Here is a 114,792-nt window from a genome sequence, read left to right on the forward strand (position 1 = left end):
AACTTCGCGGCAACCTGCTACATCGCAGCTATCGTGACATGGTGGAGCAATTGAGTCTGGAGCCTAGGGGCCGACCAGCCGGGAGGTTTGAATCGGACTGGATGCGCCTTCAATGGCGTAGGCAGTGCCGTTGTCGGCTCCATGTTCCCCATGGCGCTCAGTCTGCATACCCTCTCATGACCTCTAAGCAAAATGAGATCGGCAAGGGGGGAGAGAAGCGTCCTGTGGGACATTACTATCATGATGCGGCAGTTCATCGGACTCCAAAGGCACCGCGCAAATCCGACGGTAAATTCGCTCCAAATCCCGGTAGACTAAAAGGGATACTCCAAGCTGGACTGGGTTTGGTGAAGCTCACGCCTATTTGGGAATATAGATCGTTTCACGGATGTGCTTTAGCGATGCCACGATGGTGAAGGTCATGATGACCAGCAGCGTCCAGGAGCTCCATTTGCCGAGATGGACGGTGGACCATGCGCCGAGCTGGTTCGGATAGTGCCAGACTGCAAAGAAGGTCGACATGTTTTCCGCCACCCAGATGAAGAAGCCTATCAGAATGAAGGCAAGTAGCATCGGCATGCGCCGATCCTTGTCATACGGCCGGAAGATGACGGTGGTGCGCGCATAAAGTCCGATCGCGACAGCCGCGAGATAGCAACGATAGTCACCGATGAAATGGTGGGTGAAGAAATTGAGGTAGATGCCGAGGGCAACGAATGTCGCCATCCAGTAGGGCGGGTGATGCACAATGCGGACATCGAGGAGGCGCCAGGCCTGGATGATGTAGCTGCCAACGGCCGCATACATGAAGCCAGAGAAAAGCGGCACTCCGAGCAGTTTTGAGTAGGCAAAATCCGGGTAGGCCCAGGATTGTATGGCGCCGGATGTTTTATAGGCCTCCAGTATGAAGCCGACGACATGAAACAGGCAGATAGCTTTCAGCTCGTCCAGGGTTTCGAGCTTGGTCCATATCATCCAGCCCTGTATCGAGACGGCGATGATCAACAGGAGATCGTAGCGGGGGATGCCCAGCAGGCCGGCACGTGGGATGACGAAGATCGACACAAAGAACAAGCCTGCAAACAGGCAGGCTCTCGCTTCCTTGATGCCAAACAGCAGGAACTCGACTGTAAACCGCCGCATGCCCACGAGGGCTGCATCTGAGCGCTTGCGCATCAGCATTGCATCAAATGTCTGCAAGAAGCCGCTGCTCGCCTGGATGGCTGTCTGCATCTCTGTACACCGTTCTTGTTTTTTGATCGGTTGCCCTTACAGAGGTGGTATGGACAAATTCAAGGCAAGCTACAACCTCACGGCGCGTCGCGCCGCGCTCACTCTTCTTGTTATCCTCTGCGGCCTGATACTGCGTCTCACCGGCTATGACGTTGGATTACCCTATTTCATCGTCAAATATGGTGGATCGTTGCTTTGGGGCATGATGGTTTTCTGGCTCGTCGGCACACTGCTGTCTCGCAGATCTATTTTGCTCATCGCGCTCTGTGCCGCTGGCATTGCTGTGCTTACAGAATTCAGTCGGCTCTACCACACGCCCTGGCTGGATGCCTTTCGATTGACACTGGCGGGTGCGCTGATACTTGGCCGCATTTTTGCCTGGGCAAATATTTTTGCCTATCTCCTCGGAATTCTTCTGGCACTTGGCATCGAGTGGCGTTGCATGCAAAAGCGCTCTGGCCAGATGCAATAAATTGCGGCGTCGGCCTCTCCTGTCGGTTGCTCCTACCCTTGGATGTAAAAAGCGTGAGTGAGCTTGGGCCGACTGCCCTTTCTGCGTTTTTGCCCAATCACGCGCAAAGCCGATAAGTCATTATTGCTGGACATGCTCTAATTGAAGCGCACACGCCGCGCACGCTTCCAATCCAGCAATTTCGGTCGGATCAATCGGTAGACGAGAAGTGCTGTGACAAGAGACAGATAGATCACCGGTTCCAATGTCATGCTTTTGCGGGCGAGAATGAAATGCAAGATGCCACCCGCGATTATGAGATAGCTTAGCTTGTGCAGGCTACCCCAGCGGGATCCCAAGCGCTTGATCGACCAATTGTTGGAGGTGAGAGCCAGCGGAATGAGAAGCACCAGGCAGAGCATGCCAATGGTGATGTATGGACGACGCACAATGTCTGCCCAAACCGCACCCAGATTGAGTCGCAGGTCGAGCAGGGCGTAAACACCGAAATGCATCAGCACGTAATAGAAGCCGAGAAGACCGAGGGCCCGGCGGTATCTGAACCAGTTGATACCAGCGAGATCACGCAAGGGTGTGATCAGCAGGGCGGCTATCAGAAATCTCAGCGCCCATATGCCCAGGAGATGTTCAAACGTCTTCACCGGATTGAAGCCGAGACCACCTGTGGCGGCCTGATAGAAATACCAGGCCGCGGGAATAAGGCCGATCACGTAAAGGGCCCAGACACTCGGCCCCTGCAGCCGTTTCGGCAGGGCGGGAAGTGCTGGCATCAGTAATTGACCTTCAGGTCCATGCCCGCATAAAGGCTCGCCACTTCATCCGCATAACCGTTGAAGGGGAGGGTGGGACGACGTTCCGGGAAAAGTCCACCTTCGCCAATTCGCTGTTCGGTCGCCTGGCTCCAGCGCGGGTGATCCACGGCCGGGTTGACGTTGGAATAGAAGCCGTACTCGCGAGCGTTGGAATTTTTCCAGGTTGTTTCCGGCTGTTTTTCAACCAGCTTGATTTTCACGATGGATTTGATGCCCTTGAAGCCGTATTTCCACGGAACGACCAGTCGAATGGGGGCGCCGTTTTGATTGGGCAGCGTTTCGCCGTAGAGGCCAACCGCCAGGATTGTCAGCGGGTGGTTTGCTTCATCAAGCCGCAGTCCTTCGACGTAGGGCCAGGGAAGGGGCTGGAAGAAGCCGCTTTGTCCCGGCATCTCAGAGGGGCGGACAACTGTTTCGAAGGAAACGTATTTGGCGCTTCCTTGCGGCTCGACCTGATCCAGAAGCGCCTTCAGCGGAAACCCGATCCAGGGGATGACCATGGACCAGCCTTCCACGCAGCGCATGCGATAGGTGCGCTCCTCAAGCGGCATCTTGAGCAGTTCCTCAAGGCCGAAGGTTTTGGGCTTGTTGACGAGACCTTCAACGGAGACTGCCCATGGGGTTGGCTTGAAGTCACCGGAATTTTGCGCCGGATCAGACTTTCCGACGCCGAATTCATAGAAATTGTTGTAGCTCGTGACTGCGTCTTTCGGGGTCAGTTTCTCATCGAGCTTGTAGGGGCCGGGCATGGCCTGAAGCGGGGCGGCCACCGCTGTGGCGGCGGCACCACCCAGGGCAAAACCTGCGGCAGCTCCGCCTATGAAGGTGCGGCGGGACAGATAGATACCCTTCGGAGTGATTTCACGCGCTGGGATTTTGGGGGGCTGATACACGCTCATGGCACGGCTCTCTCGAAAGTGGATGCTGTTTCCTAACACTACGTAAGTCATTCGTTGAGTGTTTCACGCCTTTTGCAAATAAAGTGGCTGCGCACATTTTCGTGTCCGCGGCATCTCCATCGAGCGTACCGCTTTGACCTGAGCTGATAGTGACATGAATTTTGCTTTGGAGTAGGTAATCCTCACAATCAGGCTCGCTCGCTGGCTGGCGAGACAGCCCTTCCAATCGAGGATATTACCATGCCTGCATATCGGTCGAGAACCACGACACATGGCCGGAACATGGCGGGTGCGCGCGGTCTTTGGCGCGCTACCGGTGTGAAAGAAAGCGATTTCGGCAAGCCCATCATTGCTGTCGTGAATTCGTTCACGCAGTTCGTGCCGGGCCACGTTCACCTGAAGGATCTTGGTCAGCTTGTCGCGCGAGAAATCGAAGCGGCGGGCGGTATCGCCAAGGAATTCAACACGATCGCCGTGGATGATGGCATCGCCATGGGCCATGACGGGATGCTCTACTCGCTGCCTTCGCGCGAAATCATTGCTGATTCCGTCGAGTATATGGTCAATGCCCATTGCGCAGACGCCATGGTGTGCATCTCCAACTGCGACAAGATCACGCCCGGCATGTTGAATGCGGCCATGCGCCTGAATATTCCGGCTGTCTTCGTGTCCGGCGGTCCGATGGAAGCGGGCAAGGTCGTGCTGCACGGCAAAACCGTGGCGCTCGATCTGGTCGATGCCATGGTGGCAGCTGCCGATGAGAACATGTCTGACGAAGATGTGAAGACCATCGAGCGCTCGGCCTGTCCGACCTGCGGTTCCTGCTCTGGCATGTTCACCGCCAATTCCATGAACTGTTTGACCGAAGCGCTGGGCCTTTCGCTGCCAGGCAACGGCTCGACGCTGGCAACACATTCGGACCGCAAGCGCCTGTTCGTGGAAGCTGGCCATCTGATCGTGGACCTCGCCCGTCGTTACTATGAGCAGGAAGACGATAGCGTTCTGCCGCGCAATATCGCGACAAAGCAGGCCTTCGAGAATGCCATGGCGCTCGATATCGCCATGGGCGGTTCTACCAACACTGTTCTGCACATTCTGGCCGCTGCCTATGAAGGTGGTGTCGATTTCACCATGGACGATATTGATCGTCTGTCCCGCAAGGTTCCATGCCTTTCGAAGGTTGCGCCCGCCAAGCAGGACGTGCACATGGAAGATGTGCACCGCGCCGGCGGCATCATGCGCATTCTGGGCGAGCTGGAACGCGGGGGGCTGCTGAACACCGATTGCAAGACGGTGCATGAGGCAACGCTGGGTGATGCCATCAACCGTTGGGACATTACCCGCACGAATTCCGAAACGGTGCGTACCTTCTTCAAGGCAGCGCCGGGCGGCGTGCCAACGCAGGTAGCCTTCTCCCAGTCATCGCGTTGGGATGAACTGGATACCGACAGCGAAAAGGGCGTGATCCGTTCCGTGGAGAAACCCTTCTCCAAGGATGGTGGTCTGGCTGTGCTCTACGGCAATATTGCCCTTGATGGCTGCATCGTGAAGACGGCAGGCGTGGACGAATCGATCCTGAAATTCTCAGGTCCTGCGAAGGTCTATGAAAGCCAGGATGCAGCCGTTAAGGCCATCCTCGGCAACGAGGTTGTGGCAGGTGATGTTGTGGTCATCCGCTACGAAGGGCCGAAGGGTGGGCCGGGCATGCAGGAAATGCTCTACCCAACGAGCTATCTGAAGTCCAAGGGTCTCGGTAAAGCCTGTGCACTCATCACCGATGGCCGTTTTTCCGGCGGCACATCCGGTCTGTCCATCGGCCACGCTTCTCCCGAAGCAGCCAACGGCGGCGCGATCGGCCTCGTGCGGGACGGTGATCTGATTGAAATCGACATTCCGAACCGCAGCATCAATCTCAAGATCAGCGATCAGGAGCTTGAGGAGCGTCGCGCAGAGCAGGATCGGCTGGGCTGGAAGCCGGCCAATCCGCGCAAGCGCAATGTCACGACAGCACTCAAAGCCTATGCTGCTTTCGCATCCAGTGCAGATAAAGGTGCGGTTCGCATTCTGCCTGAATAATTTTCGTTTGTAGAGCATCTATCAGAGACCGTCCCGCTCACCTGCGGGGCGGTCTTTTTGTTTCATGTATATGATAGTTGATTGTATTCATGCGGGTGTGTTCGTATCAATCCACGTTGAAAGAAATACTCTGTTACAGACACCTCTAGCATATTCATTCTGTATTCATCGGGTCATAGCATTGTGGGTGATGTCGGATGGGTGGAGAAAATTCTGTCCGGATAACCTCAATACTTTCCCATCGGGGACCAATAGATGAAGCGAATTTTCACTGTGGCTGCACTCTTCATGGTGGGGCTTTCCGCGTCTGCCCAGGCCAGCGACTACGCCTTTCGGCTACATAACCGGGCGCAGGGTTACACCATCAACGGTTTCTACACCTATCAGAACGGACGCTGGAGCGAGAACTGGCTGGATGGCAGGGTGCGCCCTGGCCAAGCCATCGACCTTGACTGGTTCAGCAATGAAGGCGATTGCGTTGTTCCCTTTCGTGTGAGCTGGGACAATTACGGCGCTGATGATTTCAAGCTCGACTGGTGCAAGGGCGTCAGCAATGTTTACATGAAAGACAAAGGCTTCAGCTGGGATTAGAGCGGGCGAATGAGACTCTTATAGGCCTCTTCCAGCTGCCGCATCCGCTCCTGATAGGCTGAGCGGATGCAGGCAGCGTCTGAGCCACAGGCCTGCCGCTTCTTCAGCCATGCAGATTGTTCGTCGCGCAGAGTGTCGCGATTGCCCATGGGCACAAGGCCCGTCAGAATGTCGAATGTGGTGACCATCTTGACATCAAGATCGTTGAGGGTCCGATCTTCACAGATTACCTTTTCATCCACCGCCAGATCCGTCTTTGCGCAATCGAAGCTAGCGGCCTGTGCGTGAAGCGGCAACAGTGGGGCAGCGCCCGCCATCACGACAAGGCCGATCAGTGCCATTCGGAATTTCTTTGAACGCATCGCATTTTCTCCAACGCATCTTCGCCTGGGAGGGGAAGACCAACCCCAGGGCAGGGATTACGGCGAGGGACGAAAAAAGTTCCCAAAACAGCAGGAGATCATTCAGGTGCTGGCGAACCTGCGGCCGGTCTGGGGAAACTCCATTTTCAGCCATCTTTCCTTTTTAGCGTTCGAGGCTACAAGTACATCATCATAGGAAACGTGAGGAATCACATGCCGAGCTTGCCGAAAAGTATCTCCTGCGCCGCGATGGCACTGGCTTTGATGCTGCCTCTATCGGTTTCTGCTCAAGACAAGGTTGCGCCGCGCAGCCAGGCGGAAATGCAGATGTCCTTTGCGCCCTTGGTGAAGCAGACCGCTGGCGCCGTGGTCAATGTCTATGCCGAGCGGGTGGTGCAAAGGCTGAATCCTTTCGCGGGCGATCCCTTTTTTGAGCAGTTCTTCGGTCAAAGGATGCCGAACCGCTCGGAGAAGCAGTCCTCCCTCGGCTCTGGTGTCATTGTGTCGCACAACGGCCTGGTGATGACCAACAATCATGTCATTCAAGGCGCGGACGACATCAAGATTGCCTTGCCGGACGGACGTGAATTCCCCTGCGAAGTGATTCTGAAGGATGAGAGCATCGATCTGGCTGTGCTGCGCATCAAGGCGAAGGAAGAATTTCCGGTGCTGGCTATCGGTAACTCGGATGCCGTCGAAGTGGGCGATCTGGTTCTCGCCATCGGCAACCCCTTCGGCGTCGGGCAAACAGTGACCAGCGGTATCGTTTCGGCTCTGGCGCGAAACCAGGTGACAGAGGGCGATGTCGGTTTCTTTATCCAGACAGACGCCTCGATCAATCCCGGTAATTCGGGTGGCGCGCTGATGAACATGAATGGCGAGCTGATCGGCATCAATACCGCCATCTTCTCCCGTGGAGGTGGGTCGAACGGCATCGGTTTTGCGATTCCTGCAAACCTGGTGAAGGTGTTCCTGAAAGCGGCGGAGGAAGGCAAGAAGACATTTGAGCGACCTTACGTCGGGGCGACATTCCAGCCGGTTACATCCGAAGTCGCGGAGGCGCTTGGCCTCAAGACTGCACGCGGGGCGCTGGTGGTGAATGTGACCGAAGGCGGACCCGCCGATAAGGCCGGCCTCAAGCCCGGCGAAGTTGTCACTGCGGTCAATGGCGTGGCGGTCGAGCATCCGGATGCGCTCTGGTATCGTCTTACCACGGCTGGGCTCGGAAATTCGGCCGCGCTTACGGTCCAGCAGGCGGGCACGACGAACAAGTTGACGCTGCGGCTGGGCGCTGCCCCTGAAACCACGCCGCGTGACGAGCGCCTCATTGAGGGCCGTAATCCCTTCGCTGGCCTGCGCGTTGCCAACCTCTCTCCAAGGCTGGCGACTGAACTTCGCCTGCCAGCAGACAAGACCGGGGTGGTTGTGAGTGAAGTGGTGCGCAATTCTCCTGCGGGTCGATTGGGTTTCCAGGCTGGCGACATCATTGTTGCGGTAAATGGCGATCCGGTTCCTTCCACCAAGGCAATGGCGGTTTTGGTGGAAGACAATCCGGGCTTCTGGCGCGTTGAAATCGAGCGTGACGGACAGCGGATTCGTCAATTCTTCCGATGAGCGATGATCTGTTTTCCCCGAGAGTGCCGGAGGCCGTTGCGAATAGACGGCCTTTGGCCGATCGCCTTCGCCCCACATCATTGGCAGAGGTGACAGGGCAGGCGCATCTTACCGGAGAGGATGGGGCGCTGCGCCGGATGATCGATTCCGGCTCCCTCGGCTCGATGATCTTCTGGGGGCCGCCTGGCACCGGGAAAACCACGGTCGCCCGGCTTCTTTCCGGTGAGGCAGGTTTGGCCTTCGAGCAGATATCGGCAATTTTTTCAGGTGTTGCCGATCTGAAAAAGGTGTTTGAGACCGCACGTGTCCGGCGCATGGACGGGCGCCAGACGCTGCTGTTCGTGGATGAGATCCACCGTTTCAACCGCGCCCAGCAGGATAGTTTTCTGCCAGTCATGGAAGATGGCACCGTTATTCTGGTCGGGGCCACCACCGAAAATCCAAGCTTCGAGTTGAATGCGGCTCTTCTGTCGCGTGCCCGCGTGCTGACATTTCACTCCCATGATGAGGCAAGCCTTAGCGAATTGCTGATACGTGCAGAAGCTGTTGAAGCGCGTGCTCTGCCACTGGATGACGATGCGCGCGCCACCCTGCTACGTATGGCCGATGGTGATGGCCGCGCTGTGCTGACGCTGGCCGAAGAGGTATGGCGGGCTGCCCGCCCTGATGAGGTCTTCGACGTCGCCGGGCTCACGCGGATCGTGCAACGGCGCGCTCCCGTTTATGATAAAAGCCAGGATGGCCATTACAATCTGATTTCGGCGCTTCACAAATCCGTCCGGGGGTCGGATCCCGATGCAGCACTTTATTACCTCTGCCGCATGCTCGATGCGGGTGAAGACCCGCTTTATCTCGGCCGCAGACTGGTGCGCATGGCGGTGGAAGACATCGGGCTGGCCGATCCACAGGCTCTCGTCATCTGCAACGCGGCCAAGGACGCCTATGATTATCTAGGCTCGCCTGAAGGGGAGCTGGCCCTTGCCGAAGCCTGCGTTTATCTTGCCACAGCCCCGAAATCCAATGGTGTCTACACGGCCTATAAGGCGGCGATGCGGGCTGCCAAGCAGAACGGGTCTCTGCTGCCGCCCAAGCACATCTTGAATGCGCCGACCAAGCTCATGAAGGGTGAGGGGTATGGTGATGGCTACCGATATGATCATGACGAACCGGATGCCTTTTCTGGTCAGGACTATTTTCCGGAAAAGATGGGGCGGCAAACCTTCTACGATCCGCCCGAGCGTGGCTTCGAGCGGGAAATTCGCAAGCGGTTGGACTGGTGGAACAAATTGCGCCGTGAGCGATCACAGTCTTGAGGCCGGCATTCGTTCCGGTCAGACTTCGGTGAGCTGAACGCTTTCTTTATCCGTCTGGGTGCAAAGCCGCTGACGCAGCTTTACTGAACATGCCCCCGGAAAGGCTGTTGCATTCCTCTGGATTAGTCCCTTGCGCTGCAAGTCTGTGGAGCGATGAACATCGCGCAGAACCGTTTCCCGGTTTTGCGCGACCTCAATCAGGACGCCTTCTGCCTTGGTGCAGGAATGCTGTTTACTGGTGGAGTCACCATTTTTACCGAAGAGTCCGCAAGTCCGTGATGCCCTTCCGCATCGACGAGAAGATGCCAATGGCCATCCTCCGGGATCACCATTCGCACAGGCGCTTTCTTCGCAACGCCCCCGACATATTTGAAATCCAGACGCTCCTGAAAGCGCTGCCAATTGGTCGCATTCAGGAGGCGCACATTGTTCACCGCGCTGAGTGAAACTTCAATCGTCGTGCCTGCCCGTAGTTGCTTGAGATCATAATGGGTGAAACGAAAATTGGGGCCTGACATTCCAAACTCCGGCATCATTGAATTAAGCGCGATTAACCTAGCAATAGTAGGTTAAGGATCGGTGGAACCAAGACTTTGCTTTTTCGTTGTCTAGGCACGGCGAGCGGATTTCCCCATCTGTTTCGCCCGGTGTCGCGGCCCGGTCTCCCCTGCCAAAATGGCCGCCACAAGTCCCATAACATGATCTCCAGTCATGTGCCCCGCTGAACCCCAGGGTTTGGCGGGGCTTTGTTATTGCCAGACGGCAAGCGTGCGGCCGGAAGCGTATCGGCGGCAACAGGATTATATATCTTAATATTAATTCAATCTAAAATTATAGATTCCTAAGAATATGGCTTTATTTCTCTATATCGTGCCGTAATAGATATGAAATTTTTGTGTTGATATACAGATTAATAAAAAATTAATTGACTTGTATTGCTGCCTGCAACAACATTCATCTCGTAATGCCGTTGTTTTTCGAGTATATTATAGGGGAATAAAAAAATGACAGCAATCAAGGGCGCAGGTGGAGAAGGACGCGGAATGCAGGGCGGCATGCCCGGTATGCACGGCGGGCAAGGCCCGAAAGGCGCGAAGGGTCCGGAAGGTGCAAAAGGCCCGGAAGGCCAGCATGCCAAGCATGGCCCAAAGGGTGAGCATGGTGGTGGTAAGGCATGGCCGTCAGATTTCGGTGGCGGAATGTCGCACTTTGCAGCTGGTGGCCCTAAGGGCATGGGTGCGAAGGGCGGCATGGGGCCTGATGATGCCATGGGTGCGAAGGGCGCAAAGGGCGGCATGGGGCCAGGAGAGGGCATGGGCGATATGTCCATGATGCAGCCTCCTCCGGGCATGATGGGTGCGGGCGGTCCTGATGCTGCCGGTTTCGGCTGTGGCGGCAAAGGTGGTCCGGCTGACCAGATGTCGGAGGCGCCGAAGCAGGAACAGGCCGGAGCGGCCCAGGCGGAAGCTGCTGCCGCTGCTTGATCGCGTTGCGGCGACTTTAATCTTCAGATTGCCCATCCTGAATGTTGTCAGGATGGGCAACTCGCATTTTCTGGCGGCTGGCAGAGTTGCCGGTATGCCCCCTTTCACATTCAGCGGGTATCAGCGATGATGCTCCATGATGTTTGTGCCTTGCTCTATTCAGCCGCCCTGCCTCGTTAACCTTGCGAAGGGCTTAGGTTTCGTTCTGTTGATGATCGTGATGTGCGCCGATCCTGCATGGTCTGCAGATCCTGTGAAAGGCAAGCGCACCTTCCAACAATGTGCCTCTTGTCACTCCATTGATACGAACAGCAACGGATTTGGTCCCAGCCTCAAAGGTATCCTCGGACGCAAGGCGGGCGCGCTGGCCGAATACAGCTATTCGCCAGCCATGAAGAAGGCCGGCGAAGACGGTCTGGTCTGGGATGAGGCGGCACTGGCTGAGTTTCTCTCCAGCCCAAAGAAGAAGGTGCCGGGAACATCCATGCGATTTTTTGGTCTTTGGTTCCAGTCACAGATCGACGACGTCATCGCCTACATCAAATCGGCGAGCTAGCGCGTTCTCGTAAAGCTGGGTTAGCGGTTTTGGCCCTGGACCGCGTCAAACAAAAAAGCAGAGCATTTCGGATACATCCGTTCCAGTCGGACATTCTCTGACGTCGCATCACTGCAGTGTGATCGCCGCGCCTGGCGGTTTTGGTGCTGCGCCTCGTCTGGTTAAGGATGTCTTTATAACTTCGTGACAATACTATCCGTCATGGCACCGGCTGCGGCATTGCTCAGGGGCAAGGTTTGCAATGCAATGCACCGGGGTGTGAACCGATGATCGCCTGCGCATTGGCCGCATGCAGGCTGTGTATGGAGTTAGTCATGTTTAAGAATAAGCTTGCTCTGGCAGTTCTTGCCAGCCTCACCGCCCCCGTTGCCGTAACCTCTGTTTCGGCAGCCGATCTTACCAATTATTCCGAGCCGCCGACCTATAACGAGCCTGCTGTCCGTTCTGGTGGCACGTGGGATGGCGCTTATGTCGGCGCGCATGCCGGTTCCGTTTCCCGCCGCATTAATCCTTTTGCCGGAGGCAAGGGCCTGGATGCAGGTATTCAGGGCGGCTACAATGCTGATGTTGGCGGTGTTGTCGTCGGTGGCGAGGGCGAGCTGTCCTACCTCGGCGATGCCCGTGTTCGTGTTCCCGGTGGCGAGCTTAAGGAGCGTCATCGTCTGGGCCTGAAGGCCAAGGCTGGCGTTCCGATGGATCAGACACTGATTTATGGCACAGCTGGTCTCGCCATGACGAACTTCCGTGATAACGGCGGCGTTGCTGGCCCGGATGGCTGGAAGGCTGGCTATATCGTGGGCGTCGGCGTCGAGCAGAAGCTGAATGACAAGATCTCCGCGAAGGTTGAATACAACTACACCGGAACGCCTAACTTGCGCAGCTTCGCCAATGGCGCCGTTTCCGAGCGTGACGTTCATGACCACACCGTCAAGGCTGGCCTGAACTACCACTTCTAATCGCTGCCCTCGGCAGGAAAATGTGGCTCTCCCATCCATTGGGGGAGCCATTTTGGTTTTTCGGCGCTTTTGAGCCACAAAAGGCCTTAATTCTCAGGACATGGAACAAGAGAATGGCCTGCCGGGAAGGAATTGAAATCCGTTACTTCGGTCCGGCAATGACACCTTGTATGTGCTAGTGTGCCGCCCGATTCGCAGCGCCTTTTCCTCGTTCGGCGCGCAGCATAGATTTTGATGGAGAGACGAATGACCGACGCCAGGAGCGGCATTTCCGGACTGCAGCCGCACATCACCGTGATTGGTGTTGGCGGTGGAGGCGGTAACGCAATCAACAACATGATTGCAGAGGAACTGCAAGGTGTTGAATTTATTGCCGCCAACACGGATGCGCAGGTTTTGGCGACCTCCCGCGCCAATCGCCGCATTCAGCTTGGTGCGCATGTAACCGAAGGTTTGGGCGCAGGTTCGCTGCCGGATGTGGGCCGTGCCGCGGCAGAAGAGTCGATTGATGAGATCATGGATCATCTGTCCGGCTCGCATATGTGCTTCGTCACTGCAGGCATGGGCGGCGGCACTGGAACCGGCGCCGCACCGGTCATTGCGCGCGCGGCGCGCTCTGCGGGTATCCTGACGGTCGGCGTCGTGACTAAGCCCTTCGCATTTGAAGGAAATCGCCGCATGCGTACGGCGGAAGCCGGTATCGAGGAACTGCGAGATGCAGCCGACACCGTCATCGTGATCCCGAACCAGAATCTCTTCCGCATTGCCGATGCCAAAACGACCTTCGCCGATGCGTTTATGACGGCGGATCGCGTGCTTTTCGCAGGCGTTGGCTGCATCACCGATCTGATTGTAAAGGAAGGTCTCATCAACCTCGACTTCGCTGACGTGAAATCCGTCATGCGCGGCATGGGCCGGGCGATGATGGGCACCGGAGAAGCGGAAGGGCAGGGCCGCGCCATGCGCGCCGCAGAAGCCGCCATCGCAAATCCGCTTCTGGACGATATTTCCGTTCGCGGCGCACGCGGCGTGCTGATCTCCATTTCCGGCGGCATGGATATGACGCTGTTTGAAGTCGATGAAGCTGCAAGCCGCATTCGTGATGAAGTGCAGGATGAGGCTGATATTGTCGTGGGCGCGATTTTCGATCGCAACCTCGATGGCCGCTTCCGCGTATCTGTCGTGGCGACAGGACTGGAAGGCCAGGCAATCGCCGCAGAGTGAATTTTGCGGACAGATGACTTGAAGGTGCGGCGGGGCTGGAAACGGCTCCGCCGCTTCCTTTTGGGCTCTATGCAGGTGCTCTCATAAGCCTTATCCCTTTCTGCGGAGATTTGGAGGGAGAGGAGAGGGCATGAGCCGTATTGATGGAAAAGTCGCGGTTATCACGGGTGGCACGCAAGGGCTAGGTGCGGCAGTGGCAGAGCAGTTTGCCCAGGCCGGCGCAGCGGGCATTGTGATTATTGGGCGCGATGCCGAAAAGGGTAAAGCTGTCGCGAGCCGGTTGACAGAGGCAACGGGTATTGCCGTTGACATGATCGCGGCTGACCTCGCAGATATCGACGCGGTCCGCGGGATCATTCCTGCAGCAGACAAACGCTTCGGACGGGTTGATATTCTGGTCAATGCGGCGGGGCTCACCGATCGCGGCAATATTCTCAACACCACGCCAGATTTGTTCGACCGCATGTTCGCGGTGAACACCCGTGCGCCGTTTTTCCTGTTGCAGGATGCAGCCAGGGTGATGATCCGCGAACAAATCGAGGGCAGGGTGGTGAATATTGGCTCCATGTCCAGCCTTGCGGGCCAGCCCTTTCTCGCTCCCTACTCCGCTTCCAAGGGTGCGCTGGCGACGCTTACCCGCAACGCCGCATTTTCGCTGATGCGCCATCGCATCCATGTGAACCAGCTGGATATCGGCTGGATGAACTCAGACCACGAACGCAAGCTCATCCTGTCCGAGACCGGCGATCCCGACTTTATTGACCGGGCCGCCGCGCAAAAACCATTTGGTCGCATTCTGGACCCCAAGGAAGTGGCCCGCACGGTGCTGTGGATGGCATCTGACGAAAGCGGCATGATGACTGGCGCGGTTATCCCCTTCGATCAATCCGTCTATGGCGGTTATGACGATGCACCTGTGCCTGTCGGCAAGCTGGAGGAGTAGGCGTTACCTTCCAGCCTCACCCTAGCATTTCAACATCCAGACGATGGATGCAAATTGATATGCGAGATCCCGCAATACATTGCCTCTTAGTGATGGGCTAGGGCTTACTTTCATATCTCGTTCCGTCCGAGCCAAGATTCCGATTTCCTCCGCTTTGGCAAAGATTTTGGTAATGTGGGCTCGACTGACATTGTAGGAGGCGGCATGAGCCTTTCGGGAAAAGAAGACGCCAGATACCGGCCAATCTGCTGCCATGCAGGTGGCAATCAGATCCAGAAGCAGCGGGAATCCGGCTGCGTGACCGGAGAATAATCGCGTCTCGACACTAAATGGAACGCCTTCACCTGCGAAAGTGAGAAGGTTATATAATTTTGTTATGACACTTTCTGTGTCCGTCGTTGCATGTCTGTACGATTTTTCATTGTCGATTTGGCGCCAAGGCCGTGCAGCTTCAATATAGGCTACCGCCAGCGCCTGAACCCCCGCTTGAAGCCAACCAACGACTGACAAGGGCCGGGTTCTGCGGTCCGCATATAAGGCGGGTCTCGTTACTGTTTCTTCCCACTCCAACCACTCAAAAATGGCTCTCACCCGCCGACCGGATGCCCATCGTCGTTTCACGATGAGCGACTGCACAGAGGAATAGGTAAATTGGCCCCCATTCTCCGATGCGATTCCCTTCGCGCAGACCACCATAGCCAAGGCGCCAAAGTCGCCGACGGCGCGAACGAGCCGTGGCTCGGATTTGAATACCTTTGGAACGGTTTGGCATATCAGCGCTACAGATGAAAGAAACGCAGGATCGACGAGAATCCTATTGACCGTAGGAAGCAGTTCCAGATGAAACATGTTGAGTTCTAGAGATCAATGTACGTTGTTAAGTTGAGTAACTTTTGGTGAAATTATCGTCATCGTATTAACCTAAGATTGCATGCCGAGGTGATGCATCAATGGCGTTGACTCGTGAATATGCGCTCACTCATTACCGGTATTTTGTTTGAGAGTGCTATAGAAATCTCGCTGATCTACTAATGGAATTCGCGAACTTATCTCCCCGGCAGAGCATCAGCGCCAATGTGCCAGCGATCGGGTACGTCTCTCCAGAAATGCTGATTTTCCTGATTAATATGCTGTGAATACATATGCTTACATGGGGTGCACCGTTCGCACTCCCTTCGCTTTCAGCAAATTTTCTAGCAGACAACCCTTCACGGGTTGAGAAGGTGGGCTGGTTCGCCATTCCCCCGAACCCGTCGAGTGGTGGCTGCCGCCGCGAAAAATTGGCGCCTCCTTTTTGCTGTCAGCAGGCATCGGTTTCCGTGTGCGTCCTGGGGTTTCTGCACGCAATTGCGTGCAGTTTGTTGCACTGTTTGCCGTTACGGTTTCGAGCGATTGTTCCCTCATGAGTTGCGGCGCTGGACCAGCAGTGCGGTGATGAAAAACACTCAGCTTGCTTCGTGATGGCGGAGCAAAAGGGCTGTCACACACGGAACTTCGTCGCAGTTCAATAAAACTGAAATCTCATTTTCCAACGAAGCTTATCGGCTGCCGCGCTTGCGCGGTCCGAGGTGTCGATCTGCGCCTGAACACCAGCAGCGCTGATCATCGCCTAAAATTAACGAGGTCAATCATGCGTTTGAAATCATATATCTTGTTGGCGACGGCATCGTTCGCCTTTCAGGCGGGCCTCTTAGGTCTGCCCGCCAATCATCTGGCCCATGCGGACGTTCTTTCTTCGCAGCAACTGGAACAATTTCAAGCAGAGTTACAGCGTGTCGAAGACGGGCGTAAAGGCCTCACCTCCCAGGCAGACTGCCTGAAAAATTTCGTCGTGAAGCAGCAGGAGTTTGTGTCGGAGCGTGAATTAGCGCTTGGCGAAGCGCTTAATCGGCAACACGCTTTGGAAGCGCGCGTAGCTCAGCTTCAGCAGGAATTTCACGGTCATGCCGCCCTTCTACAGGCGGAGAGCGTTAATATGGCGCAGCGGGCTGCGGCTGTCGAGCATGCTCGCAGGGAGCGGGACGAACAGGCTGCGCGGCTGAAAACCTGCAACGATGTTCTCTTCTTTCTTCCCGGCATCTGCAAGGCCGGTGAAGAAGCAGTCATTGGTATCGGCTGGATGAATAATGCCGAGGCCGACTTGCGAGCGGCAGAACCGCGCCTTCGTGAAGCGCAAAACGGGTTCAATGAGGTGCAGCAACGGTTGGCCCAAAGCAGCCAGCAGCTGGCTGAAACCCAGCAGGACCACCAGAGGATTCGCGAGGTCGTTACGCAAACGGAGCTGACGATTGCTCATACGAAGGCAGCCAATTCTCGCATCAACGAAAAGATCCAGGATTTCAACCGACTTGCCGTGAACTTCTCCGCCACACTGGGGGATGCGGCTGATCTGGATATGGATGATGTCCGCCTACGCACAATCAACCGTCTGATTGAAGAGGGGCGTTCTCTCACCTCCGCCATGCCTGCCTTCATCGAGGTCACGAGATCCGAGCTGCCGGAAGAGGCGCGCCGGACCTGCTCCCTGTGAGCACAAACTGACAACCATAACACTAAAAGGAAATCTGTATGACCAACGTCATTCAATTCGAAAGCCGCGAGGCTGCTATCGATCAGGCCATCAATGCGGGCGTTGAAGCCATCATTGCTCAACCCAAGTTGGAGCTTCCCCAGTCAGACTCTCCCATGGTTCAGTCCTACGTTGATAAGATCCAGGGTACCTACAATGTGGAGCGGGCAAAGCGCGATACGGATAACGCAATCGATCTTCTCTACATCGCCTATAACACAACGCCGCAAACCAACCCGGATGTGCGCGTCAGCATTACGTCGATCATGAACAAGCTCATCGCACTCCAGCAAAAAAGTGAGCTTACCATGCGAGGGGCGATGAAAACGGCCAATTCAATCGGTAAGGAGCTTGGAGATGCTGTTCCCGATTGGTTGGATATTAAGGAGGCCGCAGATCAAACCGAGATTAAGGGCTTCCTTTCAAAAGACGTGGTGAAGATAGCCAAGAAAATCCGCGATCAGGCCCTAAAAATCCGAGATGATTTGCTTGCCATTGCTAAAGCTTATGACGAAGTAATTATACAGACAGTCCAGACCACCGCCAAGACAGAGACGGCGTTGGGCGAGAAAATGATGAAGAAGGAACAGCTTCAGAAGGAAATCAATGAGACCAATGCACGGCGCGCTCAGCTGGAAACACTCGTTGCCGACCTGACGGCCCAGGTTGCAAACTTCGAAAAGAAGGCGCGCGAATACGAGCAGAAAGCCAATACCGCTGAAGAGCGCGCTTTCGTGATGTCGATTGTTCGTATGGGCGCACAGTTGATCTCCAACGCCATTCCGGCTGTTGCCGCCGCCGCCGGTGGTCCGGCCACCATGATCATGTCGGCCATGGCCGGTTCTATGGGTGGGCAAGGCAAACCAGCCGGAAATGATTTTGCCGATCCGTCGAATGGCAACGGTAATCGCGCTCCGCAAAATGCCGGAGCAGGCAATGCGAAGGATATCGCGAGCCAGAAAACAAAACTGTCAGAAGAGCAGGGAGTTCTGAAAAGGCAGGAAGCCTTGCGCGACGAACAGAAGACCCAGTTGGCGGAAGTAAAAAGCGCGAGAGACAAAATTGCCGCCGATGAAACGGCAAAGGTCGCGGGTTCACCCAAGGCGGTAGAACTGGCAGAATTTGACAAGAGGATTGCCGATAACACAGCCAAGCTGGAACAGCAGGAGCGCGTGGTTGCGGACAAGCAGTCTGCCGTGTCTCAGCTTCAAGCCGCAATCGATGCTCTCGATAAGGGGCTCGAAACAATGTCTCAACGTCAGCAGGATCAGGCCGATACGCTGCGTAATATGCAAATGCAAATGATTGAGCGGGCGGAAGCCTATGAGAAGGAGCGTCGTAACCAGGCTTCCGAACTGGTCAAGCTTTCTGCTCTGCTGGTTGGTAAACGCCAGGAGGAGGATAACCTGGAGCTTTGCGTTCGGTCTCTCGGCATGAGCATCACGGCGTTGAAGCGCATGAAAGAGATCGTCGAGGAAATGGCGTTCTTCTTCAAGAACTTCGCAGACTTCATGCAATGCGTGGCCGATGATGCGGGCAGGCAGGTGACGGCCATTGAAGACGTGGCTGAAACGGAAGTCATCCGCAAGCACCGGTTTGCTCAGTTGATCCGTTCTGTCGATGAATTTTTCATCAAGCAGACCGCACAGTGGTTTGCCACCGGCATCGTCTGCGACAGGTTCACACAGAGCTTTGCAGATGGTTGGACCAAGCTGAACAAGCTGAGTGGAGATTACCTCACTGGCGAACGCCTGACGGAATACCTGAACACCGCAGCCAACAAAATCAGCGAGATTGTTGCGGAACGCCAAGCCGCAGCAGATGCGAAAATCGCGACGCTGAACGACTATCGAAACAAGGTTTCCAAGCAAGCCTGATTTTGTTTCCGGCGCGTGTGACCCCTCAACCGCCGTCTGCGCGCCACCCGAATTGAGGGGCAGGGCGCTACCCCAAACCCCAAAAACGCCCATGCCTTCTCAATCGCCCGGCACCTGCCCTTTGTCGCCAAACCTCGGTTGGTGCCGGGCGCTCTTTAACCCCTAAAACTTAATGGAGTAACGCTATGTTGGTTTACTTGAATGTGGCTAAACCTGGTCCCATCGCCGCAGATCTTCTCGAGGCTTTGCAGGAATACTACAAAACCTCTCCGCCCGTTGAATTTCACACACTTGATACGGATGAAATGACGCCGGAAAATTCGAAACGAGGCGAGGATCTTGTTTTCGTTACGCATGGCAATACTCACAAATTCGGCGGACACGACGCTGAGGCGTTTTTCGAGCTACTGCAAAGCAAGGGATTTCAGAACGGTTCTTTCGAAAAGATTTATCTCATTGCTTGCCAAGCAGGAGCGCAAGCGCAAGATAATTCCATTCTAGACAATTTCGCACGTTCGTTTTGGGATGTTCTCCGCAGTAACTATTTCGATGTGAAACTGTATGCTCCGCGCGGTACCGTAGTTTTCAATCGACCGAGTAACACTTTCTATATCAAGCCTTCTCCGCAGGCTCGACATGACGCGCCTCCGGACAGAAATTATAACCTCAAAGAAGGTATGCTTCTTGTCATGCAGGGGTCGCAGAAGCCTTTGAAATAAATCTTCTGAGCGAGCGGACAGATAAATCGTTAATCCGACGAGTCTGACATTTCGGCGAAGTAAGTGGCCCGGCACCATCTCTCAAAGATGGTGCCGGGTCGTCATGTTTTTCACGTAGATAAATTTTTTCGTGCGCATCCACGGAAAATAATCACAACTTCTTGCAGCGGATGCTACAACCAGGGTGACATATTCTGGTTGTGGGACCGGCTTGAACGGGTCTGTCCTGGGGTGTCGAAACCTCTCGTACGTTAGGCTGGCATCCACCGCATGAGATGCCCCCTCGGCCATTCTTGAGTGGCTGAGTGCTTGTGATTGCCCTATAAGGCTCTCCTACCCTCTATGGCTGGGGAGGCCCCGACGCATGTCCAAGGTGCTTGCACCCAAAGGTCGGGGCAGTCGTACGTACGCGATTTTCGAACTCCCCGGCCGCCAGGGGCCTTATCCAAGCAGCTGGCCTTTGGCGTGCCAAACCCGTTCTTGTGTGTCGCATTCCATGGTGATGGGCAGCGCCGGTTTCGGCTGTCGTGCTTTCCCGTGCCGAATGCACTGACCGGGAGCCATGAGGGCCATGTATGACTATAATTTCCTAGCCGATCTTCTCGCCACCTTCCGCGCCTCACCGGACTCCATCAAGGCACTTTGGCTCATCGTGCCGCCCAGCTTCACGCTGGCTGTCATAGGGCTACTGGCCTGGGCGGTGCGGCTGCGAATGAGGCCAAAGCCGGAAGCTGCGCCGGGGCAGAGCAGGGCGCTGGTGCTGGACCATGAGGATTTTGACGCACCGGCGGTTATGGACGATAGTTTCTCGCATCTGCCAGCACCGAGGCCGGTGCTGGCAGATGCTTTAGACACTGATCCTAAAAGTGACTAAATACAGCGCTCTCAGGAGACACCGTCCCTCAAGTGTCATACGTCCATCTCGAATTGCCCGCCGTATGCTTTCTTATAGAGGCGGAGGAACTCTGCCTTATTGCTTGATGCTCTAAGCAGCGCCATCACTCCAACCAATTGGCTTTTAAAGTGCTCTAGCCCGATACTATCAGTCAGCAATTGGTGATGCCTGTGCTTCCGTTGCCAGTTTGCGTCTGCAGGGTTCATTTCATCAAGTTTGGGAAGGACGGGCTTGGGTAAATTTTTGTATATCAACTGTCTAACAAGCTTTCCGGCGTAGCGAGGGCCTTTGGTGCTGTTGGTATATTTCCAACCAAATACTCTAAACAATTCCTTGAAGAACTCGCTCGGTACTGCCCTTATCCATGGTCGGTGTTCGGCAAGAACGTAAGCTTCCAGAATCTTTTGAAGTTCGTCTTCATCTCTGTACTTTTGAAAACCAGTTGCCTCATCAACGAGAGCTATGATTCCAATTCGCTGGAGTGAGGATAGTATAACTTCACATTGATGCGCGATAAAAAGTTGCTGCTCTTGGAGTACTCCGTAGCGAGCTGCATCAACTACAGCCTGGCAAAGCTCAGTAAAAAGTTCGGCTTCCAGCGCTAATACTTCATTGCCATTTGGTTTCTTGATTCGGATTGGTTCTGCTAACGCGGCTTTAGTTGTTGGCGAAAGAAACTTAGATATCCGTTCGCCGGATGCAAAGAGGCTCAGTCTGGTTTTTCCTGCAACCATCGAGCCCCCTTCCGCCAACCCAATGGCTCGCTGGACATCTGCAGCCATCAATACGCGTCGTCTATCCTGAAGGACGTAGCATTCGATAGTATTCTCTCCAAACTGCAAGGGCTTGTCTGGAGATCCGTGAATAGCTTCTACGATCCCACGCTTACCATTCATAAGTAAACCTCACGATTTGAGTGCCAGCATCTTTCACTAATTCAATATTCTGCTTTTGTTCCAATCGGATTTCCAGCCTGACAATGGAGTCAGGCTGGCCAATTTGAAGTTGTTAACAGCTTTCCTTAGCTGCACCCGCTCGTTGCGCCGCACGTGTCGCACTTCTCGCAGGTGCCGTTGCGCACCATGGTGAAGTTTTGGCACTCGGTGCACATGTTGCCGGTGTAGCCTTGGGCGATGGAGCGCATGCGGCGTTCGGCTTCTACCTTCTTGGCTTCCGTCTTGGCAGCGGCGGCGTCGGCTGCGGCCTTATCGGAGAAGAGGGCAGTTGCGGCCTGCTGCTGTTCGTCAGCGATGACTTCTTCCGCAATCTCTTCGGCTAGCTCCTTGGCGCGCTCTTCATAATCACGCTTGAAGGAAACCACTTCCGAGGTGGAGATGGCGGCTGCTGGTTCCAGCTTGCGGGCGGCGGAGCCTGCGAAGGCGGTTACGTTGCCGCCAGCGGAAGCCTTGGCCGGTGCTGCGGTGGCAGAACCCTTGGCTTCATTGCCAGAGCGATCCGAGTTGGAGACCAGGGTTGGCTTGTAACCGCGTGTCCAGCCGGTGGAAACGAGGTTGGTCTTGCCTTCCTGAATGCCCTTGCCAAGTGCCGTGTTGGAGAAATCCGACGTATCGACATGCGCCAGATCGTGACGGCCAAGGTAGGACACGGCCAGTTCGCGGAACACGTAATCGAGGATCGACGTGGCGTTCTTGATCGCGTCATTGCCGGTGACGATGCCAGCCGGTTCGAACTTGGTGAAGGTGAAGGCCTCCACATATTCTTCCAGCGGAACGCCGTACTGAAGACCGAGCGAGATGGCGATGGCGAAGTTGTTCATCATGGCACGGAAAGCAGCGCCTTCCTTGTGCATATCGATGAAGATTTCGCCGAGGCGACCGTCACCGAACTCGCCGGTGCGCAGGTATACCTTGTGCCCGCCGACATTTGCCTTCTGGGTGTAGCCCTGACGGCGGTTCGGCAGCTTTTCACGCTCGCGGGTTACCCGCTCGACCACGCGCTCAATGATCTTTTCCGTGATGGTAACGGCCTGCGCTGCCTGTGGCTGCTGGATCAGTTCTTCAACCGCATCTTCTTCTTCCTCATCTTCAATGAGGGAAGCGTTGAGCGGCTGGCTGAGCTTGGAGCCATCGCGGTAAAGCGCGTTGGCCTTCAGCGCCAGCTTCCAGGAGAGCATGTAGGCGGCGCCGCAATCTTCAACAGTGGCCTCGTTTGGCATGTTGATCGTCTTGGAAATCGCACCGGAGATGAAGGGCTGTGCAGCCGCCATCATGCGGATGTGGCTTTCCACCGAGAGGTAGCGCTTGCCGATCTTGCCGCATGGGTTGGCGCAATCGAACACTGCCAGATGCTCTTCCTTGAGGAATGGAGCGCCTTCCAGCGTCATCGCACCGCAAACGTGGATATTGGCTGCTTCGATGTCCTTCTTCGAGAAGCCCATGTGCTCCAGAAGGTTGAAGCTCATATCCGTCAGCTGCTCATCGGAAACCTTGAGGGTTTCCTTGAGGAAGTCTGCACCCAGCGTCCACTGGTTGAAGGCGAACTTGATATCGAAGGCGCTCTTCAGCGCGCCGTTGATGGCTTCGATCTTCTCATCCGTGAAGCCCTTTGCCTTCAGCGAGCCGGGGTTGACGCCCGGTGCCTGGTTGAGATTGCCGTGACCGACAGCATAGGCTTCGATTTCTGCAATCTGGCTTTCGGAATAGCCGAGCGAGCGGAGAGCCTCCGGCACCGCGCGGTTGATGATCTTGAAGTAGCCGCCACCGGCCAGCTTCTTGAACTTGACCAGAGCGAAATCAGGCTCAATGCCGGTCGTGTCGCAATCCATGACGAGGCCAATCGTGCCAGTCGGCGCGATAACCGTGGTCTGGGCGTTGCGATAGCCGTGCTTTTCGCCAAGCTCCAGCGCCTTGTCCCAGGCAGCCTTGGCATGGGCTACGAGATCCTGATCCGAGCAATCGGCATGTGCCAGCGGAACCGGGTTGACGGAGAGGCCCTCATAGCCGGTTGCTTCGCCATAGGCCGCGCGGCGATGGTTGCGCATCACGCGCAGCATGTTCTCACGGTTGGGTGCAAAGCCGGGGAAGGGGCCGAGTTCGGACGCGATTTCTGCAGAGGTTGCATAGGCAACACCCGTCATGATCGCCGTCAGAGAGCCGGCAATGGCGCGACCTTCTGCCGAATCGTAAGGAATGCCGGAGGACATCAGCAGGCCGCCGATATTGGCATAGCCGAGGCCGAGCGTGCGGTATTCGTAGGAAAGCTCTGCAATCTGGCGCGAAGGGAACTGCGCCATCATGACGGACACTTCGAGAACCACCGTCCACAGGCGAACAGCGTGTTCGTAATCGCCGATGTTAACGCGCTTTGTCGCCTTGTCCTTGAACTGAAGCAGGTTCAGCGAGGCAAGGTTGCAGGCCGTATCATCCAGGAACATGTATTCCGAGCATGGGTTGGATGCGCGGATCGGGCCAGCGGCCGGGCAGGTGTGCCAGTCGTTCATGGTGGTGTTGAAGTGCAGGCCCGGATCGGCAGACGCCCAGGCAGCATGGGAAATCTTTTCCCACAGGTCGCGCGCCTTCAGCGTCTTCATGACCTTGCCGTCCTTACGGGCGGTCAGGTTCCACTCACCGTCATTTTCAACAGCGCGCAGGAAGTCGTCCTTCAGGGATACCGAGTTGTTGGAGTTCTGGCCTGCAACAGTGAGGTAGGCTTCCGAATCCCAATCCGTATCGTAGGTCTTGAATTCGATTTCCTTGTAGCCCTGACGTGCAAACTGGATAACGCGCTTGACGTAGTTTTCCGGCACCTGATCCTTCTTGGCAGCGCGGATTTCGCGCTTCAGGGCAGGGTTCTTGTTCGGGCCAAAGCAATCTTCGCCGTCACCTTCGCAGTTCACGCAGGCCTTCATGATGGCCTTGAGGTGCATGGCAACGATCTTGGAGCCGGTGACGAGAGCGGCAACCTTCTGCTCTTCCTTCACCTTCCAGTCGATGTAATCTTCAATATCCGGGTGGTCTACATCAACCACGACCATCTTCGCCGCACGGCGGGTGGTGCCGCCGGACTTGATAGCGCCCGCTGCACGGTCACCAATCTTGAGGAAGCTCATGAGGCCGGAGGAACGGCCGCCGCCGGAAAGCTTTTCGCCTTCGCCGCGCAGATAGGAGAAGTTGGAGCCCGTGCCGGAGCCGTACTTGAACAGGCGCGCTTCACGCACCCACAGATCCATGATGCCGCCTTCGTTGACGAGATCGTCCTCAACGGACTGGATGAAGCAGGCATGCGGCTGCGGATGCTCATAAGCGGACTTGGATTTGGTGAGCTTGCCAGTGAACGGGTCCACATAGAAGTGGCCCTGGCCGGGGCCATCAATGCCATAGGCCCAGTGCAGGCCGGTGTTGAACCACTGCGGGCTGTTTGGCGCAACGCGCTGGGTCGCCAGCATGTAAGCCAGCTCATCCCGGAATGCTGCTGCATCTTCTTCCGAGGTGAAGTACTTGCCCTTCCAGCCCCAATAGGCCCAGGTGCCAGCCAGACGGTCGAAAACCTGACGCGCATCAGTTTCCGAGCCGTAACGCTGATCTTCCGGCAGTTCCTTCAGCGCCTTCTCATCGGCAACCGAACGCCACAGGAAGGAAGGAACATCGTTTTCCTCAACCTTTTTCAGGATCTTCGGCACGCCCGCCTTGCGGAAATATTTCTGCGCCAGAACGTCTGTCGCCACCTGGCTGAACTGAGCAGGCACATCGATATCCGCCAAGCGGAATACGATGGAGCCATCCGGATTACGGATTTCGCTCGTGGCCTTGCGGAATTCGATTTCCGCATAGGCGCCTGCGCCGGGTTTGGTGAAACGACGTTCAATGCGCATCTTTCTCGTCCTCGCTGTGCGCCCGGAAGCAGGGCGCGAAAAACCGTTCGGCAGCCATTGCTTTAACAATGCGCAGCCGTGCCTGTTTCAATCGGAATGGTAAATCATCCGTAGATGGTCGACCTGTATCTGGTGGCCACTGTAACTGCAAACACTAAATATAGTATCAACAGCCTTTTTTGACCATCCCCATGCCACATCGGCGACAAGCAAAAATCGCACAAGATCCCGCCGCAGCGGATCGTGATGATCGCCACGTTTCAAGCCTGCGGGTAACAGGGTTTAGCTTGTCAGGAACCGGCCTCGTTCATGTCCGGTCCAGTCGCCGCCGCAACATGTTTGCTATCTTGTTCGAACGGATGATTCCGTCAAGGTCTCGTCGGCAATGGATTTTTAACCACAAGATATTGTGCCTCTTGCCTGTGGAAAATGGGGACAGGCGAATCAGCCAGAAAAGTCAAAGACTTGTTGGGCTGCGTTCAATTTTATCACTTGCGGGCAAAATAAAGGGTTGACGCCTGCACCCCCTGAAAACGGTGGGGAAATGCCGCATATCAGCAATTTTTAACTTTCCTTCGTTAGATGTGATCAAAATGCAACCGATGTGCTAAATCGCAGTCGGTCGTGCATCGTCCATGTTGGAGGTCCGCCCCTGTGAACCTGAAAAACTTCTCCATCCTTAAGAAAATTGGCGTGGTTGTCGCGCTAATGGGTATTTCGTCAGCTACAATTGCCGGAGTTGGCGCGCAGGGTCTCGCAAGCCTTGGATCTTCACTCAAAGACACTGGCGCACGCGAGGAGGTGGCCCGCGAGGCCATGGATCTGCGTGTTGACATTATCGCCATCAGCCGCATGACGTATCAGCTCGCATTCGCGCCGGAAAAGGCATCGGATTTCGCTGCTGAGACGGAAAAGCGTGCAAAGGAGATGCTGGATCGCTTGCCAAAGATTGCAGCCACAGCCGATGCGGAAGAGCAAAAGCAATTGGCTGATATTCGCGCAAGCCTGTCGGCCTATTTCGATAGCATTCGTTCGATGGTTGCTGCAGCCGGAGGACCTCAGGGCAAAGACCCTGCGGTCATGAAGGCGGCACTGGATAAGGCCCTGGACGGTCAGAAAGCGGTCACTGCAGCCGTCAAGGTTTACAGCACCTATTCCGCCAAAACGCTGGCCGGAGCCCGCGCTGAAGCGCTGGACAAATCTCGTCTTACGATGACGGTTCTTCTGATAACGGCGCTGATCTGCATTGGCGTTGGCGTCGCGATCAGCATCCTGGTGGCTCGGCGCGGCATCTCCAATCCGATCCGGCGCATGACCGCCATCATGACGGAAATGGCGGGCGGCAACACGAACCAACAGGTTGAGGATACCGATCGTCAGGACGAAATTGGCGAAATGGCCCGCGCTCTCGAGGTCTTCAGGGCCAACGAGATCCAGATGCGGGAAATGGAAGCTCAGGAACAGGCACTGCATCGCCAGAGCAAGGATCTCCAGGTGTCCATCAGCTCCATCGTTGCAGCTGCTGCTGCGGGCGATTTCAGTCAGCGTATTACAAAATCTTATGACGATGAAGATCTGAAGCGCTTCGCCAAGGGCGTCAACGAACTGGTCGAGAATGTTGATCGCGGTATCACCGAAGTTCGCCGCGTCGTTGCAGCTCTGGCAGAGCAGGATCTGACGCAGGATATGCACGGAAACTTCCAGGGTGCCTTTGCTGAGCTTCAGGCAAACGTCAACACCACCATGGCTTCGCTCCGCGCGACCATGAACAATGTTCGTGTCGCCGCAGGAACCATTACTGATAGCTCAGGTGAGCTTTCCTCCGCGTCGAACCAGCTTTCTCGCCGCACAGAGCAGCAGGCTGCCGCGCTGGAAGAAACAGCGGCCGCTCTGGAGGAAATCACCACCACGGTTCGCACATCCACCCAGCGTGCCAATGAAGCCAGCCGCATGGTTGCGGCAACCAAGGAGAGCGCTGGTCGCTCTGGCGGCATCGTTCAGGAAGCCATCGATGCCATGGAGCGTATCGAGCAGTCCTCGCAGAAGATCAGCCAGATCATCTCGGTTATCGATGAGATTGCCTTCCAGACCAATCTTCTCGCGCTGAACGCTGGCGTGGAAGCAGCTCGCGCCGGTGAAGCAGGACGTGGCTTTGCCGTCGTGGCACAGGAAGTTCGCGAACTGGCACAGCGTTCGGCCAATGCCGCCAAGGAAATCAAGGCATTGATCAACAATTCTGCGCAGGAAGTGCAGGGTGGCGTAAAACTGGTGCTTTCAACCGGCGAAGCGCTCAAAGAGATCGATGATCTGGTCAACCACGTCAACGAGCAAGTCTCCATGATTGCACGTGCGGCCAGCGAGCAGTCTGCGGCACTCGGTGAGATCAACACCTCGGTCAACCACATGGACCAGATGACACAACAGAACGCGGCGATGGTGGAAGAGACCACGGCATCCAGCCAGGTGCTTGCGTCCGAGGCCCGCCAGTTGACGGAACTGCTCTCTCAATTCCGCCTTGGAGGAGAAATCAGCCAGCGTTACAACGTGGCTGCCTGATCTCGAATAGCGACTGATTGACGTGCTCCATACGAAGCACTTGATTTTAGGCGCCAGAGCAAACGCTCTGGCGCTTTTACGTTTGTGCCAGATATGGGGTGGCAACCGAGCAGCATGCGCTGATAGGCAGCCCGCGTTAGACAGCCCTGTTATGCTTACACTTGGCGGTCTGATGTTGAAGGCGACACAACGGCAGAGATAGGATGGCGGCCAAAGGTCTGAGACATCCTAGGCTTCAATGATCGGAGTGGTTTCGCGCCGAATGGCGGCATCAGACGATTTTGCCGTTTCTAGCCTATCGAAGTTGCCTGCTTGTCCTTGGTAAGCCGTCACTTAACGGGTCAGGGTGATGAAGTCTGTGCCCTTTGTCGTTTCATGGCTAGGCCCGTTGTCTGTGATCGTCACTGAGCTACCGGTTGAAATCAGCTGTTCGATCCTGCTGCGCAAGGGATCGGGCAGGATGATGCGATCGAGCACGGACTGCGTCACATCGTCAGTCGTGGGGGTGTCAGAGGTTATCCCGAGCCGCTTACGTGTTGCCTCAGGAAGGCGATCGGGCAGGGTGAGCCCCTGCCATTGCGCTTGGCCGGTCTTTTCATCCAGCTTGGTCAGTTGATAAAAATGTGTGCCAAGTGCCACATCCGGTGACTTGATGGCCACTGCCTCGGAGAGCAGCGGTTCAAAGCCCTGGCGGATCAAGAGCTGCCCGGCCGGGGCAGGCTCACGGGCAGCGGCGGCATAGAGTGCCTTCAGCATGGGATCGGAGAGAAGCGGTCCCTTCTGGGGCAGTTCTTTCCAGCGCTTGAAGCCTGCGATGGCTGATCGTGTAGTTTCTCCCATTATTCCATCGGCGGGTCCGGCGTCGAAGCCAAGATATGTCAGCATTTGCTGAACGTCGGCAATCAGTTCCCGTTCACCGCGCCGCGTTATCATGATCCTAAGAGGCTCTCTGTCACGGCCCGTACGGCTGGCATCACTGCCATAGGTTGGGTTGATGTTTGGCTTGCTCGGCATATGCATCGCAACTTCGACCTGCTCCGTCACCTCATGGCTGGTTGAGGAGCGTAAGGGAACGTCGGAGAGCAGCTTGTTCTGAGAAGTGCTGGCGGGGCGGAAGAGAAAGGCATGGTCGACCGCCCGTGGCTGCACATCCTCCTCGGCGATGATCACATGCACGCCGCGGCCAGTCATTTGATAAAGCGAGCGGGCGAAGGCAGCAGGCAGACGCACGCAGCCGTGGGAGGCGGGATAGTTCGGCACACTGCTCGATTCGTGCAGAGCAATGCCCGACCAGGTCAGCCGCTGCATCCATGGCATGGGAGCGTTCGAATAGATGTTCGATTTGTGAAATTTGCGCTTTTCCAGGATGGAAAATATGCCTGTTGGAGTGTCGTGGCCGGATTTGCCGGTCGAGACGCGTGAGGTTGCGATGACTTCCCCGTCGTCATAGACTGCGAGAGATTGGCTGGCCTTTGAGACGATGATTTGAAGCGTTCTGACATCCGTTGCTGCCACGGCAGGTGAAACCGATCCGGCCAACAGGGCGAGCGCAGCCGCAACAGATCTGAACATGGTAAACCTCACACGCAATACTCGTCCTGAAACGATACGCGGTGATGTTTAACGAAGCTTAATGAGACGCAGCCTGAGTCAGCGTTTAACCCGGACACGTTTGGTTGAAGGAACGCGCCGAGCCAAATCAGTTTCTACTCTTGCTGTGAAAAATGAACCAGCAGATGACGTTCCACGTCCCGCCAATCACTTGCCTGCAAGACATTCGGTCCAGGCTTGGGCGCGTGTTTGTGCATCTCCGTTTGCGGCATCAGATGCACAAGCAGACATTCCGGCACATGCTCGGCCACGGAATGATGGTTGTGAACCATGTCGTCGATGAAAGCTACCGGCAGCTGCCTGTCTCCATGCATCGACCGTATGACCGGTCCCTTGGGACGTTCCGTTGCCAGAAGCGGAAATGTGAGGTCGAGGCTATCCAGAAGTCGACGCCGAATCTCTGTGAAGCGGGGCGGCATGGCGGTGAGGAACACAATGTCTGCCTGTTCTCCCAGGCGCTTGAGGGTGTGCACGGCATCGCCAAACGGGGTTTGCCATGTTTCCTGCGCTGCAAAGAAATCCAGTATAAGCTGGCTCACAACGTCATCGGCCAGCGGGCGATCATCAAGCGTTGAGAGGATATTGCCGTGGAGCCGGTAGGAGCGTTGCACCAGCCGATGGCCCAGGCTTGTGAGGTATCCCTCGAAAGGCAATAGAAATTCCAAGACGACGTCATCGACGTCACAAACCAGCAAAGGGCGCTGCGTCAGGCGAACATGCTCCAGATCGACGATCTCGCTCATCAATACTGCCCCGAATCCAGGCCGGGTCCCGAATAATGATGCCAGGCGGCCGTTACTGCCTCCGGCTTCCATTCTGCCCCCTGACAGAAGGCCAGAAGACTGGGCTCATGCGACATGATAAAGTCGATCATGCCCGCAAGAAATCCCGGATCTTTTATGGCGTCTCGCAGTTGAACAACCTGAAGCCCGGAGAGAGCCAGAAAGCGGCTCATCATTTCCGGCTCGTTGGCCAACCATTGCAGAACCGCGGTGGCAGTCTCCTCCGGTGTGGGCAGGCAGGATTTTACAGGTTCGGTACGCATCGGACGACAAGTTACCTTTTCTTCAACCAAATCAGAATAACCTCCGGCCAACCGAGATGATGGAATCGGCCATGTGGACGCTTATATCTCATATAGGCGGACAAGACGGCATGTAAGGATAAAGCGATGCCCAAGCGGGTCATGATTGTCGAAGACAACGAGCTGAACATGAAGCTCTTCCGCGATCTGATCGAGGCCTCGGGCTACGAGACGATCCAGACCCGCAATGGTATGGAAGCGTTGGATCTGGCGCGCAAGCATCGTCCAGATCTCATTCTCATGGATATTCAATTGCCCGAGGTTTCCGGCCTTGAGGTGACGAAGTGGCTTAAAGAAGATGATGAGCTCCATGTCATCCCGGTGGTCGCCGTCACTGCCTTCGCAATGAAAGGCGATGAGGAGCGCATACGCCAGGGCGGCTGCGAAGCCTATGTATCCAAGCCAATCTCCGTTCCGAAGTTCCTGGAAACCATCAAAACCTACCTGGGAGACGCCTGAGGCGTTTGATCGATATGACAGCGCGGATCCTGGTTGTTGATGATATTCCTGCAAATGTGAAGCTACTGGAAGCGCGCCTCCTTGCGGAATACTTCGATGTCCTGACCGCAGACAACGGTTTCAAGGCGCTGGAAATCGTCGCGAACACGCATCTGGATCTCATTCTGCTCGATGTCATGATGCCGGGCATGGACGGGTTCGAAGTCTGTGAGCGTCTCAAGTCCAATCCCAAGACCATGCATATTCCGGTTGTGATGGTCACCGCCCTCGACCAACCCACGGACCGGGTGCGAGGATTGAAGGCCGGGGCAGACGATTTCCTCACCAAGCCGGTGAATGATCTCCAGTTGGTCTCGCGGGTGAAAAGCCTCGTTCGATTGAAGACCTTGAGCGATGAGTTGCGAATACGCGCAGACACCGCACGCACCATCGGGCTTGAGGATATTGCCAAGCTGGACAGCTTCGAAGTGCCTGGACAGGTGCTGCTGGTGGATGGTCGCGGCAGTTCCCAAGAGCGGATCATCAAGGCGCTGAAGCCGCTCGCCGAGGTGCTGGCAATTTCGGATCCCCAGGCGGCCATCTTCGAAGCAGCGGAAAATCCCTTCGATCTGGTGATCATCAACGACAATATTGAGGATTACGATCCGCTTCGGCTCTGTGCGCAATTACGTTTGCTGGAACGAACGCGTTTTCTGCCCTTGTTGCTGGTGACGGACGGCGGCAATGAGGAACTGGTCGTGCGCGCGCTGGATCTCGGGGTAAACGATTACCTGATGCGGCCGATTGATCCCAATGAGCTTGTGGCGCGCACGCTGACGCAGATCAAGCGTAAACGCTATAATGACAAGCTGCGCTCCAGTGTGCACCAGACCATCGAACTCGCCGTGACAGATGGGCTGACGGGTCTGCATAATCGACGCTATCTCGATAATCATCTCAAGACATTGTTCAACCGGGCAGCCGCTCGCGGCAGACCGCTTTCGGTGTGCATCACCGATATCGACCGGTTCAAGAGCGTCAATGATACCTATGGCCATGATGTTGGAGATGAGGTTCTCAGGGAATTTGCCCGGCGCATTCGCTCCACTGTGCGCGGTGCAGACCTTGCCTGTCGTTATGGCGGCGAGGAATTTGTCGTGGTGATGCCTGATACGGACGCATCCGCTGCCGCAGCCATTGCAGAGCGCCTGCGCGGAATGATTGAGGCCATTCCCTTCACCTTGCCGGGGGGCGCGCAGTTACACATTACCGCCTCCTTAGGAATTGCGACCTTCTGCGAAGGCATGGAAACGCCGGAACAACTCATGAAAAGTGCAGACAAGGCGCTTTATGAGGCAAAAAACAGTGGACGAAATAGGGTGGTTGCTGCTGCTGCTTAAGAATAGCCAGCTGTCCCAGCCGCTCTGCGGACTCGTTATCTGTGCCAAAATGCGCCGTCCCAGAAATGGCCCTATCCTTCATCGACGACAAACTGTCGTCTGATTGTCCCTGGATCTGAAACCAGAGATTCTGCCGTGTTTTCTGTTGGTGGTGCTTGCTGCAAACATACAAGCGGGAAGAGTTTTGACTTTATTTTCAGACGAAATTGGATAGAATTTATAGAGTTAAATCGAACCGTGCTTTTTCACGGGCAGCAACTTTAGTTTTAACCATGTCACGCGGCTTTTTTGCCGCTGGTTAAGATTGGGTTGATTTCTTGGCACTTTTACGCAATTTTGACTTCAGCGGAATATGTTCCTGATGGAACTGAAATACCCCATGATGCTCAGGTCCGCCGCATCTCCTGGGTCGTGGGGTCGGTCGGTCGGCATGCTTTCCAGTGGTTCCTCGTGCCGCTTTGCATGCTGACCGGCCCCCAAATCATCCCTTGTTGTATCCGTAAGTTCCCGAGCTACAATGTGCCAAGAGCGCACCAGAGAGAGCGTGCCCACACAAAACCGTCGGCGGATTTTGCTGGACGCGCTCTGTCGACGTCTGTGTGTCTAGGTCTGCCCTTCCGGGATGGGGAAGGGCCTGTGGTGTACCCGCAATAGATTGAGACCCTTCCACAAGTAGAGAGCGAGGGTCAGGCGGTGAGGAACCGCTCGCGGTGCGGGTGGATTTCGTCTTGATGATCGTCAAAAGATACCTGGAGGCAAAACTCCAAACGGTGATGGCATGCCGGTGCTGTTGACGTTCAATCCAAATGCGATCGATAAACTGCTCTGCGCTATTTTGGCGGTTTCTGCGTGCCCGCGTCAGATGTCAGGCGAGGGGCATAAAAAAAGCGCGGGCCAATGGCACCGCGCCTTTTTGGAAGGATCTGAAGATCAATTACTTGATCTTGGTTTCCTTGAACTCGACATGCTTCTTAGCGATCGGGTCGTACTTGGTCTTCGTCATCTTGTCCGTCATCGTACGGCTGTTCTTCGTCGTGACGTAGAAGAAACCGGTATCGGCCGTCGACAGCAGCTTGATCTTGATGGTCGTAGCTTTCGCCATGGTCTTCCTGCCTCTAATAAAAATCAAGCCGCGGATGCCTGAGCGCTGTCCACGGCGAAATCTGGCGCGAAACTACAAATCGCGCCCGAAAAGTCAAGTCCGTTCTCGGCTCAAAACCGTACGGACGATGAATATCACCACATATAGCGCAAAGAAGCCTGCCAAAGCCCAGGCAAATCCGTCATTTCCGGTGTGATCGATGGAAAGGCCGATGGCCTGAGGGCCTGCAACCGTGCCGACCGCATAGCAGAAAACGAAGGCGGCATTGGCGGCCGCCAGATCAGAACCTTTGAGTCGTGAACCCAGGTGAGCGAGGCCAACGGTATAAAGACCGGAGACACAGCCGCCCCAGACCAGCAACAGGGCTGCCATAAGCCACCAATGGTGAACGAGATAGGGCAGGGCCAGCGCCCCTGCCAGACCAGCCACGGCCATCAGGAAGAGCATGGGGCGGCGGTCCTTTAGCCGGTCGGAAATCATGCCGAACGGAATCTGGAAAACCATGTTGCCGATGCCCATGACTGTCAGCAATTGTGCTGCATGCGCTTCTTCCAGCCCTGAGCGGTTGGCATAGACGGGGAAAAGCGAAAGCCCGCCCACTTCCACTGCCCCGAACACGAAAACGGCAGCCGTGGCCATGGGAACAAGCAGGATGTAGCGCAGGAAGTGCTTCTGCGGCTTTTCGTCCAGAACGGGATTTTCGTTACGGGCGATATAGATTGGCACGAACGCCAGCATGATCGCGCAAGCACCCACCGCAAATGGCAGCAGGCCCTCGCTGCCGATTTTGGAAAATATCAGCGGCCCGATGGCGAAACCGACTGCAAGAACGGTGGCATAAATGCCAAGCACCAGGCCTCTGCGGCGAGGTGGAGCGGCGGCATTGATCCAGAATTCAGAGAGAATGAAAAGCGTGGTGGTTGCGCCATGGAAGGCGATGCGCAGCGGAAACCACATCCAGAACTGGGTCGCATAATAGAAGCCTAGCGCGCTGACAGCAGCCAGGACCACGGCCCACAGCATGGTGCGGGCCACGCCAAAGCTGTGCGCCAGCTTGGTGGTGATCGGTGCGGCAACCATGGCGGCGAGGCCAGCCATTGCGGAGTTCAGCCCAATCAGTGTCGACGATATTCCGCGCTTGTCGAGAATGACGCTGAGAAGGGGCAGGCCCAGCCCTATGGCGATACCGACCGCGCTGATGGCCGAGATGGCCGCGATGAGCGATGGCCAGTGGATTTCTTCAGGAAAGCCGTGTGCGCCATCATCCGCGTGAGACATCCGACGTTCCTTTGAGTACGAATCCATATGTAAGCCGTGTGCGCTGTTAATGACATCAATCGAGAGCCGCAGTGGGTATAGTTCGCAAATGCTCGCCGGTGAAGCGGCATCCGCAAAAAGATGATCCACAGGGAGATCAACACCCTCACCCGCTGTAGTGACCGCCGATGACCGGCTTATGTCATAATGGACGAGCAGATTTGACCTGACGCTGTTTTGCAGAAGATTATGGCAAACAGCGGGTGATCGCGCAGCAACCGGAAAAGCTATGGTCGTGCGTGCCGCTTTCGAGTTCATCGCAGGTTGGCGATTCCTTTTCGCCAAACTGCTGCGCACCTTTACGTGATATGGGTCAGGCAGATTTACGGCGCGATTGGATAAACGGGAAAGGCCCCGGTTCTTTCGAACCAGGGCGGTGCCATCCAGCAGCAAAGCGTCTTGCGATCAGGCGGCCTGCGCCAGCTCGTCCGCAATAACGGTATCGAGGTTGAGGAAGCAGACCATGGTCTTTTCCAGAGCAACGATACCGCGGCAGAAGGCGCGTTGTGCTTCGGGAATGATTTCCGGTGCTGACTGAAGGTCTTCGGAGCGAATGGTCATCATGTCCGAAACCTGCTCGACCAGCAGGCCAACGAGCTTGCCGGCGATATCCGTAACGATGATGGCGGCGCGCTCCGATGGCTCTGTCATCTTCATGCCAAGACGGCAGGCCATGTCGATGACCGGAATCACTGCGCCACGAAGGTTGATCAGGCCCAGAACATAGGGCGGAGTATGTGGCATCGGCGTAACCGGGGCCCAGCCGCGAATTTCACGGATAGCCATGATGTCGATGCAGAATTCCTGGTCGCCCAGGTGGAAGGAAACGATTTCGAGGTAGGCACCGGACTGCTTGATAGCGTTCGACATGTTTAGAACTCTTCCCATTTCTCTTTGGTGTCGGACGCGATGACTCTCGCGGCCGCGCTGCTGGTGATGGCACTTGCAACCCGGTTCATCAGGTTGCGAGCGGGAGACGGTCTATGAACCGGTGGCGCATCCTTTGCCTGCACGGCAACGGGACGGCTGCCTTCAACGCGGAATTGGCGCATGAGGCGGCTGAGGGTTTCGGCATCGGCAGCCAGGGTGTGGCTGGATGCGTTGGTTTCCTCAACCATCGCTGCGTTTTGCTGCGTTGTCTGGTCCATCTGGCCTATTGCGGAATTGATTTCCGAAAGCCCTGTGAATTGTTCGCGCGCCGAGGTTACGATTGCGCTAACGTCGTCATTAATTCTTAGAACATCGTCACCAATTCGATGAAGAGCGTCACCGGTGGCCCTCACAAGTTCCACACCTGTCTGCACTTCTGTGCTGGAACGCGTCACCAGCGCCTTGATGTCCTTGGCGGCTCCGGCAGCGCGGCCAGCAAGTTCACGAACCTCCTGAGCAACGACGGCAAAGCCCTTGCCTGCTTCTCCGGCACGCGCTGCCTCAACGCCAGCGTTAAGCGCAAGCAGGTTTGTCTGGAAGGCGATTTCATCGACAACGTTGATGATCTTTCCGATCTCGCCTGTGGCTTGCTCAATTCGTTCCATAGCAGCCATGGCGTCATTGACCACATGTGAAGAACTTTCGGCGAAATCCTTCGCGTTGCTTACCATCTTGCTTGCTCCCTCCGCGCGCTCGGTCGCCGTGCGAACGGTGCGGGTAATCTGCTCCAGCGCTGCGGAGGTTTCTTCCAGTGAAGCGGCCTGCTGTTCGGTACGTTTGGCCAGATCATCTGCCGCAGAACGCATTTGCTGGGAGTTGGCCTGAATGGATGAGGAGCTCTGGTTGATTTCTTGCATGACAGCGCGAAGCTGCTCCGTCAGGCGGTTGAAATCTGCTCGGATAGGTTCGAGATCCGCACGAAAAGGCTGCTTCAATTCAACACTTAGATCGCCGTCGCGCAGCCGGGTGAGACCTTCGGCAAGAGCCTGCGTCGCAAAGCGTATGGATTCCGAATCGGCTTCCTGACTTGCCAATCGTTCGCGGCTGGCAAGCTCCATGCGTTGCCGATCTTCCGCACTTTGCTGTTCAAGGCGAAGCTTTTCCAACGCAGCCAGGCGAAAACGCTCTGTGCTACGTGCCATAGAGGCTAGTTCATCGCGGCCATCCGTGCCTGCTACTGGCGTTTCACAGTCTCCATCGGCAATGCGCTGCATGCTGCTGGCAATGCCGGAGAGCGCGCGCCGAATGGCCCCGCCCTGGGTGTATTGAAGGGCTCCGACTAGCATCATTGCCAGTCCGCCGCAGAGAAACTGAAACAGAACACTTTCTTCTGTTTTATCCTGTGCGGCCTGGGTTTTGGCGTCGGCCAGTGACTTGCCCTCTGCAGAAAGGACGGCAAGCAACTCCGTAAGCTCATCGCCGCTGCTATCAATAACATCGTCGACCTTGGCGAATTCCTCTACCGAGGCGCGGCTTGCCACTAGGCGCGGAAGTTCTGTTTCCACCTGCTGGCTTAATTCGCCGGCCAACTTGCTATAACTTTGCGCCAGCTCCGGTTTGTTTATAGCGGCAGCGAGAGCTGCAACTTCCTGCGAGGAAGCCCTCAGAAGCGTAGTGCTTTCCTTGATTTTTTGAACGCGTTCAGGTTGAACGGCACCTTCATCCTTGTCGATGATGGTATCCATCGCCGCAAGTGTCAGTTCAAGAGAGGCTGAGTGAAGGCTGTCGGCCTTGCTGGCGAACTGGCGCACCGTGGCTGCCTCGTCGAGGCTTCGTTGTGCCAGCGATTGTTCGAACCAGCCGACACCGATGATGGCGCCCATTCCGAGAAACGCCGTGACGCCCAGCGTCAGTAGCCGTTGGTTGACTGTCATTCCGTGTTTGCCTGACGCATTCAACATTTTGTCAATCGAACTCCGTGTGACACCTGATTGGCACTCATCGGCCAAGCTGTTATCATGGCTCCGCGTGGTTTCGCGGATGAAGGTAATCGGAAAATTTATGCCGCTACCGATAGAAGTTGGCAGCAACGCGTTAATCATTCGCTAAATGTAAAATAACCGGATCTACTAAAAATTACTGATGATTACTTCGAGAAAAGCTGAAACGGGATCCTGTTCCAAGGCTGGGCGCTTCGCAGCTTTGCTCGGCGCTCTGATTTGCTTTTCGGTTTTGTTGCTAGGCTTGTATGGCTGGGTCGTGAATGGCTCGGCCCTGTTCCTTGCTATGGCAGAAAGCCTTGCCGTCTGGTGTATGTAACGTGCATTTCCAGTTTCATTCGTAGTAGCCACCGGCATGAGACAAAATCGCGCGATGCCAGGTTGACGCGAGCGAAGCCGTTGCGGCGCTGCGCCGGAAGCTCTAGTTTGCGCCGTCAGGAAGAGGTGCCGCCGATCCGTGATAGGCGTGAAAGCGGTTGCGAGGGTTCAATGCGAAGCGTGCGAATTGTTCTATGGGTTGCCGTTGTTTGTATGGCTTTGATACTGGGCTGGCTGACTTTCGAAATGAGCCGCAGCAAGCAGCAAATCGCTGAAGGACCGTTTGGCGTTCCTTTCCAGCTGGTTTCGCAAACGGGTGAGCCGATCACGGAAAAAGCATTCCAGCAAAAGCCGACTGCGCTTTTCTTTGGCTTTACGCATTGCCCGGAAGTCTGCCCGACAACGCTGTTCGAGATGAATGGCTGGCTCCACAAGGTTGATCCCGACGGCACCAAAATCAACGCCTACTTCATTACGGTTGATCCGGAGCGTGATTCACCGGAGCTGTTGAAGACCTATGTCTCTAACGTCACAGATCGCGTAACGGGCATTTCCGGTCCGCCGGATCGCGTTGCCGAAGTCATCAAGGGTTTTCGCGTCTACGCCCGCAAGGTACCCGTTGATGAAAAAAATCCCTCCGGCGATTACACCATGGATCACACTGCTTCTGTTTTTCTTCTGAATAACGGCGGTCGGTTTTCCGGCACCATTTCCTATGGTGAGAACCCGGATACGGCTCTGAAGAAGCTTGAAAATCTGATCAAAGGCTGAAGCGTCCGGTGAAAGCTGGCGCTTGATGCAACAGAAGCTTTTGTGGCATTGCTGACCCTGAAAATCTTGAGCGCGGGTGGCCGGGTTGGCATGCCCTGTGCTTTGCGTCCGTCATGCGCGCATTCGTTCTCCTGCTGAGCAGCGGAGGCATATGCGGCCAGTTGCAGAAAGAGTTGACCCGTGAGCGAACTACGCCTTTTCGTGACCGTAACCGAGCGGGAATCCGAAGATATTCTGGAGAGGCTCTCCTTCTGCTTTGGCGAAGAGGATTATGCGATCGGCACCACCGAGATCGATGAAAAGGCAGATCGCTGGGAGGCCTCCATCTATATGATGCTGGCCGAAGAGGACGAGGTTCATCAGCGTTTCAGGGAAGTCTTGCAAGACGCCTATCCTTCCTTGCCGATCGAGCGGGAGGTGCTCCCGGATATCGACTGGATCGCGAAGTCGCTGGAAGGGCTGAAGCCCGTGCGGGCAGGGCGCTTCCTTGTTCATGGTTCCCATGATCGCGACAAGGTGAAGGCCGGCGATCTGGCAATCGAAATCGATGCCGGTCAAGCCTTCGGTACGGGCCATCACGGCACAACGGCTGGCTGCCTGGAAGTGATCGCCAGCGTTATGCGCGCCCGCTCTCCGCGCAATGCGCTGGATCTCGGGACGGGCAGCGGCGTGCTGGCGATTGCCGTCAGAAAGCTTCGCAATATCCCTGTATTGGCAACCGATATCGATCCTGTCGCAACCCGTGTTGCAAGGGAAAATGCGCGGTTGAACGGTGTTGTTTCCGGCCTGGATTTCGTCACTGCGCCCGGTTTCCATTCGCCGGCCTTCAGCACGCATGGGCCATTCGATCTCATCATCGCGAATATTCTGGCCCGCCCGCTGATCAAGATGGCTCCCCAGCTGGTGACGCATCTTGCGCCCGGTGGCGATGTCATTCTGTCCGGCATTCTGGCCAGCCAAAGGTGGAAGGTCATTGCCGCCTATAGCGGGGCAGGGCTTGGCCATGTGCGTACGATCTGGCGTAACGGCTGGGTAACGATCCATCTCCGCCACGGCTGCTGAGCGCTGTTCCGATTAAGTCCCCTTCTGCGAAAGTGACATTCATGTTCCAGACCTTCGAAACGACATCCAATCCGCAAGCTGGGCCTGCCCGCGTTGCGGCTCTTCGCGAAAAATTCGATGCGCTGGGGATCGATGGCTTTCTCGTGCCGCGCGCGGATGAGTATCAGGGCGAATACGTTCCGGCATCAGCCGAACGCCTCGCATGGTTGACAGGCTTTACCGGCTCGGCGGGCATGGCTCTGATCATGCGTGAGGAAGCGGTAGTCTTCGTGGATGGACGTTACACCACGCAGGTGGTGCAGCAGGTGGATGCAGCAACCTTCACGCCGGGAGATCTGGTGGGAAAGCCGCCGCATCTTTGGATTGCGGAGAAGGCGCCTCGAGGCTTCCGCCTGGGTATTGATCCGTGGCTTCATGCAGGTGCGGAAGTCAAGCGGCTGGAAAAGGCCTTGGAGCAATGCGGCGGTAGCCTGGTTCTGCTGGAGGAGAATCCACTCGATCTGATCTGGACCGATCGCCCGGCGGAGCCTCTGGGTGCAGTCAGTGTTCAGCATGACGCTCATGCCGGTAAACCTGCCGCCGAGAAGATCGCGGAAATGGCAAAGGCTGTGGCGGACAATAATGCCAATGCCTTGCTTGTGACCGATCCCTCTTCCGTTGCCTGGATTTTCAACATTCGCGGGCAGGATGTGCCCCATACCCCGCATCCGCTTGCGCGGGCCATCATCACCGCAGCGGGTCAGGCGGAAATATTCATCGATCGGCGCAAGCTGGCGGGGGAGGCGGCAAGCCATGCGGCATCATTGGCGAACATATCCTCGCCCGAGCATCTGGTCGCGCGGCTTGCCGAAATCAGCACGGGTGGTGGCCGCATTCTGGTGGATGGCGAAGCCACGCCTCTGGCCTTGAAGCGGGCTATCGAAGGCAATGGCGGCGTCGCTGTCGAAGCGGTCGATCCTGCCCGCTTGCCCCGTGCAATCAAGAATGCAGTGGAACTGCGCGGTTCCGCCGAGGCCCATGTGCAGGACGGTGCTGCCATGGTTCATTTCCTCCATTGGCTGGACCAGCAACAGCCGGGCACGGTCTCTGAAATCGAGAGTGTATCTCAACTGGAAGCCTTCCGGTCCAGAATGGGCCAAGCCATGCAGAACCCGCTGAAGGATATTTCCTTCGATACGATTTCAGGCGCGGGCGAACATGGCGCGGTCATCCATTATCGTGTGACGACGGAAACGGACCGCAAACTTCTGCCGGGCGAGCTTTTCCTGATCGATTCCGGTGCGCAATACGTCAATGGCACGACCGATATTACGCGGACGGTTGCTGTTGGCGCGGTGCCGCAGGAGCAGAAACGCTTCTTCACGCTGGTGCTGAAGGGCATGATTGCGATTTCTGCCGCACGTTTCCCGAAGGGGACGCGGGGCTGCGATCTCGATCCGCTGGCGCGCATTGCGCTTTGGAAGGCGGGGGCGGATTATGCCCATGGAACAGGGCATGGTGTCGGCTCTTACCTCTCCGTCCACGAGGGGCCGCAGCGGATCGCGAGGCTTTCCACGCAGGAATTTCTGCCGGGCATGATCTTGTCTAACGAGCCGGGCTATTATCGCCCCGGTTCGTTCGGTATTCGTATCGAGAACCTGATTTACGTAACGGAACCCACGCCAGTCGACGGTGGCGATCTGCCGATGATGGGCTTCGAGACATTGACCTGGTGCCCCATCGATCTGCGTCTCGTTCTACCGGAGCTTCTGACCGCAGAGGAACGCGATTGGCTGAATGCCTATCACGCACAAGTTTGCACAAAGCTCTCGCCTTTGATCTCGGACGCGGCCGTTCTCGCATGGCTGGAAAAGGCAACGCAGCCGGTTTGAAGCATATGGGGGAGTGACGCCGTTTAGCTCAGCCAGAAATGGCGAAGCAGCAGCGCCGTTCCCCATCCTGCAATGATGAGCGGGATGCCGTGGCTGCGAAAGCCGACCAGCAACGCCACCAGCATAGCGGCCTTGAGGTCCATGCCGCCATCGAAGAAGGCAGGAGCAACAAGCGTGGTCAGAACCGCGGCGGGAACGGCGTTCAAGGCCGTTTCGAGCCTTGGCGGCATATTCTTGATATTGCTGACCAGAAGGTAGCCGCCCACGCGTGTCAGGTAGGTTGCAAGGCCTGCCGCCAGGATAATGAGAGCCATTCGCATATCGGCAGTCATGCTTCTGCTCCTTCTCGTGCTTCGGTGGGTTTCGGTTTGTGAAGCAGAAGGGCAGCGACGATCCCGGCAAGAGCGCCAATGCTGACGTGCCAGGGTGAACCGACCGTATGCATTCCGATGATGGAGGCGATTGCGCTGACCGGGACGACAGCAACAAACAGGGGGCGTCTACGGAAGCCCATCACCAGACCCAGAAAGTAAACCGGCAGCAGAACGTCGAAGCCCCAGGCGGCCGGATTGCCGATAAGTTGGCCAAAGATGGCGCCAAGCGCCGAACTGCCGACCCAGGCGATATAGATGATGAAGGCTGCACCGAAATACCAGCTCGGCTCCAGTCTACCAGTCCTGTCCATCCGCTCGGCCGATTCGGCGAATTGAGGGTCGGTGAGGAAGAAAAAGCCAAAGGCTTTCTGGAGCGGGCTGAACCCGGATACGAGGGGTGTTATGGCCGCCGAATAGAGGATGTGGCGAAAATTGACCGCAAAGACGGAGAGGACAATCAACCAGGCTGGCACGTGCGAGCCGAAAAGCTGCACCCCCACCAATTGGCTGGCACCACCAAAAATGATGGCGCTCATGAAGGTTGCCTGCATTGGCCCCATACCTCCCTCCACGGCGATTGCGCCGAACAGGAGACCGAAGGGGGTGGTGGACAGGGCAACAATCAAACCTGATCGGAGACCTTGCCAGAAAGCAGTGCTGCGCATGGGGATAACCTCGGTAATGCGCAGCGTTTAACCAGTTTCGAATGCACCGGCAAGGTCGATCAACCGCAGGAAAGGATCAGTCAGCCAGAATATCCGCGCTGCGGCATATGGAAACCCCGGCAGCGCGCATCTGCTCTATCGCTGCCTTCACATCGGCTTCCTGAATGCCGCGGCTGGCATCCTCGATGAAACGCACCTTGATGTCGGGCAGCATTTCCCGCGCATCCAGGGCTGAGAATTTCACACAGTAATCCGTAGCCAGTCCGCAAATGTCCAGTTCGGTCACCAGTTGAGCCTTCAGATACCCGGCAAGGCCGGTAACGGCAGCCTGGTCGTTATCGCGAAAGGCTGAGTAACTGTCGACAGCCGGATTTTCACCCTTCTGCTGGATGTAGTCGATCTTCTCCAGATCGAGGTCGGGATGGAAATCCGCATCCGCTGTTCCCTGGACGCAGTGGTCCGGCCACATGATTTGCGGCTTGCCGGAAAGCTCTCCCATCTCGAACGGCTTTTTTCCCTCATGTTGGGAGGCGAAGCTGCCGTGATTTGCGGGATGCCAATCCTGCGAGGCGACAATCAGGTCATAGGGGCCGTCATTCACGAGGCGGTTGGCAACCGGCACCACCGCATCGCCCTCCGGCACTGGCAGGTTGCCCCCAGGGCAAAAGCCGTTCTGAATGTCGATGAGCAACAGAGCCCGCATCTTACCCTCCCGTTTTGTCGTTTCTGATGAGACCATGCCAAGGGCAGGGCGCGTGATCAAGTTTGAAGTCGAGGCCGGGGCAGATCACTGGCTGCGAGCACGTCTTTTCTCCCTGAAGCCTGAAGATGGAACAGCGTTCCTCGTCCGGAAGGGGCATTCATCCTACATCCTGAGGCATATCAGGAGATTCTCATGTCTATTGCTTCCACGTCTTCCGTGCCGCAGGCTTCCAGTCTGCCGCCGCTCGGTGCGCCGGGACTTGCGGCTTTGATCGTTCTCGTCGCAGGTACTCTGGCGCTTGGCGCAGCCTATGGTCCGGCTCACGGTGCCCTCTTCCTTATCGGCGGCGGGCTCGGCATCGCGCTCTATCATGCCGCTTTCGGTTTCACCTCCGCCTGGCGCGTCTTCATTGCGGAAGGGCGCGGCCGCGGCCTGCGTGTGCAAATGCTGCTGCTTGCCCTGGCGGTGCTGCTTTTCTTCCCATTCCTGTCATCGGGAACGCTGTTTGGCCATGAGGTGCGGGGCAATATCTCTCCCGCCGGTCTCGGTGTCATTGCCGGTGCTTTCATGTTTGGCATTGGCATGCAGCTCGGCGGCGGCTGCGCCTCCGGCACGCTTTTCACGGCAGGCGGCGGCAATGCCCGCATGCTGGTGACCTTGCTGTTTTTTATCGTCGGCTCGCTGCTCGGCACCATTCATTTCGACTGGTGGGTGGGCCTGCCTTCGGTTCCGCCGACGGCGCTGTGGCAATCCTTCGGTCCTTGGGGCGGCATTGCGGTCTCGCTTGCAATCTTCGCGGCCATTGCGGCCATCACGGTGGTGGTGGAGCGCAAGCGCCGCGGTCAACTGGAGCAGGAGCCTGCCTCGCCTCGGCATGGTCTGCAACGCTATCTGCGCGGTCCGTGGCCATTGGTTGCCGGTGCGCTTGCACTGGTGGCGCTGAACTTCCTGACCCTTGCCATTGCCGGTCGCCCCTGGGGCATCACCTCCGCCTTTGCGCTCTGGGGTGCAAAGGGCGCGCAACTGATCGGCATTGATCCGACGCAGTGGGCCTATTGGCAGACACCCGCCAATGCAAAGGCTCTTTCGCAGAGTGTATTTGCCGATATCACGAGCATCATGGATTTTGGCATCATCGCCGGTGCCATGCTGGCGGCAGCGCTGGCAGGCCGCTTTGCCCCGTCGCTGGATATCCCGTTGCGGTCTGTGCTCGCTGCCGTCGTTGGCGGTCTGCTTCTCGGATACGGAGCGCGAATCGCTTACGGCTGCAATATCGGTGCCTATTTCTCCGGCATCGCCTCGGGAAGTTTGCATGGCTATCTCTGGGCCATTGCTGCTTTTGCCGGAAACGTGATCGGCGTTCGCTTGCGCCCCTGGTTCTTTTTCGAACGCAGTTCTGTCCTAAAATCGGACGGTTAGGAAGCGATATAACCACCGGAAGTTGCTGACATGCGGCGTTTTGGCGCGGTTGCCGCCGGTTTGCCGCATTTTGGCTAAACTTCCGGCGGTATCGCTTTATAATGAAAATGAGAACTGCGAGGGGGGGCTTGTAAACACATTGGTTACCATAATTCGTCATCCTTATCCGCATCTGGCTTATGTGAATCACGCTGCCCCATTGGGCCGTGAAGCGGGCCGGACTTGGTATCCCGGCGTAGAGCAGTATTCGCCGGTTGTTCGAGTAGCGGGTAAAGGGTGACGCGTATCATGGCAGTGGCATTCGAAACGGCACGTGCCGTTCAATCATACTCACGGCGCCGCAAGCCAGAGGCCTCCGCCGCTCACGGTCTCATCAAGGCTACCCTCGCACTCGGTGCCGGTCTGGCTGTCGGCTGCTGGATGATGGGCGCGCTTGCGACAGTGCAGGGCATTGGTGGCATCAAGCCCATGGACTATTCGCATCAGTTACGCGCCTCGCTGGATCTGAAGCCCATCGTTGCTGCTCAGCTTTCTGCAGCCGAGCGTGCCCTGAAGATCTCCAAATTTTCAAGGCTCGGCGGCGGCGCGGCAGAAAAGGCGGCACGGCTGGAAGGTGCTCATCTGGCCTACATGAATGCACAGGTTCCGGCTGAACATGCAGTCAAGTCCGGCATTGCTGCCGCCCTGGCAAAGGCCGAAGCAGACAAGCAATTCACAGAGCTGGCCTCCAAGCGCCCCACTGCCGAAGAAATGAAATCGGTATTAACGGCAGCGCTGGATGAAACCGTTCTCATTGCGCCTCCCACACAGACAGCCTGGGATGCCACACCGCGAGGCAATGCGGATGAGGGCAGTGTGGAAGTTGCCGATTTACAAAGCCCGGCGGAACTGGCTGTAGCCGGTGCTATGGAAGCAGATTCAGATGACGGTCTACCGATGGCCGGACCTCTACCCATCCGTCGTCCACCTTCCAATGCGCTCGCTTTGGCGCTTGCGCCTGCGAATGTGGCAAAGCCCGCCGTCAAGCCTGCTGCTCTTGAGGAAGACGATGAAGACGAGGCACCGAAGGCACTCGCATTTGCCAAGCCGGAGAACCCGTTGAAGGAAACCCCGGCTCGCAGCGTTCCATGGCCGGATCGTGGCACGGGTGGCTTGAAGGTTGCAATTTATGACATTTCCAACGGCGTCGTTCACATGCCGAGCGGAGAAAAGCTCGAGGCGCATTCCGGCATCGGTGAGATGCGCGACAATCCGAAGTATACGCATGTGAAAATGCGTGGGCCTACACCGCCCGGCACCTACCGCCTTTCCATGCGCGAAAAGCTGTTCCACGGCGTCGCCGCCATTCGCCTCACGCCAACGGATGGTATCAACCCTCTTGGGCGCACCGGTCTTCTCGCCCACAGCTACCTCTTGAGAACGCGCGGAGATTCCCATGGCTGCGTGGCTTTCGCCAATTACGACAAGTTCCTCAAGGCGTTCCAGCGCGGTGAAGTCACGCACATGATCATCGTGGATCGTCACAACGGCACAATTCCGGCCGCAGCGCTTCGCAAGCTGAACCTGAGAGGCGGTGGTGCAGCAGCAACGACCGTATCCGCTTCCGGCAAGGAGAGCGACGGGGCGCGCCGCACGCTGGCGGACTACTTCAAGCGGGATGGCTGATTGCCCTTTCCAATTCAACGAGAAATGCCCCGGATGGCTCATCCGGGGCATTTTCGTTGTAATCAAAGTAAACCTCCACCTACGGTGGAGGACTGGACGAGTTTTACATCGTGGTGGAGAGACCTCCGGCTTGGACCGTTAGCGCGGGCGAGACGTCAAACGGAGGTTTTATGGAAGAACGATCGCAATCGCATGCGACGTGGGACTGCAAGTACCATATCGTTTTTGCAAGCAAATACCGGACGAAACGCCTTTACGGGGACGTACGTCGTGAATTGGCTGAGCTTTTGCATAGGCTTGCTCGACAAAAGGAATGCGAGATCCACGAAGGGCATCTTATGCCCGACCATGTACACATGCTGATATCGATCCCGCCGAAGTACTCTGTTTCCATATTGTGGGCTTTTTGAAGGGCAAGACTGCGCTTTACATCGCTAATAAATATGCCCGCAAACGGCGCTACAAAGGCTATCACTTTTGGGCGCGTGGATACTACGTGTCCACGGCTGGGCACGATGAGCAGGTCGTCAGACGGTATATCCGTAATCAAGAAAATGCCGACAAAGCTTCCGACTTTGCCGACCTCTTTAATCGCAGCTACTAACTTATAGCAAAACCGCTTCTAGCGGTTCAAGCGCAGCGTTTCAAACCTCCACCTCTGGTGGAGGTTATGACTTTAAAGCTGGAGGTTTAAGCGGAAATTCTCTCTGTCTGCTTTAACAAAGTGCAGATGAGAAAACGCCGACAGGGCGCCTCTCAAACCTTCTCTACAAAACCATCCAGAACGCGCTTCTCACCAGCCTTATCGAAATTGATCGTGAGTTTGTTGCCCTCAATGGCAGCGATGTTGCCATTGCCGAACTTGATGTGGAAAACGCGGTCGCCCACCGAAAAACGGGAAGGCGCGGCAGCGACCGATTTTGCCACCAGCTCTCCATCGATCGTGCGCCCCCTCGGTCCACTCTCGCCATAACCGATGCGCTCGACCGCATGGCCGGAGCGGCTTCCCCAGTTATCGCGTGTCGCATCGCTCTTGTTAGCCTGCGCCCGCTTCCAGCCGGGGGTGGAATAGGAATTGGCAAAGGGGTCGGCCTTGTCGAACCGAGACTGGCCATAGCCGCCGCGTCCATAGCCGCCATAGGCAGAATCGCTTTCCGCCACGTCCACATGCAGAGGCGGCAATTCATCCAGAAAACGCGATGGCATGGTGGATTGCCACAGACCATGAATGCGCCGATTGGAAACGAACCAGATATGACAGCGTCGCTTGGCACGGGTGATGCCGACATAGGCGAGGCGGCGTTCCTCTTCGAGGCCGGAGCGGCCGCCTTCATCCAATGCCCGCTGATGTGGGAAGAGACCCTCTTCCCATCCGGGCAGGAACACGGTCTCAAACTCCAGGCCCTTGGCGGAATGCAGCGTCATGATCGATACGGCATCCATGTCCTCGTTCTGCTCGGCATCCATGACCAGTGAGACATGTTCGAGAAAACCGCGCATGCTCTCGAAGGCTTCCATGGAACGAACCAGTTCCTTCAGGTTCTCAAGCCGGCCCGGTGCCTCGGCGGATTTGTCATTCTTCCACATGTCAGTATAGCCGGATTCTTCCAGAATCTGTTCGGCCAGCTCCACATGCGGTGTCGTTTCAAGCAGTTCGCTCCAGCGCTTGAAGCTCTGGATCACATCGAAGAGAGCCTTGCGCGCTTTCGGCTTCAATTCATCCGTTTCAATGATGTCAGCAGCCGCGGCCAGCATGGGAATATCGCGGGCGCGGGCATAATCGTGCAGAGTTCGCACGGTCGTGTCACCCAGTCCGCGCTTCGGCGTGTTGATGATCCGCTCAAAGGCAAGATCGTCCGCCGGTTGGCACGTCAGGCGGAAATAGGCCATGGCATCGCGAATTTCGAGACGCTCATAGAAGCGGGGACCGCCGATAACCCGGTAATTCAAACCCAGGGTCACGAAGCGATCTTCGAACTCGCGCATCTGGAACGAGGCGCGCACGAGGATCGCCATGTTGTTCAGCTTGTGCTGCTTGCGCTGAAGCTGCTCGATTTCCTCGCCAATCGCCCGTGCTTCTTCTTCCGAATCCCATGCCGCGTGAACGATGACCTTTTCGTCATCGGGATCGGTGCGTTCGGTGAACAGGGTTTTGCCAAGACGGCCCTCATTATGCGCGATCAGGTGACCGGCTGCACCCAAGATATGTTCGGTCGAGCGATAATTACGTTCCAGCCGGATGACTTTGGCGCCGGGAAAATCCTTCTCGAAGCGCAGGATGTTATCCACTTCCGCGCCGCGCCAGCCATAGATAGACTGATCGTCATCCCCCACACAGCACACGTTCTGGGGCACGTCCTTGGGCCTTTGGGCCAGAAGGCGCAGCCACATATATTGGGCGGTGTTTGTGTCCTGATACTCGTCTACCAGAATGTAGCGAAACTTCTGGTGATAATCCTTGAGCAGGTCCGGGTTGCGGCGGAACAGATCGATGGGGTGCAGAAGCAGATCGCCGAAATCGCAGGCGTTCAAGGTCTTCAGACGCGCCTGATAGGCTGCATAAAGCTCGCGGCCCTTGCCATTGCCGAAAGCACGGGCATCGCCCTCCGGTATGTCCTTTGGTGTCAGGCCCTTGTTCTTCCAGCCATCGATCATTCCGGCAAACTGGCGTGCTGGCCAGCGCTTATCGTCCATGCCTTCTGCCTGGATCAATTGCTTGATCAGGCGAATAACATCATCGGTATCGAGGATGGTGAAGTCGCTGCGAAGGCCGACAAGCTCGGCATGGCGGCGCAGAATCTTGACGCCTATCGAGTGGAATGTGCCAAGCCATGGCATGCCTTCCACCGCGCCGCCCACCAGAACGCCAATGCGCTCTTTCATTTCGCGCGCTGCCTTGTTCGTGAAGGTCACCGCCAGAATCTGGCTGGGGAAGGCGCGGCCCGTTGCAAGGATATGTGCTATGCGGGTGGTCAGAACGCGGGTTTTCCCCGTGCCTGCGCCCGCCAGAACCAGAACCGGTCCATCGACAGTCTCGACTGCCTCGCGCTGTTCAGGGTTCAGACCTGAGAGATAATCCGGCGCACGGTTTTGATCGCGCGCGGCCATGGCCCGTGCGGCAATGCCAAGACCACCTGCTGGCGCTTGAGCGGCAGGGGCGGCTGAGTTTTTGCGGCGCGGTGCATTCTCCGGTTCCTCATCGAAGAACGGAATGTCATCGAAACTGTTTGTCATCAGGCCAATCTAATGATTCCGGGTGCAGAAGGCCATAGGTCATGTTCTGGTTTTATTCCAGCTGTCTTCACGCGTGATGATGTGAACAAGAAGGAGGGGATAGCCATCACGCCGCCGTGATTGCGATTCACGTTACAAATTCGCAAGGTTAGCAATCTGTCGTTGTCTGACAATGCGTAAATAAGGATACTGGCGAACTTGCAATATCCCTCAATCGGAGTGTCTGAATGCGCATCTGGAAGCAATTGCTCCTCAGTTTCGTCGTGCTGTTCATAGGTTTATGCTTGTGGGTCTCCCTTAGCCCCGATGCAGCACGCACTCTGGTCAGCATGGGTGCGCCGCAAGCGGCTGTCTCTCTCATTCAGCCGCAGCTTGATGAAGGAACAAAAACCGAGGGTGCAGGGGCTGTAGCCTCCAGCCAGCGTTCCGGCGGACAGGGTGGGCAGCGTGCGACGCTGGTTTCCGTTCGTCCGGTTGAGAATGGCACTGTCAATGATCGGCTGAGCGCTATCGGCAGCGGCGAGGCAATTCAGTCCGTTGTCGTCATGCCGCAGGCAACAGGAACGGTAAACGAGATCCTTGTCAAATCCGGGCAGAAGGTGAAGAAGGGGGATGTGCTGGCCAGGCTCGATGACGATGAACAGCTGATCGAGCGCGATAAGGCGCAGGTCGCATTGCGCAGCGCCGTTGAAAAATCCAGCTCCTACAAGAACCTGCAAAGCGTCGCGCGTCTGGACGTGCTGGATGCGCAAATTGCCGAGGAATCTGCGAAGCTTGCCGTGAGCACGGCGGAACTCAACCTCAAGCGCCGCAATATTGTGGCACCTATTGATGGCATTGCTGGTATCGTTGCGGTGAATGTCGGTGACAATGTCACGACCCAGACGAGCGTTGTGACGCTGGATGATCGTTCGGAAATTTTGGTCGATTTCTATGCCCCGGAACGGTTTGCCACCCTTGTTGAGCCAGGTGCGGAAGTTGAGGCAACCTCGATGAGCCGTCCAGGACAGGTCTTCAAGGGCAAGGTGGATTCTATTGATAACCGGGTGGATGCAGCAAGCCGCACATTCCGCATTCGCGCCCGGATCGACAACCCGACGGATCTTCTTCGGGCGGGCATGTCTTTCCAGGTCTCCATGCGCTTTGCAGGCGATAGCTATCCGGCGGTCGACCCGCTTGCGGTCCAGTGGGATGCGGAAGGCGCCTATGTCTGGCGAATCCGGGAGAACAAGCCGGAGAAGGTGCGCGTGAGCGTGATCCAGCGTAACCCGGATGCGGTTCTCGTTCAGGCAGAGCTTCAAACCGGAGACAAGATTGTGACCGAAGGCTTGCAGCGCGTTCGCGAAGGGCAGGCTGTGCGCATACAAGGTGAGCCGGAGCGCGTAGCGGAGGCTGAAACCCGATGAGCGAGACCGAAAACCACGAGACGCAAGCGCAGAGCGCCAAATCCACCTTCACCGCACTGTTTGTTCGTCGCCCCATTCTGGCGGCGGTCATCAACACGTTGATTGTTGTTGCGGGTCTTGCAGCATTCGTGGGCGTTGAAGTGCGCGAGCTGCCGGATGTCGACCAGCCGGTCATCACCGTCCGCACTGATTATCAGGGTGCATCGCCACAAACGGTTGATCAGGAACTTACTCAGGTCATCGAAGGTGCCGTCGCGCGCGTCAGCGGCCTCAAATCGCTCTCTTCCGAATCGCAATTCGGTGCCAGCCGTGTGACCATGGAATTCAGCGATACAGCTGATCTGGCGGTCGCGGCCAACGATGTGCGCGATGCAATCGGCCGCGTGGCCAACCAGTTGCCGGATAATGCGGACGAGCCGCGCATCGTGAAGGCGGATTCGGACTCGCAGCCGATCATGCGTCTGGCTGTGACATCCTCCAATCTCTCGATGGAAGATCTGACGCTGCTGGTGGACAATGAGATTGTTGACCGTCTGGCCGCCGTGGATGGCGTTGCCGACGTGGAAATGTATGGCGATCAGGAGAAGATCTTTCGGGTCGATCTCAATCAGGCAGCACTTGCCAGCCGTGGCCTGACGGTGGCCGATGTTTCAAACGCACTCGCCAGTGCCGCGTTCGATGTGCCGGCCGGTTCTCTGACCAGCCGCACACAGGATATCGTGGTGCGGGCAACGGCCAATCTGGAAACACCGCAGGATTTCGAGAATGTCCTGATCAAGGACAATATCCGTCTTCGCGATGTTGCAAATGTCAATCTCGGTGCCGATGACGGCACCACCACGCTGCGCTCCAATGGCGTGCAGGGCGTTGGCCTTGGCATTATCCGTCAGGCACAATCCAACACGCTGAATATCTCCAGCGGCGTTGCCGCTGCTGTGGCAGACCTTCAGAAGGCGCTACCGGAAGGTACTCGCATCGTTATCACTTCTGATGATGCCGTTTTCATACGCGGTGCCTTGCATGAGGTGGAACTGGCGCTGGGGCTTTCGGCGCTCATTGTGGTGGTGGTTCTTTATCTCTTCCTGCGCGATTGGCGGGCAACCCTTATTCCAGCACTCACCATGCCGGTGGCGCTGATCGGCACGTTGACGGCGATTTATCTCGTCGGCTTCTCCATCAATATTCTTACCCTTCTGGCTATCGTTTTGGCCACGGGCCTCGTGGTGGATGATGCCATCGTGGTGTTGGAAAACATCGTGCGCCGTCGAACGGAGGGCATGGGGCCACGTGCTGCGGCAATCCTCGGCACGCAGGAGGTTTTCTTTGCCGTGCTGGCCACCACGGCCACGCTTGCAGCAGTTTTCATCCCACTGTCGTTTTTGCCGGGGCAGTTGGGCGGCCTGTTCCGTGAGTTTGGCTTTGTTCTGGCCTTTGCTGTGGCGCTGTCTTCCATTACGGCCCTCACGCTCTGTCCCATGCTGGCTTCGCGCATGCTGACAAAGCCGATGAGTGAGCCCCAAGGCATGTTGCAGAACTTCGGCAATCTGTTTGCCGGCGCTTATGAGCGGATGTTGCGCTTCTCGTTGAATGCGCCGGTTATCGTCATTGCAATTGCGCTGTTTTTCGGCGCTGCAGCCTATGTCGCCTTTGGCCTTGTGAAAAGTGAGCTGACGCCCATGGAGGATCGCTCGCTCGTTTCCATGCGGCTCAACACATCCCAAGGAGTAAGCCTCGAATACACGCAAGACCAGCTTCGCCGGGTGGAGGAGAACCTTCAGCCGTTGGTGGATTCGGGTGAGATCCGCAACATCTTCTCCATTTCCGGCATGGGCAATTCCACCAATAACGGCTTCATGGTCATGACGCTTGCGCCCTGGGATGAGAGAACACGGACGCAGAACGAAATAGTTGCCGATATCAATGCCGCAGCCGCCAAAGTGCCCGCGGTTCGCGGCTTTGCTATCCAATCCAACAGTCTGCGTATTCGCGGTGCGGGCAACGGTCTTCAATTCGCGCTCGTTGGTAACGAGCATACAAAGCTCACCGATGCTGCTATCAAGCTGGTTCAGGCCATGGAAAAGAGCCCGAGCTTCCAAACCCCGCGCCTGGATAATGAGCCGACGCAAGCGCAGCTATCCGTTTCCATCAACCGCGAACGCGCATCCGATCTAGGTATTGATATTACCGGCCTTTCCACCGCCATGCAGGCGCTTTTGGAAGGACGTTCCATCGTAGACGTGTTTGTGGATGGCGAAGCGCTGCCGGTTAAACTCTCGTCCTCAACGCAGCCTATCGATGACCCGACTGATCTCGAAAACATCTTCCTGCGAACAGGCGATGGCAAGATCGTGCCGATGTCGACGGTGGCCACACTGAAGGAAGGAGCCGTTGCGCCGCGCCTGAACCGTGAGCAGCAACTGGCGTCTGTTTCGATTTCTGCAGCCTTGGGTGATGGGGTGGCGCTGGGTGAGGCTTTGAGGCAAGTGCAAGAACTGGCACAGCCTCTGCTGCCACCGGGCTCAAGGTTGATGCCATTGGCGGAAGCCAAGACATTGGGCGAAAATTCGAGCGGCATGGCCATTACCTTCGGTTTTGCCATCGCCATCATTTTCCTCGTGCTGGCAGCCCAGTTCGAAAGCGTTCTCTCTTCGATCATCATCATGACCACGGTGCCGCTAGGTCTTGCCTGTGCCGTATTCGCGCTGGTGCTGACTGGCTCGTCGCTCAACGTCTACAGCCAGATCGGTCTGGTTCTGCTGGTCGGGGTCATGGCGAAGAACGGTATTCTGATCGTGGAGTTTGCCAATCAGTTGCGAGATCAGGGTTACGCGGTGCGCGAGGCCATAGAGAAAGCATGCAAGCTGCGCCTGCGCCCTGTCATGATGACCATGATTGCCACAATCCTTGGCGGTATACCGCTGGTGCTGGCACAAGGGGCCGGTGCCGAGGCTCGTATTGCGCTGGGCTGGGTTATCGTCGGCGGCCTGGGGCTTGCAACGCTGGTGACGCTGTTCATCACGCCGCTTGCTTACCTGCTGCTGGCACGCTTTGCCAAGCCTCATGCCCACGAGGAGCAAAAGCTGCACGAGGAGTTGGTGACTGCGACCAAACCCGCCGCCAATCAGGAGACGAAACCCCTGCTGGCGGCGGAGTGAGGCTCCTCAGCCTTCAGTGATCAGCTTGCGCTTGAAACAACATTCGGGTTGGCCTTCTTGAAATCGAAGGCTTCCTGGTTCTTACGGGCGGCATCAGAGAAGTCCGCGCTGGACTTCAAGGGTTCTATCTCTTCCGGCGTAAATTTCTGGAAGAGCAGAACCTGATAAGTCAGGCGGGTGCCTTCGTTCTTATCTGCCCAGGCAGGCAGGTTGGCATTGCCAGCTTTGTTCTCCCGGTCCCTCTGATCAAGAGCGACGGCCAGTTTCATCATGCCGCCAAGCGGAATAGGAATGCCATTGATAGCAAGGTCGGGCACGAAGTTGGCCGGATGTATGCCGCCGCCTTTGATGCTATTATTGGCAAGTATGCTGTGGCAGCGTGTATAGGGCGATGTCTCCTTGTTTTGCGCTGTACGCTTCTTGTCGAGCTGCACGATGAGTTTGCAATTGGCGACGGCGGATGCCGTTTCGAGCCGTTCATATTCAGCCTTCTTCAGCGCTTCTGGTGAGTTTGGTGCAGGTGCCGTCTGGCAACCAGAGATCATTGCGATCACGCCGAGGGTAGAGCCTAGCTTGATAAAGTTCATCGGGATTCCTAAAGCTTGAAGCTGTTTATTCATTCGGTAAAGGAGGCGCCTAGTTTGAGAACATGCTTTCAAACGGCAAAATCGCTGCTCGTCTCACGAGACATCCGGCCTTCAAAAGCACGCGTTTGCTAGAGCGTTCGGCAAGTCACGGCAATTCAGCTTTGGATTGTATCTTGGTGGAAGGTAAACGAAACATGACGATGTGTCTGGTAGCTCCGATGGACAAGCTCGTCTCTCTCACCTACCAACAGGCTTGAGGATTTGTGCTGATCTTGCCGTGCGGAGGTAGGGAAGAAATATGGTTTTGAGAGATGTGCGTGCGGGCGTTCGAAACGAACAGGCAATCGCGATGGTGATTGAAAGCCTGCGAGCCTCGCTGGGCGAGAAGCTTCAGACGGGGCAGGCATTTCGCGAACAGCATGCGCACACAACCACCTATCTCACCGCGCAATTGCCGGATGCCGTTGTCTTTGCGGAAAATGCCGATGACGTGAAGGCGGTCGTTCGCGCCTGCGCAATGCATGGCGTGCCAGTCATTCCCTTTGGGACGGGATCCTCGCTGGAGGGGCAGGTCAATGCGCCCTCTGGCGGAATTTCCATCGATTTCTCACGTATGGATAAGGTCCTGCGTGTCTCTCCGGAAGATCTGGATGTGACGGTGGAACCGGGCGTGACGCGCGAAGCGCTGAATGTCTATCTGCGTGATACCGGGCTTTTCTTCCCCATCGATCCGGGCGCCAATGCCTCCATTGGCGGCATGACGGCAACGCGTGCTTCCGGCACCAATGCCGTGCGTTATGGCACGATGAAGGACAATGTCCTTGCGTTGACCGTTGTGACTGCGGATGGCGAAGAAGTCGTGACCGGAACGCGGGCGCGAAAATCCTCCGCCGGTTACGACCTCACGCGCCTCTTTGTCGGGTCTGAAGGAACGCTGGGTGTTATCACCTCCATTACACTGAGGCTTCAAGGCATACCTGAAAAGATCAGCGGCGGTGTTTGCTCCTTCCCCACGGTAAAGGCCGCCTGCGATGCGGTGATCATGACGATCCAGATGGGCATACCCGTTGCCCGTATCGAGCTTCTGGATGAAATGCAGATCCGCGCCTGCAATGCCTATTCCGGTCTTTCCTATGCGGAAAGGCCGACGCTCTTTCTCGAGTTCCATGGCACGGAAGAAACCGTGGCCATGCAATCGGAACAGTTTGCCATGATTGCCGAGGAGTGCGGCAGCGATGGCTTTCGCTATACAGTAGACGCGCAGGAGCGGGCAAAGCTTTGGAAGGCGAGGCACGATGCCTATTGGGCATCTCGCGCCCTGCGACCCGAGTTGTCTGCACTTTCCACCGATGTCTGTGTTCCCATTTCCAGGCTGGCAGAATGTGTGGCGGAAACCCATGAGGATATTCTCGCCAATAACTTTCTCGCTCCCATCGTTGGCCATGCAGGTGATGGCAACTTTCACGTTCTGGTGCTGTTCAACGACAAGGATGCAGCCGATATCGAGCGGGTGGAAGCCTTCGTGGAGCGCCTCAATCGCCGCGCTTTGTCCTTCGGCGGCACCTGCACGGGCGAACATGGCATAGGGCAGGGCAAGATGAGCTTTCTGCAAGAGGAGGCCGGTCCGGCGCTCGCGCTCATGCGCTCGATCAAGCAGGCGCTGGATCCCAAAAACATCTTCAACCCCGGCAAGATCCTGCGCAGCATAGATTGATCGGGGAAATGGCCGGAAGCACTTGTGCCGGGTGAGGGGTGATCATAAAAGTTACCCCAAAGTTAAGAGGTAGACGTGCTCGGACGAATCTTTCTGGTCATTGGTGGTTTCGTTGTCGTCGCGCTTTTTGCGGCACTGCTTGCGCCTGTTTTCGTGGATTGGACCAATTTCCGCGTCGGCTTCGAACAGCAGGCCAGCCGAATTCTGGGCAAGAAGGTCACCGTCCATGGCCCGGTGGAAGCTCGCATTCTGCCGTTTCCCTCTGTCACCATGCGCGATGTCCGGGTAGGGCAGGATACGGATGGTTCGCCTCTGGTTCAGGTGGCGCAATTTTCCATGGATATGGAACTGGCACCCTTTCTCTCCGGCGAGGCGCGGGTTTTCGATATGCGGATCGAGAAGCCGAAGGCACGTATCCGGCTGCTGAAGGATGGCAGACTGGACTGGATGCGCGGCAGCCGCCCGGATATTCCGGCGCGTAATGTGGTGCTGGAAGATGTTCACATCACCGATGCGCAAATCGAGTTCATTGACGAGGCTTCGGGTCGCAATCGCTTGCTGACCAATCTGACAGCGGACCTTTCGGCGCATTCGCTGGCGGGCCCTTGGAGAGCGGAAGGAAATGCTACGCTTGATGGTTACGAGGCGCAGTTTACGCTGAACAGCGGCGAGCCGGATTCGCAATCCGGCCAGGTGCCACTGAAGCTTCGCCTGCGCCCGGATATCCAGCCCGTCGAAGTCCAGCTTGATGGTGCCCTTGGTGTGCGTGGTGCGCGGCCGGAGTACAAGGGCGAGTTCAGCCTCTCCTTCCTTGATCAGCCAGCTGCCGGCACTACGAAGCAGGCTGCGCCGCGAACAAAGGGCAAGTTCGAACTCACCAATGATTGTATTCGCATTCCCGAGTACCGGATCGAGGCTGGAGCGATTGATAACCCCTATGTGGTGACGGGCGAGGCAACGCTGGACACGGGAGAGAAGCCTGAGTTTCTCCTGACAGCGGATGGGCAGCAGGTGGATGTTGACAAGCTGGCGGCTGAGCTTGTGCCGCGCGGCAAAACTTCGCGCGATGCCCATTTTTCGGCGCAACGAAGGGTGAATGCCCTGATTGCCATGGCGGCGCGTATTCCCGTCCCACGCGTGCCTGGCAGAGCCACGGTGCACCTGCCTGCCATTGTGACCGAAGGCACGACAATTCGTGATATACGGCTGGATCTTCGCCCGAAAGACGGCGGCTGGACGGTTGAAAATGCCGTCGCGATCCTGCCGGGACGTACGCAGGTGGAGGCAAGCGGGCAGCTGGTTCTTACCGGCGAGCCCTCTTTCACGGGCAAGATGTTGCTGGCTTCGAACCAGCCATCCGGTTTTTCCGACTGGCTGACCGGCAATGTGGATCCCGCCATTCGTCGGCTCAAGGCGGCCGGTTTCTCTGCCGATGTGGCACTGACCCGCCAGAGCCAGAGGTTCGAGCAACTGGAACTGGCGGTTGGCGGCGCCACCCTGAAGGGAAGGCTGGAGCGAAGCTCCGCCACGGATGCCAAGCCTGTTCCGGATCTTGCTCTCGATCTTGCCGGTGATGAGATCGATCTCGATGCCATCCGCGCGCTGGCCTCGCTTCTCACCGGGCAGGATGCCGGACAGCAGGCGCTCGATCATCATTTGACGGCACATCTGAAGGCAGACCGGCTGACGGCTTTCGGCGTTGCGGCCCATGGCGTAGAGGCAGAGCTTGAGCTGGGTGACAGCGGCCTCTCCATAGAAAAGCTGGCGGTTGCGGATCTTGCGGGTGCGCAGCTCAGCGCCCGGGGCAGCGCGGAAGGCTCTCTGCTGAATTACCGCGGCAAAGGCACAATCACCCTCTCCGCAGAGGAGGCAGCACCGTTTCTCACCATGTTGCGGGAGCAGTTGCCCCGCCACCCGGTGCTGGAACGGCTTGCCCGCAATCCGGCAGCTTTCTCCAATACCAACCTGACGGCTGAGCTTACCCTGGGTGATGCAGCTAACCTTGCGATCAGCGGCGTCTCCAACGGCACCCGGATTGAGACCAGCATTCAGGCGCAGAATCTGCTCGATCTGACGCAGGAGACCGAATACCAGTTGATTGCCAAGCTCACGAACCCCCTGTCGGTTCGCCTGCTGGATCAGTTGGGTGTTGAGACGCTTCCCTTCGATGGTGATGCGAACGCCGCGCTCGATGTTACGGCCAAGGGCAATGGCAAGGCCGAGGCAGATATCAGCCTCAATTATCGCACGGATGCAACGGTTGCCTCGGCTTCCGGCAAGGTTTCGCTTGCAGCGGATAAGTTCGGCGATGGATTGCTGAATATTGCCCTGAAGAGCAGCGATATCGAACCCTCTCTTCTTGTCGCCGGTATCAGTATGCCGCAATTCGGCAGCGGCCTGCCAATCGATGCGAGGGTACAGATCTCGCTCGATCCGAATGTTGTGAAGTTTGATCGGATTGAAGGTGCCATAGCGGGCAACGCCGTGTCCGGGGAGCTGGCCTATGACCGGACAATCGATGCGCCAACATGGACGGGCAAGCTCGATCTTGGTGCGTTGGATGAGGAATGGCTTGCGGAGGCGGTGTACGGGCCTCTCTATGATCCGCAAACTGGAGCCTTTTCAGAGCAGCCGTTTTCGCAGCCCGCATTTGGTCGGGCAGATGTAACCCTTGATCTTTCTGCGAAATCTGTGCCGCTCTGGCCTGGTGTCGCGCCGCTCAGCGGCTTCTCGGCCCGCCTGAGCAATCGAAGCAACGGCATTAGTCTGGAAGAGGTAAAGGCAGAGTGGCTGGGCGGAAGCCTCAACGGGCGGCTGGCAATGTCCAGCAGCGAAGGCATTGGCCTCCTCCAGACGCGGCTCAGCTTGCAGGATGCAGATCTCGCGCCCCTGATGTGGGAGCGCGCCGGACACTCCGTGGCGAGCGGCAAGATCGGCTTTGAACTGGCAACAGAGGCGACCGCCAAGACACCGGCTGCCCTGCTGGTCGCGGCAAACGGTTCCGGCACATTGCATTTGCAAGATGTCGTTCTTCCGGGATTGGCGGAGAGCCCGCTGAAGGATCTCCTCGCGCAGGCTGACCGGATCGATGGCGATGTCACTGAGGCAAAGGTCCGTCCTCTCGTTCAGAACAGGATTTTCGCTGGCAAAATGCAGGTGGGGGCGGTTGAACTGCCGTTCACGATGAGTGCGGGACAGGTTCGCTTCCAGAACATTGCGGCGCAAGCCGGTGCAACGCGATTGAGCGGTGATGCGCGCTTCAGCCTTTCGGAGCAGACCGTGGATGCCTCTTTGCTCATGGCCTATGATGCGGGAGAGGATGCCGTCGCTGGTGGTGATGCGGAAGTCGCTCTGCGGTTCCGCGGGGATTGGTCGGAGCCAGAGCAACAGCTGGAACTCGGTGCAATCACCAACTTCCTCTCTTTGCGCGCCTTCGAGCAAGAGCGGCGTCGCGTTGAAACACTACAGGCGAGTGTGCTGGAAAAGCAGCGCCTGCGTCGTGAGGTCTCGCTCTATCAGTCGCTGGATAACGAAAGGCGACTTGCCAAAGAGAAGGCGGAAGCCGAAGCCAGGCGAGTTGAGGAAGAGGCCGCCAGACAGCGTGCCGAGGAGCAACGGCGCGAGCAGCAGAAGCCCGAGGTCTCAACGCCCGGCCTCAGTGTGCCGCCAACCGTTGAGCACTTCAGAATGGAGGAACTTCCGGGCGTGACCGGAAACTGATCAATTCCTCAACGCTGCTTTCAGATCTGTCAGGACATAGAGGCGAAGCGCAGACGAGAGATTGCTGTCTGCCGGGCGGGCGTCGTCAATTTCTGCGATGAGAGAGGCGAGGCTGATCTTACGTCGATCCGCGATCAGGCGTAATTCCGCCCAGAATTCATCTTCCAGCGAAAAGCTGGTTCGGTGTCCGTGCAATGTGGCGGAATGCTTACGGATCACCAAGACGCACCTCGTAGAAAAGCATTGGTCAGGGGGCGATAGCCGGTGCCGGTGAACTGGGCCAAATGAAAAGAGCGGCCAATGCCGCTCAATCCTCTCGTTTGTCGCTCTTTTCCAGCTTGCCTTGATCGAGAGTTTTCTCGGCCTTGCGGTTCAGGGCTGTGGTCAGAGATTTTTCCTGCTTGGTGCGGCCGAAGCTGATGCGATTCTGCTCTGCCTCCCGCTCTTTTTCAGAGCGGGCCTTGGCTTTCCTTGCCATTCGCAGGTTCACCACATCAGCGCACATGCCGACCTCTCGCGCAATCAGTGCTTCTTGCGGAAGGAATCGAGGGATACGACGGAGCCGGAAGCGCCTTCCTTCTTTTCCTCATCCTTGCCTTCTTCGTCAGCCGGCTTGGCAGCGGCATCCACCGGATAGGCAGTGATTTCTGCCGATACTTCTTCCTCTTCGGCCAGGGGCACTTCGAATTCCAGCTCGAAATTGACGGAAGGATCGTAGAAGCCACGAATTGCATTGAACGGAATGTAGAGCCGCTCCGGCGTGTCGGAGAAGGAGAGGCCGACCTCGAAATGCGTATCGGAAACCTTGAGGTCCCAGAACTGGTGCTGAATGACAATCGTCATCTGCTCCGGATATTTGGACTTCAGGTGGGGCGAGATGCGGACGCCCGGTGCGCCGGTGAGAAAGGTGATGAAAAAGTGGTGATCGCCAGGCAGGCGGGCTGTGGAGGCCACCTCGGTCAGAACCTTACGAATAACGCCGCGAAGGGCATCCTGTGCCAGAATGTCGTAACGGATATGATCCTGACCCATCGTTTCTATCTTCCAATCAGTTCGATGTTTTTCTTGCGATTTGTCGACCGTTATATGACACACGCGGTTCCGGCGGAAGCCCCGGCGCGGCGACTCTGACACAAGATAGCGAAAAAGCAGTGAAGCGAGAAGGTGAAGGCTTCTGTTGCCAGGTGCCTTCGGACCCCGCCTCAAGGGGCTAACCAAGAGGACTTAGAGCGGGTTTCCCGCACCGCCATTAGGCAGCGAGAGCGTAACCCTTAGCGTTGTTGTCGTTTGCAACTACACTTGTGACCCGATAACGGCGGTATCATGCCGAGCAAAAGTTCGATCTTTACACCCTTGTCGATCCTATTTCGCCCCCATCAGAAGCAGGCCACACTCTAGGCTGCCCGCCTGTTTCTGGTGGAGGCGCCGGGTACCGCCCCCGGGTCCAATAGGTTTATTTCATCGACCGTTTATTGCCATAGCCGGAGCAAGCCCCGGCAAGGGTGATATAGGTGTTTCGCACGCTGATGAAAAGGGGGGATTGCGCGGTTGCGCACTATCGTCTGGCTGATGCCGTTCTATAATGCCGCCGACGGAATCGACAGGCAGACTGATGAAACAATATCTCGACCTTTTGCGGCACGTGATGGAAACCGGAACCGACCGCGGGGACCGCACCGGCACCGGCACGCGCTCCGTGTTCGGATACCAGATGCGTTTCGATCTGGAGGACGGCTTTCCGGTTCTGACGACGAAGAAGCTTCATCTCAAGTCGATCATTCATGAACTTCTGTGGTTTCTGAAGGGCGACACCAATATTGCCTACCTCAAGGAAAACGGTGTTTCGATCTGGGACGAATGGGCCGATGAGAACGGCAATCTCGGCCCCGTTTACGGCTATCAGTGGCGCTCATGGCCGAAGCCGGATGGCGGAAGCGTCGATCAGATTGTCAATCTCGTTGAAGGTATCAAGCGTAACCCGAATTCGCGGCGCCACATTGTTTCCGCCTGGAACCCGGCGCAGGTGGACGATATGGCCCTGCCGCCCTGCCACTGCCTGTTCCAGTTCTACGTTTCGGGAGACCGGCTGTCCTGTCAGCTCTACCAGCGATCCGCCGATATTTTCCTGGGCGTGCCATTCAATATCGCATCCTACGCGCTGCTGACGATGATGGTCGCGCAGGTCACGGGTTATCGGCCGGGTGAGTTTATCCACACCTTCGGCGACGCGCATATCTACGCGAATCATTTCGAGCAGGCCGAAATCCAGATGCAGCGGACGCCCAAGCCCCTGCCACGCATGGAGATCAATCCCGACGTGACGGATCTGTTCGCGTTCCGCTTCGAGGATTTCCAGCTGGTTGGCTATGAAGCCGATCCGCACATCAAAGCACCGGTTGCGGTGTAAGATGGCAATCAAGCGCTCCGCTCCGGTCGTCCTTGTGGCCGCCGTATCCTCCAATGGCGTGATTGGCCGCGACGGCGATATGCCCTGGCGTCTATCGACGGATTTGAAGCGCTTCAAGGCGCTGACGATGGGGAAGCCTGTCGTGCTGGGTCGCAAGACGTTTGAAAGCTTCGGCGGCAAGCCATTGCCGGGGCGCCCGCACGTGTTGGTAACCCGCAATGCGGAATACGGGCCGGAGGGGGTTGAAACCTCCGCCTCCCTCGAGGCGGCTCTTGAGCGGGCGCAGCAGATTGCCGCTGAAACGCAAGCGCAAGAGGTGGCTGTGATCGGAGGCGGCGAGATCTACCGTCAGGCCATTTCGCTCGCGGATGTGCTCTACATCACGCATGTCGAAGCCGAGATTGCCGACGGCGATACGTTCTTTCCCTCAATCGACGAGGATCAGTTCGAGAGGGTGGAGCAGACCCGGGTTCCGGCCGGGGAAAAGGACAATTTTAACACCGTCTTCACGATTTATCGTCGTCGGCCTGCGGCAAACTGAAACATTTCGTTACCAAACACTCGGAAGTGACGCACGGTGCGTTGAAAGCGGCCGTCTGCGTACCTATAACGGGGCATGACCCGATTGCCGCATTTTCGCCGCGGCTTCTCGAGGGTGGGAGTTACACGAACAAAGAGGTTTTGATGCCTTGGAGCAATCAGAATGGCGGCGGTCCCTGGGGGGGCGGCGGCGGCAATAATCAGGGGCCGTGGGGTCAGGGTCCCAACCGGCCGCGTGGCGGTGGTGGAAATGGCGGCGGTGGCAACGGAGGTCCGCCTGATATCGAGGATATCATCCGCCGCAGTCAGGATCGCCTTCGCAATGTCGTACCCGGTGGGTTTAACGGTGGCGCCTTGGCCATTGTCATCCTCATCATTCTGGCATTCGTCGGCATTCAATCCATTTACACGGTTCAACCGGACGAGCGCGGTGTGGAACTGCGTTTCGGCAAGCCGAAGGAAGAGATTTCCGGTCCGGGCCTGCATTGGCATTTCTGGCCATTGGAAACCGTGGAAATCGTCAAGGTTACGGAGCAGCAGCAAAACATTGGTGGGCGCGGCAATGCGGCATCCACAGAAGGGCTGATGCTTTCCGGCGACCAGAACATCGTTAATGTTCAGTTCTCCGTGCTCTTCACCGTCACCGATCCGCGGGCCTATCTGTTCAATCTGGAAGCGCCGCCCGCAACCCTCCAGCAGGTTGCCGAGAGCGCCATGCGTGAGGTTGTGGGTCGCCGTCCGGCACAGGATGTTTTCCGCGACAATCGTGAAGAGATATCCACGCAGGTGCGCGATATCATCCAGGGCACCATGGATACCTATGGCGCGGGCATTTCCATCAATGCGGTGCCGATCGAAGATGCCGCACCGCCGCGTGAAGTGGCCGATGCCTTCGAGGAAGTGCAGCGTGCCGAGCAGGATGAAGACCGCTTCGTGGAAGAAGCCAACCAGTATGCCAACCAGAAACTCGGTCAGGCCCGCGGTCAGGCGGCTCAGGTTCGTGAAGAGGCTTCTGCCTATAAGGATCGTGTCGTCAACGAGGCCAACGGTGAGGCACAACGCTTCGTATCGATCTATGAGGCCTATCGTGTTGCGCCAGACGTCACACGCGAGCGCATCTTCCTGGAAACTATGGAGAATGTTCTGAAGAACTCTAACAAGATCATTCTGGACGACAAGCAGGGCGTCGTGCCTTACCTGCCGCTGAATGAAGTGCTGCGTCAGAACAACACCGCCAACCAGGGAGGCCGCCAGTGAATTCGAACCGTCTCCCAGCCGTCCTGATCGGGGTCGGCCTAATCCTGTTCCTCGCCTATTCGTCGGTGTTCGTCGTCAATGAGCGCCAGCAGGCGATCGTAGTTCGCTTCGGTCAGATCCAGTCGGTCAAGTCGCAGCCAGGCATCTATCTGAAACTGCCCTTTGCCTTCATGGATGCAGACCGCGTGCAGTATATTGAAAACCGGGCTCTGCGCTTCGATCTGGATAACATCCGTGTCCAGGTGCGGGGTGGCGCCTTCTATGAGGTGGATGCTTTCGTCGTCTATCGCATCCAGGATGCTCGCCGCTTCCGTGAAGCGGTTTCCGGTGATCGCGATTCGGCAGAATCACGCCTTCGCACACGTCTCGATGCTGCTCTGCGCCGCGTCTACGGTCTTCGCAACTTCGGCTCCGCTCTCTCGGACGAGCGTTCGGCCATGATGCAGGAAGTCCGCAGCGATCTGCAAAGCGCTGCGGAAACACTCGGCCTCAACATCACCGATGTTCGTATTCGTAGAACGGATCTGACGCGTGAAGTTTCGCAGCAGACCTATCAGCGCATGAAGGCCGAGCGTCTTGCCGAGGCGGAATTGATCCGTGCCCGTGGTAACGAGCAGGGCCAGCGCCGTCGCGCAATCGCGGATCGTCAGGTGGTTGAGCTTGTGTCTGAAGCGCAGCGCGATTCGGAAATCATCCGAGGTGAGGGCGATGCCGAACGGAACCGCATTTTCGGTGAGGCCTTTGCCCGCGATCCAGGCTTCTTCGAGTTCTACCGCTCCATGCGTGCCTATACGAGCGCGTTGAGCGACAAGAGCACGACCATGGTTTTGAGCCCCGATTCGCAGTTCTTCCGCTACTTCAACCAGAGCGCGGCCCCTGATGGCCAGGCTCCGGCGGCACCTGCCGCATCGGCGGCAACGCCGCCAGCACGGCAGTAAGCACAGAGGCTAAAGAAGGGCGGCCCTTGGGTCGCCCTTTTTCGTGGCGCTGAGACACACCGGTCCCAACTTTAATGTGGGCCTCACGAAAAGATAATTTCCCCGGTCGTTTTTCCGCCTTATCTTTCGGGAAGCGTTGCGCGAAGCACAGTCGTTGCATGATCCGCCTTATCAATCGAGGAAGCCTAATGGCGAAACCCTTCCGAATGTCGTCCCGACACTCTTTGGCAGCCGTTCTGGCGCTCACCACTGCATTGGCTCCGGTCGCTTCGGCTGTGGCGCAGGCACAGCAGCGCCCGGCCATCAATCCGGCAGCTCCTGCGGCTGGTAATGCCCAGCGTCAGCCCGGGCCAGCCTCGGTGGCGGATCTGGCGGAAGGGCTGCTGGATGCCGTGGTCAACATTTCCACTTCGCAGAGCGTCAAGAGCGATGGTGCGGGTCCCGGGCCACAACAGCCCGTCGTGCCCAAGGGCTCTCCCTTTCAGGAGTTCTTCGATGATTTTTTCGATGGTGACGGCGGCAACCAGAGCAATCGAAAGGTCAACTCGCTCGGTTCGGGCTTTGTGATCGATCCAAGCGGCTACGTTGTTACCAACAATCATGTCATCGAAGGCGCCGATGATATCGAAGTCATCTTCCCGAACGGCAACAAGCTGAAGGCCAAGCTGGTCGGAACCGATACCAAAACCGACCTTTCCGTCTTGAAGGTCGAGCCGAAGACGCCGCTGAAGGCGGTCAAATTCGGTGACTCGAAGAAAATGCGTATTGGTGACTGGGTCATGGCCATCGGCAATCCGTTCGGCCTCGGTGGCTCGGTAACGGTTGGCATCATCTCGGCGCGCAATCGCAATATCAACGCCGGACCCTATGACAATTTCATCCAGACCGATGCTGCCATCAACAAAGGCAATTCCGGTGGGCCGCTGTTCAATATGTATGGCGAAGTCATCGGCATCAACACCGCGATCATTTCCCCAAGCGGTGGCTCTATCGGCATCGGCTTTGCGGTGCCAACCGAGCTGGCACAGAATATCGTTCAGCAGCTGATCGAGTTTGGTGAAACCCGGCGCGGCTGGCTGGGTGTGCGCATCCAGCCCGTTACGGACGATGTGGCGGAGAGCCTCGGCCTCAAGGAAGCACGCGGCGCTTTGGTTTCCGGTATTATCAAGGGCGGCCCCGTGGATAACGGGACAATCAAGGCGGGCGATGTGATTGTCACCTTCGATGGCAAGCCGGTTAAGGAAATGCGTGATCTGCCGCTTGCGGTTGCGGAAAGCCCGGTTGGCAAGGAAGTCAATGTCGAGTTGTTGCGCAATGGGAAGCCGCAGACCGTGAAGGTTACGCTGGGCAGGCTGGAAGATGGCGCCGATGCGGAAGACGGCGACGATAACCCGGCTCTCGCGGAAGGCGAGAACAAGCAGGGGGAGAATAAGGATCCCGCCCAGCCGCAGCAGGAAGCAAGCACCACACTTCTTGGCATGACGCTCTCTGAACTGAACGAAGAACGCCACAAGACGTTTGGCATTGCCGACAGCGTCGAAGGCGTGGTGATCACGGCAGTTGAGGCTGGATCCCCAGCCGCCGAAAAAGGCTTGAAGCCGGGTGAAGTCATCGTTGAAGTTGGGCAAAGCTTCACTGCCATGCCGCAGGACGTTGTCAGCCGCATTGACGAGCTGAAGGGCGAGGGCAGGCGAAATGCCCATATGATGGTGGCTGGTTCCGACGGCCAGTTGCGCTTCGTGGCAATTCCGATTGAATAAGAGCTGGACAGGCGCCGTGGCTAGCTGGCTGCGGCGCTGCTGACAATCGCATAAGTCACATGCGGTTTGAGATGCGGGTGCGTGTCAGGCACGCGCGGATGATCAAAATCGAAATCAGGGCAATGTTTCATGCCAATCCGCTTCATGACCGCGATGGAGCGATGATTTTCCGCCACGGCGAAAGATACAATACAGGGCAGGCTGAGACAGTTGAGGCCATAATTCACCAGCGCCTGTGCTGCTTCAGTGATGAAGCCATTGCCCCAGAAGCGGGTTGCGAGCCGCCATCCGATCTCGATTGTTTCGTCAGGAAAGATCCCGCTCAATGACGCAGGTGCCAGGCCGCAAAAGCCCATAGCCTCTCCGGTCTGCTTGTCTTCCACCGCGTAGAAACCAAGGCCATCCTGTTTGATCATAGTGTTGATGCGTTCAAAAAGGGCGTCGGCCTCCGCATGGCTGCGGCGAAACGCAAAAAACTCCATCACTTTCGGATCGGCGTTGATTTCGCGAAACAGGTCGCGATCCCGCTCCAGCCAGTTGCGAAGCCGCAAGCGGTCTGTCTCCAGAACAATGCGAAGTGGTTCTTCGCTCATGGAGTGACGAAATCGGTTTTCCGATATCCCTGAATGTAAAGAAGAGCAGTCAAATCGCCATGATCGATCTTCATTCTGGCCTGTGCAGCAACGATCGGCTTGGCGTGGAGCGCAACACCTGAGCCAGCGAGACCCAGCATGCCAAGGTCATTTGCACCATCGCCCACGGCCATCGCCTCGTCCGGCGTAATGCCCAGTTGGGCGGAAATTTCAGTCAGGGCATCCACCTTCGCCTGCTTGCCGAGAATGGGCTCCTGCACTTCGCCGGTCAGCACTCCGTCTTTTTCGAGGAGAATGTTGGCGCGATCTTCGTGGAAGCCAAGCATGGCTGCGACACGGTTGGTGAACACGGTGAAGCCGCCGGAAACCAGCGCAGTGTGAAAGCCTTTGGCCCGCATGGTGGCAATCAGTTGCGGCCCGCCGGACATCAGCGTGATCCGCTTTGCCATCACCTCATCTACCACAGAAATGGGCAGGCCCTTCAACAGCGCCACGCGTTCACGAAGAGCAGGTTCGAAAGCGATCTCGCCATCCATCGCCCGCGCCGTGATGGCAGCCACCTTGTCTTTCAGACCCACCACATCGGCCAGTTCGTCAATACATTCCTGCTCGATCATGGTGGAATCCATGTCTGCGATCAGAAGCTTCTTGCGGCGGGTTTCGACATTCTGAACCACGACATCGACCGGGTGGCCGGCCAGAGCACTGCGCAGCCTTTGTTCGCTTTCTGCGGCATCTACATCGTTTCTCAGCGCCACATCGCAGGCAATCCCGTCTGCCAGCCAATAAAGACCGCTTGCATTGGCGGCTTCTGCGGCAAGTTCTCCCAGCCTCGAATTAAGAACAGGATTTGACGGATGGGCGATGAGCGTGGCAACGAGAGCCATGATGACTAACCTTCGGCAAGAATTCCAAGCCATCCTGATAACCGGGCCAACGGCGGGCGGCAAGTCGGCGCTTGCGTTGGAACTGGCACGTCGGCATGGCGGGGTGGTGATCAATACCGATAGCATGCAGGTCTACGACACGCTCCGCGTGCTGACAGCGCGGCCCTCTGTCGAGGAAATGGAAGGCATCGAGCACTGTCTGTATGGCCATGTGCCGGCAAGGACGAGCTATTCCACCGGCGACTGGTTGCGGGATGTGCAGAGCGTGTTGCCCAGGCTGCGCGATCAGGGGCGAATGCCTGTCTTCGTGGGCGGCACGGGCCTTTACTTCAAAGCGTTGACGGGCGGTCTGTCGGATATGCCAGCGATCCCCGCAGAGGTCCGAGAGATCTATCGTCAGCGGTTGATCGATGAGGGGCCGCAGTCCCTCCATGCAGAATTACAAAAGCGTGATCCAGCCATGGCGGAAAGGCTGCAAGTCTCCGATGGTCAGCGCATCGTTCGCGCGCTGGAGGTCATGGCAGCCACAGGGTCCTCAATCGCTGATTTTCAGAACAGGGCAGGCCCGGTGATTATTGATCCGGCCGTGGCTCGAAAGCTCGTTGTTCTGCCGGAACGGCCAGTGCTGCACGAACGAATCAACCGCCGCTTCGAGATCATGATGCAGAATGGAGCGGTGGAAGAGGTTCAGGCTCTTCTCGCGCAAAAACCGCCGCAGGATGCAACGGTGCTGCGCGCTATCGGGGTTGCGGAAATTTCTGCCATGCTCAAGGGCGAGATGTCCCGCGCGGAGGTGATCGAGCGTGCCTCTGCGCTCACCCGCCAGTATGCGAAACGGCAGATGACCTGGTTTCGCAACCAGATGGATGAAAGCTGGGAGCGGTTCGATCCCTACGCAGGTCAGTCCTTGTCGTAGAGGCTGCTCAGCGGCCGCTTGAGCAGAGAATCGCGCGCAGACGAGCCTTCTCTGCGCAATAGCGTGTTGCGCACGGCCTGCACGTCCTCGTCATTGCCATAGGGTGCGCGCGTGGCAGCGGGTGGCGTCTGCTCCGGCAGTGGCTCCCGTCTGTAAATGCGTGCGTCGTTTGTGAATGCAGCATTGTCCATGGGAGCGGCAGAGGGGCGTGCGCCGGGGAGCATATCCGGGCGGTAAGGTTCCAGTTTCTGTTCGGACGCGGGAGGCTGATACGTGCGCCGGTCGCTGGCGCGCAACTCCCGTTCCCAGTTTGCGATTTCAGGCTCCGAGGCCGGTGCCTCCATCCGGCCCGTATCGCGGAGCTGGTCTGCACTGGAAATGCTTTTCTGGAAGGCGGAAATATCCGGACCGGCAATGGCCCGCATACGGGTGACGATGGTGCGAAGATCCACATTATCCGGCGTAATTTCGCTGCCCTTGTCGGATACACCATGGGCTTTGGGCAGCATATCTTCGCTCAGGCGCGTGAAGCGCATGCGCATCGGCACGGTGATCGCTTCCCCGAAGGCAATGGCTTCGCCATTGCCGATGGATGAAATGAAGCTCGTATTCGACACCGATGAGTTTGGAATGGCCGAACGGATGATGTCCTGGTCGCGGTCGTTCGCAAGGCGCATGGCGAAAATCGTGGAGCATTGCGAAAGGATTGTCTGATCCAGCTCGCCAGGACGCTGGGTAATGACCCCCAGTGAGACCCCGTATTTTCTGCCTTCCTTGGCAATGCGGGCAATGGCTTGCCGCGTGGGAAAGAAACCAAGTTCGCGGTCTGCCGGCACATAGCGGTGGGCTTCCTCGCAAACAACCAGCATATGGATCGCGCCCTCGCTCCAGAGCGCCAGTTCAAAGGCCATGCGGCAGAGAATCGATGCAACGGAATTGACGACCTCTGACGGAATACCCGCCAGCTGAAAGGTGGAGATTGGCCGATCGTCGCCCGGAATGCGGAAAATGTGGGCAATGGTCTCCATGATCGTGTCGTTGATCGTGTTGTTGGAGAACATGAAGTGGTAGCGCGGATCATTGATCGCCGCCATGATGCGCACCTTCACCGAGCGCAGCGCCGGCTTTTCGCTACGGCCCTCAAGGCGCCCGATGCGCTCGTCGATCAGCGCCAGAAGGTCTGCTATCCGGTATGGCACCGGTGTGTCTGCCGTAACGGAGCTCTTCTCCGTCTGGCGCCGCATCAGCGAGGAGTCGCTGCCACGAAAGGCGCGCTTGGCATCCGGGATCAGGTCGCGGAGAATATCGAGCTCTTCCGGAACAGGCGGCCTGCCACGGAAGATGATTTCCGCAAATTCATCCAGACGCATCAACCAGAATGGCAGATCGAGATTATCGGTATCGATGACAACGGCATGATGGGGGAACGCCGCCGCGAATTCGTTGTGCGGGTCGAGGATCAGAACGCGCAGCTTCGGGTCTGTCTCGATTGCCTTATGCAGAAGAAGCGAGACGGCGGTGGACTTGCCGACGCCCGTGGAGCCGACAATCGCAAAATGCTTGGAAAGCATCGACGGAATATGGATGGCCGCATCAATCGTTTCGTCCTGCGTCAGCTTGCCAACGACACAGGTGTCGGCCTTTCCGGTATCGTAGATTCGCACGAGATCGGCGGAGCGGATGCGGTGGGCAATCGCGCCGAGATAGGGGTAGGTGCTGATGCCGCCAGTAAACTCCTCGCGCCCATCCTCTGCAACGCGCACTTCACCGAGAAGCTCTACCTCGATATGAAATTCATTGTCTCGATTGTCGCCCCAGGTGTTGCCTGCGATGGCCATAGAGCAGGTGAGGGCTACAACGCGGTTTTTGCCCACGCTGATCGAGATCAGCCGCCCGACAGACCACAGCTCGGAAATTTCCGTAGATCCACGCTCGGCAATGGCCGCAATCGTTGCGCGCGAACCGCTGCAAGCAACCACACGCCCAAGCAGACGGTTGCCCGGATGCAGGCCATCTCGCCGATCCTGCTCGCCGGCGGAAGCGGATAAATGGAGGTCATGGTTACGCAATGAGTGGGTTCCTGCTGCGGGCTTTGGGCCACCAAAATGATTGTTAGATCACAGGTTTAGGTGGATGACCTAGGACCATAGAGAGGGGGCCTTAACAACTCCTTTCCGAGTGAGGATCACACGGTCCGTTTTCGGACGCCTAAAGCTTCGGATACGCTTTGGAATTGACTGAGAAATGGCTTTGATCATAGCAATTGTATCCAAATCTTGCGCAATTGCATTGACGTTGCGAAATTTTCTGGCTAACAGTTCCGGTCATGATCGTATCGAAAGCACTTATCGTGGTGGGAAGGCGCATGGGCAGGGTGGTGTAACCATCCGGCGAAAGCTCCCATGCGCTACCGAAGGCTCCTCAAGGGGCCTTTTTTTATGCCTTCAATCAGGCCCTGCGGCCGCTTCGGAAACAGCAGAAACGGAATTGAACATGACGGGTACAGAGAATCGGATGACAGGGGCGGAGATCGTTCTGAAGGCCCTGAAAGACAATGGTGTAGAGCACATCTTCGGCTATCCCGGCGGTGCGGTGCTTCCCATTTACGACGAGATCTTTCAGCAGGACGATATACAGCACATCCTCGTTCGTCATGAACAAGGTGCAGGTCATGCGGCAGAAGGATATGCGCGTTCCACGGGGAAGGTCGGCGTCATGCTGGTCACCTCCGGGCCCGGCGCGACCAATGCGGTTACGCCTCTGCAGGATGCGTTGATGGATTCCATCCCGCTGGTTTGCCTGACCGGGCAGGTGCCCACGACGCTCATCGGCTCCGATGCGTTCCAGGAGTGTGATACCGTCGGCATCACGCGCCCCTGCACGAAGCACAACTGGCTCGTGAAGGATGTGAATGAACTGGCGGGCGTCATCCACGAGGCGTTCCGCATTGCCCAATCGGGTCGTCCCGGTCCGGTTGTTGTCGATATTCCGAAGGACATCCAGTTCGCCACCGGCACCTATACGCCGAAGACGGATTATGTTGCGCAGAAGAGCTATCAGCCGAAGACGGATGGCGATCTGAACGCCGTTCGCGCTGCCATTGAACTGATGGCAACAGCGCGCCGTCCGGTTTTCTACACAGGCGGCGGTGTCATCAATTCCGGTCCTGAGGCAACCCGCTTCCTGCGCGAGCTGGTGGAGCTGACGGGCTTTCCAATCACCTCCACGCTGATGGGCCTGGGTGCTTATCCCGCGTCGGGTCCCAACTGGCTGGGCATGCTGGGCATGCACGGTTCCTATGAAGCCAATATGACGATGCATGATTGCGATGTCATGGTTTGCATCGGCGCGCGTTTCGACGATCGCATCACCGGTCGCCTGAATGCGTTTTCACCGAATTCGCGCAAGATCCATATCGATATCGATCCGTCCTCCATCAACAAGAACGTGCGCGTTGATATTCCGATTGTCGGCGATGTCGGCCGCGTTCTGGAAGATATGGTTCGCCTGTGGCGGGCGCAGCCGAAGAAGCCTGAAAAGGCTCAGACGGCAGAATGGTGGGAGCAGATCACCCGTTGGCGCGCCCGCAATTCCTTCGCTTACAAGAATTCCAGCGATGTCATCATGCCGCAATATGCCATTCAGCGGCTTTACGAGGCATCCAAGGGGCGCGAAACCTACGTGACAACGGAAGTGGGCCAGCACCAGATGTGGGCGGCGCAGTTTTTCGGCTTCGAGGCGCCCAACCGTTGGCTCACCTCCGGCGGTCTTGGCACGATGGGCTACGGTCTGCCTGCGGCTATCGGCGTGCAGGTTGCTCACCCGGAAGCGCTTGTCATCGATATTGCGGGCGATGCCTCCATTCAGATGTGCATCCAGGAAATGTCCTGCGCCATCCAGTACAATCTGCCGGTCAAGATCTTCATTCTGAACAACCAGTATATGGGCATGGTTCGCCAGTGGCAGCAATTGCTGCACGGCAATCGCCTGTCCAACTCCTATACGGAAGCCATGCCGGACTTCGTGAAGCTTGCCGAAGCCTATGGCGCTGTTGGCATGGCCTGCGATAACCCGGCAGAACTGGATGACAAGATTGCCGAAATGATTGCGGTCAATCGCCCGGTTATCTTCGATTGCCGCGTTGCCAATCTGGCCAACTGCTTCCCGATGATCCCCTCTGGCAAGGCACATAACGAAATGCTGCTGCCGGATGAGGCAACCGACGAAGCCGTTGCAACCGCTATTGACGCGAAGGGGCGGCAGCTCGTTTAAGGGCTGCCAGGACAGGATCAGGAACAATTTCCATGAATGCACATCTTCAACCCACCGGTTCCGCCTACTTCATCCAGCAGGAAACCGCCAAGGAAGAGCGTCACACGCTTTCGGTTCTCGTTAGCAACGAGCCTGGCGTTCTGGCCCGCGTCATCGGGCTTTTTTCCGGTCGTGGCTACAATATCGAAAGCCTGACCGTTTCGGAGACGGAGCATGAAGCGCATCTGTCCCGCATCACAATCGTGACCAGCGGTACGGCAGGCGTGCTGGAACAGATCAAGTCGCAGCTCGATCGTATCGTGCCGGTTCATCGCGTTGTCGATCTGACTGTCCGCGCCAGACAGCTTGGGCAGGAGCGTCCCATCGAGCGTGAGGTCGCGCTGGTCAAGGTCCAGGGTGATGGAGAGCAGCGGGCCGAAACGCTTCGCTTGGCCGATGCATTTCATGCCAAGGTCGTGGATGCGACGGTCAGCCACTTCATTTTCGAAATCACCGGGAAGTCTTCGAAGATCGATCAGTTCGTGGCGATCATGAAGCCGCTGGGTCTCATCGAAGTGTGCCGAACAGGTATTGCTGCGATGAACCGCGGTGCGCAGGGCATGTAACGCCCGCTGAGTCGCCCGCTCTTTATAGCCCCGGCCCCTTGGTCGGGGCTTTTTTGTCTTCGGGGATATTTTTTTCTGGCAGGCCTGCGTGCAGATGCTGCAGATGATTTTCAGCAGAATTGCTCGGGCAAATATTTGAAAACATGGCACTTCGTGCGGCCCCGCTTTCGGTCAAGTGTCCAGCGAGGTCTCGGTACAGTTTTCTTGCGAAGCGCTAATGCTCGCAATCGTTTACTGTTGTTTAGTTAAAATCCACCACAAATTATCACAACAGAACCGGGAACAGTTCGCCGCAGCCACGTGCTGCGGAGACCCGCGCATCTGCCGCTCCTCTCGTCGTGAGGACCTTCTGTTGATGATGCTTTGCCTGGATCGGACCGTTCAATGAAATTCCTGAATAACATCAAGATTAAGACGAAAATCCAGATGCTTATCGTGCCCATGGCGCTTATGGGCGCAGGTGCGGTGGGATACATATCGATGCAATACAAGGATTCTGTCACGAAGTACTATTCGTTCGTGACAGAGGACAGCGTTGCCGCCAGTGAACTGTTTCGCGCAACCACTAATGTCATCAATGCGCCTTACTCAGTCTACCAGATGTTGCACGCGGACGGCTCTGTCGATAGTGCAGCGGTGAAGAAGAGCTATGATGACGCGAAAAGCACTCTGGTGACACGCATGGACAAGGCCGCAAAGCTGACTCCAGAAATCGCCTCCGAACTCACAGCCTTCAAAACTCGCGCCATCGAGATCTTCGCTCTTTCTGACCAGGCCGTTGCCGCCATTGCTGATGGAAACAAGGATAAGGCAACCAAGCTGCTGGCACAGGCGGATAATTTGGCCAACCGCTGGCGTGAAGATATGCGTGGTTTCAATAATAAGAAGGTCGCTGATTTGGCTCAGGAGGGTGGGAGCCTGAATGACGGTGCGATGTCCACCATCACAAGCACCTTGGTGGGAGTGTCTGCTCTTTTCATCGGCTTTATTGCACTGGCGAGCTTCCTCTCCGGCCGCGGCATTACTCAGCCTCTTGAGAGATTGCGTGAGCGGATGACGGCGCTTGCGGGCGGAAAAACCGAGGAGGAGGTGCCGGGCCTTGATCGTGGTGATGAGGTCGGTCAGATGGCTCAGGCGGTTGGTGTGTTCCGGGATAATGCCCTTGCTCAGGCGCGTCTTGAAGCGGATGCGGCTGCGTCCCGCTCGATGACCGAAAATGAGCGGCGGGCCAATGAAGAGCAGCGCGCACGCAATGCGGCAGAGGTTCAGTTCGCAGTCGATAATCTGGCAAACGCTCTTCAGCGTCTCTCCGATGGCGATGTCGCCTTCCGCATCGACCAGCCATTTGCTGGCCAGCTGGATGTGGTTCGTGGAAATTATAATGCGTCCGCGCAAAAGCTTCAGGATGCGCTGGTGCGTGTCGCGCAGAATGCGCGTGCAATCGATGCTGGCGCCAATGAAATTCGCGGTGCAGCCGATGATCTTGCAAAGCGCACGGAACAGCAGGCGGCCTCGGTAGAAGAAACTGCGGCGGCATTGGAACAAATCACGACAGCGGTGAAGGATTCAACCTCACGTGCACAGGAAGCTGGTGCGCTGGTGAGCCGCACAAAGGATGAGGCAGAGCGTTCTGGTGAAGTTGTTCGCCGTGCCGTTGTGGCCATGGAGCAGATCGAGAAGTCTTCGAGCGAAATCTCCAACATTATCAGCGTGATCGACGAGATTGCCTTCCAGACCAATCTTCTGGCACTGAATGCGGGTGTTGAAGCGGCGCGCGCCGGTGAGGCAGGCAAGGGCTTTGCCGTTGTCGCACAGGAAGTGCGTGAACTGGCGCAGCGCTCTGCCAGTGCCGCGAAGGACATCAAGACACTCATCAATGCATCCAATGAGCATGTTGAATCCGGTGTCAGCCTGGTGGGGCAGACTGGGGAAGCCCTGACCAAGATCGCTTCCGAGGTTCTCGAAATCAACCGTCACGTGACGGCGATTGTCGAAGCCGCCCATGAGCAGTCTTCCGGCCTGCAGCAGATCAATACCTCGGTCAACCACATGGACCAGGACACGCAGAAGAATGCTGCCATGGTGGAGGAAAGCAATGCGGCCAGCCATGCGCTGGCAAAGGAATCCGCCTCGCTCGCACAGCTCCTGTCCCAGTTCAACCTCGGCACGGGTCAGACTTCGGCAGCATCCGCGCCTGCACCAGCACCCCGCAGCGTTCGTGAAACGGAGCGCCCGGCAGTCTCACCAGCGCGCAAGCTTGGCAACCGGGTGGCGGCTGCCTTCTCTGGCAATGCTGCTCTGGCGACCTCCAAGGAAAACTGGGAAGAGTTTTGAGCCCAAGGCGCATGAGCGCCTTGCCATAGCCTGAACGAGTATTTGAGGCGTCGCGCGAAGGTGCGGCGCCTCAAATGGTTTCAAGCGGTACCTTGCGGGATGGCGGTGTGAAGGCACGGTCGAATTCCGCCCAATCCTCATCCGTGATGTCGAGGTCCAGTGTCGCCAGAAGTTCGGCCACGCGTTCCGGCTTTGCCGTCTTGGGAATGGCCAGAACGTTATCGCGCTCCAGCACGAAAGCGAGCGCCACCTGCGCCGGGCTTGCCTGATAGGCTTTGGCGAGACGAATGACCTCGGGATGCCTCAACAATTCTCCCTGACCCAGCGGCGAATAGGCCATCAGCGGCATGGCATGCTGTTGATGCCAGGGAAGAAGATCGAATTCGATGCCGCGGCGATCTGCATTGTAGAGCACCTGGTTGGCCGCGCAGTTTTCGCCGCCCGGAATGGCCAGCAGCTCCTGCATGTCTTCCACATCGAAATTCGAGACACCCCAGGATTTGATGAGGCCGCGCTCGCGCAGTGTCTCCATGCCCGCTACGGTTTCCTCCAGCGCAATGTCACCGCGCCAATGAAGGAGGTAGAGATCGATCTGTTCGGTTCCCAGTCGCGTCAGGCTGCGTTCGCAAGCCTGTTGAACGCCACTCACGCTGGCATTCCACGGATAGACCTTGCTGACGAGAAACACCTCGTCACGGCGCCCCTCAATGGCGGCTCCAACGATTTTCTCGGATGCGCCATCTGCATACATTTCGGCTGTATCCACCACGCGGATACCGAGATCGATGGCTGCCTGGATGCTGCGGATCTCGTTTGCCACATTGGCGGCATCCTCGCCCATTTTCCACGTGCCAATGCCGATGGCAGGTACGGTGATGCCGGAAGCGAAGGTCACGGTAGGAATATCATCGCGCATGGGAAGGTCCACTCGTTGTCGTGTCTGATCTGGACGCTAACCTTTGCTCACCAATCATCAAATTCAAGAACAAAACCATCAAAACCCGCGATTGGCAGAAAGATCAGTTGTCGCTTAGATTGAGCCTACAGACACACCGAAAGGAACTGCCGGTGACAATGCATGACCACGATCATCATCATGACCATGATGATCATGAACACCATCACCACGATAACCGCTATTCCAATATGGAGGCCCGGGTGCGGGCGCTGGAAACGGTGTTGAGCGAAAAAGGGCTGATCGATCCGGCGGCGCTCGATGCCATCGTGGAAACCTACGAGACCAAGGTTGGTCCTCGCAACGGGGCAAGGGTGGTTGCAAAGGCCTGGGCCGATCCGGCTTTCGCGGAATGGCTCCGGCGTGATGCGACTGCTGCGATTGCAAGCCTGGGCTTTACCGGCAGGCAGGGCGAACACATGCGCGCGGTGTTCAATACGCCCGACACTCACAACATGGTCGTCTGCACCCTCTGTTCCTGTTATCCATGGTCCGTTCTGGGCCTGCCTCCCGTTTGGTACAAGGCGCCGGCCTATCGCTCCCGTGCGGTGATCGATCCGCGAAGCGTGCTGGCTGAGTTTGGGGTCGCACTGCCTGAGACGATGAAGATCCGGGTCTGGGATTCCACGGCGGAGCTGCGCTATCTGGTGGTGCCGCAACGCCCCGACGGAACGGATAACTGGACACAAGAGCAGCTGGCTGAACTGGTAACGCGAGACAGCATGATCGGCACGGCACTGGCACATGCAGCGCATGGTGCAGCAGATGGCGGTACACAGTGAACGGGCCGCACGATCTCGGCGGGCAGATGGGGTTCGGTGCTGTCGCACCGGAAGTCGACGAACCCTTCTTTCATTCGGAATGGGAAAAGCGGGCTTTGGCGATCACGCTGTCCTGCGGTGCTTTCGGAGCCTGGTCGATTGACGAAAGCCGACATGCGCGTGAGTGCATTCCGCCGGCGGCTTATCTCTCCGCATCCTATTACGAAATCTGGATCCGGGCGCTGGAAGTGCTGCTGGAGAGGCACGGTTTCGTCACCGCAGACGAGATTGACCTCGGCCATCGGAAGACCGCGGGTGCAGAGCCGAAGCGTGTGCTGAAGGCCGATATGGTCGCCGCTGTTCTTGCCAAGGGCGGTCCGTGCGACAGGCCGCTATCCGATCCACCCCGTTTTGTTGCGGGGCAGAAAGTGCGTCTGTTGAATATCCACCCGACCGGGCATACGCGGCTGCCCCGTTATGCAAGAGGCAGGATCGGCACCATCGAGACCATTCAGGGCTCTTTTGTCTTCGCCGATGATAATGCCCATGGGCGCGGTGAGAACCCGCAATGGGTCTATACGGTCGTGTTTGATGGAGCGGAGGTCTGGGGACAGGGCAGCGATCCGACGCTTACCGTTTCCATCGATGCCTGGGAGAGCTATCTTGAGCCAGTGTGACGCAGCAAGCCCTCTTGGAAACGCGCCCGGCCTGCCGCGCAGCGCGGAGGGAGATCCGGTTTTTGCCGAGCCCTGGCAGGCGCAGGCATTCGCGCTGACCGTTCATCTGCATGAGCGCGGCGTGTTTACCTGGGCGGAATGGGCGCAAGCGCTCTCTGCCGAAGTGCATGGGCCGGGTCGCGCCGCCGATGGATCCGATTATTTCGAGGCTTGGCTCGCAGCCCTCACGGCGCTTCTCGTGCACAAGGGCGTGGCGGATCACGCATCGATCCTCAACCTGCAGGAAAGCTGGCAACGCGCGGCGCAAGCCACTCCGCACGGGCAGTCAATCGAACTGTCAAACGATCCGGCGAGATCGTAAAGTTCTGCATTTCGCATCGTTTCAGGTTGCTATTCTGTTCCGAATCCCGGAAAGAGGGGCATGCAGTTCGCACCCCAGCAGGATGAGGCGCTCAAGGCCGTCTCGACATGGTTGAAGGAAGGCCGTAGCCAGGTCTTTCGGCTGTTCGGCTATGCCGGAACAGGCAAGACGACGCTTGCTCGCTATTTCGCCGAAAACGTGGATGGCGATGTGCTCTTCGCTGCCTTCACCGGCAAGGCGGCGCAGGTGCTGCGCTCGCGCGGAGCCTCCAATGCCAAAACCATCCACTCGCTGATCTATCGCCCGCGTGGCGAGGAGCAGGTTGAGGATGAGGAAACGGGCAAGACATCCGTTGCGCCCATGTTCTCGATCAATCGTCAAAGCCCTGTCGCCAAGGCCGCGCTGATCGTGATTGACGAATGCTCAATGGTGGATGAACAGCTCGGCCGCGATCTCATGAGCTTCGGCACGCCCATTCTTGTGCTCGGTGATCCCGGCCAGCTCCCGCCTGTTTCCGGCGGAGGGTTCTTTACGGAGCAGGAGCCTGATTACCTGTTGACGGAAATTCATAGGCAGGCGCGGGACAACCCGATCATACAGCTTGCCATGCAGGTGCGCGAGGGCAAGGAAGTTCCTTACGGCGATTACGGAACGGCGCAGGTGATTTCCCGCAACGAGGTCAACCAGACGCTGGTGCTGGAGGCAGATCAGGTTCTTGTGGGTACGAACAAGACACGCCGACGCTACAATCAGCGGCTCAGGGAATTGAAAGGGTTCAGCCAGGCTTACCCACAATCGGGTGACAAGCTTGTCTGCCTGCGAAACGATCCGGCGAAGGGTTTGCTCAACGGCTCGCTGTGGCAGGTGATGAGCTCTTCCCGCGAGACGGTGAAGCCCGGTATCAACCTGATGATCCGGCCCGAAGACGACGATATGGATCGCGGTGCTGCCAAGATCAAACTTCTCAAGCAGAGTTTTGAGGAGGAGGGAGAAATCCCCTGGTCCACGCGCAAGCGCTATGATGAATTCGATTTCGGCTATGCCCTGACGGTTCATAAGGCGCAGGGTTCGCAATGGAACAACGTTGTGCTGTTTGACGAAAGCTGGGCGTTTCGCGATACCCGTGAACGCTGGCTTTACACCGCCATTACCCGTGCAGCCCAGACGCTGACGATTGTCCGGTAATCTAGGCCACGTCCAGCAAAAGTGGGTTAGCGGTTTTGCGTCCGGACTGCGTAAAAACAAAGACATAGAGTATTTCGGGTGACCTCCGCTTTCACCGGAAATGCTCTGTATCTTGCGCTGTCAGCTCGGCAATATTCCCAGAATATGGGCTTTGGCAGCGGCCTGATAGCGATTGGCGACGCCAAGTTTCTTGATCAGCCTGTCTTCAAGGTCCAGCAGTTCGTCGGAAGACAGGCCGAGCGCCTTGGCAAGCTCTGCGCCTTTCAACCCATCGGTCATCAGAAGCAGGCACTGCCGTTCTATATCGATCAGCACCGGCAGGGTTTCCGGGCTGTGCGCGGGATGGCGCGTCGGACCATTGGCGAGCAGCCGAATCTGCTGAACCTGTCGATGGATCGTCGACATATCTGCCGTCAGTTCACGCTTTCTCGTTTCCAGCGCCGTGCGAAAGAGCATATCTGCTTCTTCCTGTGAGCTTGCCTCGCCAAGCTGCTGCATCAATTCCTGAATTGCCACCAGCGAGATTCCGATTTCCCGGCAGGCGCATATGACTTCCATGCGCCGTATATCATCGCTGCCATAGACCCGCATTGCGCCGAGGCGCTGGGGAAAAATCAGGCCCTTTTCCTCGTAAAAATGAAGTGTGCGGTGCGTAACCCCAAAAAGGTCTGCCATGTCTGCAATGGCAAGAGGTGCTTGCATGGCAATGGCGGCATCTGAAACTCGCGGCAGAAACGAGCCTACGCCCGACGTTGCCGTAGCATTGTTTCGAGTATTGCAGAAAACGTCCGTCTGCATCAATTCAGCCTCCTCAGGCGAAAGGCCGATCAAAAAGCAATACAGGACCGGCGTTAGTGCTCCTCCACAACTTACGCGTCACTATATACGTAGATTGATCTTTATAAATCTATGAGGAAGATGCTAGTGCAATTCTACTATCACGAGAAATGATAGCGCCCTGAGCCGAATACCCCTTTATTTTCAGGGGGTTTTCTGCGCTGTCGCGCTATTCTCGCAAAAAATCGACCCGTTTCAGGTGTGAAGGAATCACTTCGACAGACGATGCGCCCCTTCGCGCCGCCGGGGCCGCCGCCGAGGTGCGAGCGCCGCAATCTGTATTGTCCAAGCGCTTGGAACTCGGTATTAAACCCATCGATCTAGCGCCTGTGCTCGCAAGTCATTCCGTTCGACGCGCGATTTCAACACCATCACCCAGGTCCTCATCCGCAACAGGTTTAGCAATATCAGAGGAAATCGCCATGCCCGCCAAGCTTTCCGTCAACCTCAATGCAATTGCAATGCTGCGTAACCGCCGGGATCTTCCTTGGCCAAGCGTTGCCGGTATCGGACGGATTGCCCTGCAGGCAGGGGCGTATGGTTTGACGGTTCATCCCAGGCCCGATCAACGGCATATCCGGTTCAGCGATCTGCCCGTGCTGCGTGCTCTGATCGACGATGAGTTTCCTTCTGCCGAATTCAATATTGAAGGGTATCCAAGCGAAGATTTTCTTCTTCTCTGCGAAGAGACGCAGCCTGAACAGGTAACGCTCGTCCCGGATGATCCGCTGCAGGCAACCTCCGACCATGGATGGGATTTTCGGGTGCATGGCGCGATGCTGCACACGGTTGTCTCGCGTCTTAAGAAGGGCGGCATGCGCGTTTCGCTGTTCGCGGATGGCGATGGGGACGTGGAGGCGGTGAAGCTCGCAAAACAGACCGGTGCCGATCGTATCGAACTATATACCGGACCCTATGGCGGTTGTTTCGATGATCCGGCCAAAGGTGAAAAACTGCTTGAGCTGCTTGGGAAGACGGCGGATGCAGCGATTGCTGAAGGTCTCGGCGTCAACGCTGGCCATGATCTGACGGTGGCAAATCTTCCGGCTCTCGCCAGGCGTATTCCGCAGCTTGCCGAGGTCTCCATCGGCCACGGGTTGACGGCTGACGCGCTGGAATACGGTATGGCAGAGACTGTGCGCCGCTTTCGCCGCGCTTGCGGAGAAGCAATCTAATATAAATGACCGCCGGCAGTTGGGCTGCTGCCGACGGTCGGCCATCCGGCTGAGCGGGAAGGTCAGCCAAGAAGGTCTTTGTGAGCCTTGAAGAATTCGGCGGCGCCTTGCGGTCTGCGACCTGTCAGATCCTCGAAATCGTGTGTCACCACATTGAAGTTGCCTGCGCGCGTGTTCGCATCGGCTGAAACCAGCATGGCAACAACGAAATCCGGCAGGCCCGCGCCGCGAAGGCCGTTCGCCAGTTGTTCATCGGTCACCTTCACAACGTTCAAGGGCTTTCCGGCCGTATCGGAAACGATCTTGCCGATTTCGTCGGCGGAGAGGGCGGTTTCGCCCGTCAGCGTAAGGATCACGTTGCCAGCCGGGGGAGACGCAAGTGCCGCCGCAGCTGCAGCCGCGCAATCATCGCGGGAAATGTTCGCAACCTTTCCATCGCCTGTCGCTGTGTACCAGGTGCCGACCACCAGATTATGCGGCATGCTCATGAAGTAATTGTCGAGATACCAGGAATTGCGGATGATGGTGTAGGTCAGGCCGCTGGCCTTGATGGCTTCTTCCGTGCCGAGATGATCCGGGGCAAAGCTGACCAGAGATTTGTCCGGGTTCGGCATGGAGGTGTAGAAGATATGCTTCACACCCGCTTTTACGGCTGCCTCAACCGCTGCCTTGTGCTGGGCGAGCCGTCTGCCCGGAACCGCGAGTTCGTCAGTGGAAATCAGCAGCAGGCGCTCTATGCCGTGAAAAGCTGCTTCCATTCCGGCTGCATCATCAAAGTCAGTCTTGCGCACCTCAATGCCCGCCTGGCTGAGTGCAGAAAGCTTGACCGGGTTTCGGCTCGCCGCGACAATGTCTGACCTTGCGATTTTGCCGTCAGCAATCAGATGCTCGATGATTTTGCGTCCGAGTTGTCCAGATGCGCCGGTGACCAGAATCTTTGCCACGTCCTTCGTGTCCTTAAGCTTGCGAGCAAACCTGATGGCTGCTCTCTTTTTGAGACTAGGGCTATTTTGGGAATTGACTCGGCCTCTGTAAAGAAGGCAGTTTCCGGGCAGATCGTTACGAAAAGGGAACCAATATGGACAAGCGTGTCAGCGAAATCGGCTTCAGGCTTTCCGATTGCGATATGTCTGGCGGGGATTTCGACAAGTGCCCCGTTCGCGATGTCATGAGCCAGATCAACGGAAAATGGTCTGTGCTGCTGCTGCATGCCTTGTCGGAGCAGTCCTATCGATTCGGAGAACTGCGCCGTCTGGTGCCCGACATTTCCCAGAGAATGCTGACGCAGACGCTGCGAGAGTTGCAGCGCGACGGCTATATTGATCGCACTGTTTTTCCCACCAAGCCGCCGAGTGTGGAATACAGCATGACGCCTCTCGGCTTCTCTCTGTTTGCGGCCCTATCGCAGGTTATCATCTGGGCAGAGCGCAATCATCCTGCCGTTCGCGAGGCGCGCGAGCGTTTCGATGCTGCGGAACGGAGCTGATTACTCCTTGGGTAGCTTGGGGTCGTTGCGGCACTTCGACAGCGGCAATTGCTTGACGGAAAAGATCTCGGTGATGCGCTCTCCCGCGCGGTCCACCGTCACCGACATACAGGCACAGGCATAGCCATAATAGCCGTTGGTTCTGACGAATTCTCCAGCGGTGAAATCCGGCATCAGATCTGCACCTTCCGGCTCCGCATCCGTTCCCTGCGTCGTGATGGTCCAGGAGGCTTCACTGTCGTCCAGCCAGTAATTGCCGGGGGTCGGGTTCTGCACCCAGCCGCACCGCATCTCCTTTGCCAGAGACTGGCCACCCACACTGAATGCGATTGCGCTCACCGCCAGGAACAAGCTTCTCACGATCATTTCTCCCCACGCCGTTTATGGCGCTTTACGCTGCCTGCATGATTCTTTGCACATGGTGCGCGAGACCTATTGACGAGGTCAAGAAAGCGCTCTAAACACTCGGAACCGTACCGTACGGTACGATAAGGAGATGAAGCCGTGACTGCCGAATTGCCAGAAATGCCAGAGTTTTCGCCGCGCCAGAACGCTGTTCTGGAGCAGGCGCTTAAACTTCTGGTGGATGGTGGCGAAAAGGCGCTGACGACCTCCGGTCTCGCGCGTGCGGCAAACTGTTCGAAAGAAAGCCTCTACAAGTGGTTTGGGGATCGCGACGGCCTCTTGGCCGCCATGATTGCCTTCCAGGCCAGCAAGGTGCGTACTTTCGAACGGGGGAACGGAAAGCTCACAGCCGATCTTTTGCGTGAGCATCTGGAGACATTCGGGCGCGATCTGCTGGAAGTTCTCTCCGGCGAAGTGTCGCTGGCCCTGAACCGCCTGGCGATCGGGCAGGCAAGCCGGGAAGGCTCGAAGCTCGGTCGTCTGCTGATCGAGCATGGACGCCGGCAGATTGACCGCCGCGCCATCAGCCTGATGGAAGCTGGCCGTCGGGCCGGTCTCTTGCGGTTTTCCGATGCCGATAGCGCCTATCACACACTTTATGGCCTGATTGTCTCGGATCTGCATGTGCGCATGCTGCTGGGCGAGAAGGGGCTTAAAGACAATGCGCGCCAGGCGGGGAGGGCTGTTGATGCCTTTCTCGTGCTGCATGGCGTGTCAAACCATACCGAGAGCGCAGCCCGCGCATCCTCGACTTTTTAAACCATCCAATACACAACTCGCATAGGGAAGGACCACATAAGATGCGCGTTTATTACGATCGGGATGCAGATCTCAACCTCATCAAGTCGAAGAACGTCGTCATTGTTGGCTATGGCAGCCAGGGCCGCGCACACGCGCTGAACCTGAAGGATTCGGGCGCCAAGAACGTCGTCATCGCTCTCAAGGCCGGTTCTCCGACGATCAAGAAGGCAGAAGCCGATGGCTTCAAGGTGATGACCGTTGCTGAAGCCGCTGCCTGGGCAGACCTTTTGATGATGGCAACGCCGGATGAATTGCAGGCCGACATCTACAAGGCCGAGATTGCTGGTAACATTCGTGACGGCGCAGCGATTGCCTTTGCACACGGCCTCAACGTTCACTTCGGCCTTATCGAGCCGAAGAACACGGTTGACGTTGTCATGATCGCGCCGAAGGGCCCTGGCCATACGGTGCGCGGCGAATACCAGAAGGGCGGCGGCGTTCCTTGCCTGGTTGCCGTTCATCACAATGCTTCCGGCAATGCTCTTGAACTCGCTCTCTCCTACGCTTGCGGCGTTGGTGGCGGTCGTTCGGGCATCATTGAAACCAACTTCAAGGAAGAGTGCGAAACCGATCTCTTCGGCGAACAGGTTGTTCTGTGCGGCGGTCTCGTCGAACTCATCCGCGCTGGCTTCGAAACGCTGGTAGAAGCCGGCTATGCACCGGAAATGGCCTATTTCGAGTGCCTGCATGAAGTGAAGCTGATCGTGGACCTGATCTACGAAGGCGGCATTGCCAACATGAACTACTCGATCTCCAACACCGCTGAGTGGGGCGAGTATGTCACCGGTCCGCGCATCATCACGGCTGAAACCAAGGCTGAAATGAAGCGCGTTCTGCACGACATCCAGACCGGCAAGTTCACCTCTGACTGGATGCAGGAATACCGTTCCGGCGCGGCCCGCTTCAAGGGTATCCGCCGCATGAACGACAGCCACCAGATCGAAGAAGTCGGCACCAAGCTCCGCGCCATGATGCCATGGATCGGCAAGAACAAGCTGGTCGACAAGGCTGTGAACTAAGTTTTTGCGCCGTCTTTGCCGCATGCCTGGAACTGTGCGGGTATCGGCAAAGCGCGCTTAAAACGGTAGATATCTCTGCCTCGGCAGAGGGGAAAAGGCCGGGGCGAAAGCTCCGGCCTTTTCTATTGGCTCAAGCCTTGACGATGCGGGTCCAGCCATGCTCGTCGTTCGTCTCGCCCTTTTGCAGGCCGACGAGTTTCTGGCGCAATTCGGTCGTCAGTTTGCCGGTCTGGCCGTCGCCGATCAGGAATTCGCCGCCCGCATGTCTGACAAGGCCGATGCCTGCCAGAACCGCAGCCGTGCCGCAGGCAAAAGCTTCCACGAGCTTGCCGCTTGCCGCATCAGCCTGCCATTCCGCGAAGGAATAGGGGCGTTCATCGACGCGCAGACCCTTCTCTTTTGCAAGCTGGATCACTGAAGCTCTTGTGATGCCGGGGAGAATGGTTCCGCCGAGGGGAGGCGTGACGACCGATCCGTCGTTCATGACGAAAAAGACGTTCATGCCGCCAAGTTCCTCTACCCAGCGATGCTCTGCCGCATCAAGGAAAACGACCTGATCGCATTCCTTTCTCTGGGCCTGCGCCTGCGCAACAAGGCTGCCCGCATAGTTGCCACCGCACTTGGCGGCACCGGTGCCGCCCGCGGCTGCACGCGTGTATTCCGTTTCAACCCACAGAGAGACCGCCTTGGCACCACCCTTGAAATAGGCACCCACAGGCGAAGCAATGATGCAGAAGATGTATTCCTGAGCAGGGCGCACGCCGAGGAAGGCCTCACTGGCAAACATGAAGGGGCGGAGATAAAGGCTGGCGTCGCCTGATGGAATCCAGTTCTTGTCGACGCGAACCAGTTCCTCTACCGCCTTCAGGAACAGCTCTTCCGGCACCTCGGGCATGGCCATGCGCGCTGCCGATTGCGCAAAGCGCCGGGCGTTTTCTTCGGGCCGGAAAAGAAGAATGCGGCCATCATCTGCCCTATAGGCTTTCATGCCTTCAAAGATTTCCTGGGCGTAGTGCAGCACTGCGGCGGCAGGATCAATCTCCAGTGGGCGGCGCGGCGTCACCTTCGCATCGTGCCAGCCCTTGTCGGCGCTCCATCGCGCCAGGACCATGTGATCTGTAAACACCTTGCCGAAGCCGGGCGTCTCAAGTGCCCGGATTCGATCAGCATCTGGAACGGGTGACTGATGGAATTCGATTGTGATTTCAGGAGAGGGCGACGTGGCGGTCATGGCTGGCACCTTAGATAGTCCATTAAAGAATGCGCGGCACACTACTGCCGCACTCCCTGCTTTGGAAAGCTCTGTTGCAATTCATTTTTCGCCTCTGTGTTTTTCGTTGCGGAGGCGGTATTCACTTCGCTGCGATACCACCTAGCCAAACGTCATGAGTCAAGTAGGTCAGTATTGTTGACATATAATTTGTTGCGTGGTTTGGTCTTCAAACGATAAAAAAATTCGAGGAAACATCGGTGCTGAATTGGGATCATATATTTGCGACGCGCTCCAGCCGGATGCGCGCATCTGAAATCCGTGAGCTTCTGAAGCTGCTTGAGCGGCCAGACATCATCTCCTTCGCAGGCGGCATTCCCGATCCGGCGTTGTTTCCGGACGAGGCGTTCAAGGAAGCGTATTCGGAAATTTTTTCCAGCCAGCAGGTCAATGCGGCGCTCCAGTATTCGGTCAGCGAAGGCTATAAGCCGCTGCGCGAATGGCTTGTTGCACAAATGAAGAAGATCGGCATCGATTGCACGGTCGATAACATCTTTATTACCTCCGGTTCGCAGCAGGCGCTGGATTATCTCGGCAAACTCTTCCTGTCACCTCAGGATACGGCACTCGTCACCTGGCCGACCTATCTCGGCGCACTTCAGGCCTTCAATGCCTATGAGCCCCATTACGATCAGTTGACACCCGGCGGCAACCGCACGCCGGACGCCTATCGCGAGGCGGCGGCCAAGAATGGCGGCAAGGTAAAATTTGCTTATCTCTCTGCGGATTTCTCCAACCCCACGGGCGAAACGGTTGATCGTCAATCGCGTGAGAAGCTGCTCGATCTGGCCGATGAACTGGATATCGCCGTGATTGAAGATGGTGCTTACCAGTCTCTGCGTTACAACGGTGAAGCCATTCCGCCGATCCTGGCGCTGGAAATTGCGCGCAAGGGCGGCATTGAAAACACGCGCACGATCTATTCCGGAAGCTTTTCGAAGACTCTGGCACCCGGCCTGCGTGTCGGTTTCGTGGTGGCCAATATGTCCGTCATCCGCAAGCTGGTGCTGATGAAGCAGGCGGCAGACCTGCATTCTTCCACCATCAACCAGATCGCCATCGCCACGGTCGCGGAACGCATTTTCAACGCTCAGGTGGCCAAGATCGGCGCCGCTTACAGCGCCCGTCGCGATGCCATGCTGGCCGCTTTGGAAAAATACATGCCTGCCGGCACCAGCTGGACCAAGCCGGAAGGCGGAATGTTTGTCTGGGTCACGCTGCCGAAGGGGCTGAATGGTGCCGATCTGCTGGCGCGCTCCATCGAGACAGAGAAGGTTGCCTTTGTTCCTGGCCAGGCTTTCTTTGCCGATCGATCCGGCGAAAACACACTGCGCCTTTCCTTCTCCTGCGCTAACGAGGCGCTGATCGAGGAAGGCATCCAACGTCTCGGTCGCCTCATCCGCAATGCGGACGTGAAGGCAGCCTGATATTTTTCAGGTGAGGCTTTATTGTGAAAAGGGCTTTGCGGCGAGCGAAGCCCTTTTTTGTTGCTGCCTGCGGTTGGCGCGTGCAGAGGCTGCCTTATTGTTGGCTGACATGTAAGTGCTAAGCATCACATGTCTTTGCGCGAACCATCTTTTCTTGCTTGCTGACGTTGCCGGAGTTTTCAGGATGAAGGGCACAACCGACTTTCCGCCTGCCGAGTGCATGTTTCCCATCTCGTCCATCGAGATCCGCATGGAGGCAGGCGATCATAGCCTCTACGCCGAGCACCGCGACAGGATTGAGCGGCACTGGCAGGAGGAGAAAGCTGCCAATCCGCATTTGTTCAATGGTCCCGTTGTGTTGCAGGAGACGGTGGAACTGTCGCCTGACGGGCGCTTGCTGGCTCGAGGTCGGATGACGCCCTATGCCACTCTTCTGTGGTGGAGGAGGCAGCCGCAGGATGGCCGCATTCGCCTGTTGATCGGCTCTGCCATACCACTCTCTTGCGGTGGCGCGGCGATGGTTATTCGCATGGCGAAGCACACGGCAAATGCCGGGCTGATCTGCCTTGCGGCGGGTTCGCTCGATCCCTCGGATGTCTCAGAGGGTTTGTGTGATGTGCTGGGCAGTATGAAGCGGGAATTGAAAGAGGAAACCGGCCTTGATTTTGCCGATGCAGATGTGGTGCCGCAGCTTTACGCTGCACATTATGCCGGTCGTTGCGGTGTCTTTCGCTTTATTCGCTTTCCGTGGTCATCGGATGAGATGATCCGCAAAGTAGAGGCCCATATGGCGCGTGAAAGCGAGCCGGAAATCGATGGTGTGTTTGCCCTGACGCCGGAAAATTTTGCTCATTACGAAGCCCAGCTCAATGGAATTTCCCGAATAGCGCTTTCATTCTTTTTCGCGGGACACGAAAAATCAGTGGGTTGAACCTCGGCCTAGCCTGAGGCAGTTTCAAACCCGGTTGCCTTCGGGCTCACTTATGGGAGGTTTATGTGGTCTTGCGTTACGTCGTCTACGATGTGTTCACCGATACCCGCTTGCAGGGCAATCCTCTCGCTGTGATCTTCGGTGGGGATCATCTTTCTGACGACCAGATGCAGGCTGTCGCACAGGAATTCAATCTGTCGGAAACCGTCTTCGTGGTTCCCGCGCAAAATCCGACGCATGCTGCCAAGCTGCGCATTTTCACACCAGCCTATGAATTGCCTTTCGCCGGGCACCCGACGGTGGGAACCGCGATTGCCCTGACGGAAATGAACCGGGGCGAGGGGCAGGATGTCGATACTGTCTTCGTGCTGGAAGAAAATGTTGGCCCTGTGCGTTGCGCCGTCCGTCTTTCCGCCGGGCATGCGAGTTTTGCCGAGTTTGATCTGCCCCGAAACCCGGTGCAAATCGAGCTGAAGCTGGATCGCCAGGGACTGGCCGATGCCTTGGGTGTGAAACTCTCTGATCTTGGATTTGAGAATCACGTTCCGTCGGTCTGGAGCGCGGGCGTGCCCTATCTGATGCTGCCCTTGCACAATCTTGCCGCCGTTCAGGGCGTGGAATTCGATCCGATGCTGTGGGAGCGAGTGGCGCCCTTTGTGGAGGGGCGGCTGGCTTCCGCTTACATCTATTGTCGCGGCGGCGTGAATCACAATGCGCGTTTCCATGCGCGCATGTTCTCTTCGGGCATGGGCATTGGCGAGGATCCGGCGACTGGCAGCGCAGTGGCAGCACTGGCTGGCGCACTTCATCAGTTCGATGCAATTCCCGACGGTAATCACCCCATCCTGATAGAGCAGGGGCAGGAAATGGGGCGCCCCTCTTACATTCATCTGCATGTGGACGTGAAGGACGGGGCTATCTCACGTGCACGGATTGGCGGCCAAGCTGTCAAGGTTGCAGCGGGAGAGCTTTTCCTCTGAGCCGCTGAAAAAAGATCGTTTCAGGCGGAACCGGAACCTTTCAGGCGCGTTATGGGGTGCCGACGGGAGAAGGTGAATGATCAGTTCATGCACAAGTACCATTCGACGCGCACGACAGAGCCTCCCGGCCTGGCGTCGTGCCAGCGTTTTTGTGCTGAACCCTGTGGGACGATCCCGATAATGACCCCCATCTGTTCGTGAAAAGCTTGCGAGGGTCACTCCCGATCACGGGAGCGTGCCTACAGATTTAAATCAATGAACACCGCAATATTTATGCGTAGGTCGGCCCTTACCGCCGCCGCGGTGGTCGAAACACATGCAGTTCAGGAGTGCGCATGATCAGGAGTGAGAAGAGGCGTAGCGAGGAGCCGTTGAATTCGGAGGATCTGGCAAAGTGCCAGCAAGTGTTCGAGCGCTTGAAGGCAGAGATTTGCCCCGAGGATGACCAGGAGGAAACGAATCGTCTCGCTGCCATCACCATCGAACTTTATCGCCAGGGTGTGCGGGCAGAAGACCAGCTGCGGGAAATGGTTGCTGCGGCACGCGGCCACTGATCGATTGATATCTGCAATGCCTATTCCGGCGGCAGGCCAAGGTGTGGCTGCCGCCGTTTTCGTTTCTGGGTTGTGTGTCTTTCGTGCGGTGTATTGCCGTTTACGTAAACTGCGGTTTATAGTCCCCACCATTGGATCAACATTGATGGCTGCGGGAGGAACGATGCCAATTCCAGGTCAATTCGATAGGCTGAAGCTACCGGCGGTGGCTGCCCCCATGTTTCTTTCATCCGGCCCGGATCTCGTTGTCGAGACCTGCAAGGCAGGTCTGGTCGGCACATTTCCGGCCCTGAACCAAAGAAGCACCGAGGGCTTTGTTGATTGGCTGAAACAGATCGAGGCGCGCCTGTCCGAGGTGCCGGATGCCGCGCCCTATGGCGTCAACCTCATTGTCCATCGGTCAAACCCCAGGCTCGAAGCGGATCTGAAGGCGGTGGTGGATCACAAGGTGCCGTTGGTTATCACCTCTCTGGGGGCGGTGCCGGATGTGGTTAAAGCCGTGCATTCCTATGGCGGTCTGGTGTTTCATGATGTCATCAACAGACGTCACGCCGAGAAGGCGGCAGAGGCGGGCGTGGATGGCATCATCGCCGTATGCGCGGGCGCGGGCGGACATGCGGGCACATTGAGCCCATTCGCGTTCATTCCTGAAATTCGCTCCTTCTTTTCAGGGACGATCCTGCTTTCCGGCGCCATGAGCACCGGAGCCCAGATCGCGGCGGCGCGTATCATGGGCGCAGATCTTGCCTATCTCGGCACTCGTTTCCTTGTGACGCGTGAATCCATGGTGCCTGAGGAGCAGAAAAAGATGACCATGGAGGCATCGTCCGCCGATATCCTCTACACGGATGCCATTTCCGGTGTGAATGCCAATTTCCTCCGGCCAAGCATTGTGGCTGCGGGCATGGACCCGGATAATCTCGTGTCGCATGGCCCGATGGATATGGGCAATGAGGCGAGGGCCTGGAAAAACGTCTGGTCCGCCGGTCATGGCGTAACGGCAATTGCGGATATTCCCTCAGTGGCCGAACTGTGCGCTCGTCTGAAGACGGAATATGTTGAAGCCATGTCGCGGGCTTCTTCAGATCCCTATGTTGGGTTGAGCTGAGTGTCGAGCACGCAAAGGTGATTGCGCCTGCCGTTGTTTCACCTTTGTCCTGATCCCAAATCGTCAACAGGCGCGATGGCAAGCAAAGCGCCTGTTCCAGTTCCGACAACTCCGCCGGGGCTGATGATTGAAGGAGTTGGACACATGAAGAAGCTGATTGTTGCGAGCCTCGCTATCGTCCTCGGCGCAAGCACGATTTCCTTTGCCGCAGAGCTTGGTTATGCCACCGAGGGACGTCTCAGCATCAATATGGTTGGTTCGACCATCTCTCAGAAGGTGGATCAGGACGGACAGATCTATGCGGAAACCTTTGTCGTGCAGCCAGACCACACGCTGAAACTCGTGAACCGGGCTGCCCTCCAGCCTTAGGGCAAGGGCTGAAAACCATTTATTAGAATGGTTTTCAGCCATTACCATATCCAAGATAAGCAAGCATTCCGGTTAGAAGCCGCGCATGCACTTTTGCCGAATGGTCTAGGCGGCCCGACGCATACCAAACGCCAGTAATCCGGCACCGATCATGAGGCCGCCGCCTGTTTTGTTCACAAGATGCTGGACCTTCGGCTTGCGAATCGTCTGACGGGCACTCGATGCAAGGAGCGCATAAAGGCCCGCATTCGCCGTTGCCAGAACCAGAAAGGTTGATTCCAAAATCAGCATTTGCTTCAGCAGTGGCTGGTGGAGATCCATGAACTGAGGCACGAAGGCGACGAAAAAAATGATGCTCTTTGGATTGAGCGCTGTAACCAAGTAGGTATGCAGGAAGATGCGCTTTGCGCTGATTGTCTCTTCCACCGCTGCGCCATCCGTTTGCGCATCCTGAACGCGCGCACGCCACAGCTTGATCCCAAGATAGATCAGGTAGGCAGCACCGATCCATTTCAAGCCGGTAAACAATACGGCGGACGTTGCCAAGAGTGCGCCAAGCCCCAACATGGAAGCGGTCATGGCCGTAAGATCGCCGAGCGCAACGCCCGCAACCGTGGCACTTGCAATCTTCCGCCCGTGGGTCAGCGCGTATGATATGACAAGAACAATGGTGGGGCCTGGAATAGCCAGCATGACTGCCGAGGCCGCGACAAATGCAAGCCAGTTCTCAATGGACATGTGACACTATCCTCTTCTGTTACGGGAAGAGGAAGCCACCGCACTGAAAGCTTGGCAAGGGTTTAAAATTGCAGTCGGCGAGACCGAGGCAGAAAAACCATCGCGCTACGATAGCAAGGTGAAACGCCTTCGAATGTTTCGAAGTCGATCAATCCCCTCCCTAAGCGGTTCTGCTGGGCCTGCCTTCAAACGCTGCGGCTTGCGCGGCACAACACTGCGGGCAAGAATTATCCTGCGATCGGTTGCGCAGCCGAACCCCGGAGGAATCAGCTGCGTGCTGACGGATCTTCTGAATAATCAACTCAGAAAATCCTCATCCCGCCCGTTCATGCGTCTGGCGGGGGACGCGGCTGCCGCTTCAAAGCCGGATATCCCAGATATTGAAGCGTGGCGGTTTGAGATGTTCGTGAACGACAGGTGCGCCGATATCGCGCAAGAGATAATCCGGCAGATGTTTCACATCGTTTCTGGCGCGGCGCTTGATGCGGGCGGCATTAAACAATGCGACGCAGACCGACCAGAACCCGAATTCCTGGGCGAGATCACGAATGGCGGAATCAAGGCTCTCCTCAGCCTTTGGTTGCATATTGGGCATGGATGTTTGCTCCGGCGCATTTCAGCAGCCGGACCTTTCAATGAGGGTGGGGATGCGCGAATGCCAGGCAGAAGACGCAAAGACGCGCATTCAGCCAGGAAACCGGGCACCGATTGAAGGATTGTCGCTAAGTTGCTGTAAGGACAGGATTAATGAAAAAAGCCAGTCCCTCGGCCCTCGACGCACGCAAAGTTGCGGTCGAATAGATGGGCCATTCCGCCAGCAAGGCGCATGAGCGTAGAATTGATAGTCATAGGCGCCTCCTGTTGTTTAAGTTGCGGATAGACGGAAACTGACACAGGCTTCCAACGCGCGCAAGGGCACGTCTTTAGATTGAATATACGAAAGTAGGTTATGTGGCTTTTCAGCCACAAAACTCAGCTCTGCAGCTTCAGGCCAAAGCCCTGCATCAACCGACCGGTGGCGAAATCCGGCTGGCTGGATGTGAAGAGGGCAAAATCCCACCCATCCGGATGGTCCACATTGTCTCCACCGGGCACCAGCCGTCTCGCCTGCCGGGCGATTGCTTCTGCCGGGTCCAGCCAGTCTACCGGCCAGGGCGCCAGTTTGCGGAACAGATTGGCCATGAAGGGATAATGCGTACAGGCGAGAACCACGATATCCGTCTTGCGCCCTTCGCGCTCAACGAAGCATGGGGCTATCTCAGCCAGAACCGCTTCGTCTGAAACGGTCTCGCCACGAATGTAGGCTTCTGCCATCCGCGCCAGGTTCTGCGAGCCAACAAGCTTCACCTCGCATTGAGAGGCAAAGGACTGGATGAGATCACGTGTATAGGCTCGCTTGACCGTGCCGGGTGTGGCGAGAACGGAAACGAGGCCCGAGCGGGTTCGCTCGGCTGCGGGTTTGATGGCTGGGACTGTGCCCACAAAGGTCATGTCAGGAAAAGTTGCGCGCAGATCTGCTCCGGCGAGGGTGAAAGCGGTGTTGCAGGCGATGATGCACACTTCCGGGGCGTATTGCGTGAGAAGCTGCCGAAAGAGGTCACGGATGCGCGTCTTGAGCGCTTCCTCCTCCCAGTTTCCGTAGGGAAAGCCCGCGTCATCCGCCACATAGATGAAGCCACGTTCGGGCATCAACACGCGAGCCTCGCGAAGAACCGTCAAGCCACCGATGCCCGAATCGAAAACGAGAATAGGCTTGGCGTCATCTTTCAGCTCCGTCGTCATCACTTTTCCCATCGCCCGCAATCTCCGGCTTTGCGCCCTTTGGCCAGCGCCGCTGGAACTGATCCAGCGACGTGATGACCCCGCGCAATACGCTGATTTCCGGCTCGGTGAACCCTGGCCGTGAAAGAACAGCGCGAAGGTTGTCGATCATCTTCGGCACTTTTGTGGGCGGATGGAAATAATTGCGCGCATCGAGTGCTTCTTCGATCTGGTGGAAGAAGCCGAACAGCTGCTCCTTTGTCGCAGCCTTCTGGTCCACCGCCTGAAACGGAGTGGCCGCCACGTCCTCCATCCCGCTCTTCATCCACTCGTAAGACATGAGCAGAACCGCCTGGGCGATGTTGAGCGAAGCAAAGGCCGGATTGACCGGGAAGGTGACGATCTCATCCGCAAGGGCGACTTCCTCGTTCGTCAGCCCCCATCGTTCGCGACCAAACAGAATGCCGGTCTTTTCATCAGCGTTGAAGCGTTGACGCAGCATCTGCGCAGCGGTGACGGGCGAGCGGACTTCCTTGAAGCCATCGCGCTGGCGCGCGGTCGTTGCGAAAACGAAATTGAGATCGGCGACTGCCGCTTCCAGCGTATCGTAAACCTTCGTGCCTTCGATCACATGATCAGCCTTGGCAGCAGCTGCCTGGGCTTTCTCACTCGGCCACCCATCGCGTGGATTGACCAGTCGCAGTTCCGCGAGGCCGAAATTGGCCATGGCGCGGGCCACCATGCCAATATTCTCGCCCAGTTGCGGTTCAACCAGGATGATTGCCGGTCCCTCGGCCAGAAGTTCACGTTCGCTGTTGGTGCCTGCCATATCCGTGTCGCCTGCTAATTCTTGCTTGCGCAATATCGTTACCGTCGCGGAACTGCAAGGGTGCAGCCCTTTCGATCCGTCATGGCTTCAAACGGTTGAGCATCGCGCCGATCATGCTGAGGCCATGCCGATAGCCAAGCGCTCTGTTTGGCAGATAGTCGAGGCTCTGTTTTGTCACCGCGCCACGATAGAAGGGCTCCGGCCCATGTGTCCTCAGGCTCGCTATCTGGCGGTGCAGGTTGCGAATGGCAGACGCTTCTTCTTCGGCGCTGACGCCTGATGTTCCATGTCCTCGGGCATAGACGCGCGCCCAATAGGTTGAGGCCAGATAGATGGCCAGTGTCTGCCGCACATGCCCCGGCTTTGTGACGATGGACCATGAAGTGCCGAGAGGGCGCGCGGCTTGCGCCAGATCACTATAGGCCTGGTCGAGCTGCCGGGAAATCTCGATCAGCTCGAGCGTGGATGCATCGGAAAGGGCGGCATTAAGCAGTTCTTCCAGTTTCCCATACCAGGCGTCGAGCGCAGCATGCAGCGTCTCGCGTGTTTTGGACGGGAAGACAACAAACGCTACGGCAATACCCGCAACCGCGCCAATCAGCGTCTCTTCTATACGCAGGCGCAGCAAGTCCAGCGTCAGCGTTCCGATCAGCCCGTATATCACGCAGAGCACAATCGATACGAAAAAGGTCATGACCGCATAAGAGGCCTGGAGGGCGTAAAAGCCCAGAAAGATGCCAAGACCTGCGATCGCGACGCTGAAGGGAATATTCCCCTGCAGAAGAGAGGCCAGCCCCAGGCCCACAGCGATGCCTAGCACTGTTCCAATGGATCGCTGTAGGGCCCTGATCGCCGTATCGCCGCGGGATTTGGTGTTGTTGAACACAAGAAAAGCGGTCAGCACCGCCCAGAACCATCGATCGCGAGAAAGCCACAGGCCGAACATCATGGCCACGCCAGAGGCAATGGTGATTTGAATCGCGGCCCGCAGGAACGGGTTGGAAAAGGAGATGTCTGGCAGGCTTGCGGTGGTGTTGCGACTTGCCTGTTCGGCCAGGGCGTGGAAGTTGTCGCCGGAGCCAGATCGGATGATCTCGTCCATCCGCTTGCGCGCTCCATGCATCGCCTCGAATGCGTGAATGCATTCCAGCCGATGCTTGTCTGGAACGCTTTCCGCACGTCCATGCCACTCGCTCAACGCGGGTTCATCGCCTTCAATAACCCCATGCACAAGCCCAAAGGGCGGCGGATTGTAGAGGCTGAGCACCACCACGCTTTCAGCCGCCAGATGCAGATCGAATATGGCCATGGCAACATCGGCAACCGCCTGATCCGTTACCTCGATGGCACCATGGGCATCTCGTGGCAGAAAGCCCTCCGCCATGAGAGCAATGTCCTTGATCCTTTCCTGCAACTCCCCCAACTCGGTCCGATCTTCGTCTGTCGTCACCTGCGTACGGGCCAATACGGCAAGGTGAATGAGCAGATCGTAGACGCGCGCCTGCAAGGCGATCAGTGCGTGAAGAAGATCCCGCCCCCTATCGTCCGGCAGCAGGACCGCACGTACCAGATGGCCGATGGCGATGGCGACGAAGAGCGCCAGCGCCGCAGGAAGAAGTTGCTGGTAATCCGGCTTCAGATAGGCCGCCATGAAATAGGAGGTAAAGGCGAACATGCCGACTGCGAAGCCGCGCGGGCCGAACACGCGAGCAAAGCTTGCTGCGAATACGATGCAGAGAAAGGCGAGATCGGAAAGTAATCGATTTTCTTCAAGCAGAGAGGCAAGCAGAATGCTGCACAGGCTTGCGCCCCCACCCAGCAGACGTGTGACCAGTTGGCCGTGCGGGGTTTGATCGCGGACGGAGACGCCTCCCTGAATGGAGAGAATCATGGCCAGACCATAGGCGATGGGCGGCAGCGGCATCACGAATTGATGGATTGCCGCAAGCGCGGCGATGGACAGCGCAATGCCCAGTGTGACACGCGCCCCCATCCTCGTCCGAGACAGCGCCGGATCGACAGAGAGAAACCAGTCCAGATATGTGAATCGCGAGGCCATCACCCACACTTCGTCCCGAATCGGCGGGATGGAGAGATTACTGCTGGCCCTTTGCGAGGCTCTGCATCTCGGCGATCACCGAATCGCGCTCGTTCTCGGCAATGTGATGAATGTCATCGATGACCGGACGTCCATCCTCGCTGATGACGTCAAACTGAATCTGGGTCACGCCATCCTTGATCTGTGCGTCGTCGATGCAGGTCCACATCTTGAAGCTCACATCCACAGGCGTCACACCATTCTTTGCTGGTCCTGCGACAATCTTGATGTCCTGCAAGGGGCAACCGTCCTGCGAGTTCGTGATCACATCGTATCCGAAGGGATCGCCGGGTTCGTTATTCTCGGTCTCATAGGCAGGATGCTTGGCCGCTTCCTTGTAGATGGCCTGGAAGCGCTTGCTGTAGAGCTTGGACAGCGGCTCCTTGTCAAAAATGTACTTCCATTCCGCGTCAACGCTTTCCCAGTTGAACTTGGTCATATCCACGACCTGCTTCACCGGATCGGTTACATCCGCGGCATTGGTTATGGTTGCGAGTGCTGTGAAACAGAGCGCAAGCGGGATAAAGCGCATGAAGAGAAATCCTTGGCGGCAGAATGATGACGGATATGAGGTGGGGACTTGGATCATGGTGTGGGAATGAAACGTTACACGGCATCCATAAGCACGCCCAGGCGCGCATGGATGGGGGCGGAACCCCTTCAGGCGCTTCGGCGAATAAGGCCGAAGCCGCTGCCGGGTCCCGCAAGGACGTGGCCGATTCGATAATCTACGCCGTTGAAAAGCCTCGCCGATGCGGCAGCATCGCCTGCGTTTTTCCCCTCGTATCTCATCCGGATCGTCTCACACCATTTCTACAAGATGATTGAGACCTCACCCTATTCTTCCGCAGCCGTTTGGCAATGGCAAATCGTTCAGGGATACTTTGCGTTCTGACACGGCGATGCTATAGCGCACCAGACGTTGCGTTCACCAAAACGGGAACTCCGGTTCCGGTCCATACAAGAGGCAGATATATGAAAAAGATCAAGGTCGCCAATCCCGTCGCCGATCTCGACGGCGATGAAATGACGCGCATCATCTGGCAGCTTATCAAGGACAAGCTGATCCATCCCTATCTCGACCTCGACATCGATTACTACGACCTTTCGGTTGAAAACCGCGATGCGACCAACGACCAGGTCACCGTCGATGCCGCCAACGCCATCAAGAAGCACGGTGTCGGCATCAAGTGCGCTACGATCACGCCGGACGAAGCACGCGTGAAGGAATTCAACCTCAAGGAAATGTGGAAAAGCCCGAACGGCACGATCCGCAACATCCTCGGCGGCGTCATCTTCCGCGAGCCGATCATCTGCAAGAACGTTCCTCGGCTCGTCCCCGGCTGGACGCAGCCGATCGTTGTCGGCCGTCACGCGTTTGGCGACCAGTACCGCGCGACGGACTTCAAGTTCCCCGGCAAGGGCAAGCTGACGATCAAGTTTGTCGGTGAAGACGGCACGGTCATTGAAAAGGAAGTGTTCAACGCTCCTGGCGCCGGTGTTGCCATGGCGATGTACAACCTGGACGAATCGATCCGCGAATTCGCCCGCGCATCCATGATGTACGGCCTGATGCGCAAGTGGCCGGTTTACCTCTCCACGAAGAACACGATCCTGAAGGCCTATGACGGCCGCTTCAAGGACATCTTCCAGGAAATCTACGAGACCGAATTCCTCGACCAGTTCAAGGAAGCTGGCATCACCTATGAGCACCGCCTGATCGATGACATGGTTGCCTCGGCCCTCAAGTGGTCCGGCGGCTATGTCTGGGCTTGCAAGAACTACGATGGTGACGTTCAGTCCGATACCGTTGCACAGGGCTTCGGCTCGCTGGGACTGATGACCTCGGTTCTGTTGACGCCGGATGGCAAGACGGTTGAAGCCGAAGCCGCACATGGCACAGTCACACGTCACTACCGCCAGCATCAGAAGGGTCAGGAAACCTCGACCAACTCCATCGCTTCCATTTTCGCTTGGACGCGTGGCCTCGCACACCGCGCCAAGCTGGATGACAATGCCGAGCTGGCACGTTTCGCCCAGACGCTCGAGACCGTCTGCGTATCGACTGTTGAAGATGGCTTCATGACCAAGGATCTCGCCCTGCTCATCGGCCCCGATCAGCCGTGGCTTTCCACGACCGCCTTCCTCGACAAGATTGACGAAAACCTTCAGAAGGCTATGGGTGCCTAAGCGCTTGAATCTGAAACTTCGGCAATATGCTTTGCCCCCGGAGGTTGGACATCCACCTTCGGGGGTTTTTGTTTGGCGCAATCAGCCATGACGCCAGCCACGCCTGGGGTGAGAACCGCGAATTCCTTGTTGATCGTCCGTGTTTGACCGCGCCCGGTAACGCATTATTTGCTAAGGGGAGGCGGGGCGGCTTTTTTGAGTCCATCCCGGCTTCCAATACATATTGAGGTGAGTGCAGTGCAGGTAGGCATCGATATGGGAACTGTGACCGGCGGCCAGCCGGCCAAGCTCGATATCGAGGAATTGCTGGCAACGCGCCTTCTGGTGCAGGGGAATTCCGGCTCCGGCAAATCGCATTTGTTGCGGCGGCTGCTGGAACAGTCTGCCCAGTGGGTGCAGCAGGTTATTATCGATCCGGAAGGCGACTTCGTCACTCTTGCCGACAAATACGGCCACATCGTCGTGGATGGCGAGCGGACGGAAGCAGAGCTGATCGGCATCGCCACGCGCATCCGCCAGCATCGCGTTTCCTGTGTTCTGACCCTTGAAGGTCTCGATATCGAGGAGCAGATGCGCGCCGCAGGTGCGTTTCTCAACGGTCTGTTCGATGCTGATCGTGAATACTGGTATCCCGTGCTGGTGGTCGTGGATGAGGCGCAGATGTTTGCACCCTCCGTGGGTGGCGATGTGTCTGAAGAGGCCCGCAAGATGTCGCTGGGAGCCATGACCAACCTCATGTGCCGTGGGCGAAAGCGCGGGCTTGCCGGCGTTATCGCCACGCAGCGTCTGGCAAAACTGGCCAAGAACGTCGCTGCGGAAGCCTCTAACTTCCTGATGGGCCGCACCTTTCTCGACATTGACATGGCGCGCGCCGCGGATCTTCTCGGCATGGATCGGCGTCAGGCGGAAATGTTTCGCGATTTGAAGCGCGGTAATTTCGTGGCGCTTGGTCCTGCCCTGTCCCGTCGTCCATTGCCGATTGTCATTGGCGCGGTTGAAACCTCCGCCCGTTCGTCCTCGCCAAAGCTCATGCCTCTGCCGGACGCACCGCAGGACGTGGAAGACCTGATCTTTACACCGGACCCTGAGGAGTTCACGCGGCCCATCACGCGCCGGGTACCACCGGCACCGCGCCCCACGACGGATATTCTGGCGGAACTGTCTCGCTCAGCCCCGGCGGCCGTGCCTGCACCGCAGGAGGCTTCGCGCCCTTCACAGCCGGAGCTGACGCCTGAAGAAAAGGAAGCGAGAATTGCCGCTGTCCTGTCCGAGATCATCGATGATCCGCAGGCGGCTTACCGAACGGATTCAGTGCTTTATCAGGACTTTCTCGTGCGCGCACGCATGCGCCGTCTGCCCGGCCCACCAATGGCCATGGGCGAGTTTCGTCGTCGTGTCGCCATTTCGAGAGCCGGGGTTGACGATGAAACGGCGGCAACGCCGGGTTGGCAAACCGCGTTGGAACTGTCTGCCCGCGTATCCGACGATCTGCAAGGCGTCTTTCTGATGATGGCCAAGGCGGCGCTGACGGGGGAGCCTTGCCCTTCCGATATGCGGATCGCAAAGGCCTATGGAACACATTCCGCACGGCGGGCGCGCCGTCTGCTCGGCTATTTCGAGGAGCAGAACCTCATCGTCGTGCATTCTGATTTTGGCGGCAAACGCATCGTCGCATTCCCGGATCTCGATGTGCAGACAGCACCGGGCGCTCCAGATGCGACCGATGACGAGCCGGCACCTGCCGTAGATCGACACGCTGCCGAATAAGCAGCGAGCTTATCTCGGGGGGAAACGGCTTTCCGTTAGTCCCGTGGTCTTTTGCACAAAGTCGGCAATCGCGATTGTGTCATCCAGGTCGAAAACCGGCAGGCTGCTGTTATCCACGGTATGATCCGCAGCAATCGCGACGATGTGCGGATCGTTAGGCGCAAGAGGTTGCGTGTTTTGGGCCTCGCGTCTTCGTGCCTCGATCTTGGGAACGGGCTCGCGCTTATAGCCTTCGATGATGATGATGTCGCAAGGCGCGATGCGCGCAACGATCTCCTCAAAGCTCGGTTCAGGCGCACCCCGCAGTTCGTGCATGATGGCGTAACGCGTGCCGGAAACGAGAGCGACCTCGTGAGCGCCAGCCTGACGGTGGCGGTAGCTATCTGCGCCCACGCGGTCGATATCGAAATCATGATGGGCATGTTTGATGGTGGAAACCCGAAAGCCGCGCCGCGTCAGTTCTTCCACCAGCCGCACTGCCAGTCCTGTCTTGCCAGAGTTCTTCCAGCCTGAAATGCCGAAAATCTTTGGTGTCATGGCAGGATCTCCATATATCTTTCTGCCAATTCCAGATCCTCCCGAGTGTTGACGTTGAAGAAGGGATCGAGAGGCCCGGCAGTTGTCATGAGTGTTGGAAACTCCACAGCGGCCGTATTGTGGCGGGATAGGAAGGTCTTCACGCGCGCCTTCTCCGGCGAATGCAGAAATGCCTCCAGGTCGTCTGCCAGACGCACCGGCCACAATCCGCAAACGGGATGCATTGCGCCGAGAGAACTGGCAACCGAAATGGCTGTGTCACCCGTAAGTGCCCCGGACAAACGAGGCGCAAGATCAAGCGGGATGAACGGGGTATCGATGGCCGTTGTCAGCACATGACTTGGCTGATCTGGCAAGTGCGCGGCAAAACGCATGGCGGCCAGTATGCCAGCCAGCGGACCAAGAAATCCTTCCAGCGTGTCCGGTAAATGATGGAAGGGCGCATCCAGTTGAGGAGACGCGGGAGCGTTGATGGCGAGCCTGGATGTTTGGCCGGAAAGGCGATGTGCCACGTGGCGGAGCAGGGGCGCGCCCGCCAGTGTCACGGTCGCCTTGTCCTGGCCCATGCGGCGCGATTGGCCACCCGCAAGTATGACGGCTGGAAACATCGGCTCTCCCACACTCTGTCCTCAGTTCGGCGTCGGGTTGCTGCTGGCAGCCGCCACGATCCGCGCCCGCTTTTTTTCCCGATAGAAAGCGTAAAGGCCAGACACCACAATAAGACTCGCTCCGATGGACATATATCCATCCGGCATTTCGTTGAAGAAATAGAAGCCGAGGCTCAAGGAAAAGATGAGGCTCGTGTAGCGAAAGGGCGCGACAAAGGAGATTTCGCCGGAGCGCATGGCGATGATGATGGCCTGATACCCAGTGAGAATGAACAGGGCTGCCACGAAGATTGTCAGAAAAATGCCGCTGCTGACCTCCGTCCAGCCACCCATGGGTATAATGAGCGCGGCTCCGAAGATGGTATTCATAAGGGCGGAAAAGAGAGAAATCAGCAAGGTTGGCACGGATTTGTCGATCTGGCGCGTCACGAGATCACGGCTGGCAGTGAAGAAAACCGTGATAACCGCGAGCAGCGAGGCAGGGACGAATGCATCCGGGCTTGGCTTCAGGATGATGATGACGCCCACAAAGCCGACCATGATAGCGGCCCAGCGCCGCCAGCCCACCGGCTCGTTCAAGAAAAGCCGGGCACCCAGGGTGACAGCCAGGGGTAGCGACAGCAAAATCGTCGCAGCCACGGACAGTTCAATGTGAGTCAGAGCCGAGATGTAAGTCAGAGCGGCACAGATTTCGAGCAGCGAGCGGACAATGACCGAGCGTGAAAACATCGCCCGCCAATGAGACTGTGCACCGTAGATCCAGACCATGACAACCAGCGCGATTGTTGTGATCACGCCTCTGAGAAAGATAATCTGAGCCAGGCTTAGGTCATGGGTGACGGACTTGATCAGCGCATCGTTGGCGGTAAAGGCCCCCATTGCTATGGTCATCATCAGCGCGCCGCGTGAGTTGGACGATAGGGGCATTCCGATTCCTCAATCTGCTTGCATGATGACTTAGCGCATTGGTGGTCGGCTTGCCAGTCGCGCATCCGGAGTTTGCGCTCTGTAAGCCATCGATCACTAAGGCTTTGCTGATTTCTGCCACTTTGGCTGGTTGCCCGTCGTCTTTGATCGCTGGTGGTAGCAAAGTGCTGCGTAAATCTGTGATATTTCAGGGGGTTCGTTGGTCCCTTTAACGAATGCTCAATCTCTAATCTGCGAGGGTGTCGGAATTGAACCCGCATGAGGCGGCGTGTGATTTTGGAGCCGATGATCGGCTTCCCTGAAATGCACGGGGAGGTGCAATGTCGTTTCTGGATCGTTTGCTGCAAAGCAGAAAAATTGTCACGAAGGTTCTGCTCTTCGTTGTTCCACTCATTCTGCTGATCGCTGGTGTTGGGCTGGCTGGTTTCTATACGGCCCGTATGCTCAATGGACACATGACGGTTACTCGCGCAACGATAGAGAATATCGGCGATTTCGAAAAACTGCAGGCGGCACTGCTGGGCTTTCTGGCAAAGCCCAACAGCGCCACGCTCAAGGTTCTGGACGAAGCGATCGTCGGTCAGGACAACGGCGTCAAGACACTGGAAGCGCTTGTCGTTACGCCGGAAGACAGGCAGCGGCTGGACGTTGTGGTGGCTACAGCGCCCGCACTGAAGACAGCTTCTGAAGGTCTTTGGGAGCTGGAGCGCAAGATGACGCGCATCGAGCAATCGATGGAAGGCGGCGTAGACGAGATCCGTGCACTGGCAGGTTCTGTTAGCGGCCAGTTCGAGACTGTGCGCAAGGAAGGCGAAAGCAAGGAAAAATTCGCAAAGGTCGCTCTGTTCGATGCTTATGTTTTGAAAACCGTAAGCGCGCGTATCGATAGCCTTGCCGACGTTGTGCAGAACACACCGGAAGATGCCACGCTGCCACGCGCAGCAGGAACATATCTCGGCATTCTCCAGAAGGATCTGCCCAAGCTGGAAGTGCGCGCCAGCTCAAAGGTGATGCGCCAGCTGGATGACCTGAAGGCCAAGATGGCCAAGGTCGATGGGTTGATCAAGGGTGATCTACCCGCCGCTGAAAAGGCCATTGCCATTCGCGATGCCGTCGGTGCCTTGCAACGGCTGCGGGACACCTATCTGGTGGTCGTTGGCCAAAACACCAACACGGCGGCTGATCGCTTTGCACTGCTTGAAGATGACCTGCAGACGAACCGTGCGCTTGTGGGCCAGCTGACGGAAGCCTTCCGCCTGAATGACATGCTGCAGCTGCATTCGGAGCGTTTGCGGGTGGCCCTGAGTGAAAGTGCGCGTGAGGAATTGCTTGCCGATATTCGTGCCTTGACCGCAGCCAGCGAGCAAATTTCCAAGCTGGGACAGAAGAACCCGACAATGAAGGATTTTGCACCGCAATTGCTGCCCATTCTCGAAAAGCTGAGCAAGGATTCCAAGAGCCTGCTGGAGCTGGCGGGTCAATGGAATATTGCTCGTGCTGAGGCGGAGAAAACGCTGGCCAATGGTATGACTGGCCTGAAGGATTTTGTTGCGCAGGCACAGGAGGCGGGCAAGCAGGATAGCGAACGTTCTGCCAACCTTTCGATTGCCGCGACCGTCATCGGAACTCTTCTTGCCATTGTCGGTGCGCTGATGCTGGTGGAAACGCTGCGCGGTCCGTTGCGCCGTGTCACTGAGATCATGACGCGACTTGCAAACGGTGATCTTGAAGTGCGTATTGAAGGAAGGGACCGTGCTGACGAAATTGGCGATATGGTTCGTTCTGTCACAGTGTTTCGCGATGCCGCACTGGAGAATGTGCGCCTTGAGCAAGAAGCATCAGCCGCACGGGAGGCCTCCAATGCGGAAGCGGAACGCCGTGCCGCCGAACGTGCGCGCATTTCAAACGAACAACGTCTGGCGCTTGCCGCACTTTCGGACGTGTTGAACCAGCTGGCGGCAGGTAACCTCAGCGTGGAAATGTCCGAGAACCTGCCCGGCGACTTCGTGGAAATGGCCCGGACCTATAACAGTGCTGTCCGCACACTGCGCGCCACCTTGGGCGATGTCCGCATGGTTGCCGACGATATCAACAGCGGCACCGGCAATCTCGCGGCCTCCGCTGACGATCTGGCGCGCCGTACGGAACAGCAGGCCGCTGCGCTGGAGCAATCCACCCGTGCCCTTCGTCATTTGACCGAACTTGTTCGCTCCACTGCGGGCAGTGCGCAACGCACATCGCAGTCCGTCAACCAGACGGAAGCCTTCGCGGTGGAATCCGGGCAGGTGGTGACAGACGCCATCAAGGCCATGGGCGAAATCAGCCATTCTTCGGAGAAGATCAGCACGATCATTGGCGTGATTGATGAGATCGCGTTCCAGACCAATCTGCTGGCTTTGAACGCGGGCGTTGAAGCCGCGCGAGCTGGCGAGGCAGGCCGCGGATTTGCCGTTGTCGCGCAGGAAGTGCGGGAATTGGCGCAACGTTGTGCCAACGCAGCCAAGGAGATCAAGGGGCTCATTTCCGCAAGCGCACATCAGGTAAGCAACGGCGTTCAGCTTGTTGAGCGGACGGGCTCAGCATTGAACCAGATCATCACCCATGTGGGTGCCGTGCAGAAACTCGTTGCGGACATCTCGTCTGCGACGAACGAGCAATCTGTGGGCATTAACGAGGTCAGCCAGGCGCTGGGCGAAGTCGAGCATATCACGCAACGCAACGCGGCTATGGTGGAAGAGAATAACGCCGAGATCCATGGTCTGCGTGGGCGTGTTCTGGCGCTTGCGGAAAAAATCGAGCACTTCAAGACAGAGGGAGAAGCTGACGCTTCTACCGGCCGAAACCGGGCCGCCTGATATAGTCCCTGATGCATGACTTCAGGCCGTCGGAACTTCCGGCGGCCTTTCTGTTTTCGCTGACCGGATCCGGCGCACCTCGTCTCCACAGAAGAGGATGAGGTAGCCGCCCTCCTGCTCACACTTCTCAGCCAGATCCTGCAAGAGACCTGCATAGGGTGCTGACTGCCAGATATGCGGATAGGCAGGGTCCACCAGAACTGTTTTCTGTGCTCCTTGCGAGTAGAGCATCATGTGCGCCGCAAGCGGGTTCCACGCGGCATCAAGCGCCGGATCCTTCATCCAGTCACAGAGGAAGTCACGGCAGGTCTTCGGGCGGGTATCATAGTGCGCGCAGCCCGAACCAAGGACGCAGTGGCGACACAGCTGATCCGCAGCCTTCTGCAACTCCTCAATTTCAGGTAGGCGGCAGCAAAGTGTGCAGCTGTTGCAGTGTCTCATAATATCCAAGGAGTTAGTGGTCTCAATTAGGAACTACTAATTCTAAATCAGACAAATGTGTTTCTGAAAATTAGGGATTGTTAAATCATTTGAAGTTGTACTGGCTTTCGATGTTCCCGTAAGGATTTCGGCAAATGACAATTCGCAATCTCTTTAATGCGTCACGGACTGCGGATGAGATGGCTGCGTTGTCACAATCGCAGGCAATGATCTGGTTCAATACGGACGGCACGGTTATCCATGCGAACGAGAACTTCTGCAACGCGCTTCAATACACATTGAAGGAGATCGTCGGCAAGCATCACCGGTTGTTCTGCGATGCAGCCATAACCGGCTCGCCGGAATACAAAAACTTCTGGAACGATCTGACCAATGGCCGTTTTCAGCGCGGCCAGTTCCGCCGCAAAAAGCGCGATGGTACAGATATTTGGATCGAAGCTTCTTACAATCCTGTCTTTCATAATGGCAAGGTTGTGCGGATACTCAAGATCGCAAGCGATGTTACAGCCAGCAAAATGGCTGCCCTTGACGATGAAAATAGGCTGATCGCAATCGATCAGAGCCAGGCTATCATTGAATTCGACGTGAGCGGCAAGATCATCAAGGCGAACGAGAATTTTCTGAAGGCCATGGACTATGGCCTGAATGAGATTGTTGGCCAGCATCATCGGATGTTTTGCGATCCAGCCTATGTGAACACTGCCGACTACGGACATTTCTGGGAGCGGTTGCGCAAGGGTGAGTTCATTGCCGACAACTTCGTGCGGTTTGGCAAGGGCGGACGTAAGATCTGGATTCAGGCCGCCTATACCCCCGTCTTCAACGCCGAGGGCCAGGTTTACAAGGTCATCAAGGTCGCAACAGATATCACCGCGCGTATGGCTTCGGTTGAAAAGATCGGTCAGGTGATTTCTCGCATGGCGGCAGGCGATTTGACCGCCGATTTTTCCGAGCGGCTGGATCCCGCGCTTGACCAGATCCGTATAGACCTGAACCTTGCCCTGCGGGCGATGGAAGAAACAATTTCCGGTATTCAGCAGTCCGCAGAGGCGCTGAGCAGCAATGCCAGGGTCATCAACTCGGTTTCGCACGAGATTGCCCGCAGCGCTGAAAAGCAGGCTGCCTCCCTTGAGGAAACGGCGGCGGCACTGAATGAGCTGACGACCACGGTGAATGACGCATCCGGACGTGCCTTTGAGGCGAAGCGGCTGGTGGCAGAAACCCGCAATGGTGCTGAGGTTTCCGGCAACATCGTTCAGGATGCAACCGGCGCCATGGCGAGAATTGAGGATTCCTCCAGGGAAATATCCAAGATCATCGGGGTGATCGACGAAATCGCATTCCAGACCAATCTGCTGGCGTTGAATGCGGGCGTTGAAGCTGCGCGCGCAGGCGAGGCGGGCAAGGGGTTTGCAGTGGTGGCGCAGGAAGTGCGGGAACTCGCGCAACGCTCTGCCAATGCCGCAAAGGATATCAAGACACTGATTTCAGCGTCCGGCTCGGCCGTGGAGCTTGGGGTGTCGCTGGTCAATAAAACCGGTTCGGCCCTGGAACAGATCGTGCAGCAAGTGAAGGATGTCGATTTGAACGTGGCAGCCATTTCGCAGGCTTCCCGAGAACAGGCAACCGGGATCACCGAAATCAGCACGGCTGTGAACATGCTGGATCAGGCGACGCAGAGAAACGCCGCCACAGTGGAAGAGGCGAATGCCGCGGCCCAATCGCTTGCCGCCGAATCTCAGGCGCTCTACGACCTGATTGCCCGTTTCAAGGTCAATCGCGGAACCGCGCAGAGTGGGATGCGGCTTGCTTCCTGAAAAAAGATCGGTCAGCCGCCTGTCACACTCATGTGGCGGGCGACAGCCGGACGATTGTTGCGATCAATGATGAAGTCATGGCCTTTCGGTTTGCGGCGGATGGCTTCATCGATGGCGGCCGAAAGATAATTTTCATCATCGGAAGCCCGCAGCGCTGTGCGCAAATCCGCCGCGTCGTTCTGGCCAAGGCACATATAAAGCGTGCCCGTGCAGGTGAGCCGCACCCGATTGCAGCTTTCGCAGAAGTTATGTGTCATCGGCGTGATGAAACCGAGGCGACCTCCGGTTTCCTGCACCTCGACATAGCGGGCCGGGCCGCCGGTGCGGAAGGGAATGTCGGTCATGGTGAACCGTTCGGACAGTTGCGCACGAAGTTCCGAAAGCGGCATGTATTGATCGGTGCGGTCTTCATCGATCTCGCCCATGGGCATGGTTTCAATCACAGTCAGGTCCATGCCCCGCTCATGCGCGAAGCGCAGCATTGACGGGATTTCCTGATCGTTGAAACCCTTGAGGGCGACGGCATTGAGCTTGACCTTGATGCCCGCCTTGCGAGCAGCTTCTATGCCTTGCATCACGCGGTGAAAATCACCCCAGCGCGTGATGGCTTTGAACTTGTCCGGATCCAGCGTATCCAGCGAAACATTGATGCGACGCACACCATGTTCGTAAAGCTCATCGGCAAACCGCACCAGTTGTGAGCCATTGGTCGTCAGTGTCAGTTCTTCCAGCGCACCGGATTGAATATGCCTGCCCAGAGAGCGGATAAGGAACATAATGTTCTTGCGCACAAGTGGTTCGCCGCCGGTCAGTCGCAGCTTGCGTACACCCTTGCCAATGAAGGCGGAACAGAGCCGATCAAGCTCTTCCAGCGTGAGAAGATCCTTCTTCGGCAGGAAGGTCATGTTTTCCGCCATGCAATAGGTGCAGCGGAAATCGCAGCGGTCTGTCACGGACACGCGCAAATATGTCACGGACCGGCCAAACGGATCGATCATGGGCTGCGTGTCGCCGCGCAATGGCGTATGTGTAGCGTTCGGATTGACCAGACTGTTCAAGACACATCCTCCTGACGCGGAAGATGGGGCTTGATGGGGCAGGCGTCAAGCCAAATACAAACGTACTGACAAGCACATGCGCACTTGCAGAACCTTGCTTGTGCGCCATGTCTCACACGAAGCGGATTACAGGAAAATGAGTGAAGCCTACGATCAAGCCTGGCCATCGGAATTGCGTGTGTCGAAGGACAAGCGCCAACTGACCGTTTCTTTCGATGATGGAGCGAGCTTCACCATCCCGGCAGAGACAATGCGTGTGCTTTCGCCCTCTGCCGAGGTTCAGGGACATGGCCCTGGGCAGAAGGTCACGGTTCCGGGCAAGCGGATGGTGGAAATACGCAATGTGGTGCCAGCCGGCAATTACGCTGTTCGCATTACATTCGACGATGGCCATGACAGCGGCATCTTCACCTGGCGTTATCTGCGAGAGCTGGGAGAGAAGGGTGACGAGCTGTTCGCCGCCTATGAAACAGAGCTGGCCGCCAAGGGCATGAGCCGGGATGCGCCAGGTATGGCGCGATAGGAGCTATATGGCCGCCGAAGGAAAAGATGCCGATCACTGGGTGAAGGAAGGCGATGACCGTGAGAGAACGGTCGGGTTCCCCGAGCTTTTCTTCGATCTCGTCTTCGTCTTCGCGCTCATTCAGCTATCGCATTTCGTGGCGGACGATTTTACGCCCGCCGGTCTGGCAGAAGGGGGCGTCTTTGCCCTCGCTCTCTGGTGGGTGTGGAACCATACCGCTTGGGTGACCAACAGGCTGGATCCGGAACGCATGCCGGTGCGGGCGCTGCTTTTCTCCCTCATGTTCCTGGGGCTGCTGATGTCTTCAGCCATACCCAAGGCTTTTGAGGATAGGGCGCTTCTGTTTGCGGCCACCTATGTGGCCATGCAGCTTGGCCGCTCCATATTTGCAGTTTTTGCGTTTCGCCACGTGCTGCCGGATGTTTCCCGGAACTTTCAGCGGGTGTCCATCTGGTTTGCCCTTTCAGGCGTGGTGTGGATAGCCGGTGCGTTGGTGGAGCCCGAGCTTCGGCTATACATCTGGTATGCTGCGCTGTTGATCGAGTTCGCCGCGCCGGAACTGCGCTTTCCCGTTCCAGGCATGGGCCGTTCAAGCAGTGAGGACTGGCACATTTCCGGCGAGCACATGGCGGAGCGATGCGGGCTTTTCGTCATGATCTGTCTTGGTGAGTCGATCCTGGCCACCGGGCGCAGTTTTTCCGAACAGGACATGTCGCCCATCGTCGTTACCATCCTCGCTGGCTCATTCCTCTCGATTGGATTGATGTGGTGGATCTATTTCCATTTCGGTCACGAAAAGGCATCGCGGGAAATCGAGGAGGCGGCGGAGCCTGGTGAAGTGGCTCTGCACGTGTTCACCTATGCGCATATACCAGTGATCGCCGGCGTGATCCTCTGCGCCGTTGCGGCTGAACATCTTCTTGCGCATCCTTATGAAAGCGGTGGTTACGCGCGAGCCTTCGTCGTCATCGGCGGCCCGGTTGTTTTTCTTGCCGGTAATCTGTGGGTGAAATGGGCGACCACCGACCATTTGCCGCATTCGCACCTTCTGGGCATAGCGGCACTGCTGAGCCTGATGCTGGTGACCGGACGCTGGGCCACGCTCTGGTCCGCGCTTGGTGCGGTTGTTGTTCTTCTGTGCGTGGCAGTCTGGGAGTACCGACGACTTGCGCGCATCCCGCACGCCGCCGACGAGGTGGGGGAGCTTGAGGGGGAATGACTTGCGGCGATAGTGCCGATCCGTTACGCCTTGCAGGGCGTGTGGGAGGGGTATGTGCATGTCGATCATTCAATCCGTCGAGCAGCTGCGCGAGATCTATAAAGATCCGAGTGAAGCTTCGCTGATCAAGGTAACGCGGCACCTCACGCCGGAATATCGGCGCATGATCGAAGCCTCACCATTTGTTGCTCTGAGCACCGTCGGTCCCGAGGGGCTTGATTGTTCGCCGCGGGGCGACATCGGTGGCGTTGTGCGCATTCAGGATGATCAGACGGTTCTTCTGCCCGACTGGAGGGGTAACAACCGCGTCGACTCACTGATCAATATTGTGCGAGATCCACGCGTTTCGCTGATGTTCCTTGTTCCCGGATCCAGCACTGTCATGCGTATCAACGGACGCGCCGTTGTCTCCGTCGAGCCCGATCTGTTGGCGAGTTTCGAGATGCAGGGCCATCATCCGAGAAGCGTCACCGTTGTTACGATTGTGGAGGTTTACTTCCAGTGCGCCAGGGCTGTGATTCGTTCGGAACTCTGGAATCCGGAACGCTTCCTCCCGGAATCTGAACTGCCAACGGCCGGAGAGATGCTGAAGGCGGCGAAAGTCGATTTTGATAGCCAGCGCTATGATCAGGAATGGCCGCAACGTGCGAAGACGACAATGTGGTAGCCGCGTGAGCGGCCCATATTACTTTTTGTAGATCAGCCAGCCTTTGCTGACATAATCCTTCTGCATGCCGTCCTCATACGCCATACACCTGTTGCGACCGCCATTCTTTGCGCAATAGAGCGCGGTATCCGATTTCACATACAGATCACCGGCGTCTTCGGCTTGTGAGGCCATGGCATAGCCGATCGAGATAGTGATGGGGCCGTAATCCACGCCGGTTCGGGAATTGCGAAACGGGCGCGTCTCGAGAGCCTTGCGAAGTCGCTCGCAGGTGGCCATCACCTCGTCTGCTGTATTGCCCTGAATGATGAGCGCGAATTCCTCTCCGCCGGCGCGTGCCACGAACACATCCTTGCGGACATTGGAGCGCAGGACTGCGGCAACTGACGTGAGGATCTTGTCGCCCACGGGATGCCCGTAGGTATCATTGAATTTCTTGAAGTTGTCGATGTCAGCCAGAACGAGCGCGGTGACGGGAAGCTGCATTGTATCGTCATAAAGCGTTGCCAGCTTTTCATCGAATGCCCGCCGATTGCACAGCCTTGTTAACGAATCCGTGTTGGCGATCCGCTTGTACTCATCCAGCTCCTTGCGAACCAGATCGACTTCCTGGGTTCGTTGAACGACGCCTTCGACAGTCTTCTCTCCTTGGGCGATGGTCTCGCCCGTGGCCTTGGCCAGAAGATCGATGGCATTGCGGAGCAGCTCGGCCGAGAAATTGCTTTTTGCGCCAATATTGATTGCTGCTTCACCAAGAAGGCGGTTGTAGCTCTCAAGCGAAGCCTGCTCGAAGCGCAGGAGGTTCAGCAGCGTATCCAGTTCCTCGACGAGCTTGCTGTGCGCCCGCTCCACCACAGCCACTTCGCCTGTGCCGAGGTGCTTCGAAGCCAGTTCATCCAGCTCCTCCTGCAGCGGGCGATTCCCCAAGAGTGCAATTTCCCGGGTCAAGGAAGGATTGGTCCCGATATAGGCTTCGTAAAACAGCTGATAATTGCGAGGGATCGGTGACACGTTCATGACGCGCATAGCATGCAAAATCTGTCCAGCCACATCCACGGGCTGCGCCTTCTGCGCAACGGCGGTCGTCATTGCTTTGCTCCGGTCATTCAGGGGACTTGTGTGATGGTTAGGCACGAATCATTTGCAACTTATTAACGCATATGGCCATTCCGCTGACAAATTAATATTCAATATGAAGAATTTAGTGGTGCCTTACTTCGCCTGCCGGATAGCTGAGATTAACGTCCAGATCCGATTAATGTGATAATGTATTAGATAAAAAACGAGAGATTGAGGGTGCGGTCAAAATTCCGCATGAGATGGAGCGGCCTACACTGGGTTGCAGTTATAGGCCGCTCCAGGTCTTTTTACTTCGGTCCGATCATGTTTTCCGGACGGACATACTGATCGAATTCCTCGTTCGTCAGATAGCCGCCACCGACCGCCTCTTCACGCAGGGTGGTGCCGTTCTTGTGTGCT

Annotated in this window: 100 protein-coding genes, 1 other RNA gene and 1 pseudogene (1 of these 102 only partly in view); 57 read left to right on the forward strand and 45 right to left on the reverse strand. The window is 57.1% G+C overall.

Annotation, left to right across the window (positions count from 1 at the left end; translation table 11 throughout):
- Positions 1-360: 360 nt before the first annotated feature.
- Complete coding sequence (locus ACFSE1_RS00035; protein WP_377395007.1) at positions 361-1,182, reverse strand: DUF817 domain-containing protein; 822 nt, start codon at positions 1,180-1,182, stop codon at positions 361-363.
- Positions 1,183-1,282: 100 nt separating this feature from the next.
- Here ACFSE1_RS00035 and ACFSE1_RS00040 point away from each other — a divergent pair, with 100 nt between their 5' ends.
- Positions 1,283-1,705: a ribosomal maturation YjgA family protein gene (locus ACFSE1_RS00040; protein ID WP_377394718.1), complete on the forward strand. Its 423-nt coding sequence runs from the start codon at positions 1,283-1,285 to the stop codon at positions 1,703-1,705.
- A gap of 137 nt (positions 1,706-1,842) precedes the next feature.
- Here ACFSE1_RS00040 and msrQ read toward each other — a convergent pair whose 3' ends face one another.
- Both msrQ and msrP read right to left on the reverse strand, forming a co-directional pair.
- Complete coding sequence (msrQ, locus tag ACFSE1_RS00045) at positions 1,843-2,475, reverse strand: protein-methionine-sulfoxide reductase heme-binding subunit MsrQ (RefSeq protein ID WP_377394721.1); 633 nt, start codon at positions 2,473-2,475, stop codon at positions 1,843-1,845.
- A complete protein-coding gene (gene msrP / locus ACFSE1_RS00050) occupies positions 2,475-3,416 on the reverse strand; it encodes a protein-methionine-sulfoxide reductase catalytic subunit MsrP (RefSeq protein ID WP_377394724.1) in 942 nt (313 codons plus the stop codon). Before msrP ends, msrQ begins: the two co-directional genes overlap by 1 nt.
- A 240-nt stretch (positions 3,417-3,656) precedes the next feature.
- On the opposite strand from msrP, the gene ilvD reads away from it, so the two are divergent.
- Together ilvD and ACFSE1_RS00060 are read left to right on the forward strand one after the other, a co-directional pair.
- Positions 3,657-5,492, forward strand: coding sequence for a dihydroxy-acid dehydratase (gene ilvD, locus ACFSE1_RS00055; protein ID WP_377394727.1), 1,836 nt, complete (start codon positions 3,657-3,659; stop codon positions 5,490-5,492).
- Between the two features lie 255 nt (positions 5,493-5,747).
- On the forward strand, positions 5,748-6,083 hold the full coding sequence (locus tag ACFSE1_RS00060) for a hypothetical protein (protein WP_377394730.1): 336 nt from the start codon (positions 5,748-5,750) through the stop codon (positions 6,081-6,083).
- Here ACFSE1_RS00060 and ACFSE1_RS00065 read toward each other — a convergent pair.
- Positions 6,080-6,424, reverse strand: a complete 345-nt coding sequence (locus ACFSE1_RS00065) for a lysozyme inhibitor LprI family protein (protein ID WP_377395010.1) — start codon at positions 6,422-6,424, stop codon at positions 6,080-6,082. The genes ACFSE1_RS00060 and ACFSE1_RS00065 overlap by 4 nt on opposite strands.
- Before the next feature lie 234 nt (positions 6,425-6,658).
- Between ACFSE1_RS00065 and ACFSE1_RS00070 the strand changes: the two genes are divergently transcribed.
- Both ACFSE1_RS00070 and ACFSE1_RS00075 read left to right on the forward strand, forming a co-directional pair.
- Positions 6,659-8,059, forward strand: a complete 1,401-nt coding sequence (locus ACFSE1_RS00070; protein ID WP_377394733.1) for a DegQ family serine endoprotease — start codon at positions 6,659-6,661, stop codon at positions 8,057-8,059.
- Entirely contained in the window at positions 8,056-9,372 is a 1,317-nt protein-coding gene (locus tag ACFSE1_RS00075; RefSeq protein WP_377394736.1) for a replication-associated recombination protein A, read from the forward strand. Before ACFSE1_RS00070 ends, ACFSE1_RS00075 begins: the two co-directional genes overlap by 4 nt.
- A 197-nt stretch (positions 9,373-9,569) precedes the next feature.
- On the opposite strand, the gene ACFSE1_RS00080 is transcribed toward ACFSE1_RS00075, so the two are convergent.
- Entirely contained in the window at positions 9,570-9,890 is a 321-nt protein-coding gene (locus tag ACFSE1_RS00080; RefSeq protein ID WP_377394739.1) for a DUF1883 domain-containing protein, read from the reverse strand.
- Between the two features lie 486 nt (positions 9,891-10,376).
- Between ACFSE1_RS00080 and ACFSE1_RS00085 the strand changes: the two genes are divergently transcribed.
- The 5 genes from ACFSE1_RS00085 to ACFSE1_RS00105 all read left to right on the forward strand — a co-directional run bounded on the left by ACFSE1_RS00085 (position 10,377) and on the right by ACFSE1_RS00105 (position 14,535).
- A complete protein-coding gene (locus ACFSE1_RS00085) occupies positions 10,377-10,856 on the forward strand; it encodes a hypothetical protein (RefSeq protein ID WP_377394742.1) in 480 nt (159 codons plus the stop codon).
- 136 nt (positions 10,857-10,992) lie between these two features.
- Positions 10,993-11,412, forward strand: a complete 420-nt coding sequence (locus tag ACFSE1_RS00090) for a c-type cytochrome (RefSeq protein ID WP_377394745.1) — start codon at positions 10,993-10,995, stop codon at positions 11,410-11,412.
- A gap of 314 nt (positions 11,413-11,726) precedes the next feature.
- Positions 11,727-12,368, forward strand: a complete 642-nt coding sequence (locus ACFSE1_RS00095) for an outer membrane protein (RefSeq protein WP_377394748.1) — start codon at positions 11,727-11,729, stop codon at positions 12,366-12,368.
- A 246-nt stretch (positions 12,369-12,614) separates the two neighbouring features.
- Entirely contained in the window at positions 12,615-13,592 is a 978-nt protein-coding gene (ftsZ, locus tag ACFSE1_RS00100; RefSeq protein ID WP_377394751.1) for a cell division protein FtsZ, read from the forward strand.
- Positions 13,593-13,722: 130 nt separating this feature from the next.
- On the forward strand, positions 13,723-14,535 hold the full coding sequence (locus ACFSE1_RS00105) for an SDR family oxidoreductase (protein ID WP_377394754.1): 813 nt from the start codon (positions 13,723-13,725) through the stop codon (positions 14,533-14,535).
- Positions 14,536-14,556: 21 nt separating this feature from the next.
- On the opposite strand, the gene ACFSE1_RS00110 is transcribed toward ACFSE1_RS00105, so the two are convergent.
- Positions 14,557-15,384 carry a hypothetical protein gene (locus ACFSE1_RS00110; RefSeq protein WP_377394757.1) on the reverse strand — a complete coding sequence of 276 codons (828 nt, stop codon included), beginning with the start codon at positions 15,382-15,384 and terminating at the stop codon, positions 14,557-14,559.
- Between the two features lie 781 nt (positions 15,385-16,165).
- Here ACFSE1_RS00110 and ACFSE1_RS00115 point away from each other — a divergent pair.
- The 4 genes from ACFSE1_RS00115 to ACFSE1_RS00130 all read left to right on the forward strand — a co-directional run bounded on the left by ACFSE1_RS00115 (position 16,166) and on the right by ACFSE1_RS00130 (position 20,574).
- Positions 16,166-17,065, forward strand: a complete 900-nt coding sequence (locus tag ACFSE1_RS00115; protein ID WP_377394759.1) for a hypothetical protein — start codon at positions 16,166-16,168, stop codon at positions 17,063-17,065.
- 38 nt (positions 17,066-17,103) lie between these two features.
- Positions 17,104-18,981, forward strand: a complete 1,878-nt coding sequence (locus tag ACFSE1_RS00120; RefSeq protein WP_377394761.1) for a tyrosyl-tRNA deacylase — start codon at positions 17,104-17,106, stop codon at positions 18,979-18,981.
- Positions 18,982-19,166: 185 nt separating this feature from the next.
- Positions 19,167-19,700, forward strand: coding sequence for a hypothetical protein (locus ACFSE1_RS00125; RefSeq protein ID WP_377394764.1), 534 nt, complete (start codon positions 19,167-19,169; stop codon positions 19,698-19,700).
- Positions 19,701-20,271: 571 nt separating this feature from the next.
- Positions 20,272-20,574 carry a hypothetical protein gene (locus ACFSE1_RS00130; RefSeq protein WP_377394767.1) on the forward strand — a complete coding sequence of 101 codons (303 nt, stop codon included), beginning with the start codon at positions 20,272-20,274 and terminating at the stop codon, positions 20,572-20,574.
- 35 nt (positions 20,575-20,609) lie between these two features.
- Here the strand turns inward: ACFSE1_RS00130 and ACFSE1_RS00135 are convergent, their stop codons facing one another.
- Together ACFSE1_RS00135 and ACFSE1_RS00140 are read right to left on the reverse strand one after the other, a co-directional pair.
- Positions 20,610-21,491: a P63C domain-containing protein gene (locus ACFSE1_RS00135; protein ID WP_377394770.1), complete on the reverse strand. Its 882-nt coding sequence runs from the start codon at positions 21,489-21,491 to the stop codon at positions 20,610-20,612.
- 125 nt (positions 21,492-21,616) lie between these two features.
- On the reverse strand, positions 21,617-25,426 hold the full coding sequence (locus ACFSE1_RS00140) for a vitamin B12-dependent ribonucleotide reductase (protein WP_377394773.1): 3,810 nt from the start codon (positions 25,424-25,426) through the stop codon (positions 21,617-21,619).
- Positions 25,427-26,080: 654 nt separating this feature from the next.
- Between ACFSE1_RS00140 and ACFSE1_RS00145 the strand changes: the two genes are divergently transcribed.
- Positions 26,081-27,982 carry a methyl-accepting chemotaxis protein gene (locus ACFSE1_RS00145; protein ID WP_377394776.1) on the forward strand — a complete coding sequence of 634 codons (1,902 nt, stop codon included), beginning with the start codon at positions 26,081-26,083 and terminating at the stop codon, positions 27,980-27,982.
- A gap of 333 nt (positions 27,983-28,315) precedes the next feature.
- Here ACFSE1_RS00145 and ACFSE1_RS00150 read toward each other — a convergent pair whose 3' ends face one another.
- The 3 genes from ACFSE1_RS00150 to ACFSE1_RS00160 all read right to left on the reverse strand — a co-directional run bounded on the left by ACFSE1_RS00150 (position 28,316) and on the right by ACFSE1_RS00160 (position 30,638).
- Entirely contained in the window at positions 28,316-29,554 is a 1,239-nt protein-coding gene (locus ACFSE1_RS00150; protein WP_377394779.1) for a L,D-transpeptidase family protein, read from the reverse strand.
- Positions 29,555-29,688: 134 nt separating this feature from the next.
- Positions 29,689-30,336 (reverse strand): hypothetical protein, encoded by a 648-nt coding sequence (locus ACFSE1_RS00155; RefSeq protein WP_377394782.1) that lies wholly within the window; start codon positions 30,334-30,336, stop codon positions 29,689-29,691.
- A complete protein-coding gene (locus tag ACFSE1_RS00160) occupies positions 30,336-30,638 on the reverse strand; it encodes a DUF3572 domain-containing protein (protein ID WP_377394785.1) in 303 nt (100 codons plus the stop codon). Before ACFSE1_RS00160 ends, ACFSE1_RS00155 begins: the two co-directional genes overlap by 1 nt.
- 126 nt (positions 30,639-30,764) lie before the next feature.
- On the opposite strand from ACFSE1_RS00160, the gene ACFSE1_RS00165 reads away from it, so the two are divergent.
- Together ACFSE1_RS00165 and ACFSE1_RS00170 are read left to right on the forward strand one after the other, a co-directional pair.
- Positions 30,765-31,136, forward strand: coding sequence for a response regulator (locus ACFSE1_RS00165; protein WP_377394788.1), 372 nt, complete (start codon positions 30,765-30,767; stop codon positions 31,134-31,136).
- Positions 31,137-31,150: 14 nt separating this feature from the next.
- Positions 31,151-32,515, forward strand: coding sequence for a PleD family two-component system response regulator (locus ACFSE1_RS00170; RefSeq protein ID WP_377394791.1), 1,365 nt, complete (start codon positions 31,151-31,153; stop codon positions 32,513-32,515).
- A gap of 934 nt (positions 32,516-33,449) precedes the next feature.
- Here the strand turns inward: ACFSE1_RS00170 and rpmG are convergent.
- From rpmG to ACFSE1_RS00190, 4 genes are all read right to left on the reverse strand, one after another.
- The gene (gene rpmG / locus ACFSE1_RS00175) at positions 33,450-33,617 is read right to left on the reverse strand and encodes a 50S ribosomal protein L33 (protein WP_003587245.1); all 168 of its coding nucleotides are present in this window, start codon (positions 33,615-33,617) and stop codon (positions 33,450-33,452) included.
- A 93-nt stretch (positions 33,618-33,710) separates the two neighbouring features.
- A complete protein-coding gene (locus ACFSE1_RS00180; RefSeq protein WP_377394794.1) occupies positions 33,711-34,895 on the reverse strand; it encodes an MFS transporter in 1,185 nt (394 codons plus the stop codon).
- A gap of 444 nt (positions 34,896-35,339) precedes the next feature.
- Complete coding sequence (locus ACFSE1_RS00185) at positions 35,340-35,804, reverse strand: chemotaxis protein CheW (RefSeq protein ID WP_377394797.1); 465 nt, start codon at positions 35,802-35,804, stop codon at positions 35,340-35,342.
- Positions 35,805-35,806: 2 nt separating this feature from the next.
- On the reverse strand, positions 35,807-37,738 hold the full coding sequence (locus ACFSE1_RS00190; protein WP_417715414.1) for a methyl-accepting chemotaxis protein: 1,932 nt from the start codon (positions 37,736-37,738) through the stop codon (positions 35,807-35,809).
- A gap of 555 nt (positions 37,739-38,293) precedes the next feature.
- On the opposite strand from ACFSE1_RS00190, the gene ACFSE1_RS00195 reads away from it, so the two are divergent.
- The 3 genes from ACFSE1_RS00195 to ACFSE1_RS00205 all read left to right on the forward strand — a co-directional run bounded on the left by ACFSE1_RS00195 (position 38,294) and on the right by ACFSE1_RS00205 (position 41,826).
- The gene (locus ACFSE1_RS00195; protein ID WP_377394804.1) at positions 38,294-38,893 is read left to right on the forward strand and encodes an SCO family protein; all 600 of its coding nucleotides are present in this window, start codon (positions 38,294-38,296) and stop codon (positions 38,891-38,893) included.
- Between the two features lie 180 nt (positions 38,894-39,073).
- Positions 39,074-39,955 carry a 50S ribosomal protein L11 methyltransferase gene (locus tag ACFSE1_RS00200; protein WP_377394807.1) on the forward strand — a complete coding sequence of 294 codons (882 nt, stop codon included), beginning with the start codon at positions 39,074-39,076 and terminating at the stop codon, positions 39,953-39,955.
- A 41-nt stretch (positions 39,956-39,996) separates the two neighbouring features.
- Positions 39,997-41,826 (forward strand): aminopeptidase P family protein, encoded by a 1,830-nt coding sequence (locus ACFSE1_RS00205; RefSeq protein WP_377394810.1) that lies wholly within the window; start codon positions 39,997-39,999, stop codon positions 41,824-41,826.
- Positions 41,827-41,849: 23 nt separating this feature from the next.
- Here the strand turns inward: ACFSE1_RS00205 and ACFSE1_RS00210 are convergent, their stop codons facing one another.
- The 3 genes from ACFSE1_RS00210 to pncA all read right to left on the reverse strand — a co-directional run bounded on the left by ACFSE1_RS00210 (position 41,850) and on the right by pncA (position 43,568).
- Entirely contained in the window at positions 41,850-42,158 is a 309-nt protein-coding gene (locus ACFSE1_RS00210; protein WP_377394813.1) for an AzlD family protein, read from the reverse strand.
- The gene (locus tag ACFSE1_RS00215) at positions 42,155-42,865 is read right to left on the reverse strand and encodes an AzlC family ABC transporter permease (RefSeq protein ID WP_377394816.1); all 711 of its coding nucleotides are present in this window, start codon (positions 42,863-42,865) and stop codon (positions 42,155-42,157) included. The genes ACFSE1_RS00210 and ACFSE1_RS00215 overlap by 4 nt, the downstream gene beginning before the upstream one ends.
- A gap of 76 nt (positions 42,866-42,941) precedes the next feature.
- Positions 42,942-43,568, reverse strand: a complete 627-nt coding sequence (gene pncA, locus ACFSE1_RS00220; protein ID WP_377394819.1) for a bifunctional nicotinamidase/pyrazinamidase — start codon at positions 43,566-43,568, stop codon at positions 42,942-42,944.
- Between the two features lie 192 nt (positions 43,569-43,760).
- Between pncA and ACFSE1_RS00225 the strand changes: the two genes are divergently transcribed.
- From ACFSE1_RS00225 to tnpA, 3 genes and pseudogenes are all read left to right on the forward strand, one after another.
- Positions 43,761-44,987: a YeeE/YedE family protein gene (locus ACFSE1_RS00225; RefSeq protein ID WP_377394822.1), complete on the forward strand. Its 1,227-nt coding sequence runs from the start codon at positions 43,761-43,763 to the stop codon at positions 44,985-44,987.
- Positions 44,988-45,275: 288 nt separating this feature from the next.
- Complete coding sequence (locus tag ACFSE1_RS00230; protein WP_377394825.1) at positions 45,276-46,652, forward strand: DUF2778 domain-containing protein; 1,377 nt, start codon at positions 45,276-45,278, stop codon at positions 46,650-46,652.
- 170 nt (positions 46,653-46,822) lie between these two features.
- Positions 46,823-47,256 (forward strand): annotated as a pseudogene (gene tnpA, locus ACFSE1_RS00235) (IS200/IS605 family transposase).
- A 152-nt stretch (positions 47,257-47,408) separates the two neighbouring features.
- Here tnpA and ACFSE1_RS00240 read toward each other — a convergent pair.
- Complete coding sequence (locus ACFSE1_RS00240; RefSeq protein ID WP_377394828.1) at positions 47,409-49,886, reverse strand: ATP-dependent helicase; 2,478 nt, start codon at positions 49,884-49,886, stop codon at positions 47,409-47,411.
- 227 nt (positions 49,887-50,113) lie between these two features.
- Between ACFSE1_RS00240 and ACFSE1_RS00245 the strand changes: the two genes are divergently transcribed.
- Entirely contained in the window at positions 50,114-51,292 is a 1,179-nt protein-coding gene (locus tag ACFSE1_RS00245) for an efflux RND transporter periplasmic adaptor subunit (protein WP_377394831.1), read from the forward strand.
- A complete protein-coding gene (locus ACFSE1_RS00250) occupies positions 51,289-54,447 on the forward strand; it encodes an efflux RND transporter permease subunit (RefSeq protein WP_377394834.1) in 3,159 nt (1,052 codons plus the stop codon). Before ACFSE1_RS00245 ends, ACFSE1_RS00250 begins: the two co-directional genes overlap by 4 nt.
- 20 nt (positions 54,448-54,467) lie before the next feature.
- Here ACFSE1_RS00250 and ACFSE1_RS00255 read toward each other — a convergent pair whose 3' ends face one another.
- Positions 54,468-55,067 carry a hypothetical protein gene (locus ACFSE1_RS00255; RefSeq protein ID WP_377394837.1) on the reverse strand — a complete coding sequence of 200 codons (600 nt, stop codon included), beginning with the start codon at positions 55,065-55,067 and terminating at the stop codon, positions 54,468-54,470.
- A 265-nt stretch (positions 55,068-55,332) separates the two neighbouring features.
- On the opposite strand from ACFSE1_RS00255, the gene ACFSE1_RS00260 reads away from it, so the two are divergent.
- A complete protein-coding gene (locus ACFSE1_RS00260; protein WP_377394840.1) occupies positions 55,333-56,748 on the forward strand; it encodes an FAD-binding oxidoreductase in 1,416 nt (471 codons plus the stop codon).
- Between the two features lie 75 nt (positions 56,749-56,823).
- Positions 56,824-60,468: an AsmA family protein gene (locus tag ACFSE1_RS00265; RefSeq protein WP_377394843.1), complete on the forward strand. Its 3,645-nt coding sequence runs from the start codon at positions 56,824-56,826 to the stop codon at positions 60,466-60,468.
- Here the strand turns inward: ACFSE1_RS00265 and ACFSE1_RS00270 are convergent, their stop codons facing one another.
- From ACFSE1_RS00270 to ssrA, 4 genes are all read right to left on the reverse strand, one after another.
- Positions 60,469-60,687, reverse strand: a complete 219-nt coding sequence (locus tag ACFSE1_RS00270) for a ribbon-helix-helix domain-containing protein (RefSeq protein WP_377394846.1) — start codon at positions 60,685-60,687, stop codon at positions 60,469-60,471. It lies immediately after the preceding gene.
- Between the two features lie 88 nt (positions 60,688-60,775).
- Positions 60,776-60,973 carry a DUF4169 family protein gene (locus ACFSE1_RS00275; protein WP_377394849.1) on the reverse strand — a complete coding sequence of 66 codons (198 nt, stop codon included), beginning with the start codon at positions 60,971-60,973 and terminating at the stop codon, positions 60,776-60,778.
- A gap of 17 nt (positions 60,974-60,990) precedes the next feature.
- The gene (locus ACFSE1_RS00280) at positions 60,991-61,500 is read right to left on the reverse strand and encodes an SspB family protein (protein WP_377394852.1); all 510 of its coding nucleotides are present in this window, start codon (positions 61,498-61,500) and stop codon (positions 60,991-60,993) included.
- 131 nt (positions 61,501-61,631) lie between these two features.
- Positions 61,632-62,005, reverse strand: a transfer-messenger RNA (tmRNA) gene (ssrA, locus tag ACFSE1_RS00285).
- 75 nt (positions 62,006-62,080) lie between these two features.
- On the opposite strand from ssrA, the gene ACFSE1_RS00290 reads away from it, so the two are divergent.
- The 5 genes from ACFSE1_RS00290 to ACFSE1_RS00310 all read left to right on the forward strand — a co-directional run bounded on the left by ACFSE1_RS00290 (position 62,081) and on the right by ACFSE1_RS00310 (position 67,370).
- Positions 62,081-62,875, forward strand: a complete 795-nt coding sequence (locus ACFSE1_RS00290) for a thymidylate synthase (RefSeq protein WP_377394855.1) — start codon at positions 62,081-62,083, stop codon at positions 62,873-62,875.
- 1 nt (position 62,876) lies between these two features.
- Entirely contained in the window at positions 62,877-63,416 is a 540-nt protein-coding gene (locus ACFSE1_RS00295) for a dihydrofolate reductase (RefSeq protein ID WP_377394858.1), read from the forward strand.
- 143 nt (positions 63,417-63,559) lie between these two features.
- Positions 63,560-64,672, forward strand: coding sequence for an FtsH protease activity modulator HflK (hflK, locus tag ACFSE1_RS00300; RefSeq protein WP_377394861.1), 1,113 nt, complete (start codon positions 63,560-63,562; stop codon positions 64,670-64,672).
- Positions 64,669-65,610, forward strand: a complete 942-nt coding sequence (gene hflC, locus ACFSE1_RS00305; RefSeq protein WP_377394864.1) for a protease modulator HflC — start codon at positions 64,669-64,671, stop codon at positions 65,608-65,610. The genes hflK and hflC overlap by 4 nt, the downstream gene beginning before the upstream one ends.
- A 188-nt stretch (positions 65,611-65,798) precedes the next feature.
- Entirely contained in the window at positions 65,799-67,370 is a 1,572-nt protein-coding gene (locus ACFSE1_RS00310; protein ID WP_377394867.1) for a DegQ family serine endoprotease, read from the forward strand.
- 20 nt (positions 67,371-67,390) lie between these two features.
- On the opposite strand, the gene ACFSE1_RS00315 is transcribed toward ACFSE1_RS00310, so the two are convergent.
- Together ACFSE1_RS00315 and serB are read right to left on the reverse strand one after the other, a co-directional pair.
- Positions 67,391-67,963, reverse strand: coding sequence for a GNAT family N-acetyltransferase (locus ACFSE1_RS00315; RefSeq protein ID WP_377394870.1), 573 nt, complete (start codon positions 67,961-67,963; stop codon positions 67,391-67,393).
- The gene (gene serB / locus ACFSE1_RS00320) at positions 67,960-68,850 is read right to left on the reverse strand and encodes a phosphoserine phosphatase SerB (RefSeq protein ID WP_377394873.1); all 891 of its coding nucleotides are present in this window, start codon (positions 68,848-68,850) and stop codon (positions 67,960-67,962) included. Before serB ends, ACFSE1_RS00315 begins: the two co-directional genes overlap by 4 nt.
- Here serB and miaA point away from each other — a divergent pair.
- Complete coding sequence (gene miaA, locus ACFSE1_RS00325; RefSeq protein WP_377394876.1) at positions 68,849-69,766, forward strand: tRNA (adenosine(37)-N6)-dimethylallyltransferase MiaA; 918 nt, start codon at positions 68,849-68,851, stop codon at positions 69,764-69,766. The two genes, serB and miaA, sit on opposite strands and share 2 nt — an antisense overlap.
- Here the strand turns inward: miaA and ACFSE1_RS00330 are convergent.
- A complete protein-coding gene (locus tag ACFSE1_RS00330) occupies positions 69,751-71,835 on the reverse strand; it encodes an ATP-binding protein (RefSeq protein ID WP_377394879.1) in 2,085 nt (694 codons plus the stop codon). The two genes, miaA and ACFSE1_RS00330, sit on opposite strands and share 16 nt — an antisense overlap.
- Before the next feature lie 424 nt (positions 71,836-72,259).
- Here ACFSE1_RS00330 and ACFSE1_RS00335 point away from each other — a divergent pair, with 424 nt between their 5' ends.
- From ACFSE1_RS00335 to ACFSE1_RS00345, 3 genes are all read left to right on the forward strand, one after another.
- Complete coding sequence (locus ACFSE1_RS00335; RefSeq protein ID WP_377394882.1) at positions 72,260-74,038, forward strand: acetolactate synthase 3 large subunit; 1,779 nt, start codon at positions 72,260-72,262, stop codon at positions 74,036-74,038.
- Positions 74,039-74,070: 32 nt separating this feature from the next.
- Positions 74,071-74,643: an acetolactate synthase small subunit gene (ilvN, locus tag ACFSE1_RS00340; RefSeq protein ID WP_377394885.1), complete on the forward strand. Its 573-nt coding sequence runs from the start codon at positions 74,071-74,073 to the stop codon at positions 74,641-74,643.
- 384 nt (positions 74,644-75,027) lie between these two features.
- A complete protein-coding gene (locus ACFSE1_RS00345) occupies positions 75,028-76,977 on the forward strand; it encodes a methyl-accepting chemotaxis protein (protein ID WP_377394888.1) in 1,950 nt (649 codons plus the stop codon).
- 70 nt (positions 76,978-77,047) lie between these two features.
- On the opposite strand, the gene ACFSE1_RS00350 is transcribed toward ACFSE1_RS00345, so the two are convergent.
- Positions 77,048-77,893: an aldo/keto reductase gene (locus ACFSE1_RS00350; protein WP_377394891.1), complete on the reverse strand. Its 846-nt coding sequence runs from the start codon at positions 77,891-77,893 to the stop codon at positions 77,048-77,050.
- Positions 77,894-78,051: 158 nt separating this feature from the next.
- On the opposite strand from ACFSE1_RS00350, the gene nthA reads away from it, so the two are divergent.
- The 4 genes from nthA to ACFSE1_RS00370 are packed head-to-tail and all read left to right on the forward strand — an operon-like array spanning position 78,052 to position 80,916.
- Positions 78,052-78,714, forward strand: a complete 663-nt coding sequence (gene nthA / locus ACFSE1_RS00355) for a nitrile hydratase subunit alpha (RefSeq protein WP_377395013.1) — start codon at positions 78,052-78,054, stop codon at positions 78,712-78,714.
- A complete protein-coding gene (gene nthB, locus ACFSE1_RS00360; protein ID WP_377394894.1) occupies positions 78,711-79,370 on the forward strand; it encodes a nitrile hydratase subunit beta in 660 nt (219 codons plus the stop codon). The genes nthA and nthB overlap by 4 nt, the downstream gene beginning before the upstream one ends.
- On the forward strand, positions 79,357-79,731 hold the full coding sequence (locus ACFSE1_RS00365) for a nitrile hydratase accessory protein (RefSeq protein ID WP_377394897.1): 375 nt from the start codon (positions 79,357-79,359) through the stop codon (positions 79,729-79,731). The genes nthB and ACFSE1_RS00365 overlap by 14 nt, the downstream gene beginning before the upstream one ends.
- A 60-nt stretch (positions 79,732-79,791) precedes the next feature.
- A complete protein-coding gene (locus ACFSE1_RS00370; RefSeq protein ID WP_377394900.1) occupies positions 79,792-80,916 on the forward strand; it encodes an ATP-dependent DNA helicase in 1,125 nt (374 codons plus the stop codon).
- Positions 80,917-81,036: 120 nt separating this feature from the next.
- On the opposite strand, the gene ACFSE1_RS00375 is transcribed toward ACFSE1_RS00370, so the two are convergent.
- Entirely contained in the window at positions 81,037-81,714 is a 678-nt protein-coding gene (locus ACFSE1_RS00375) for a MerR family transcriptional regulator (RefSeq protein ID WP_377394903.1), read from the reverse strand.
- A gap of 461 nt (positions 81,715-82,175) precedes the next feature.
- Between ACFSE1_RS00375 and ACFSE1_RS00380 the strand changes: the two genes are divergently transcribed.
- Complete coding sequence (locus ACFSE1_RS00380; RefSeq protein WP_377394906.1) at positions 82,176-82,928, forward strand: pyridoxine 5'-phosphate synthase; 753 nt, start codon at positions 82,176-82,178, stop codon at positions 82,926-82,928.
- A 62-nt stretch (positions 82,929-82,990) separates the two neighbouring features.
- Here ACFSE1_RS00380 and ACFSE1_RS00385 read toward each other — a convergent pair whose 3' ends face one another.
- A complete protein-coding gene (locus ACFSE1_RS00385; protein WP_377394909.1) occupies positions 82,991-83,872 on the reverse strand; it encodes an SDR family oxidoreductase in 882 nt (293 codons plus the stop codon).
- A gap of 134 nt (positions 83,873-84,006) precedes the next feature.
- Here ACFSE1_RS00385 and ACFSE1_RS00390 point away from each other — a divergent pair, with 134 nt between their 5' ends.
- Positions 84,007-84,414, forward strand: a complete 408-nt coding sequence (locus tag ACFSE1_RS00390; protein ID WP_377394912.1) for a winged helix-turn-helix transcriptional regulator — start codon at positions 84,007-84,009, stop codon at positions 84,412-84,414.
- Here the strand turns inward: ACFSE1_RS00390 and ACFSE1_RS00395 are convergent, their stop codons facing one another.
- Positions 84,415-84,705, reverse strand: coding sequence for a DUF4087 domain-containing protein (locus ACFSE1_RS00395; protein ID WP_377395016.1), 291 nt, complete (start codon positions 84,703-84,705; stop codon positions 84,415-84,417).
- Positions 84,706-84,939: 234 nt separating this feature from the next.
- Here ACFSE1_RS00395 and ACFSE1_RS00400 point away from each other — a divergent pair, with 234 nt between their 5' ends.
- Together ACFSE1_RS00400 and ilvC are read left to right on the forward strand one after the other, a co-directional pair.
- The gene (locus tag ACFSE1_RS00400) at positions 84,940-85,578 is read left to right on the forward strand and encodes a TetR/AcrR family transcriptional regulator C-terminal domain-containing protein (RefSeq protein ID WP_377395019.1); all 639 of its coding nucleotides are present in this window, start codon (positions 84,940-84,942) and stop codon (positions 85,576-85,578) included.
- A 41-nt stretch (positions 85,579-85,619) separates the two neighbouring features.
- Positions 85,620-86,639, forward strand: a complete 1,020-nt coding sequence (gene ilvC, locus ACFSE1_RS00405) for a ketol-acid reductoisomerase (RefSeq protein ID WP_377394915.1) — start codon at positions 85,620-85,622, stop codon at positions 86,637-86,639.
- Positions 86,640-86,769: 130 nt separating this feature from the next.
- On the opposite strand, the gene ACFSE1_RS00410 is transcribed toward ilvC, so the two are convergent.
- Positions 86,770-87,870 (reverse strand): branched-chain amino acid aminotransferase, encoded by a 1,101-nt coding sequence (locus tag ACFSE1_RS00410; RefSeq protein WP_377394918.1) that lies wholly within the window; start codon positions 87,868-87,870, stop codon positions 86,770-86,772.
- A 239-nt stretch (positions 87,871-88,109) separates the two neighbouring features.
- Here ACFSE1_RS00410 and ACFSE1_RS00415 point away from each other — a divergent pair, with 239 nt between their 5' ends.
- From ACFSE1_RS00415 to ACFSE1_RS00440, 6 genes are all read left to right on the forward strand, one after another.
- The gene (locus ACFSE1_RS00415) at positions 88,110-89,336 is read left to right on the forward strand and encodes an aminotransferase-like domain-containing protein (RefSeq protein WP_377394921.1); all 1,227 of its coding nucleotides are present in this window, start codon (positions 88,110-88,112) and stop codon (positions 89,334-89,336) included.
- Between the two features lie 184 nt (positions 89,337-89,520).
- A complete protein-coding gene (locus tag ACFSE1_RS00420) occupies positions 89,521-90,267 on the forward strand; it encodes an NUDIX hydrolase (protein ID WP_377394924.1) in 747 nt (248 codons plus the stop codon).
- A gap of 65 nt (positions 90,268-90,332) precedes the next feature.
- Positions 90,333-91,247 carry a PhzF family phenazine biosynthesis protein gene (locus ACFSE1_RS00425; RefSeq protein ID WP_377394927.1) on the forward strand — a complete coding sequence of 305 codons (915 nt, stop codon included), beginning with the start codon at positions 90,333-90,335 and terminating at the stop codon, positions 91,245-91,247.
- Between the two features lie 335 nt (positions 91,248-91,582).
- On the forward strand, positions 91,583-91,801 hold the full coding sequence (locus ACFSE1_RS00430; RefSeq protein WP_377394930.1) for a hypothetical protein: 219 nt from the start codon (positions 91,583-91,585) through the stop codon (positions 91,799-91,801).
- Between the two features lie 163 nt (positions 91,802-91,964).
- Entirely contained in the window at positions 91,965-92,909 is a 945-nt protein-coding gene (locus ACFSE1_RS00435) for an NAD(P)H-dependent flavin oxidoreductase (protein WP_377394933.1), read from the forward strand.
- 144 nt (positions 92,910-93,053) lie between these two features.
- Positions 93,054-93,278 carry a hypothetical protein gene (locus ACFSE1_RS00440; protein WP_377394936.1) on the forward strand — a complete coding sequence of 75 codons (225 nt, stop codon included), beginning with the start codon at positions 93,054-93,056 and terminating at the stop codon, positions 93,276-93,278.
- A gap of 105 nt (positions 93,279-93,383) precedes the next feature.
- Here ACFSE1_RS00440 and ACFSE1_RS00445 read toward each other — a convergent pair whose 3' ends face one another.
- The 6 genes from ACFSE1_RS00445 to ACFSE1_RS00470 form a co-directional block, all read right to left on the reverse strand.
- Complete coding sequence (locus ACFSE1_RS00445; protein WP_377394939.1) at positions 93,384-94,016, reverse strand: LysE family translocator; 633 nt, start codon at positions 94,014-94,016, stop codon at positions 93,384-93,386.
- A 358-nt stretch (positions 94,017-94,374) separates the two neighbouring features.
- Entirely contained in the window at positions 94,375-94,611 is a 237-nt protein-coding gene (locus tag ACFSE1_RS00450; protein ID WP_377394942.1) for a hypothetical protein, read from the reverse strand.
- 377 nt (positions 94,612-94,988) lie between these two features.
- The gene (gene murI, locus ACFSE1_RS00455) at positions 94,989-95,798 is read right to left on the reverse strand and encodes a glutamate racemase (RefSeq protein ID WP_377394945.1); all 810 of its coding nucleotides are present in this window, start codon (positions 95,796-95,798) and stop codon (positions 94,989-94,991) included.
- Positions 95,776-96,606, reverse strand: coding sequence for an RNA methyltransferase (locus ACFSE1_RS00460; protein WP_377394948.1), 831 nt, complete (start codon positions 96,604-96,606; stop codon positions 95,776-95,778). The genes murI and ACFSE1_RS00460 overlap by 23 nt, the downstream gene beginning before the upstream one ends.
- Positions 96,607-96,685: 79 nt before the next feature.
- On the reverse strand, positions 96,686-98,665 hold the full coding sequence (locus ACFSE1_RS00465; protein WP_377394951.1) for an FUSC family protein: 1,980 nt from the start codon (positions 98,663-98,665) through the stop codon (positions 96,686-96,688).
- A gap of 37 nt (positions 98,666-98,702) precedes the next feature.
- A complete protein-coding gene (locus ACFSE1_RS00470) occupies positions 98,703-99,236 on the reverse strand; it encodes a hypothetical protein (RefSeq protein WP_377394954.1) in 534 nt (177 codons plus the stop codon).
- Positions 99,237-99,679: 443 nt separating this feature from the next.
- On the opposite strand from ACFSE1_RS00470, the gene ACFSE1_RS00475 reads away from it, so the two are divergent.
- Positions 99,680-100,894, forward strand: a complete 1,215-nt coding sequence (locus tag ACFSE1_RS00475) for an NADP-dependent isocitrate dehydrogenase (RefSeq protein ID WP_377394957.1) — start codon at positions 99,680-99,682, stop codon at positions 100,892-100,894.
- Positions 100,895-101,131: 237 nt separating this feature from the next.
- Positions 101,132-102,661, forward strand: coding sequence for a helicase HerA domain-containing protein (locus ACFSE1_RS00480; protein ID WP_377394960.1), 1,530 nt, complete (start codon positions 101,132-101,134; stop codon positions 102,659-102,661).
- 9 nt (positions 102,662-102,670) lie between these two features.
- On the opposite strand, the gene mobB is transcribed toward ACFSE1_RS00480, so the two are convergent.
- The 3 genes from mobB to ACFSE1_RS00495 are packed head-to-tail and all read right to left on the reverse strand — an operon-like array spanning position 102,671 to position 104,733.
- A complete protein-coding gene (mobB, locus tag ACFSE1_RS00485; RefSeq protein ID WP_377394964.1) occupies positions 102,671-103,198 on the reverse strand; it encodes a molybdopterin-guanine dinucleotide biosynthesis protein B in 528 nt (175 codons plus the stop codon).
- Positions 103,195-103,806 (reverse strand): molybdenum cofactor guanylyltransferase MobA, encoded by a 612-nt coding sequence (gene mobA, locus ACFSE1_RS00490; RefSeq protein WP_377394967.1) that lies wholly within the window; start codon positions 103,804-103,806, stop codon positions 103,195-103,197. The genes mobB and mobA overlap by 4 nt, the downstream gene beginning before the upstream one ends.
- A 21-nt stretch (positions 103,807-103,827) precedes the next feature.
- The gene (locus ACFSE1_RS00495; RefSeq protein WP_377394970.1) at positions 103,828-104,733 is read right to left on the reverse strand and encodes a DMT family transporter; all 906 of its coding nucleotides are present in this window, start codon (positions 104,731-104,733) and stop codon (positions 103,828-103,830) included.
- A gap of 320 nt (positions 104,734-105,053) precedes the next feature.
- On the opposite strand from ACFSE1_RS00495, the gene ACFSE1_RS00500 reads away from it, so the two are divergent.
- Positions 105,054-107,588: a methyl-accepting chemotaxis protein gene (locus ACFSE1_RS00500; RefSeq protein WP_377394973.1), complete on the forward strand. Its 2,535-nt coding sequence runs from the start codon at positions 105,054-105,056 to the stop codon at positions 107,586-107,588.
- Between the two features lie 21 nt (positions 107,589-107,609).
- Here ACFSE1_RS00500 and ACFSE1_RS00505 read toward each other — a convergent pair whose 3' ends face one another.
- Positions 107,610-107,975 (reverse strand): hypothetical protein, encoded by a 366-nt coding sequence (locus ACFSE1_RS00505; protein WP_377394976.1) that lies wholly within the window; start codon positions 107,973-107,975, stop codon positions 107,610-107,612.
- Positions 107,976-108,163: 188 nt separating this feature from the next.
- Between ACFSE1_RS00505 and ACFSE1_RS00510 the strand changes: the two genes are divergently transcribed.
- On the forward strand, positions 108,164-109,846 hold the full coding sequence (locus ACFSE1_RS00510; protein ID WP_377394979.1) for a methyl-accepting chemotaxis protein: 1,683 nt from the start codon (positions 108,164-108,166) through the stop codon (positions 109,844-109,846).
- 11 nt (positions 109,847-109,857) lie between these two features.
- Here the strand turns inward: ACFSE1_RS00510 and moaA are convergent, their stop codons facing one another.
- A complete protein-coding gene (moaA, locus tag ACFSE1_RS00515) occupies positions 109,858-110,844 on the reverse strand; it encodes a GTP 3',8-cyclase MoaA (protein WP_377395022.1) in 987 nt (328 codons plus the stop codon).
- 196 nt (positions 110,845-111,040) lie between these two features.
- On the opposite strand from moaA, the gene ACFSE1_RS00520 reads away from it, so the two are divergent.
- The 3 genes from ACFSE1_RS00520 to ACFSE1_RS00530 are packed head-to-tail and all read left to right on the forward strand — an operon-like array spanning position 111,041 to position 113,313.
- Entirely contained in the window at positions 111,041-111,427 is a 387-nt protein-coding gene (locus ACFSE1_RS00520) for a gamma-butyrobetaine hydroxylase family protein (RefSeq protein ID WP_377394981.1), read from the forward strand.
- A 7-nt stretch (positions 111,428-111,434) separates the two neighbouring features.
- Entirely contained in the window at positions 111,435-112,646 is a 1,212-nt protein-coding gene (locus ACFSE1_RS00525; RefSeq protein ID WP_377394984.1) for a low temperature requirement protein A, read from the forward strand.
- Positions 112,647-112,704: 58 nt separating this feature from the next.
- Entirely contained in the window at positions 112,705-113,313 is a 609-nt protein-coding gene (locus tag ACFSE1_RS00530; protein WP_377394987.1) for a pyridoxamine 5'-phosphate oxidase family protein, read from the forward strand.
- An 18-nt stretch (positions 113,314-113,331) separates the two neighbouring features.
- Here the strand turns inward: ACFSE1_RS00530 and ACFSE1_RS00535 are convergent, their stop codons facing one another.
- A complete protein-coding gene (locus tag ACFSE1_RS00535; RefSeq protein WP_377394991.1) occupies positions 113,332-114,402 on the reverse strand; it encodes a GGDEF domain-containing protein in 1,071 nt (356 codons plus the stop codon).
- A gap of 278 nt (positions 114,403-114,680) precedes the next feature.
- Positions 114,681-114,792: the end of a class II fumarate hydratase gene (fumC, locus tag ACFSE1_RS00540; protein WP_377394994.1), read on the reverse strand. It continues 1,277 nt past the right edge of the window; the window shows 112 of its 1,389 coding nt (coding positions 1,278-1,389); its start codon lies beyond the right edge, outside the window; the stop codon is at positions 114,681-114,683.

This window comes from Affinirhizobium helianthi (genome assembly GCF_042680945.1).
GTDB lineage: Bacteria > Pseudomonadota > Alphaproteobacteria > Rhizobiales > Rhizobiaceae > Neorhizobium > Neorhizobium helianthi.

Excerpts from the sequence above, each read along its gene's own strand:
- ACFSE1_RS00165 (WP_377394788.1), top strand. The coding sequence starts at position 30,765 with ATGCCCAAGCGGGTCATGATTGTCGAAGACAACGAGCTGAACATGAAG.
- ACFSE1_RS00075 (WP_377394736.1), top strand. The coding sequence starts at position 8,056 with ATGAGCGATGATCTGTTTTCCCCGAGAGTGCCGGAGGCCGTTGCGAAT.
- ACFSE1_RS00530 (WP_377394987.1), top strand. The coding sequence starts at position 112,705 with ATGTCGATCATTCAATCCGTCGAGCAGCTGCGCGAGATCTATAAAGAT.
- pncA (WP_377394819.1), bottom strand. The coding sequence starts at position 43,568 with ATGCGGGCTCTGTTGCTCATCGACATTCAGAACGGCTTTTGCCCTGGG.
- ACFSE1_RS00080 (WP_377394739.1), bottom strand. The coding sequence starts at position 9,890 with ATGTCAGGCCCCAATTTTCGTTTCACCCATTATGATCTCAAGCAACTA.
- hflK (WP_377394861.1), top strand. The coding sequence starts at position 63,560 with ATGCCTTGGAGCAATCAGAATGGCGGCGGTCCCTGGGGGGGCGGCGGC.
- ACFSE1_RS00105 (WP_377394754.1), top strand. The coding sequence starts at position 13,723 with ATGAGCCGTATTGATGGAAAAGTCGCGGTTATCACGGGTGGCACGCAA.
- serB (WP_377394873.1), bottom strand. The coding sequence starts at position 68,850 with ATGGCTCTCGTTGCCACGCTCATCGCCCATCCGTCAAATCCTGTTCTT.
- ACFSE1_RS00520 (WP_377394981.1), top strand. The coding sequence starts at position 111,041 with ATGAGTGAAGCCTACGATCAAGCCTGGCCATCGGAATTGCGTGTGTCG.
- rpmG (WP_003587245.1), bottom strand. The coding sequence starts at position 33,617 with ATGGCGAAAGCTACGACCATCAAGATCAAGCTGCTGTCGACGGCCGAT.
- ACFSE1_RS00140 (WP_377394773.1), bottom strand. The coding sequence starts at position 25,426 with ATGCGCATTGAACGTCGTTTCACCAAACCCGGCGCAGGCGCCTATGCG.
- ACFSE1_RS00475 (WP_377394957.1), top strand. The coding sequence starts at position 99,680 with ATGAAAAAGATCAAGGTCGCCAATCCCGTCGCCGATCTCGACGGCGAT.
- ACFSE1_RS00255 (WP_377394837.1), bottom strand. The coding sequence starts at position 55,067 with ATGAATAAACAGCTTCAAGCTTTAGGAATCCCGATGAACTTTATCAAG.
- murI (WP_377394945.1), bottom strand. The coding sequence starts at position 95,798 with ATGACGACGGAGCTGAAAGATGACGCCAAGCCTATTCTCGTTTTCGAT.
- ACFSE1_RS00275 (WP_377394849.1), bottom strand. The coding sequence starts at position 60,973 with ATGTGCGCTGATGTGGTGAACCTGCGAATGGCAAGGAAAGCCAAGGCC.
- ACFSE1_RS00370 (WP_377394900.1), top strand. The coding sequence starts at position 79,792 with ATGCAGTTCGCACCCCAGCAGGATGAGGCGCTCAAGGCCGTCTCGACA.
- mobA (WP_377394967.1), bottom strand. The coding sequence starts at position 103,806 with ATGTTTCCAGCCGTCATACTTGCGGGTGGCCAATCGCGCCGCATGGGC.
- ACFSE1_RS00420 (WP_377394924.1), top strand. The coding sequence starts at position 89,521 with ATGAAGGGCACAACCGACTTTCCGCCTGCCGAGTGCATGTTTCCCATC.
- ACFSE1_RS00410 (WP_377394918.1), bottom strand. The coding sequence starts at position 87,870 with ATGACCGCCACGTCGCCCTCTCCTGAAATCACAATCGAATTCCATCAG.
- ACFSE1_RS00245 (WP_377394831.1), top strand. The coding sequence starts at position 50,114 with ATGCGCATCTGGAAGCAATTGCTCCTCAGTTTCGTCGTGCTGTTCATA.
- ACFSE1_RS00345 (WP_377394888.1), top strand. The coding sequence starts at position 75,028 with ATGAAATTCCTGAATAACATCAAGATTAAGACGAAAATCCAGATGCTT.
- ilvC (WP_377394915.1), top strand. The coding sequence starts at position 85,620 with ATGCGCGTTTATTACGATCGGGATGCAGATCTCAACCTCATCAAGTCG.
- ACFSE1_RS00510 (WP_377394979.1), top strand. The coding sequence starts at position 108,164 with ATGACAATTCGCAATCTCTTTAATGCGTCACGGACTGCGGATGAGATG.
- ACFSE1_RS00120 (WP_377394761.1), top strand. The coding sequence starts at position 17,104 with ATGACCAACGTCATTCAATTCGAAAGCCGCGAGGCTGCTATCGATCAG.
- ACFSE1_RS00295 (WP_377394858.1), top strand. The coding sequence starts at position 62,877 with ATGGCAATCAAGCGCTCCGCTCCGGTCGTCCTTGTGGCCGCCGTATCC.
- ACFSE1_RS00210 (WP_377394813.1), bottom strand. The coding sequence starts at position 42,158 with ATGACTGCCGATATGCGAATGGCTCTCATTATCCTGGCGGCAGGCCTT.
- ACFSE1_RS00465 (WP_377394951.1), bottom strand. The coding sequence starts at position 98,665 with ATGGCCTCGCGATTCACATATCTGGACTGGTTTCTCTCTGTCGATCCG.
- mobB (WP_377394964.1), bottom strand. The coding sequence starts at position 103,198 with ATGACACCAAAGATTTTCGGCATTTCAGGCTGGAAGAACTCTGGCAAG.
- ACFSE1_RS00500 (WP_377394973.1), top strand. The coding sequence starts at position 105,054 with ATGTCGTTTCTGGATCGTTTGCTGCAAAGCAGAAAAATTGTCACGAAG.
- ACFSE1_RS00400 (WP_377395019.1), top strand. The coding sequence starts at position 84,940 with ATGCCAGAGTTTTCGCCGCGCCAGAACGCTGTTCTGGAGCAGGCGCTT.
- ftsZ (WP_377394751.1), top strand. The coding sequence starts at position 12,615 with ATGACCGACGCCAGGAGCGGCATTTCCGGACTGCAGCCGCACATCACC.
- ACFSE1_RS00185 (WP_377394797.1), bottom strand. The coding sequence starts at position 35,804 with ATGTCGAACGCTATCAAGCAGTCCGGTGCCTACCTCGAAATCGTTTCC.
- ACFSE1_RS00150 (WP_377394779.1), bottom strand. The coding sequence starts at position 29,554 with ATGTTCAGATCTGTTGCGGCTGCGCTCGCCCTGTTGGCCGGATCGGTT.
- ACFSE1_RS00085 (WP_377394742.1), top strand. The coding sequence starts at position 10,377 with ATGACAGCAATCAAGGGCGCAGGTGGAGAAGGACGCGGAATGCAGGGC.
- ACFSE1_RS00350 (WP_377394891.1), bottom strand. The coding sequence starts at position 77,893 with ATGCGCGATGATATTCCTACCGTGACCTTCGCTTCCGGCATCACCGTA.
- ACFSE1_RS00450 (WP_377394942.1), bottom strand. The coding sequence starts at position 94,611 with ATGCCCAATATGCAACCAAAGGCTGAGGAGAGCCTTGATTCCGCCATT.
- ACFSE1_RS00280 (WP_377394852.1), bottom strand. The coding sequence starts at position 61,500 with ATGGGTCAGGATCATATCCGTTACGACATTCTGGCACAGGATGCCCTT.
- msrP (WP_377394724.1), bottom strand. The coding sequence starts at position 3,416 with ATGAGCGTGTATCAGCCCCCCAAAATCCCAGCGCGTGAAATCACTCCG.
- nthA (WP_377395013.1), top strand. The coding sequence starts at position 78,052 with ATGCATGACCACGATCATCATCATGACCATGATGATCATGAACACCAT.
- ACFSE1_RS00430 (WP_377394930.1), top strand. The coding sequence starts at position 91,583 with ATGATCAGGAGTGAGAAGAGGCGTAGCGAGGAGCCGTTGAATTCGGAG.
- ACFSE1_RS00170 (WP_377394791.1), top strand. The coding sequence starts at position 31,151 with ATGACAGCGCGGATCCTGGTTGTTGATGATATTCCTGCAAATGTGAAG.
- ACFSE1_RS00195 (WP_377394804.1), top strand. The coding sequence starts at position 38,294 with ATGCGAAGCGTGCGAATTGTTCTATGGGTTGCCGTTGTTTGTATGGCT.
- ACFSE1_RS00180 (WP_377394794.1), bottom strand. The coding sequence starts at position 34,895 with ATGTCTCACGCGGATGATGGCGCACACGGCTTTCCTGAAGAAATCCAC.
- ACFSE1_RS00535 (WP_377394991.1), bottom strand. The coding sequence starts at position 114,402 with ATGACGACCGCCGTTGCGCAGAAGGCGCAGCCCGTGGATGTGGCTGGA.
- ACFSE1_RS00375 (WP_377394903.1), bottom strand. The coding sequence starts at position 81,714 with ATGCAGACGGACGTTTTCTGCAATACTCGAAACAATGCTACGGCAACG.
- ACFSE1_RS00190 (WP_417715414.1), bottom strand. The coding sequence starts at position 37,738 with ATGACAGTCAACCAACGGCTACTGACGCTGGGCGTCACGGCGTTTCTC.
- ACFSE1_RS00310 (WP_377394867.1), top strand. The coding sequence starts at position 65,799 with ATGGCGAAACCCTTCCGAATGTCGTCCCGACACTCTTTGGCAGCCGTT.
- ACFSE1_RS00065 (WP_377395010.1), bottom strand. The coding sequence starts at position 6,424 with ATGGCACTGATCGGCCTTGTCGTGATGGCGGGCGCTGCCCCACTGTTG.
- ACFSE1_RS00495 (WP_377394970.1), bottom strand. The coding sequence starts at position 104,733 with ATGCCCCTATCGTCCAACTCACGCGGCGCGCTGATGATGACCATAGCA.
- ilvD (WP_377394727.1), top strand. The coding sequence starts at position 3,657 with ATGCCTGCATATCGGTCGAGAACCACGACACATGGCCGGAACATGGCG.
- ACFSE1_RS00445 (WP_377394939.1), bottom strand. The coding sequence starts at position 94,016 with ATGTCCATTGAGAACTGGCTTGCATTTGTCGCGGCCTCGGCAGTCATG.
- ACFSE1_RS00225 (WP_377394822.1), top strand. The coding sequence starts at position 43,761 with ATGTCTATTGCTTCCACGTCTTCCGTGCCGCAGGCTTCCAGTCTGCCG.
- ACFSE1_RS00090 (WP_377394745.1), top strand. The coding sequence starts at position 10,993 with ATGATGTTTGTGCCTTGCTCTATTCAGCCGCCCTGCCTCGTTAACCTT.
- ACFSE1_RS00435 (WP_377394933.1), top strand. The coding sequence starts at position 91,965 with ATGCCAATTCCAGGTCAATTCGATAGGCTGAAGCTACCGGCGGTGGCT.
- ACFSE1_RS00290 (WP_377394855.1), top strand. The coding sequence starts at position 62,081 with ATGAAACAATATCTCGACCTTTTGCGGCACGTGATGGAAACCGGAACC.
- ACFSE1_RS00160 (WP_377394785.1), bottom strand. The coding sequence starts at position 30,638 with ATGCGTACCGAACCTGTAAAATCCTGCCTGCCCACACCGGAGGAGACT.
- ACFSE1_RS00155 (WP_377394782.1), bottom strand. The coding sequence starts at position 30,336 with ATGAGCGAGATCGTCGATCTGGAGCATGTTCGCCTGACGCAGCGCCCT.
- ACFSE1_RS00230 (WP_377394825.1), top strand. The coding sequence starts at position 45,276 with ATGGCAGTGGCATTCGAAACGGCACGTGCCGTTCAATCATACTCACGG.
- ACFSE1_RS00260 (WP_377394840.1), top strand. The coding sequence starts at position 55,333 with ATGGTTTTGAGAGATGTGCGTGCGGGCGTTCGAAACGAACAGGCAATC.
- ACFSE1_RS00130 (WP_377394767.1), top strand. The coding sequence starts at position 20,272 with ATGTATGACTATAATTTCCTAGCCGATCTTCTCGCCACCTTCCGCGCC.
- ACFSE1_RS00460 (WP_377394948.1), bottom strand. The coding sequence starts at position 96,606 with ATGGCAGGCACCAACAGCGAACGTGAACTTCTGGCCGAGGGACCGGCA.
- ACFSE1_RS00125 (WP_377394764.1), top strand. The coding sequence starts at position 19,167 with ATGTTGGTTTACTTGAATGTGGCTAAACCTGGTCCCATCGCCGCAGAT.
- ACFSE1_RS00110 (WP_377394757.1), bottom strand. The coding sequence starts at position 15,384 with ATGTTTCATCTGGAACTGCTTCCTACGGTCAATAGGATTCTCGTCGAT.
- ACFSE1_RS00380 (WP_377394906.1), top strand. The coding sequence starts at position 82,176 with ATGCCCGCCAAGCTTTCCGTCAACCTCAATGCAATTGCAATGCTGCGT.
- ACFSE1_RS00390 (WP_377394912.1), top strand. The coding sequence starts at position 84,007 with ATGGACAAGCGTGTCAGCGAAATCGGCTTCAGGCTTTCCGATTGCGAT.
- ACFSE1_RS00060 (WP_377394730.1), top strand. The coding sequence starts at position 5,748 with ATGAAGCGAATTTTCACTGTGGCTGCACTCTTCATGGTGGGGCTTTCC.
- ACFSE1_RS00035 (WP_377395007.1), bottom strand. The coding sequence starts at position 1,182 with ATGCTGATGCGCAAGCGCTCAGATGCAGCCCTCGTGGGCATGCGGCGG.
- ACFSE1_RS00525 (WP_377394984.1), top strand. The coding sequence starts at position 111,435 with ATGGCCGCCGAAGGAAAAGATGCCGATCACTGGGTGAAGGAAGGCGAT.
- ACFSE1_RS00395 (WP_377395016.1), bottom strand. The coding sequence starts at position 84,705 with ATGCGGTGCGGCTGGGTGCAGAACCCGACCCCCGGCAATTACTGGCTG.
- ACFSE1_RS00335 (WP_377394882.1), top strand. The coding sequence starts at position 72,260 with ATGACGGGTACAGAGAATCGGATGACAGGGGCGGAGATCGTTCTGAAG.
- ACFSE1_RS00250 (WP_377394834.1), top strand. The coding sequence starts at position 51,289 with ATGAGCGAGACCGAAAACCACGAGACGCAAGCGCAGAGCGCCAAATCC.
- moaA (WP_377395022.1), bottom strand. The coding sequence starts at position 110,844 with ATGATCGATCCGTTTGGCCGGTCCGTGACATATTTGCGCGTGTCCGTG.
- ACFSE1_RS00040 (WP_377394718.1), top strand. The coding sequence starts at position 1,283 with ATGGACAAATTCAAGGCAAGCTACAACCTCACGGCGCGTCGCGCCGCG.
- ACFSE1_RS00470 (WP_377394954.1), bottom strand. The coding sequence starts at position 99,236 with ATGCGCTTTATCCCGCTTGCGCTCTGTTTCACAGCACTCGCAACCATA.
- ACFSE1_RS00095 (WP_377394748.1), top strand. The coding sequence starts at position 11,727 with ATGTTTAAGAATAAGCTTGCTCTGGCAGTTCTTGCCAGCCTCACCGCC.
- ACFSE1_RS00205 (WP_377394810.1), top strand. The coding sequence starts at position 39,997 with ATGTTCCAGACCTTCGAAACGACATCCAATCCGCAAGCTGGGCCTGCC.
- ACFSE1_RS00070 (WP_377394733.1), top strand. The coding sequence starts at position 6,659 with ATGCCGAGCTTGCCGAAAAGTATCTCCTGCGCCGCGATGGCACTGGCT.
- ACFSE1_RS00240 (WP_377394828.1), bottom strand. The coding sequence starts at position 49,886 with ATGACAAACAGTTTCGATGACATTCCGTTCTTCGATGAGGAACCGGAG.
- ACFSE1_RS00115 (WP_377394759.1), top strand. The coding sequence starts at position 16,166 with ATGCGTTTGAAATCATATATCTTGTTGGCGACGGCATCGTTCGCCTTT.
- ilvN (WP_377394885.1), top strand. The coding sequence starts at position 74,071 with ATGAATGCACATCTTCAACCCACCGGTTCCGCCTACTTCATCCAGCAG.
- ACFSE1_RS00315 (WP_377394870.1), bottom strand. The coding sequence starts at position 67,963 with ATGAGCGAAGAACCACTTCGCATTGTTCTGGAGACAGACCGCTTGCGG.
- ACFSE1_RS00135 (WP_377394770.1), bottom strand. The coding sequence starts at position 21,491 with ATGAATGGTAAGCGTGGGATCGTAGAAGCTATTCACGGATCTCCAGAC.
- msrQ (WP_377394721.1), bottom strand. The coding sequence starts at position 2,475 with ATGCCAGCACTTCCCGCCCTGCCGAAACGGCTGCAGGGGCCGAGTGTC.
- ACFSE1_RS00440 (WP_377394936.1), top strand. The coding sequence starts at position 93,054 with ATGAAGAAGCTGATTGTTGCGAGCCTCGCTATCGTCCTCGGCGCAAGC.
- miaA (WP_377394876.1), top strand. The coding sequence starts at position 68,849 with ATGATGACTAACCTTCGGCAAGAATTCCAAGCCATCCTGATAACCGGG.
- ACFSE1_RS00215 (WP_377394816.1), bottom strand. The coding sequence starts at position 42,865 with ATGCGCAGCACTGCTTTCTGGCAAGGTCTCCGATCAGGTTTGATTGTT.